The sequence below is a fragment of the Streptomyces sp. NPDC051219 genome, assembly GCF_040682335.1.
Lineage (GTDB): Bacteria > Actinomycetota > Actinomycetes > Streptomycetales > Streptomycetaceae > Streptomyces.
On sequence record NZ_JBFBAS010000006.1, the window covers coordinates 113234 to 225588 of the forward strand.

Annotated in this window: 101 protein-coding genes and 5 pseudogenes (2 of these 106 running past the window's edge); 69 read left to right on the forward strand and 37 right to left on the reverse strand. The window is 70.6% G+C overall.

The features are described 5' to 3' along the window. Nucleotides 1-814, forward strand: partial view of a formate dehydrogenase subunit alpha gene (fdhF, locus tag AB0M62_RS10095; RefSeq protein ID WP_366073658.1) — the final stretch only. 2003 nt of this gene lie to the left of the window's left edge; only the last 814 of its 2817 coding nucleotides appear in the window; its start codon lies beyond the left edge, outside the window; it ends in the stop codon at nucleotides 812-814. Nucleotides 815-845: 31 nt separating this feature from the next. Then, a complete protein-coding gene (locus AB0M62_RS10100) occupies nucleotides 846-1028 on the forward strand; it encodes a formate dehydrogenase subunit delta (protein WP_366073659.1) in 183 nt (60 codons plus the stop codon). Nucleotides 1029-1445: 417 nt separating this feature from the next. Here AB0M62_RS10100 and AB0M62_RS10105 read toward each other — a convergent pair whose 3' ends face one another. From AB0M62_RS10105 to AB0M62_RS10120, 4 genes and pseudogenes are all read right to left on the reverse strand, one after another. Beyond that, on the reverse strand, nucleotides 1446-2138 hold the full coding sequence (locus tag AB0M62_RS10105) for a GntR family transcriptional regulator (protein ID WP_366073660.1): 693 nt from the start codon (nucleotides 2136-2138) through the stop codon (nucleotides 1446-1448). Between the two features lie 108 nt (nucleotides 2139-2246). Next, nucleotides 2247-3235, reverse strand: a pseudogene (gene moaA / locus AB0M62_RS10110) (GTP 3',8-cyclase MoaA). A 125-nt stretch (nucleotides 3236-3360) separates the two neighbouring features. After that, nucleotides 3361-4836: a Re/Si-specific NAD(P)(+) transhydrogenase subunit beta gene (gene pntB, locus AB0M62_RS10115; RefSeq protein ID WP_366073661.1), complete on the reverse strand. Its 1476-nt coding sequence runs from the start codon at nucleotides 4834-4836 to the stop codon at nucleotides 3361-3363. Nucleotides 4837-4842: 6 nt separating this feature from the next. Then, nucleotides 4843-6384, reverse strand: coding sequence for a Re/Si-specific NAD(P)(+) transhydrogenase subunit alpha (locus AB0M62_RS10120; protein WP_366073662.1), 1542 nt, complete (start codon nucleotides 6382-6384; stop codon nucleotides 4843-4845). Nucleotides 6385-6816: 432 nt separating this feature from the next. On the opposite strand from AB0M62_RS10120, the gene AB0M62_RS10125 reads away from it, so the two are divergent. Beyond that, nucleotides 6817-7836 (forward strand): 2-dehydropantoate 2-reductase, encoded by a 1020-nt coding sequence (locus tag AB0M62_RS10125; RefSeq protein WP_366073663.1) that lies wholly within the window; start codon nucleotides 6817-6819, stop codon nucleotides 7834-7836. 360 nt (nucleotides 7837-8196) lie between these two features. Then, nucleotides 8197-9129 carry a LysR family transcriptional regulator gene (locus AB0M62_RS10130; protein WP_366073664.1) on the forward strand — a complete coding sequence of 311 codons (933 nt, stop codon included), beginning with the start codon at nucleotides 8197-8199 and terminating at the stop codon, nucleotides 9127-9129. 30 nt (nucleotides 9130-9159) lie between these two features. Here AB0M62_RS10130 and AB0M62_RS10135 read toward each other — a convergent pair whose 3' ends face one another. Further along, nucleotides 9160-10752 carry a FadD7 family fatty acid--CoA ligase gene (locus tag AB0M62_RS10135; protein ID WP_366073665.1) on the reverse strand — a complete coding sequence of 531 codons (1593 nt, stop codon included), beginning with the start codon at nucleotides 10750-10752 and terminating at the stop codon, nucleotides 9160-9162. Nucleotides 10753-11009: 257 nt separating this feature from the next. On the opposite strand from AB0M62_RS10135, the gene oxc reads away from it, so the two are divergent. Together oxc and frc are read left to right on the forward strand one after the other, a co-directional pair. Further along, nucleotides 11010-12761, forward strand: a complete 1752-nt coding sequence (gene oxc / locus AB0M62_RS10140; RefSeq protein WP_366073666.1) for an oxalyl-CoA decarboxylase — start codon at nucleotides 11010-11012, stop codon at nucleotides 12759-12761. A 77-nt stretch (nucleotides 12762-12838) separates the two neighbouring features. Continuing rightward, nucleotides 12839-14095, forward strand: a complete 1257-nt coding sequence (gene frc / locus AB0M62_RS10145) for a formyl-CoA transferase (protein ID WP_366073667.1) — start codon at nucleotides 12839-12841, stop codon at nucleotides 14093-14095. Nucleotides 14096-14241: 146 nt separating this feature from the next. Here frc and AB0M62_RS10150 read toward each other — a convergent pair whose 3' ends face one another. After that, complete coding sequence (locus tag AB0M62_RS10150; protein WP_366073668.1) at nucleotides 14242-14688, reverse strand: PAS domain S-box protein; 447 nt, start codon at nucleotides 14686-14688, stop codon at nucleotides 14242-14244. A 155-nt stretch (nucleotides 14689-14843) separates the two neighbouring features. Between AB0M62_RS10150 and AB0M62_RS10155 the strand changes: the two are divergent. Then, nucleotides 14844-15173, forward strand: a pseudogene (locus AB0M62_RS10155) (TetR family transcriptional regulator); the annotation flags it as partial. A gap of 108 nt (nucleotides 15174-15281) precedes the next feature. Here the strand turns inward: AB0M62_RS10155 and AB0M62_RS10160 are convergent. Further along, nucleotides 15282-15614 (reverse strand): hypothetical protein, encoded by a 333-nt coding sequence (locus tag AB0M62_RS10160; protein WP_366073669.1) that lies wholly within the window; start codon nucleotides 15612-15614, stop codon nucleotides 15282-15284. A 30-nt stretch (nucleotides 15615-15644) separates the two neighbouring features. On the opposite strand from AB0M62_RS10160, the gene AB0M62_RS10165 reads away from it, so the two are divergent. The 6 genes from AB0M62_RS10165 (at nucleotide 15645) to AB0M62_RS10190 (ending at nucleotide 21098) form a co-directional block, all read left to right on the forward strand. Continuing rightward, nucleotides 15645-16859 carry a hypothetical protein gene (locus AB0M62_RS10165; protein WP_366073670.1) on the forward strand — a complete coding sequence of 405 codons (1215 nt, stop codon included), beginning with the start codon at nucleotides 15645-15647 and terminating at the stop codon, nucleotides 16857-16859. 30 nt (nucleotides 16860-16889) lie between these two features. Next, nucleotides 16890-18170 (forward strand): alpha/beta fold hydrolase, encoded by a 1281-nt coding sequence (locus AB0M62_RS10170; RefSeq protein WP_366073671.1) that lies wholly within the window; start codon nucleotides 16890-16892, stop codon nucleotides 18168-18170. Between the two features lie 12 nt (nucleotides 18171-18182). Next, nucleotides 18183-18815 carry an MBL fold metallo-hydrolase gene (locus tag AB0M62_RS10175; RefSeq protein ID WP_366073672.1) on the forward strand — a complete coding sequence of 211 codons (633 nt, stop codon included), beginning with the start codon at nucleotides 18183-18185 and terminating at the stop codon, nucleotides 18813-18815. A 40-nt stretch (nucleotides 18816-18855) separates the two neighbouring features. Beyond that, a complete protein-coding gene (locus AB0M62_RS10180) occupies nucleotides 18856-19635 on the forward strand; it encodes an exodeoxyribonuclease III (RefSeq protein ID WP_366073673.1) in 780 nt (259 codons plus the stop codon). A 120-nt stretch (nucleotides 19636-19755) separates the two neighbouring features. Continuing rightward, nucleotides 19756-20196, forward strand: a complete 441-nt coding sequence (locus AB0M62_RS10185; RefSeq protein WP_366073674.1) for a DUF6278 family protein — start codon at nucleotides 19756-19758, stop codon at nucleotides 20194-20196. Nucleotides 20197-20354: 158 nt separating this feature from the next. Then, nucleotides 20355-21098 carry an amino acid ABC transporter ATP-binding protein gene (locus tag AB0M62_RS10190; RefSeq protein WP_366073675.1) on the forward strand — a complete coding sequence of 248 codons (744 nt, stop codon included), beginning with the start codon at nucleotides 20355-20357 and terminating at the stop codon, nucleotides 21096-21098. A gap of 151 nt (nucleotides 21099-21249) precedes the next feature. Here AB0M62_RS10190 and AB0M62_RS10195 read toward each other — a convergent pair whose 3' ends face one another. Beyond that, the gene (locus AB0M62_RS10195; RefSeq protein WP_366073676.1) at nucleotides 21250-22863 is read right to left on the reverse strand and encodes a CocE/NonD family hydrolase; all 1614 of its coding nucleotides are present in this window, start codon (nucleotides 22861-22863) and stop codon (nucleotides 21250-21252) included. Nucleotides 22864-23089: 226 nt separating this feature from the next. Here AB0M62_RS10195 and AB0M62_RS10200 point away from each other — a divergent pair, with 226 nt between their 5' ends. Then, entirely contained in the window at nucleotides 23090-24400 is a 1311-nt protein-coding gene (locus AB0M62_RS10200; protein WP_366073677.1) for a cytochrome P450, read from the forward strand. Here AB0M62_RS10200 and AB0M62_RS10205 read toward each other — a convergent pair. Further along, entirely contained in the window at nucleotides 24397-25140 is a 744-nt protein-coding gene (locus AB0M62_RS10205; RefSeq protein ID WP_366073678.1) for a hypothetical protein, read from the reverse strand. The two genes, AB0M62_RS10200 and AB0M62_RS10205, sit on opposite strands and share 4 nt — an antisense overlap. 104 nt (nucleotides 25141-25244) lie before the next feature. On the opposite strand from AB0M62_RS10205, the gene ggt reads away from it, so the two are divergent. The 9 genes from ggt to AB0M62_RS10250 all read left to right on the forward strand — a co-directional run bounded on the left by ggt (nucleotide 25245) and on the right by AB0M62_RS10250 (nucleotide 35923). Next, on the forward strand, nucleotides 25245-27035 hold the full coding sequence (gene ggt / locus AB0M62_RS10210) for a gamma-glutamyltransferase (protein WP_366073679.1): 1791 nt from the start codon (nucleotides 25245-25247) through the stop codon (nucleotides 27033-27035). An 85-nt stretch (nucleotides 27036-27120) separates the two neighbouring features. After that, nucleotides 27121-27393: a hypothetical protein gene (locus AB0M62_RS10215; protein WP_366073680.1), complete on the forward strand. Its 273-nt coding sequence runs from the start codon at nucleotides 27121-27123 to the stop codon at nucleotides 27391-27393. 136 nt (nucleotides 27394-27529) lie between these two features. After that, the gene (locus tag AB0M62_RS10220; protein WP_366073681.1) at nucleotides 27530-27904 is read left to right on the forward strand and encodes a PPOX class F420-dependent oxidoreductase; all 375 of its coding nucleotides are present in this window, start codon (nucleotides 27530-27532) and stop codon (nucleotides 27902-27904) included. A gap of 107 nt (nucleotides 27905-28011) precedes the next feature. Further along, nucleotides 28012-29559, forward strand: a complete 1548-nt coding sequence (locus AB0M62_RS10225) for a hypothetical protein (protein WP_366073683.1) — start codon at nucleotides 28012-28014, stop codon at nucleotides 29557-29559. A 230-nt stretch (nucleotides 29560-29789) separates the two neighbouring features. Further along, the gene (locus AB0M62_RS10230) at nucleotides 29790-30632 is read left to right on the forward strand and encodes a nitrilase-related carbon-nitrogen hydrolase (RefSeq protein ID WP_366073684.1); all 843 of its coding nucleotides are present in this window, start codon (nucleotides 29790-29792) and stop codon (nucleotides 30630-30632) included. Further along, the gene (locus AB0M62_RS10235) at nucleotides 30629-31912 is read left to right on the forward strand and encodes an aspartate aminotransferase family protein (protein ID WP_366073685.1); all 1284 of its coding nucleotides are present in this window, start codon (nucleotides 30629-30631) and stop codon (nucleotides 31910-31912) included. The genes AB0M62_RS10230 and AB0M62_RS10235 overlap by 4 nt, the downstream gene beginning before the upstream one ends. 30 nt (nucleotides 31913-31942) lie before the next feature. Next, entirely contained in the window at nucleotides 31943-33346 is a 1404-nt protein-coding gene (gene hydA / locus AB0M62_RS10240; RefSeq protein WP_366073686.1) for a dihydropyrimidinase, read from the forward strand. Nucleotides 33347-33368: 22 nt separating this feature from the next. Next, nucleotides 33369-34370, forward strand: coding sequence for a TIGR03842 family LLM class F420-dependent oxidoreductase (locus tag AB0M62_RS10245; protein WP_366073687.1), 1002 nt, complete (start codon nucleotides 33369-33371; stop codon nucleotides 34368-34370). Between the two features lie 26 nt (nucleotides 34371-34396). Beyond that, complete coding sequence (locus AB0M62_RS10250; RefSeq protein WP_366073688.1) at nucleotides 34397-35923, forward strand: NCS1 family nucleobase:cation symporter-1; 1527 nt, start codon at nucleotides 34397-34399, stop codon at nucleotides 35921-35923. A 23-nt stretch (nucleotides 35924-35946) separates the two neighbouring features. Here the strand turns inward: AB0M62_RS10250 and AB0M62_RS10255 are convergent, their stop codons facing one another. Then, nucleotides 35947-36597, reverse strand: a complete 651-nt coding sequence (locus tag AB0M62_RS10255; RefSeq protein ID WP_366073689.1) for a hypothetical protein — start codon at nucleotides 36595-36597, stop codon at nucleotides 35947-35949. 208 nt (nucleotides 36598-36805) lie between these two features. Here AB0M62_RS10255 and AB0M62_RS10260 point away from each other — a divergent pair, with 208 nt between their 5' ends. The 3 genes from AB0M62_RS10260 (at nucleotide 36806) to AB0M62_RS10270 (ending at nucleotide 39646) form a co-directional block, all read left to right on the forward strand. After that, the gene (locus AB0M62_RS10260; protein ID WP_366073690.1) at nucleotides 36806-37633 is read left to right on the forward strand and encodes an inositol monophosphatase family protein; all 828 of its coding nucleotides are present in this window, start codon (nucleotides 36806-36808) and stop codon (nucleotides 37631-37633) included. An 88-nt stretch (nucleotides 37634-37721) separates the two neighbouring features. Further along, nucleotides 37722-39140, forward strand: coding sequence for an NAD(P)/FAD-dependent oxidoreductase (locus tag AB0M62_RS10265; protein WP_366073692.1), 1419 nt, complete (start codon nucleotides 37722-37724; stop codon nucleotides 39138-39140). Then, nucleotides 39137-39646, forward strand: coding sequence for an O-acetyl-ADP-ribose deacetylase (locus AB0M62_RS10270; RefSeq protein WP_366073693.1), 510 nt, complete (start codon nucleotides 39137-39139; stop codon nucleotides 39644-39646). Before AB0M62_RS10265 ends, AB0M62_RS10270 begins: the two co-directional genes overlap by 4 nt. 109 nt (nucleotides 39647-39755) lie before the next feature. Here AB0M62_RS10270 and sbnA read toward each other — a convergent pair whose 3' ends face one another. From sbnA to AB0M62_RS10295, 5 genes and pseudogenes are all read right to left on the reverse strand, one after another. After that, entirely contained in the window at nucleotides 39756-40826 is a 1071-nt protein-coding gene (gene sbnA, locus AB0M62_RS10275) for a 2,3-diaminopropionate biosynthesis protein SbnA (RefSeq protein ID WP_366073694.1), read from the reverse strand. A gap of 103 nt (nucleotides 40827-40929) precedes the next feature. Further along, nucleotides 40930-42000, reverse strand: coding sequence for a 2,3-diaminopropionate biosynthesis protein SbnB (gene sbnB, locus AB0M62_RS10280; RefSeq protein ID WP_366073695.1), 1071 nt, complete (start codon nucleotides 41998-42000; stop codon nucleotides 40930-40932). Further along, a complete protein-coding gene (locus AB0M62_RS10285) occupies nucleotides 41997-43001 on the reverse strand; it encodes a TauD/TfdA family dioxygenase (RefSeq protein ID WP_366073696.1) in 1005 nt (334 codons plus the stop codon). Before AB0M62_RS10285 ends, sbnB begins: the two co-directional genes overlap by 4 nt. A 34-nt stretch (nucleotides 43002-43035) precedes the next feature. Then, nucleotides 43036-46293 carry an amino acid adenylation domain-containing protein gene (locus AB0M62_RS10290; RefSeq protein WP_366073783.1) on the reverse strand — a complete coding sequence of 1086 codons (3258 nt, stop codon included), beginning with the start codon at nucleotides 46291-46293 and terminating at the stop codon, nucleotides 43036-43038. A 183-nt stretch (nucleotides 46294-46476) separates the two neighbouring features. Beyond that, nucleotides 46477-48903: pseudogene (locus tag AB0M62_RS10295) on the reverse strand (Pls/PosA family non-ribosomal peptide synthetase); the annotation flags it as partial. 361 nt (nucleotides 48904-49264) lie between these two features. Between AB0M62_RS10295 and AB0M62_RS10300 the strand changes: the two are divergent. The 3 genes and pseudogenes from AB0M62_RS10300 to AB0M62_RS10310 form a co-directional block, all read left to right on the forward strand. Beyond that, nucleotides 49265-49399 (forward strand): annotated as a pseudogene (locus AB0M62_RS10300) (O-acetyl-ADP-ribose deacetylase); the annotation flags it as partial. Nucleotides 49400-49497: 98 nt separating this feature from the next. Then, entirely contained in the window at nucleotides 49498-50988 is a 1491-nt protein-coding gene (locus AB0M62_RS10305) for an AlkA N-terminal domain-containing protein (protein ID WP_366073697.1), read from the forward strand. A gap of 69 nt (nucleotides 50989-51057) precedes the next feature. Further along, the gene (locus AB0M62_RS10310; RefSeq protein ID WP_366073698.1) at nucleotides 51058-51561 is read left to right on the forward strand and encodes a methylated-DNA--[protein]-cysteine S-methyltransferase; all 504 of its coding nucleotides are present in this window, start codon (nucleotides 51058-51060) and stop codon (nucleotides 51559-51561) included. A 57-nt stretch (nucleotides 51562-51618) separates the two neighbouring features. Here AB0M62_RS10310 and AB0M62_RS10315 read toward each other — a convergent pair whose 3' ends face one another. The 3 genes from AB0M62_RS10315 to AB0M62_RS10325 all read right to left on the reverse strand — a co-directional run bounded on the left by AB0M62_RS10315 (nucleotide 51619) and on the right by AB0M62_RS10325 (nucleotide 54127). Then, nucleotides 51619-52386: a Sir2 family NAD-dependent protein deacetylase gene (locus tag AB0M62_RS10315; protein WP_366073699.1), complete on the reverse strand. Its 768-nt coding sequence runs from the start codon at nucleotides 52384-52386 to the stop codon at nucleotides 51619-51621. Between the two features lie 95 nt (nucleotides 52387-52481). Next, nucleotides 52482-52970 (reverse strand): NUDIX hydrolase, encoded by a 489-nt coding sequence (locus AB0M62_RS10320; protein WP_366073700.1) that lies wholly within the window; start codon nucleotides 52968-52970, stop codon nucleotides 52482-52484. A gap of 47 nt (nucleotides 52971-53017) precedes the next feature. Beyond that, complete coding sequence (locus AB0M62_RS10325) at nucleotides 53018-54127, reverse strand: ADP-ribosylglycohydrolase family protein (protein ID WP_366073701.1); 1110 nt, start codon at nucleotides 54125-54127, stop codon at nucleotides 53018-53020. 220 nt (nucleotides 54128-54347) lie between these two features. On the opposite strand from AB0M62_RS10325, the gene AB0M62_RS10330 reads away from it, so the two are divergent. Continuing rightward, nucleotides 54348-55502, forward strand: a complete 1155-nt coding sequence (locus tag AB0M62_RS10330; RefSeq protein WP_366073702.1) for a glycerate kinase — start codon at nucleotides 54348-54350, stop codon at nucleotides 55500-55502. Between the two features lie 85 nt (nucleotides 55503-55587). On the opposite strand, the gene AB0M62_RS10335 is transcribed toward AB0M62_RS10330, so the two are convergent. Continuing rightward, nucleotides 55588-56784, reverse strand: coding sequence for a helix-turn-helix domain-containing protein (locus AB0M62_RS10335; protein ID WP_366073703.1), 1197 nt, complete (start codon nucleotides 56782-56784; stop codon nucleotides 55588-55590). 180 nt (nucleotides 56785-56964) lie between these two features. Between AB0M62_RS10335 and AB0M62_RS10340 the strand changes: the two genes are divergently transcribed. From AB0M62_RS10340 to AB0M62_RS10360, 5 genes are read left to right on the forward strand one after another with little or no spacing between them, the layout of a single operon-like run. Then, a complete protein-coding gene (locus tag AB0M62_RS10340) occupies nucleotides 56965-57777 on the forward strand; it encodes an ABC transporter ATP-binding protein (RefSeq protein ID WP_366073704.1) in 813 nt (270 codons plus the stop codon). Then, nucleotides 57774-58568, forward strand: coding sequence for an ABC transporter ATP-binding protein (locus AB0M62_RS10345; protein WP_366073705.1), 795 nt, complete (start codon nucleotides 57774-57776; stop codon nucleotides 58566-58568). The genes AB0M62_RS10340 and AB0M62_RS10345 overlap by 4 nt, the downstream gene beginning before the upstream one ends. Further along, nucleotides 58565-59455, forward strand: coding sequence for a branched-chain amino acid ABC transporter permease (locus AB0M62_RS10350; RefSeq protein WP_366073706.1), 891 nt, complete (start codon nucleotides 58565-58567; stop codon nucleotides 59453-59455). The genes AB0M62_RS10345 and AB0M62_RS10350 overlap by 4 nt, the downstream gene beginning before the upstream one ends. Beyond that, nucleotides 59448-60542: a branched-chain amino acid ABC transporter permease gene (locus AB0M62_RS10355; protein ID WP_366073707.1), complete on the forward strand. Its 1095-nt coding sequence runs from the start codon at nucleotides 59448-59450 to the stop codon at nucleotides 60540-60542. The genes AB0M62_RS10350 and AB0M62_RS10355 overlap by 8 nt, the downstream gene beginning before the upstream one ends. Beyond that, nucleotides 60539-61795: an ABC transporter substrate-binding protein gene (locus tag AB0M62_RS10360; protein WP_366073708.1), complete on the forward strand. Its 1257-nt coding sequence runs from the start codon at nucleotides 60539-60541 to the stop codon at nucleotides 61793-61795. The genes AB0M62_RS10355 and AB0M62_RS10360 overlap by 4 nt, the downstream gene beginning before the upstream one ends. Nucleotides 61796-61904: 109 nt before the next feature. Here the strand turns inward: AB0M62_RS10360 and pssA are convergent, their stop codons facing one another. The 9 genes from pssA to AB0M62_RS10405 all read right to left on the reverse strand — a co-directional run bounded on the left by pssA (nucleotide 61905) and on the right by AB0M62_RS10405 (nucleotide 72716). After that, entirely contained in the window at nucleotides 61905-62762 is an 858-nt protein-coding gene (gene pssA, locus AB0M62_RS10365; RefSeq protein WP_366073709.1) for a CDP-diacylglycerol--serine O-phosphatidyltransferase, read from the reverse strand. After that, the gene (locus AB0M62_RS10370) at nucleotides 62749-63396 is read right to left on the reverse strand and encodes a phosphatidylserine decarboxylase (RefSeq protein ID WP_254371956.1); all 648 of its coding nucleotides are present in this window, start codon (nucleotides 63394-63396) and stop codon (nucleotides 62749-62751) included. The genes pssA and AB0M62_RS10370 overlap by 14 nt, the downstream gene beginning before the upstream one ends. A gap of 168 nt (nucleotides 63397-63564) precedes the next feature. Then, nucleotides 63565-64770 carry an acyl-CoA dehydrogenase family protein gene (locus AB0M62_RS10375; RefSeq protein WP_366073710.1) on the reverse strand — a complete coding sequence of 402 codons (1206 nt, stop codon included), beginning with the start codon at nucleotides 64768-64770 and terminating at the stop codon, nucleotides 63565-63567. A 2-nt stretch (nucleotides 64771-64772) separates the two neighbouring features. Further along, on the reverse strand, nucleotides 64773-65297 hold the full coding sequence (locus AB0M62_RS10380) for a MaoC family dehydratase (protein ID WP_366073711.1): 525 nt from the start codon (nucleotides 65295-65297) through the stop codon (nucleotides 64773-64775). A gap of 2 nt (nucleotides 65298-65299) precedes the next feature. Next, nucleotides 65300-66265 carry a CoA ester lyase gene (locus tag AB0M62_RS10385; protein WP_366073712.1) on the reverse strand — a complete coding sequence of 322 codons (966 nt, stop codon included), beginning with the start codon at nucleotides 66263-66265 and terminating at the stop codon, nucleotides 65300-65302. Beyond that, a complete protein-coding gene (locus AB0M62_RS10390; protein WP_366073713.1) occupies nucleotides 66262-68274 on the reverse strand; it encodes a protein meaA in 2013 nt (670 codons plus the stop codon). The genes AB0M62_RS10385 and AB0M62_RS10390 overlap by 4 nt, the downstream gene beginning before the upstream one ends. Before the next feature lie 10 nt (nucleotides 68275-68284). After that, a complete protein-coding gene (ccrA, locus tag AB0M62_RS10395) occupies nucleotides 68285-69622 on the reverse strand; it encodes a crotonyl-CoA carboxylase/reductase (protein ID WP_366073714.1) in 1338 nt (445 codons plus the stop codon). Nucleotides 69623-69961: 339 nt separating this feature from the next. After that, on the reverse strand, nucleotides 69962-70792 hold the full coding sequence (locus AB0M62_RS10400) for a TetR family transcriptional regulator (protein ID WP_366073715.1): 831 nt from the start codon (nucleotides 70790-70792) through the stop codon (nucleotides 69962-69964). A 115-nt stretch (nucleotides 70793-70907) separates the two neighbouring features. Next, nucleotides 70908-72716, reverse strand: a complete 1809-nt coding sequence (locus tag AB0M62_RS10405) for a 3-hydroxybutyryl-CoA dehydrogenase (protein WP_366073716.1) — start codon at nucleotides 72714-72716, stop codon at nucleotides 70908-70910. A 337-nt stretch (nucleotides 72717-73053) separates the two neighbouring features. Here AB0M62_RS10405 and AB0M62_RS10410 point away from each other — a divergent pair, with 337 nt between their 5' ends. Further along, nucleotides 73054-73629, forward strand: coding sequence for an adenylosuccinate lyase (locus AB0M62_RS10410; RefSeq protein WP_366073717.1), 576 nt, complete (start codon nucleotides 73054-73056; stop codon nucleotides 73627-73629). On the opposite strand, the gene AB0M62_RS10415 is transcribed toward AB0M62_RS10410, so the two are convergent. Then, a complete protein-coding gene (locus AB0M62_RS10415) occupies nucleotides 73578-74129 on the reverse strand; it encodes a GNAT family N-acetyltransferase (protein ID WP_366073718.1) in 552 nt (183 codons plus the stop codon). The two genes, AB0M62_RS10410 and AB0M62_RS10415, sit on opposite strands and share 52 nt — an antisense overlap. Nucleotides 74130-74366: 237 nt before the next feature. Between AB0M62_RS10415 and AB0M62_RS10420 the strand changes: the two genes are divergently transcribed. After that, on the forward strand, nucleotides 74367-74630 hold the full coding sequence (locus AB0M62_RS10420; RefSeq protein WP_366073719.1) for a hypothetical protein: 264 nt from the start codon (nucleotides 74367-74369) through the stop codon (nucleotides 74628-74630). 114 nt (nucleotides 74631-74744) lie between these two features. Beyond that, nucleotides 74745-75017 (forward strand): hypothetical protein, encoded by a 273-nt coding sequence (locus tag AB0M62_RS10425; RefSeq protein WP_366073720.1) that lies wholly within the window; start codon nucleotides 74745-74747, stop codon nucleotides 75015-75017. A 243-nt stretch (nucleotides 75018-75260) separates the two neighbouring features. Here AB0M62_RS10425 and AB0M62_RS10430 read toward each other — a convergent pair whose 3' ends face one another. Together AB0M62_RS10430 and AB0M62_RS10435 are read right to left on the reverse strand one after the other, a co-directional pair. After that, nucleotides 75261-76862, reverse strand: coding sequence for an alpha/beta hydrolase (locus AB0M62_RS10430; RefSeq protein WP_366073721.1), 1602 nt, complete (start codon nucleotides 76860-76862; stop codon nucleotides 75261-75263). 132 nt (nucleotides 76863-76994) lie between these two features. Further along, complete coding sequence (locus AB0M62_RS10435; RefSeq protein WP_366073722.1) at nucleotides 76995-78032, reverse strand: Rv2578c family radical SAM protein; 1038 nt, start codon at nucleotides 78030-78032, stop codon at nucleotides 76995-76997. 135 nt (nucleotides 78033-78167) lie between these two features. On the opposite strand from AB0M62_RS10435, the gene AB0M62_RS10440 reads away from it, so the two are divergent. From AB0M62_RS10440 to AB0M62_RS10485, 10 genes and pseudogenes are all read left to right on the forward strand, one after another. Then, a complete protein-coding gene (locus AB0M62_RS10440; RefSeq protein ID WP_366073723.1) occupies nucleotides 78168-78611 on the forward strand; it encodes an SRPBCC family protein in 444 nt (147 codons plus the stop codon). 245 nt (nucleotides 78612-78856) lie between these two features. Next, a complete protein-coding gene (locus tag AB0M62_RS10445) occupies nucleotides 78857-81316 on the forward strand; it encodes an MFS transporter (RefSeq protein WP_366073724.1) in 2460 nt (819 codons plus the stop codon). Nucleotides 81317-81460: 144 nt separating this feature from the next. Beyond that, nucleotides 81461-83974, forward strand: coding sequence for a SpoIIE family protein phosphatase (locus AB0M62_RS10450; RefSeq protein WP_366073725.1), 2514 nt, complete (start codon nucleotides 81461-81463; stop codon nucleotides 83972-83974). 83 nt (nucleotides 83975-84057) lie between these two features. Continuing rightward, nucleotides 84058-84792: a methyltransferase domain-containing protein gene (locus AB0M62_RS10455; RefSeq protein ID WP_366073726.1), complete on the forward strand. Its 735-nt coding sequence runs from the start codon at nucleotides 84058-84060 to the stop codon at nucleotides 84790-84792. Between the two features lie 116 nt (nucleotides 84793-84908). Then, the gene (locus AB0M62_RS10460) at nucleotides 84909-85742 is read left to right on the forward strand and encodes a M55 family metallopeptidase (RefSeq protein ID WP_366073727.1); all 834 of its coding nucleotides are present in this window, start codon (nucleotides 84909-84911) and stop codon (nucleotides 85740-85742) included. Next, entirely contained in the window at nucleotides 85735-87069 is a 1335-nt protein-coding gene (locus AB0M62_RS10465) for a M20/M25/M40 family metallo-hydrolase (protein WP_366073728.1), read from the forward strand. Before AB0M62_RS10460 ends, AB0M62_RS10465 begins: the two co-directional genes overlap by 8 nt. Before the next feature lie 15 nt (nucleotides 87070-87084). Then, complete coding sequence (locus AB0M62_RS10470; RefSeq protein WP_366073729.1) at nucleotides 87085-89073, forward strand: prolyl oligopeptidase family serine peptidase; 1989 nt, start codon at nucleotides 87085-87087, stop codon at nucleotides 89071-89073. Next, nucleotides 89070-90002, forward strand: a complete 933-nt coding sequence (locus AB0M62_RS10475; protein ID WP_366073730.1) for an LD-carboxypeptidase — start codon at nucleotides 89070-89072, stop codon at nucleotides 90000-90002. Before AB0M62_RS10470 ends, AB0M62_RS10475 begins: the two co-directional genes overlap by 4 nt. 109 nt (nucleotides 90003-90111) lie before the next feature. Then, nucleotides 90112-90795, forward strand: a pseudogene (locus tag AB0M62_RS10480) (arginase family protein); the annotation flags it as partial. 94 nt (nucleotides 90796-90889) lie between these two features. Further along, complete coding sequence (locus tag AB0M62_RS10485) at nucleotides 90890-92857, forward strand: DUF5107 domain-containing protein (RefSeq protein ID WP_366073731.1); 1968 nt, start codon at nucleotides 90890-90892, stop codon at nucleotides 92855-92857. Between the two features lie 114 nt (nucleotides 92858-92971). Here AB0M62_RS10485 and AB0M62_RS10490 read toward each other — a convergent pair whose 3' ends face one another. Together AB0M62_RS10490 and AB0M62_RS10495 are read right to left on the reverse strand one after the other, a co-directional pair. Then, complete coding sequence (locus AB0M62_RS10490; RefSeq protein WP_366073732.1) at nucleotides 92972-93331, reverse strand: VOC family protein; 360 nt, start codon at nucleotides 93329-93331, stop codon at nucleotides 92972-92974. A gap of 40 nt (nucleotides 93332-93371) precedes the next feature. Beyond that, on the reverse strand, nucleotides 93372-94184 hold the full coding sequence (locus tag AB0M62_RS10495) for a methyltransferase domain-containing protein (RefSeq protein WP_366073733.1): 813 nt from the start codon (nucleotides 94182-94184) through the stop codon (nucleotides 93372-93374). Nucleotides 94185-94341: 157 nt separating this feature from the next. Between AB0M62_RS10495 and AB0M62_RS10500 the strand changes: the two genes are divergently transcribed. The 14 genes from AB0M62_RS10500 (at nucleotide 94342) to AB0M62_RS10565 (ending at nucleotide 104154) form a co-directional block, all read left to right on the forward strand. Beyond that, complete coding sequence (locus AB0M62_RS10500; protein ID WP_366073734.1) at nucleotides 94342-94776, forward strand: phage holin family protein; 435 nt, start codon at nucleotides 94342-94344, stop codon at nucleotides 94774-94776. A gap of 64 nt (nucleotides 94777-94840) precedes the next feature. Beyond that, nucleotides 94841-96166: an NAD(P)/FAD-dependent oxidoreductase gene (locus tag AB0M62_RS10505; protein WP_366073735.1), complete on the forward strand. Its 1326-nt coding sequence runs from the start codon at nucleotides 94841-94843 to the stop codon at nucleotides 96164-96166. A gap of 1 nt (nucleotide 96167) precedes the next feature. Further along, on the forward strand, nucleotides 96168-98012 hold the full coding sequence (locus AB0M62_RS10510) for a transketolase (RefSeq protein WP_366073736.1): 1845 nt from the start codon (nucleotides 96168-96170) through the stop codon (nucleotides 98010-98012). Between the two features lie 137 nt (nucleotides 98013-98149). Beyond that, a complete protein-coding gene (gene ligD, locus AB0M62_RS10515; RefSeq protein WP_366073784.1) occupies nucleotides 98150-99034 on the forward strand; it encodes a non-homologous end-joining DNA ligase in 885 nt (294 codons plus the stop codon). A 38-nt stretch (nucleotides 99035-99072) separates the two neighbouring features. Next, the gene (locus tag AB0M62_RS10520; protein WP_366073737.1) at nucleotides 99073-99387 is read left to right on the forward strand and encodes a gas vesicle protein; all 315 of its coding nucleotides are present in this window, start codon (nucleotides 99073-99075) and stop codon (nucleotides 99385-99387) included. A gap of 21 nt (nucleotides 99388-99408) precedes the next feature. Further along, entirely contained in the window at nucleotides 99409-99834 is a 426-nt protein-coding gene (locus tag AB0M62_RS10525) for a gas vesicle structural protein GvpA (RefSeq protein WP_366073738.1), read from the forward strand. Next, on the forward strand, nucleotides 99831-100547 hold the full coding sequence (locus AB0M62_RS10530) for a GvpL/GvpF family gas vesicle protein (RefSeq protein ID WP_366073739.1): 717 nt from the start codon (nucleotides 99831-99833) through the stop codon (nucleotides 100545-100547). The genes AB0M62_RS10525 and AB0M62_RS10530 overlap by 4 nt, the downstream gene beginning before the upstream one ends. Nucleotides 100548-100552: 5 nt before the next feature. Further along, the gene (locus tag AB0M62_RS10535) at nucleotides 100553-100792 is read left to right on the forward strand and encodes a gas vesicle protein GvpG (RefSeq protein WP_366073740.1); all 240 of its coding nucleotides are present in this window, start codon (nucleotides 100553-100555) and stop codon (nucleotides 100790-100792) included. Continuing rightward, nucleotides 100789-101424, forward strand: a complete 636-nt coding sequence (locus tag AB0M62_RS10540; protein WP_366073741.1) for a DNA primase — start codon at nucleotides 100789-100791, stop codon at nucleotides 101422-101424. Before AB0M62_RS10535 ends, AB0M62_RS10540 begins: the two co-directional genes overlap by 4 nt. After that, entirely contained in the window at nucleotides 101417-102538 is a 1122-nt protein-coding gene (locus tag AB0M62_RS10545; RefSeq protein WP_366073742.1) for an SRPBCC family protein, read from the forward strand. Before AB0M62_RS10540 ends, AB0M62_RS10545 begins: the two co-directional genes overlap by 8 nt. Next, the gene (gene gvpJ, locus AB0M62_RS10550; RefSeq protein WP_366073743.1) at nucleotides 102535-102873 is read left to right on the forward strand and encodes a gas vesicle protein GvpJ; all 339 of its coding nucleotides are present in this window, start codon (nucleotides 102535-102537) and stop codon (nucleotides 102871-102873) included. The genes AB0M62_RS10545 and gvpJ overlap by 4 nt, the downstream gene beginning before the upstream one ends. Then, nucleotides 102870-103655 carry a GvpL/GvpF family gas vesicle protein gene (locus tag AB0M62_RS10555; RefSeq protein WP_366073744.1) on the forward strand — a complete coding sequence of 262 codons (786 nt, stop codon included), beginning with the start codon at nucleotides 102870-102872 and terminating at the stop codon, nucleotides 103653-103655. The genes gvpJ and AB0M62_RS10555 overlap by 4 nt, the downstream gene beginning before the upstream one ends. Beyond that, on the forward strand, nucleotides 103652-103858 hold the full coding sequence (locus tag AB0M62_RS10560; RefSeq protein WP_366073745.1) for a gas vesicle protein: 207 nt from the start codon (nucleotides 103652-103654) through the stop codon (nucleotides 103856-103858). The genes AB0M62_RS10555 and AB0M62_RS10560 overlap by 4 nt, the downstream gene beginning before the upstream one ends. Next, nucleotides 103855-104154, forward strand: coding sequence for a gas vesicle protein K (locus AB0M62_RS10565; RefSeq protein ID WP_366073746.1), 300 nt, complete (start codon nucleotides 103855-103857; stop codon nucleotides 104152-104154). The genes AB0M62_RS10560 and AB0M62_RS10565 overlap by 4 nt, the downstream gene beginning before the upstream one ends. A 47-nt stretch (nucleotides 104155-104201) precedes the next feature. Here AB0M62_RS10565 and AB0M62_RS10570 read toward each other — a convergent pair whose 3' ends face one another. Next, complete coding sequence (locus AB0M62_RS10570; RefSeq protein WP_366073747.1) at nucleotides 104202-105707, reverse strand: phosphatase PAP2 family protein; 1506 nt, start codon at nucleotides 105705-105707, stop codon at nucleotides 104202-104204. 102 nt (nucleotides 105708-105809) lie between these two features. Here AB0M62_RS10570 and AB0M62_RS10575 point away from each other — a divergent pair, with 102 nt between their 5' ends. Together AB0M62_RS10575 and AB0M62_RS10580 are read left to right on the forward strand one after the other, a co-directional pair. Next, the gene (locus AB0M62_RS10575) at nucleotides 105810-106055 is read left to right on the forward strand and encodes a DUF6158 family protein (RefSeq protein WP_366073749.1); all 246 of its coding nucleotides are present in this window, start codon (nucleotides 105810-105812) and stop codon (nucleotides 106053-106055) included. Between the two features lie 5 nt (nucleotides 106056-106060). Continuing rightward, nucleotides 106061-106642: a TIGR03086 family metal-binding protein gene (locus AB0M62_RS10580; protein WP_366073750.1), complete on the forward strand. Its 582-nt coding sequence runs from the start codon at nucleotides 106061-106063 to the stop codon at nucleotides 106640-106642. Nucleotides 106643-106705: 63 nt separating this feature from the next. Here AB0M62_RS10580 and AB0M62_RS10585 read toward each other — a convergent pair whose 3' ends face one another. Further along, on the reverse strand, nucleotides 106706-107140 hold the full coding sequence (locus tag AB0M62_RS10585; protein WP_366073751.1) for a CBS domain-containing protein: 435 nt from the start codon (nucleotides 107138-107140) through the stop codon (nucleotides 106706-106708). Between the two features lie 75 nt (nucleotides 107141-107215). Then, on the reverse strand, nucleotides 107216-107590 hold the full coding sequence (locus AB0M62_RS10590) for a DUF2795 domain-containing protein (RefSeq protein WP_366073752.1): 375 nt from the start codon (nucleotides 107588-107590) through the stop codon (nucleotides 107216-107218). A 167-nt stretch (nucleotides 107591-107757) separates the two neighbouring features. Between AB0M62_RS10590 and AB0M62_RS10595 the strand changes: the two genes are divergently transcribed. The 3 genes from AB0M62_RS10595 (at nucleotide 107758) to AB0M62_RS10605 (ending at nucleotide 109586) form a co-directional block, all read left to right on the forward strand. Beyond that, nucleotides 107758-108153: a phage holin family protein gene (locus tag AB0M62_RS10595; protein WP_366073753.1), complete on the forward strand. Its 396-nt coding sequence runs from the start codon at nucleotides 107758-107760 to the stop codon at nucleotides 108151-108153. Continuing rightward, a complete protein-coding gene (locus AB0M62_RS10600; RefSeq protein ID WP_366073754.1) occupies nucleotides 108150-108470 on the forward strand; it encodes a DUF3618 domain-containing protein in 321 nt (106 codons plus the stop codon). The genes AB0M62_RS10595 and AB0M62_RS10600 overlap by 4 nt, the downstream gene beginning before the upstream one ends. A gap of 279 nt (nucleotides 108471-108749) precedes the next feature. Next, nucleotides 108750-109586: an RNA polymerase sigma factor SigF gene (locus AB0M62_RS10605; protein WP_366073755.1), complete on the forward strand. Its 837-nt coding sequence runs from the start codon at nucleotides 108750-108752 to the stop codon at nucleotides 109584-109586. Here AB0M62_RS10605 and AB0M62_RS10610 read toward each other — a convergent pair. Further along, the gene (locus AB0M62_RS10610) at nucleotides 109567-110727 is read right to left on the reverse strand and encodes a PAS domain-containing protein (RefSeq protein WP_366073756.1); all 1161 of its coding nucleotides are present in this window, start codon (nucleotides 110725-110727) and stop codon (nucleotides 109567-109569) included. The two genes, AB0M62_RS10605 and AB0M62_RS10610, sit on opposite strands and share 20 nt — an antisense overlap. A 77-nt stretch (nucleotides 110728-110804) precedes the next feature. On the opposite strand from AB0M62_RS10610, the gene AB0M62_RS10615 reads away from it, so the two are divergent. Both AB0M62_RS10615 and AB0M62_RS10620 read left to right on the forward strand, forming a co-directional pair. Beyond that, nucleotides 110805-111509, forward strand: a complete 705-nt coding sequence (locus AB0M62_RS10615; protein WP_366073757.1) for an ANTAR domain-containing protein — start codon at nucleotides 110805-110807, stop codon at nucleotides 111507-111509. Nucleotides 111510-111621: 112 nt separating this feature from the next. Continuing rightward, nucleotides 111622-112355: the 5' portion of an aminotransferase class I/II-fold pyridoxal phosphate-dependent enzyme gene (locus AB0M62_RS10620; RefSeq protein WP_366073758.1), read on the forward strand. 484 nt of this gene lie beyond the right edge of the window; only the first 734 of its 1218 coding nucleotides appear in the window; the start codon lies at nucleotides 111622-111624; its stop codon lies off the right edge, out of view.

A 112355-nucleotide genomic window follows, 5' to 3' on the forward strand; every position in this document is an offset into this window, starting at 1 on the left:
CCTCAACGAGACGGCCAAGTTCGCGCACGTCTTCCTGCCCGGTGCGTCCTTCCTGGAGAAGGACGGCACGTTCACCAACGCCGAACGCAGGATCAACCGGGTGCGCGCGGTGATGAAGCCGAAGACGGGCAAGCACGAGTGGCAGATCGTCAGCGAGATCGCCACCGCCATGGGCTACCCCATGTCCTACGACCACCCGAGCCGGATCATGGACGAGATCGCCACGGTCACGCCGACCTTCACCGGCGTGTCCTTCGAGGTGCTGGACAAGCTCGGCAGCGTCCAGTGGCCGTGCAACGAGCAGGCTCCGGAAGGAACGCCGATCATGCATGTGGACGAATTCGTCCGAGGCAAGGGCAAGTTCGTGGTCACCTCCTTCGTGCCGACGAACGAGCGGAGCACCCGGCGATTCCCGCTGGTGCTGACCACGGGGCGGATCCTCAGTCAGTACAACGTCGGGGCGCAGACGCGCCGCACCGCCAACGTCGCGTGGCACCCCGAGGACGTGCTGGAGTTGCATCCGCACGACGCCGAGGTCCGTGGCATCACGGACGGCGACCTGGTGACGCTGGCCAGCCGGGTCGGGCAGACGACGCTGCGTGCGGAGATCTCCGACCGGATGCCGCCCGGGGTCGTGTACACCACGTTCCACCACCCCGTGACCGGAGCCAACGTGGTGACCACGGAGAACTCCGACTGGGCGACCAACTGCCCGGAGTACAAGGTGACAGCCGTACAGGTCGGCCTCGCGCACCCGCTCCAGCGGAACGACAGTGAGCGCGCCGAGGACGGCCTGCTCACGGTGGTGGACTGAGATGGCAGCCGGCGCGCCATCGGAAGGCAGGATGGCCAACGACATCGCCGCGAACCTCGGACACCTGCCGGGTGAGCAGGCCGCCGAGGCGGTCGCGGGACACATCGGCAGGTTCTGGGACCCCCGCATGCGCACCCGGCTGGTCGCGCTCGTCGACGCCGGAGCGGACGGGCTGGACCCGTTGGTGGTCGCGGCGGTGAAGCTCCTGCGCTGAGCCGCGGGTTGCGCCCGGGATCGGATCCGGATGACGAGCGGCAACGCGGAAGTGCCTTCCGAGTGGGGCTGACGAGGCTTGTCGGAAGCCTCTGCAGCCCGACCTGGAAGGCACTTTCGCGTACTCATGGGCAGTTCCGCTGATCCATGCCGTATGCAATCGCCGGAACGGGGCGCCCGGCACGGTGACCGGCCCGATCAGCCACCTCACTCCGCCCCTGCGCGCGGCAGGACTTGTCGTGCTCGGGGCCGACCACCGGGTCACCGCCTGCGCGCTGTCACGGTCCGGGACGCTGCCCCTGGACCCCAGCCGCGCGGACGGCGTCCCACCACCGAGCCCGGCCACGCCGGGGCCCTCGCGCCGTCCGGCCCGGATGCCGGCGCACCCGGGCCGGACGACGTGTCGTGGCAGCGGCAGTCACGTACGCAGGGCGGCTGCGGCGGCGATTTGGCGGCAGTAGAAGTCGGTGGTGTTCTGGGTGTGACGGCGCATCAGCTCCTCGGAGCGGTCGGCGTCGCCCTCGGCGATGGCGTTGATGAGCGTGGCGTGCTCGTTCCAGGCGTCCTTGCCGCGGGGTCGGGCGATGGGCATGTAGTACCAGCGGACCCGTCGGTCCACCTGGTGGATGAGCTCGGCGAGAATCTTGTTGCGGGACAGTTGGGTGATGAAGCCGTGCAGGGCGGCGTTGGCTTCGACGATGCCTCGTGCGTCGTCCGCTGTCAGGGCCGCGACCCCGGCATCCTGCAGCTCCCACAGCCGGGTCACGTCCTGCGTGGTGGCGTGCAGCGCGGCGCCGCGTGCGGAGTGGGTTTCCAGTACGGCGCGGACGCTGAGGAGTTGAGTGGCCTCTTCCTCGGTGGGGGAGTGGACGAAGGCGCCCTGGGCCGGGCGCAGGTCGACCCAACCGTCGGTGTGCAGTCGCTGCAGGGCTTCGCGTACCGGCTGGCGGCTGACTCCGAGGTGTTGGGCGAGCTCGGCCTCGACCAGGTGCTGGCCGGGGTGGAGGGAGCCGTTGACGATCAGTTCGATCAGGGCCTCGTAGACGGCCTGGCGCAGCGGGGCGGGCCGGTTGACCCGCACGTCGGCTGCCGCGGTGGGTATGTCGCGCATGGGCCCCCTTTGTTGGACTGCGATGGGTGATGGCATGCCAGGATACAGATTTTTGTATGAAATCTACGATCGCGTCGTGGGTCCCGTGGCGACGGGGGAACCGGGGCGTCAGCCGCCGATGGCGGACATCGGGCGTTTGGGCTGAAGGAATGACGGGGCGTCGAGTCCGGAGCCGGCGTTCTTGCCCCACATCGCGGCGCGCCACCGTTCGGCGATGACCTGATCAGGTGCGCCGGAGCGGAGGGCCGTGCGCAGGTCGGATTCCTCGCGGGTGAACAGGCAGTTGCGGATCTGGCCGTCGGCGGTGAGCCGGGTGCGGTCGCAGGCGCGGCAGAACGGCCGGGTGACGGAGGCGATCACCCCGACCCGGGCGGGCCCGCCGTCGACGAGCCAGCGCTCGGCGGGCGCGGAGCCACGTACGGTGGACACCTCAGGGGTGAGGTTGAAGCGTGCGGAGAGTGTCTCGAGGATCTCCGCGGCGGTGACCATGTCGCTGCGCTGCCAGCCGTGTTGGCGTCCAGGGGCATCTGCTCGATGAAGCGCAGCTCGTAGTCGTGCCGAAGGGCCCAGCCGAGCAGGTCGGCGGCCTCGTCGTCGTTGATGCCGCGCATGAGTACCGAATTGACCTTGACCGGTGTGAGGCCGGCCTCGTGGGCCGCGGTCAGGCCGTCGATGACGTCCTGGAGCCGGTTGCGGCGGGTGAGGGTGCGGAATACCTCGGGACGCAGGGTGTCGAGGGAGACGTTGACCCGGTCCAGCCCTGCGGTGCGCAGAGCCTCGGCGGTGCGGGCCAGGCCGACACCGTTGGTGGTCAGGGAGAGCTCGGGGCGCGGGTCGAGGGCGGCGCAGCGCCCGACGATACCGACCAGGCCCGGGCGGAGCAGCGGCTCACCGCCGGTGAAGCGCACCTCGGTGACACCCAGATCCGTCACCGCGATCGAGACGAGTCGCACGATCTCGTCATCGGTGAGCAGCTCGGGCTTGGCCAGCCACTGCAGGCCCTCTTCCGGCATGCAGTACGTGCACCGCAGATTGCAGCGGTCGGTCAGCGAAACCCGCAGATCGCTGGCAATCCGACCAAAGGTATCGATCAACACGGACACACTTCACCTTTCCCACGGGGCGGCGTTGTGGTGGGGCGGGGAAACCACGGCTTCCCCGCCCCACCACAACGTGGGCACTCACAGGGCCTTGAGTTGTGCCGGCGCTTGCGTGAGGCGCGTCAGGCGGGCAGGGGCTGCTCGGCCGGACGGGAGCCCGTCCGCGGCGCCGCGGACGCGGAGTCCGGTGAGCTGAGCGCGCGCAGTATGTCCTCCACGCTCTGCTTGGCGTCACCGAAGAGCATGCGGCTGTTCTCGCGGAAGAACAGCGGGTTCTGCACGCCCGCGTAGCCCGAGGCCATGGACCGTTTGAAGACGATGACGTTCTCGGCCTCCCAGACGCGCAGCACCGGCATGCCGGCGATGGGGCTGGACGGGTCGTCGGTCGCCGCCGGGTTGACGGTGTCGTTTGCACCGATGACCAGCACCACCGTGGTGTCGCCGAAGTCGTCGTTGATCTCGTCCATCTCCAGCACGACGTCATAGGGCACCTTGGCCTCGGCCAGCAGCACGTTCATGTGTCCGGGAAGCCGCCCGGCCACCGGGTGCACGCCGAAGCGCACCACCACCCCGCGCTCGCGCAGGGCCCGGGTCAGCTCGGCCACCGGGTGCTGGGCCTGGGCCACCGCCATGCCGTACCCCGGCGTGATGATCACCGACGTGGCGCTCTCCAACAGCTCCGCGCTCTCCTCGGCGCTGATCTCGCGGTGCTCGCCCTGCTCGGTGTCGCCGCCCGCCACCGCCTCGACGCCGAATCCGCCGGCGATCACCGAGATGAAGGACCGGTTCATCGCCTTGCACATGACGTACGACAGGTACGCGCCGGAAGAGCCGACCAGCGCGCCGGTGACGATGAGCAGGTTGTTGTTCAGCAGGAAGCCCGCCGCCGCTGCCGCCCACCCCGAGTAGCTGTTGAGCATCGAGACCACGACGGGCATGTCACCGCCGCCGATGGAGGCGACCAGGTGCCAGCCCAGCGCGAGCGCCAGGACGGTGACGGCGATCATCAGACCGAGGCTCGGACTGACCGCGAACCAGACGGTCAGAGCCACGAAGGCGGCAAGCGCACCCAGGTTGAGGGCGTTCTTGCCCGGCAGCGTCAGCGGGCGGGACTTGATCCGCGCCGACAACTTCAGGAAGGCGATGATCGAGCCGGTGAAGGTGACCGCGCCGATGAAGATGCCGATGAACACCTCGGCGTGGTGGATCCGCAGCAGCTCGTGGGCTATCCGGGTCTGCGCGGAGCCGTGCGCCTCGACCTCGTAGTAGCTGTTCCAGCCGACCAGCACCGCGGCCAGGCCGACGAGGCTGTGCAGGACGGCGATGAGCTCCGGCATCTGGGTCATCTCCACCTTGCGGGCCCGCCACAGGCCCACGGCGCCGCCGATCACCGTGGCGAAGATGATCAGCGTGATGGAGCCGGCCGAGATGTCCCGCCTGGCGACGACGACGGTGGCGACGAGCGCCAGCGCCATGCCGCCGATGCCGTAAGCCACCCCGGCGCGGGCGGTGTGGTGCTGGGAGAGCCCGGCCAGGCTGAAGATGAACAACAGCGCGGCGACGATGTCGGCGGCCTGGGCCGCCGTGGTTGCGTTCATCGATCCTCAGCCTTTCGAGAACATGCCGAGCATGCGGCGGGTGACGGCGAATCCTCCGAAGATGTTCACGGTGGTCAGCAGGATCGCCACGAACGACAGCACGGTGACGGCCACCTGGCCGTGGCCTATCTGCAGCAGCGCACCGACCACCACGATCCCGGAGATCGCGTTGGTGACCGACATCAGCGGGGTGTGCAGGGCGTGGTGGACCTTGCCGATCACGTAGTAGCCGATGACCACGGCCAGCGCGAACACGGTGAAGTTCGCGACGAGTTGGGCGGGGGAGAAGGCGATGAGAAGGAACATCGCGATCATGCCGAGGCCGATCAGACCGTAGCGGACGACCGGCGAGAGGCGGGGTTCCTTCGCCCGCGGGGCCTCGGCCGGCGCTGCGGCCGGCTTCGCGGGCGCGGCCGACACCTGGACGGGCGGCGGCGGCCAGGTCTTCTCGCCGTCCCGCACCACGGTCACGGACCGCTGCACGATGTCGTCGAAGTCCAGCGTCAACCGCCCGTCCTTGCCGGGCGTGAGCAGTTTGAGCAGGTTGACGAGGTTGGTCCCGTACAGCTGCGATGCCTGGGCGGGCAGCCGGCCGGCGAGGTCGGTGTAGCCGATGATCGTCACGCCGTTCTCGGTGACGATCGCCTTCCCGCTGACCGTGCCCTCGACATTGCCACCCTGCGCCGCGGCCATGTCCACGATGACGCTGCCGGGCTTCATGGACGCCACCTGCTCCGCCGTGATCAGCCGGGGGGCCGGGCGGCCGGGGATCAGCGCGGTGGTGATGACGATGTCGACGTCCGCGGCCTGTTCGCTGTAGATCTCAGCGGCGCGCCGGTCGTACGCCCCGGACGTCGCCCTGGCGTACCCGTCCGCGCCGGATTCCTGCTCCACCTCGACGGCGAGGAACTCACCGCCCAGCGAGCGGACCTGGTCGGCGACCTCGGCCCGCGGATCGGTGGCCCGTACCACCGCACCCAGGCTGCCGGCCGCGCCGATCGCCGCGAGACCGGCCACACCCGCGCCGGCCACCAGGACCTTGGCGGGCGGCACTTTGCCTGCTGCGGTGACCTGGCCGGTGAAGAACCGTCCGAAGGCGTGCGCTGCCTCGATCACCGCCCGGTACCCGGCGATGTTGGCCATCGAGCTGAGCACGTCCAGCGACTGGGCCCGGGAGATGCGCGGTACGGCGTCCATCGACAGGACGGTGATCGGCCGCCGTGCGAGCTCGTCCAGCAGGCCGGGGTTCACCGCAGGGGCGATCAGCCCGACCAGGGTCGCCCCGTCACGCAGCTTCTCCATCTCCTCGCGCGAGGGCGCGTTGACCTTCAGAACGACATCCGCTTGCCAGGCGTCGCCGATCCGCGCGCCCGCCTCGGCGTAGGCATCGTCGGAGAATCCCGAGGCCTCTCCGGCCTCCGACTCCACGACGACCTCGTAGCCGAGTCCCAGGAGCAGGCGAACACTGGCTGGTGTGGCCGCCACCCGGGTCTCCCCGAAGGTGGACTCAGCGACGACACCGATCTGCTGTGGCGGTGAATCCGACATCGCTCTCCTTTCCGTTCTTCTTCATTGGCATCACGGCGTCGTTGCGGCCGGCCCGTCGCTCGCAAGGTGACGGCCCCGGCCGTCGGTTGTGACCTGGGCCTGGTGACCCTGGCCTTGCCCGCGACCCGCTGACCGAGGTGCTCAGCGGCGCGTAGTCGAGGGGCTTCCCGACCGCTGGTGCGTGTGATGTGCGGGCAAACCGGTCCGGAGCGCGAGCGGCGCACCGGCCGGTGGGCCGTTGGCCGGCGAGCGCCGGACTGTAGGCAACAGGTGCCTCGACTGCCACTGCCTGGTGAGGCGTTGGAGCCGGCTTTGCTGGACATCGGTCCGGGCTGAGGTTGCCACCCGGGCCAGTGCGTCTTTCCGTCATGGGACTGTACATCCCGAGAGACTGCTGCATACAGTATGCACTCCTACTCGAGAGGAGCCACCGTGAAAATTGCAGTCGTCGGAGCCGGCGCGATCGGCGCCTACGTGGGAGCTGCACTGCACCGTGGTGGCGCTGACGTCCACCTGATCGCCCGAGGCGACCATCTGCGGGCGATACGAGCAGATGGGGTGCGGGTGAACAGTCCGCGCGGTGACTTCGTCGCGCGAGCCCACGCCACGGACGACCCGTCCGAGATCGGCCCCGTGGACTACGTGTTCCTCGGACTGAAAGCACATGCCTACCCGTCTTCCGGACCGCTGGTCGCCCCGTTGCTGGGTGACCGGACCGCGGTGGTGGCCGGTCAGAACGGAATTCCGTGGTGGTACTTCCACAAGCTGGCCGGACCCTATGAGGGACGGCGGATCGAGGCGGTCGACCCGGGCGGCGCCACCAGCAAGGTGCTGCCGCCGGAACGGGCGATCGGCTGTGTCGTCTACCCCGCCACGGTCATCGAGGCCCCTGGTGTCATCCGGCATCTGGAGGGCACCCGGTTCTCCATCGGTGAGCCGGGGGGCGGAGTCTCCGACCGGTGCACGGCATTGAGCGAGGCCATGATCGCCGGCGGGTTGAAGTGCCCGGTGGAGCCGAATCTGCGCGACGACATCTGGATCAAGCTGATGGGCAATGTCGCCTTCAATCCGATCAGCGCTCTCACCAGGGCGACGATGGTTGAAATCTGCCAACACCCCCTGACCCGGCGGCTGGTCACGCAACTCATGGAGGAGACCCTCGACATCGCGGCCAGGGTCGGCAGCACTCCGGACATCTCGATCGAGAAGCGGCTGCGAGGTGCGGAGGGGGTGGGACACCACAAGACCTCGATGCTTCAGGACCTCGAGGCCGGCAAACAGATGGAGCTCGACGCCATCGTGACAGCGGTGGTGGAGATGGCCGACATCACCGGCGCCGATGCGCCCACCTTGCGCGCGGTCCACGCTGCGACCGACCTGCTGGCGCAACGCTCGACAGCAGGTTCGGCTTCACAGAACGGCGGCACCGCGCAGAAGCCAGTGCCTGCGTAGTGCGGGATGTCGCTCACTGAGATGTTGCGGCTTCCGGCCCCGTCGCGGCCGCGACGGGGCCAGGGGTCCGGCACTGGCGTTCGGATCCGTGTCGTGCCCGGTTCGGCCCTGGCCGGACGCGGACCGTAGAGGACGCGTACGGGGAGGCCCCGCAGGCGCCGCGCCGGCTCCGCGGGCACGAATGAAGGCCGTGATGCCGCCCTCGACACACTTGACCAGCCACACCGTACAGCTTGTCTGTCCTCGACGGCCCCGGGGACGATCTTCACGGCCGGGCGTTGAGCAGCCGGCACTGACGGGCTTGCGACTCCGGCAGGAAGGGCGGGCACGGCCGCGGCCCCAGGGAGAAGGGAGTCGTTCATGCTGTTCCGTCAGCTGGAGTACTTCGTGGCGGTGGCCAGGGAGAGGCACTTCGCCCGTGCGGCGGAAGCCTGCTTCGTGTCGCAGCCGGCGCTCTCGGCGGCGATCGCCAAGCTCGAACGGGAGCTGAACGTCACGCTGATCAACCGTGGGCACAAATACCAGGGCCTCACCCCGGAGGGCGAACGGCTCGTCGTGTGGGCCAAGCGGATCCTCGCCGAGCAGGAGGCGTTCAAGGCCGAAGTGGCCGCCGTCCAGTCGGGCATCACCGGCACGCTGCGGCTGGGCGCGGAACCGACGGCATCGACGACCGTGGTCCTTCCCGTGGCCGCATTCTGCGCGGCGCACCCGCTGGCAAAAGTGCAGGTCCGCTCCCGTCTGTCGACGACCGAGCTGACCCGGCAGCTGCGCGCCTTCGAACTGGACGCCGCGATCGCTCACTTCGCCCCCGACGACCGGGAGAGCCTGCAGGTGGTGCCGCTGTACGAGGAGAGATACATGCTGCTCGCGTCCAGTGACCGGCTACTGTCCGGGACCGACACCATGAGGTGGGCGGAAGCGGCCCAGTTGCCCCTCGCTCTGCTGACGCCCGACATGAGGATCCGCCAGGTCATCGACAGCGCGTTCGCGGACAGCGGGGTCGTGGTGACCCCGCAGGTGGAGACGGACTCGGTCGCCACCCTCTACGCCAATGTGGGCATCGGTGCGTGTGCGAGCATCGTGCCGCACACATGGCTGCGTGCCATGCCGGTGACGGCCAGGATGAGGGCCGTCCGTCTGGTGGAACCGGAGGCCAGGGCGCAGGTGTCGGTGGCGATCCACGCCGCGACCCCCGGTTCGGTCGCGGCCCGGGCGTTCATGACCGCGGCAGCGGGCCTGTCGCTGGACGAGTTCTTCGATCAGCCGCTGCCGTCCGAGCACCTCGTCAGGTGAGACCGGCCCCTCGCAGCGTCAGTGTGCGTGTCAGTGTGCGTACCGGGCCTCCACAGCACGCCGGTCGAGCGCTCCCTTGGCGGTGTGAGGCAGAGCGACGACGACTTCGAGCCGGTCGGGTATTTCGAAGGCGGCCAGTCGGCTGCGGCAGTACCGCAGGATCTCCTCGGGCCCGATGCCCTCGCCTTCGTGTACGACCACAGCGGCGCCGACTCTTTGCCCGTAGGTCGGGTCGGGTACGGCGAACACGGCCGCCTCGGCGACACCGGGACACCCGGCGAGGATGTCCTCGACCTGCTCGGGCGAGATCTTCTCGCCTCCGCGGTTGATGAGGTTCTTGATGCGCCCGGTGAGGAACAGGTTCCCGCCGTCGTCCAGTGAGCCCAGATCGCCGGTGCGGAACCACCCGTCGACGAAACTGCGCGCCGTCCCGTCCGGGTTGCCGAGGTAGCCGCGGGCGACGGTGGGACCGTGCACCCACACCTCGCCCTCTGTGCCGGCCGGGCACGTGCGCCCGTTCCGGTCGACGACACGAAGGTCCACTCCGGTCGACCGGCCGACCGACCCGTGCTTCAGGGGTCCCTGCTGCGGCAGCGGCTCGCTGGTCGCCTGATGCGTGGACTCGGTCATCCCGTACGCGGACAGCAGCGGCGCACCGAGTGTGCGCTCCAGCGCCCGCTGCGTGGCCGTGTTGAGGGGGGCACTGCAACTGCGCACGAACTTCAGGGGCGGGACCTGCGGGCCTGGGTGATCGACCGCTGACCGGTCCAGCAGGATCTCGTGGATCGTCGGGACCGCGGTGAACCACGTGGCGGCTGCGGCTCGCATGTCGTCCCAGAACGTGTGCGCCGAGAACCGCCCCCGCTCGGGCAGCAGTACGCATCCCCCGCTGGCCAGGGAGGCCAGGAGCGCCGCGAACAGCCCGTGACCGTGGAAGAACGGCATCACGGCGACCGTCGCGTCGCCGGGTCCCAGCTCGTAGGTGGCGCAGATGCCCCGCACGGAGGCGGCCACGCTGGCGTGCGTCAGCGGGACCATCTTGGCCTGGTCGGTGGTTCCCGCGGTGAACAGGACGAGGGCGTCGCGGCTCGAGAGCTCGTGTGCCGCTCCCCGGACGCGTCGTACCGCAGGCGCGCCGGTTCCGAGCGCGGCCGTCGCCGTCCCGCCACGGGAGACGTCCACGCGCAAGGTCCATGTCGGGACGGGGAACTGGGCGGCCGGCGCGGCGCCGGCCCCCGGTGGACCGACGAGGATCGCCTGCACCCCCAGTGCCTCGAGCCGGGCGGACATCTGTGACTCGGGCAGCGCGGGGTCTATCGGGGCGACCACCAGCCCCGCCCGTGCCCCGCCCAGGAGCGCGACGACGAACTCGGCGGTGTTGGCGCAGACGAGGCCGACCGCGTCCCCGCGGCGCAGCCCCCTGCTGCCCAGTCGGCCGGCCACGTCGTCGGCCAGGGCGGCAAGGGCGCCGTAGGACAGTTCCACCCGGTCCCCGGTGACGACGAGCGCTCGCGCCCGGGGACGATCGCGCACGGGCCGGTCGAGGAGATCGGTGAGGCCCGTGATCGCCGGCGGCCGGTACCGGTTCGTGTCGCGCACGGATGCTGCGGCCGGAACGGCCATGACCGCACCTCCTCGCGCCAGTTCTGATGAAGCGGTCGACTGCGAGCCTGCGCGGGCCGCGAGAGGCGCGTCCAATACGCACCGGCGAACGCTCGATAGCAGGCGCCTATCAAGCGAGCTGCGGGGCGTCGTGGCATGCCTCGATAGATGCTGCTTATCGGCTGGTCGCCGATAGGTCTTGGACGCGGGGATCCGCGCTGCGGAAGGTGAGGTGAGAAGCCGCACAGGGATGACCTGCCCAAGGAGGACCTCGGACCATGACCGCCCCCTCACCACTGGAGACCGCGGCAACCGCCGACGTTCCGGCCGAGCTCACCGACGGGTACCACCTGGTCGTCGACGCTCTGAAGCTGAACGATGTCGACACCATCTACGGGGTGGTCGGCATCCCGATCACCGACCTGGCCCGTCTCGCACAGGCGCAGGGCATCCGCTACATCGGCTTCCGTCACGAGAGCAACGCGGGACACGCGGCTGCGGTGGCCGGCTACCTCACCAAAAAGCCGGGCATATGCCTGACGGTGTCCGCTCCGGGCTTCCTCAACGGGCTGGTCGCGCTGGCGAACGCCACCACGAACTGTTTCCCCATGGTGCAGATCTCCGGCTCCAGCGAGCGGCACCTCGTGGACCTCAAGCAGGGCGACTACGAGGAGATGGACCAGCTCGCCGCCGCGCAGCCGTTCTGCAAGGCCGCGTACCGCGTGAGCCGGGTGGAGGACATTGGCCGCGGTATCGCCCGGGCACTGCGCACGGCGGTCTCCGGCCGGCCCGGCGGTGTCTACCTCGACATCCCGGCCGCGGTGCTCGGCTCCATCATGAACAAGGAGGAAGGCGACAGGACGCTGAGCCGTCTCGTCGACCCGGCGCCGCGCCAACTGCCCGCGCCCGAGGCGGTGGACCGCGCGATCGAGCTCTTGGCGGGTGCCGAGCGGCCGCTGGTGGTGCTCGGGAAGGGCGCCGCGTACGCGCAGGCGGACGCGCAGATCCGCGAGTTCATCGAGTCGACCAGCATACCGTATGTGCCGATGTCGATGGCGAAGGGCCTGCTGCCCGACAACCATCCGCAGTCGGCCGCCACCGCCCGTTCGCTGGCCCTGCGCAAGGCCGATGTCGTGATGCTCATCGGCGCCCGCCTGAACTGGCTGCTGGGCCACGGCGAGGCTCCGCAGTGGAACCCCGACGCGAAGTTCATCCAGGTGGACATCGAACCCAAGGAGATGGACAGCAACCAGCCCATCGCCGCGCCGCTCGTCGGAGACATCGGATCGGTGCTCGAAGCGCTCGCCGAGCGGACCAAGCCCGGCCAGATCGCGACCCCCGTCGCCTGGCGGGAGGAGCTGGCGGCGCGCTCGGCGCAGAACGTCGCCAAGATGGCGGAGCGTCTCAAGGCCGACCCGCACCCGATGCAGTTCATGGGTGCCCTGAAGGCGGTACGTGACGTCGTGCACGAGCGCCCCGAGACGTACATCGTCAACGAGGGTGCCAACGCACTGGACATCGCCCGCAACGTGATCGACATGCACGTGCCGCGCCACCGCCTCGACAGCGGCACGTGGGGCGTCATGGGCATCGGCATGGGCTACGCGATCGCCGCCGCCGTCGAGACCGGCGCGCCGGTCGTGGCGGTGGAGGGCGACAGCGCCTTCGGGTTCAGCGGCATGGAGCTGGAGACGATCTGCCGCTACAAGCTGCCCGTCGTCACCGTCATCATGAACAACGGCGGTGTGTACCGCGGTGACGACGTCAACCCCCTCGACGACGCCCCGTCGCCGACGACGCTGATGAGCGCGGCGCGCCACGACCGGATGATCGAGGCGTTCGGCGGCAAGGGCTACCGCGCGACCACGCCCGCCGAGGTCACCGCCGCCCTCACCGAGGCACTGGCCTCAGGCGGCCCGGCGCTCATCGACTGCGTGATCGACCCCTCGGCCGGCACCGAGAGCGGCCACATCTCGCACCTCAACCCGAAGGGCATCACCGTCGGCAACATCATGCCGGCGAAGAAGTGAGCGCCCCCACCCCCGGAACCACCGAGCTCCCGCACAACCCGCCCTCGCACCGACATCATTCACGAAAAGGAAGCCACATGAGTGACAAGCCGCTCGCCGGAATCAAGGTGATCGACTTCACCGGGGTCCAGGCCGGTCCCGCGTGTACCCAGATGCTCGCCTGGTTCGGCGCCGACGTCATCAAGGTCGAGCGCATCGACGGCGGCGATGTGACCCGCCGTCAGCTGCGGGACATCGAGGACCTCGACGCTCTCTACTTCACCATGCTGAACAGCAACAAGCGCTCGCTGGCCATCAACACCAAGACCCCCGGGGGCAAGGAGGTCATGGAGAAGCTGATCCGCGAGTCGGACATCCTGGTCGAGAACTTCGCGCCGGGCGCCATGGACCGTATGGGCCTTGGGTGGGACTACATCCACGAGCTGAACCCGCGCCTGATCTTCGGTTCGGTCAAGGGCTTCAACGACGACTCGAAGTGGAACGACCTCAAGGTCTACGAGAACGTCGCCCAGGCGGCCGGCGGCGCCGCGTCCACCACCGGTTTCTGGGACGGCCCGCCCACCATCAGCGGCTCGGCCCTCGGCGACAGCAACACCGGTATGCACCTGCTGATCGGCCTGCTGACCGCGATCATCCAGCGCAACCAGACCGGCGTCGGCCAGAAGGTGTCGGTGTCCATGCAGGACGCCGTGCTCAACCTGACCCGCGTCAAGCTCCGTGACCAGCAGCGCCTGGAGAAGGTCGGCTACCTGGAGGAGTACCCGCAGTACCCGCACGGCGAGTTCGGCGACGCGGTGCCCCGCGGCGGCAACGCCGGCGGCGGCGGTCAGCCGGGCTGGATCCTGAAGTGCAAGGGCTGGGAGACCGACCCCAACGCCTACATCTACTTCACGATCCAGGAGCAGAACTGGGCGCGCACCTGCGACGCCATCGGCCACCCCGAGTGGAAGGACGACCCGGAGTACACCACCGCCGGGGCCCGCCAGTCGCACATCATGGACATCTTCGGCGAGATCGAGAAGTGGCTGGCCGGCAAGACCAAGTACGAGGCTGTCGACATCCTGCGCGAGTGGGAGGTGCCCTGTGCCCCCGTGCTCAGCATGAAGGAGCTCGCCGAGGACCCCGACATGCGCAAGAGCGGCACGATCGTCGAGGTCGAGCAGAAGGAGCGCGGCACCTACCTGACGGTGGGCAGCCCGATCAAGTTCTCCGGCTTCAAGCCCGAGATCAAGGGTGCGCCGCTGCTCGGCGAGCACACCGACGAGGTCCTTGCGGACCTCGGCTACGACGCGGACGACATCCGCAAGCTGCACGAGGGCCGGGTCGTCGGCTGACCTGAAACGCCCGGGTGCCTTGCGCGCGAACCTCGCGTGCAGGGCACCCGGGCGTGTGGCACTCCGTACGGCGAAGCGCCCGTGCCGGACCGGCACGGGGGCTTCATCGCCTTGGACGGCCTTGGACGGCCTTGGAGGGCCGGAGGTCAGGCCGTCGCCCTGTCCGCCGCGCCGGCGGCCGCCACCTGACGGTACAACTCCCGCTCCCGGGCGCGCCGCGCGGTGACGTCCCGGATGACCGCCCCGACGTAGCCCGGCTGTCCGTCCGCGTCGTTCAGGAGCACCACGCTGAACTCGATCGACAGTTTCCTGCCACCGGCGCCCACCGCGGGGACGTTCAGGAGATCGGCGTCCCCGTACTTGGTGGTCCCTCGGGCCATGGACTCCTGGAATCCGTCCCAGTGACGCTGCCGGTGCCGTTCGGGAATGATCACGTCCAGGCTGCGGCCGGCGACCTCGGCCGTCGAGAACCCGAAGATCCGCTCCGCACCCTGGTTCCAGTAACGGATGAGTCCTTCCCGGTCGATGATCACTACGCCGTCAGGTGCCTGGGCCGTCATACCCAGAACCACCTTGGGATCCAGATCTTCCATGTCTCCTCCGAGTTGGGGCAACAGGGCAATCCATTGATGAGCTGAGCACGATAGTATACAGGATACAGTTCCGCCAGGGGTTCGAGCCGGCGCCCAACACCGCTCGGCCGGGCGGGCGTTACGGCGATGTGCTCGCCGTACTACCGGCGGATTACCGGGTGGCGCAGGAGGTCGCCGAGCTGGAGCCGTGGGAGGCGCTAACCTCGTGGCTGCGCCGGTTCGTGGACTACACCGTGACCAAGCGGGCCATCCGCGAGGCGCTGAGCAACGAGTCGGAGATATTCCTGGCCTGCCGCGAGTCGATGTACCAGGCCGGCGGCCCGCTGTTCGAGCGGGCACAGAAGGCCGGTGAGGCGCACGCGGACATGAGCTTCGACGACCTGCTGCGGATGGTCGCCGGGATCACGGCGACGAACTTCCCCGACGACGCCCAGCGGGACCGGGTCCTGGCGGTCGCTCTGGACGGGGTGCGGGCGGCGCGCTGACCGATGGGGCTCACGTTCCTGCTTTTTTGGGAGGGGTGGGGAGAAAAACGCGGTGCACGTGTCCCGCCGGTGATGGCAGACCTGGCGGGGCGGCGGTCCGGGGCGTTTCTAGGCCTGGCGCTGCGCGCGTTGCGTACGGAGGCTGTGGGCCGCGTCCAGCAGTTGAGCGGCACTGCGGCGTTCGGCGTAGGCGGGTGCGCCCTGGGCGTTAGCCTCGGTGAAGCGGGCCAGGAGCTCGGGGCCGGGGAGAGGGGAGGTGCCCTGTACGGCCCGCAGCAGGAGCGCGTCCTTCTCAGCGGTGGGCAGGGAACCGATCCATGCCGCGAGTTCAGCGTCCCGGTCGGAGACCTGGGTGAGGGGAAGGCTGGTTTCGGCGGCCGTGGCGAGCAGGTCGGCATCGAGTTTGAGGAAGTCGGCCAGAGCTCGCTGAGGGCCGGTCAACTGGGCCAGACCGCGTGGGACGGGTGGTTCGTGCTCGGCCTGGAACTCCTCCTCGTCGTCCTCGCGCAGCTCCCAGGCGGCGAGGCCGACCAGCCATGCGAGGTAGAGGGGACGCAGGTCACCGAAGGCGACTTCGCTGCGGATGCCGAGGCGGCCGATGCGCGCGAGCTCGTCGAGCAGCTGGGCACCGGCGATGCCACGGCCGGGGTCCGTTCCTCCGGGGACCTGCCCCGCCTCGGCCTCGTCCTGGAGTGGGCGAAGACGGCCAGGCTGGTACGGGTCGCCAAGGGGCGGCTGTACGCCGTGGCCAAGGCCGAGCCTCTGCTGCGGGATCCCCTCGCACTGTGGCGGCGCGCTTTCGAAGCGTTCTTCGAGCTGCGCGGGCCGCTGATCGGCCCGCGCAGCGGCTGGCACGTGGAGTCCATGCTCTTCGACGCCTACGACGACGTTCTGCCCGATGTCCTGGCCACCCTCTACAGCCTGCCGCACCCCATGCCCTGGCCCCGGTTGCGGGACTCCGTCCACCTCGCTTACCGAGCCGGGTTCCAGCTGGGCGGCTTCGGCGGCCACTCACTATGGTTCGAAGACGCCGACCGCGATCTGCGGACGGTGCTGGCGGCCCTGGAGGACCTGGGCGCCATCGCACGCGACCAGGGCATGGCCGACCCCGTCTTCCTCGACGTGCCTCTGGACGAGGGGAGCTCCGAGCCGCCCGCCGGGATGCCACCTGAGCTCGCGCAGCTCCTCGGCGCCGCCGCCGCGGACGAAGGGGCTGCCGAGCGGGCCCAGGAGCTGAAGGCCGAACTCACCGCAGGCCCGGTCGAGTTGATCCGCCTCACCGCGCTCGGAACGGAATCCGTACGCCGGCGGCTGCTGGCCGAAGGCCGGGACGCCCCGCTGGTCGGCGAACTCGCACAGGCTCCCGCGGCCGGTCTGCTCGGTGTCCTCGCCGAGCACTACGACCCGGACTCCGCCCGCGCGGAGCTCGCTACCTGGATCGCGGCCCACAGCGATCCACAGGCAGCGGGCGATGCGCACGGAACGCGTGGTCCGCACGCAGCGCGTAGTCCGCACGCAGCTGTGGAGAGGCTCACCGATGCGGTGCGGGCCATGCCGTTCCGCACCCGCGCCGAAGCCATGCTGGACGTCCTCGTCGAAGCGCCCCTGGACCCCCGAGGTTCCGGCAGTGCCAGGCTTGTCGTAGCGAGAGAGACAAGAGCCGTTAGGTTGGGACCGGCCATGTGAGATCCCGTGAGAGATGAGAGGGTCTGACGGGTGAGCGAGACACCACCGAACACCCTGCAATACCGCTTTGACGGGCCAGAAGACGCCCCGGTCCTGATCTTGGGTCCCTCACTGGGTACCACATGGCACATGTGGGACCGGCAGATATCCGAGCTGACCCAGCAGTGGCGAGTGCTGCGGTTCGACCTTCCCGGACACGGCGGCGCACCCGCCGAGCCGGCCCCGTCCGTCGGAGAACTGGCCGACCGGCTTCTCGCCACCGTCGACGCACTGGGCGTCCAGCACTTCGGCTACGCGGGCTGCGCCATCGGCGGCGCGATCGGCGCCGATCTGGCGCTGCGCCATCCGCATCGGCTCGCGTCGCTCGTGCTCGTCGCCTCCTCACCCCGGTTCGGTACGGCCGACGAGTTCCGCCAGCGCGGCGTGATCGTCCGGACCAACGGGCTCGACCCGATGGCCAGGACCGCGCCCGACCGGTGGTTCACGTACACCTTCGCCGCCGCGCAGCCCGCGATCGTGGAGTGGGCCGTCCAGATGGTGCGGACCACCGACGCCGAGTGCTACATCGCCGCCTGCGAGGCGCTGGCGGCCTTCGACATCCGCGGCGAATTGGGCAGCATCGGCGTCCCCACCCTCGTCCTGGCTGGCTCGGAGGACCGCGACACCGGCCCCGCGGACGCCCGCACCCTGGTCGCGGGGATCCCGGACGCCCGGCTCGCGGTGGTGCCCGGCGCTTCGCACCTGGCCCCGGTCGAGCAGCCCGCCGCGGTCACGGACCTGCTGGTCCGGCACTTCGGCAGCGCCTGGCAGCCCGCGCTCGACGTCGCCGGGTTCGCGCCCGCCGCGACATCGCACACCCTGCACGTACCGGTACCGCCGCAGGCGCCCGTCGCCGCGGAGCCCGCCCCGGCGGCCGAGGCCGCGGGGCGCCCCGACCCGTACGAGGCCGGGCTCAAGATCCGCCGGGAGGTTCTGGGCGACGCCCACGTGGACCGGGTCCTCGCCGCTGCGGACGGTCTCACAGGCGACTTCCAGGAACTCCTGACCCGCTACGCGTGGGGCGAGGTGTGGGCCCGCGAGGGCCTGGACCGCCGTACGCGCAGCTGCATCACGCTGACCGCGCTGGTCGCGGGCGGGCATCTGGACGAGCTGGCCGCGCACACCCGCGCCGCCCTGCGCAACGGCCTCACCCCGGCCGAGATCAGCGAGGTGCTTCTGCAGACGGCCGTCTACTGCGGGATGCCGGCCGCGAATTCCGCCTTCAGGGTGGTCCGGGCCGTCATACAGGAGGAGACGACGCCCCACCCGTAGCAGGATGGCGGTATGAGGCTGACGAAGAAGCTCCATTCCTGTATCCGGCTGGAGAAGGACGGGCAGACGCTCGTCATCGATCCCGGTGCCTTCAGCGAGGAGGACGCCGCGGTCGGCGCGGACGCCGTCCTCGTCACGCACGAGCACCCCGACCACTTCAGCGAGGAACGGCTGCGAGCCGCCCTGGAGGCCAGTCCGGGCACTGCGGTCTGGACCCTGCGGAGCGTCGCCGACAAGATCTCCGCGGCCTTCCCCGGCCGGGTGCACACGGTCGGCCACGGCGACACCTTCACGGCCGCCGGCTTCGACGTCCAGGTGCACGGCGAACTGCACGCGGTGATCCATCCGGACCTCCCGCGGGTCACCAACGTGGGGTTTCTCCTGGACGGTTCGGTCTTCCACCCGGGCGACGCGCTGACGGTCCCCGAGCAGCCGGTTCAGACGCTGATGGTCCCCGTGATGGCCCCGTGGAACAAGATCTCCGAGGTGATCGACTACGTGCGCGAGGTCAAGCCGCAGCGGGCCATCGACATCCACGACGTGTACCTCGCGGATATCGCGCGTCCCATCTATGACACGCATCTGGGCAATCTCGGCGGCGCAGACCACGGCCGGCTGACCGCCGGGGAATCGGCCGAACTCTGACGAATCCCGGCTGTCGGACCCGGCCGATAGGCTGGTCCACATGCGTATCGCCACCTGGAACGTCAACTCGATCACCGCCCGGCTGCCCCGGCTGCTGGCCTGGCTGGAGAGCAGCGGCACCGACGTGCTGTGCATCCAGGAGACCAAGTGCACCCTCGAGCAGTTCCCGCACGAGGAGCTGCGCGAGCTCGGTTACGAAGCCGTGGTCAACGCCTCCGGCCGGTGGAACGGCGTGGCGGTGATCTCTCGCGTGGGCCTGGACGACGTGGAGCTCGGCCTGCCCGGCGGGCCGGTGTTCGAAGGCACGGAGGAGCCACGAGCGGTCTCCGCGACCTGCGGCCCGGTCCGGGTCTCGTCGGTGTACGTGCCGAACGGCCGCGAGGTGGCGCACGACCACTACACCTACAAACTGAGCTGGCTCGAGGCGCTGAAGACGGCGGTCGCCGAAGACGCCGCGGGGGAGCGCCCGTTCGCGGTCATGGGCGACTTCAATGTGGCCCCCACCGACGACGACGTGTGGGATCCGTCGCTCTTCGTGGGCGCGACGCATGTCACCCCGGCCGAGCGGGCGGCGCTGACCGCGCTGCGCGAGGCGGGGCTCTCGGACGTGGTGCCGCGCCCCCTCAAGTACGACCACCCGTACACCTACTGGGACTACCGCCAGCTCGCGTTCCCCAAGAACAGGGGCATGCGCATCGACCTGGTGTACGGCAACGACCCCTTCGCGAAGGCCGTGAAGGACTCCTATGTGGACCGCGAGGAGCGCAAGGGGAAGGGCGCCTCGGACCACGCCCCGGTCGTCATCGACCTGGAGGTCTAGCGCCTGTCCGGCCGGTCTTCGGGAGCCGGCAGGACCGCCCCGGACTTGGTCCGGGTCGGGTGCGGGCAACTTGCGCGCGCCTGTGGTGCCGTGACCGGTACGGATGCGAGGCTGGGTGGTATGAACATCCCTTTCTTGGACAACTGGCGCAAGCGGCACGAAGAGGGTCAGGGTCTGGCGTTGACCGCCGCGATCGAGAGTGACCCGGAGGGCGTGGCCGAGCTGCTGTCCGAGTGCGAGCTGCTGCGTGTCCAGGCGGGGGCGGCCGGGCTCGAACTCGACGAGACCCCCGGCTCGTTGGAGGCCCTGGACCAGCTGATGCCGCGCTGGCGCCGCGATCCGGAGGACGTGCCCTGGCTGGGCAATGACGCGGGTCTCTATCTGGGGACGGTTCTCATCCGTACGGTGCAGGGCGCGGGCTGGCAGGTCTGGCCGAACGGCCAACCCGTCGTGCGGCTGTCCTCGGGCCGGGAGATCAACGTGGTGGAGGCCGGCCTCTCCTGGGCGGTCACCGGCTCACCGGAGCTCTCACAGGTGTACGCCGAGGCCTCGGAGGGCTGACGAGATGTGGCGCTGGAGGCGGCATGAGGCGACATAAGGGCGCAATCCAGCCAAAGTGCGGTCTGTCCCCCATTTATGCGTGTCGGCTGTGAAGTGCCTTTGGGGGCTGGATAGTTTGCGCTGACCTCGGACACTGCTGAAAGTGGGTAGGGCAGCGTATGGCCGTCGATCCTTTGATCGAGCTGCGTGGCGTCAACAAACACTACGGAGAGTTGCACGTACTGAGGGACATCGATCTCACCGTCGGCCGCGGGGAGGTGGTGGTCGTCATCGGTCCTTCCGGATCCGGCAAGTCGACTCTCTGCAGGGCGATCAACCGTCTCGAGACGATCGGGTCGGGCACGATCACCATCGACGGCCAACCCCTCCCCGAGGAGGGAAAGGGGCTGGCCAGGCTGCGCGCCGATGTGGGGATGGTCTTCCAGTCCTTCAATCTGTTCGCCCACAAGACCGTCCTGGCCAACGTCTCACTCGCGCAGATCAAGGTACGGAACCGCAAGCGGGAGGAGGCGGACAGGAACTCGCACCGACTCCTCGAACGGGTCGGCCTCGCCGACCAGGCGGACAAGTTCCCCGCCCAGCTGTCCGGCGGTCAGCAGCAGCGCGTCGCGATCGCCCGCGCTCTCGCCATGGAGCCCAAGGCACTCCTCTTCGACGAGCCCACCTCGGCCCTCGACCCCGAGATGATCAATGAGGTGCTGGAGGTGATGCAGCAGCTCGCCCGCGAGGGCATGACCATGGTCGTCGTGACCCACGAGATGGGCTTCGCGCGTTCCGCGGCCAACCGTGTGGTGTTCATGGACAACGGCCGCATCCTCGAGGACCGCCCGCCGACGGACTTCTTCACGCACCCGGAGACCGAACGCGCCAAGGACTTCCTGTCCAAGATCCTCAAGCACTGACCGGGGGCGGCCCGCTCGGGCACGTTCACCACAGGCGGCGTGGGAGAGCCGCACCAGGGACGCTGCTGCGTGGGGCTCCCCTACGGTCTCAGGGGCGTAGGGGGAGCGCGGTGGCTCATGGGCAGTGGCCCGCCCGGCAAGCAGCCGGAGATCACTTCTCGCGCAGCGGCACCGACAGGTACGACGGGTCGGCCGTGGGGGAGGAGAAGGTCAGCTGTGCGCCGGACGGGTTGTGCTCGATGTAGAGCGGGTCGACGGTGTCGACGACCAGGGCGAGACGGTGGCCGGCCGGGACGTCGTAGGCGGTGGAGAACAACTCCAGGTCCACGGCGAACGGCCGGCCGGGTGTCCGGCCGTGGAACGTGTACGGCGCATGGCTGACCAGCTTGCCGAGGCCGAGCGGGCCCACGTCGTAGAGGTAGGCGACGAGGGTGCCGCTCTCCTTGGTGCTGGTGACCGTGGTGTGGAATTCGGCCGTGCCGCGGATGTGCTGGGCGGAGCCGTACCGCTCGGACTGCCAGACGCCGGCGAACAAACGCGGCAGCAGCGGGATCGACGCCATGGGCGGCAGTCTGAAGAACTGGTCGAGCATGCTGGAGAGGAAGATGAGGCCACCGTTGGCGCCCGAGTCGATGTTCGCGTAGACCTTCCGGCTGTTGTCGAGTGCGATCGTCTCGGTGCCGTCCGGTACGTCCTTCCAGCTCGCGTAGCCCTCGTAGCCGCCGGTGGAGCGGGATTTCAGCTGCACCGGCAGCTCGGTGTCCATGCCGTTGCGCTTGCCCTTGAGGTACCGGTCGAACCAGCGGTGGGCGCTGGTCCACGTGTCGTTGGGCAGTCCGAGCAGGCCGGTGCCCTCGGCGGTGGCGTGGTCGCCGGGGCGCAGTTCGAGGCGCTTGGGACCGGTGAGCTTCTCGTAGAACGAGGCGTACTGGTTGGGCGGGAAGAGACTGTCGCCCCAGGCGTTGCCCAGCATCACGGCGGCGCCGTTGCGGTTGATCTCATCGACCCGGTAGACGGGGGAACGCAGCTTGGCCCAGTCGATCATGTGCTGTTCCCGGGCCAGGTTCGAGCCGAGGAAGTCCGTCATGATCTGCTGGAGTTCGGCGCTCGGCCGTCCGGTCACGAAGCCGGCGCCGGTGAGCATGGCGGCGGCCTGGACGTGCTGGGTGCGGCCGCTGTAGATCGACTCGATGAGGTCGGCCCAGCCGCTCATCGCCACCACGGCCTTGACCCGCTTGTCGCTGCCGGCGGTCATCAGGCTGATTCCGGCGCCGTACGAGACCCCGCCCATCCCGATGCGCCCCGGGTCGGCGGCGGTGTGCTCGAGCGCCCAGTCGATCACCGCCGAGGCGTCGGCGATATCGGGTGGGCCCGCGACTTCGATCTCACCGCCGGAGAGCCAGAATCCGCGGGAGGTGTAACTCACCACGATGTAGCCCGAGTCGGCGAGTTTCTTCGCCTGGGCCACGTACTCGAACTGTGGCATGCCCCAGCTGGTGGGCAGCACGATGAGCGGGTACCTGCCGCCGGCGGTGGCGCCCGCCGGGGTGAAGACGTTGCCCTTGAGGGTGATCCCGCCGGAGCCGGGGATGTCGTACAGCCGGACATCCGCCGCCTCGGCTGCCGTGGCCGCCGGTGCCGCGGAGGCGGTGAGGGCCGGGGCGGCCTGCGACGGCGGAGCCGCGGCCATGGCTGTTCCGGCGAGCAGGGCCGCGGAGACGGTTCCGGCCGCAGTGGTCCGCAGGGGCTTGTGGGGGTGTCCCATGGATCGCTCCTCGCTCACGCCGATGCAAAGTGACCCGACGGTAACCGCGGCGACTTACTCGAGGTAACTCCCCGGTAAGTTACGCGAGCGTAACGATTATTGGACATCGTGTCAGCGGCCGGTGCCGGCCGGTGCCTTCGCCGTACGCCGCCCTGGCCGAGACGCCCACGGGCGTGACCGGCGGGTCCGGCACGGGACGACGACCTCTACCGCGGTCTTGCCCGGCATGTCGCGCCGGGCCACCGTGGTGCCCGTGACAGTCCCCGACGTATTCGATCCGCGGATCTACGCACACGGCATCCCCCACGAGCGCTACCGCGAGCTCCGCGACTTCCATCCGGTGGCCCGGCAGGACGAGTACGAAGTGCTGGGCTGGCCCGCCGGTCCCGGCTTCTGGGCGGTCACCCGGCACCACGACGTCGTCCGGGTGCTCAAGGACTCCGAGACCTTCTCCTCCCGGCTGGGCGCCACCCAGATCCGCGACCCCGAGCAGGACGACCTGCCGTTCATCCGCCGCATGATGCTCAATCAGGACCCGCCCGGACACGGCCGGCTGCGCCGCCTGGTCAGCCGGGCCTTCACTCCGGGCCGCACCGACCGGTTCGAGGCCGCCGCCCGCGCGCGGGCGCGGGCGCTGCTGACCGGCGCCCGGGACGCGGCCGAAGACGGCGTCCTCGATCTGGTGGGCAGCGTGACCGACGACTACGCCCTGCTCAACCTCTCGGACCTGCTCGGCGTACCGGAGAGCGACCGGGGGCTGCTGCTGAAATGGACCGAGCGTGTCATCGGCTACCAGGACCCGGACGAGGCCGCCGCCGTCTCACGCGGGCCGGACGGGCGGCCGGTCAATCCGCGGTCGCCCGCGATGCTGGGCCAGATGTTCGCGTACGCGCAGCAACTCGCGACGTACAAAAGGCGCCACCCGGGCGACGACGTCATGACGTCCCTCGCGCACGCGACGGACGGCGCCACCCGGCTCACCGGCCCCGAACTCGAGATGTTCTTCTTCCTGCTGACCGTCGCGGGCAACGACACCGTGCGCAGCGCCGCACCCGGCGGCTTCCTGGCGTTGGCCGAACACCCCGCCGAACAGCGGAGACTGCGGGCGGGCGCCGCCTCGGTCGGCGCCGCCGTCGAGGAACTGCTGCGCAGCCACCCGCCGGTACTCAGCTTCCGGCGGACCGCGACCCGCGACACCGAGCTCGCCGGCCGGCTGGTGCAAGCGGGCGACAAGGTCGTCGTCTTCCACGCGTCGGGCAACCACGACGAGCGGGCCTTCGACTCCCCGCACCGCCTCGACCTGTCCCGGAAACCGAACCCCCATGTGTCCTTCGGGGACGGTCCCCATGTCTGCCTCGGCGCCCACTTCGCCCGGCTCCAGCTCCGGGTCCTGCACGAGGAGGCGCTGCGCGCGCTCCCCGAGCTGTCCCTCGCGGCACCTCCCCGGCGGCTGGTGTCCAATTTCATCAACGGCATCAAGTCGCTGCCTCTGAAGCTGGGGCGGGACGGACGGGACCCCCTGGCGGTAATCACCTAGCCCGCTGCCCGGTGGGACGTACGGACGGGCGGGGCCGGGCTCTGCGCCGCGCGGGTGACGTCCTCGACCACCTCGACCACATCGGGGCCGTACGCCCGCGAGTTGACCACCTTCAGCAGCAGGCAGAACGACTTGTCGCCGTGCTTGCGGTCCAGCTTCTCGTGGTTGCGCGCCAGATAGCGGGAGGCCGCCTGGTTGGTGATCGCGCGTTGCCCGCAGAAGAGGAAGACGGGCCGGGCGCCCTGGCCGACGGTCAGCCGCGCGAGCAGAACGTACTCGGCCGTCCCCGCGTCCATTCGATACCGCTCGCCGCCTATCTGGAAGGAGCCGCGGTCGGGTCCGGGCTCCGTATCGGTATTGACCTGGACCCCGGGCAGCAGGGATTGCAGGTGGGCGGCCATCCGCCGGTTGGTGTAGGGGCCGCCGACGCAGAACTCCGTACGTTCGCCGAATCCCTGCTGCGCGGTGTCGTGCTGGATGATCTGGGCGTGCGCGCCGCAGTCCTTGATCAGGGCGGACAGTTCCAGGAGTGCGAAGACGTCGTAGCGGTGCACGGCGCCGTCACTGCCCGCCTCGCGGTTGACCACGAGCAGGGACTCGGAGTTCTTCGGCAGGCCCAGGAAGGACTGCTTGCGGCGCAGCTTCCTCCGCCACAGATAGGTCCGGGCCAACCAGCCCAAGGAGGCGCTGATTCCGGCAGCCACCACTCCGAGCACGATGTTGCGCACGTCGTCAGTCATGGGGCGGCATGCTAGCGGGACCGCGTATCCGTGTTCGAGGCGGTCCTGACGGGGCAGGGGCGGTGAAGTTACGCTGCGCGGACGGTAGTCGACTGGAGGTACGGATGCGTCGTCCCGCCCGGAGCCTGTCTCTGCTCACTGTTGCCGCAGCCCTGGTGTCGGTGGGTGCCACGGCGCCACCGCAGGTGCGGACACCACCCGTCAAGGAGCCGGTCGCCGTCGGGTACGGCGGAGCGGTCGCCAGCGTCGACGCGGACGCCTCCGCGGTCGGCATCGAGGTGCTGCGCAAGGGCGGCAACGCGGTGGACGCGGCCGTCGCGACGGCGGCGGCGCTCGGTGTCACCGAGCCGTACTCCGCCGGGATCGGCGGTGGAGGCTACTTCGTCTACTACGACGCCGGGCAGCGCCGCGTCCACACCATCGACGGGCGCGAGACCGCGCCCGAGTCCGCCGACGCCTCTCTCTTCCTGGAGAACGGCGCGCCCATTTCCTTCGCCGAGGGCCAGACCAGCGGGCTCGGGGTGGGCACCCCGGGTACGCCCGCCACCTGGGACGCCGCGCTCGACGCGTGGGGGACCAGGCCGCTCACCCGGCTGCTGAAACCTGCCGAGCGGCTCGCCCGGGACGGGTTCACGGTCGACGCCACCTTCCGCTCCCAGACCGAGGCCAACCAGGCCCGGTTCGCCGACTTCCCGGACACGGCCCGGCTCTTCCTGCCGGACGGGCGACTGCCGGTGGTCGGCTCCACCTTCAAGAACCCCGATCTGGCCCGTACGTACGCCGAACTGTCCCGAAAGGGCGTCGGCACCCTGTACCGGGGTGAACTCGCCGAGGACATCGTCAACACGGTCCGCAAACCCCCCGTCGACCCGAAGGCCACCCGGGTGGTGCGCCCCGGCGACCTGACGGAGAAGGACCTGCGGGCGTACGGAACGAAGCGGCAGACCGCCACCAAGGTCTCCTACCGCGGGCTCGACGTCTACGGCATGGCACCCTCCTCGTCCGGCGGCACGAGCGTCGGCGAAGCGCTCAACATCCTGGAGCGGACGGATCTTTCGAAGGCAACGCCGACGCGTTACCTGCACCGGTTCATCGAGGCGAGCCGGATCGCGTTCGCGGACCGCGGGCGGTGGGTCGGCGACCCGGCCTTCGAGGACGTCCCCACCCGGGGTCTGCTCTCCCAGCGCTTCGCCGACGCGCGCGCCTGTCTGATCAAGGACGACGCCGTACTGAAGAGCCCGCTGGCGCCGGGTGATCCGAGGCACCCCGCGGCGTGCGCAGCCGGCGGAACCGCCGCCCCCACGACGTACGAAGGAGAGAACACCACTCACCTCACGGCGGCCGACAAGTGGGGCAACGTCGTCGCGTACACGCTGACCATCGAGTCGACCGGCGGCAGCGGTATCACCGTGCCGGGGCGCGGGTTCCTGCTCAACAACGAGCTGACCGACTTCTCCTTCGCGCCGGCCGATCCGGCCGTCCACGACCCGAACCTGCCCGGACCGGGCAAGCGCCCGAGGTCGTCGATGTCCCCGACGATCGTCCTTCAGGACGGCCGCCCGCTGCTCGCCCTCGGCTCGCCGGGCGGCGCGACGATCATCACCACGGTCCTACAGACGCTGACCGGGCACCTCGACCGGGGACTGCCGCTGGTCGAGGCGATCGCGGCGCCGCGCGCGAGCCAGCGCAACCAGGCGACGACCGAAATCGAACCCGCGCTGTGGAACAGCCCGTTGAGGGCCGAACTCGAGGCCGTCGGACACGGCTTCCGGCTGAATCCGGAGATCGGTGCCGCCACCGGCGTCCAGCGGCTGCCCGACGGCCGCTGGCTGGCGGCGGCGGAGAAGGCCCGTCGGGGTGGCGGCTCGGCGATGGTGGTTCACCCGGCCCGCTGACGCGCCCGCGCACTCCTTCGGGTGATGATCAGCCGGGGCCGCTCGGTGAGCGGCCCCGGCCTGCGCCCACGCTCCTACGATCGACGTGCCGCCGCCCGGTGGATCACGTCGTGCCGCGGCGCGGCCGGCTCTGTGCGCGTTCACCAGCAAGGACGGCAAGCGTGGCGTGAGCGCGCTGGCGAACACGTCCAACAACACGGCGGTGCTCACCACCATGGCGGACACGCTGGAGGCGGCGTTCTGCAACGCCCTGCCGGCCACGGCACCGCCCTCGGCGCGTAGCGCGACGCCGCGGCAGTCCGTCCAGCCGGCCGTCCCCGTCCACGAGGACATCGCACCGGAGGTCGCCCGCGACTGACGGCCGTCCCGCGGGACCCGGTCCGGCCGGCAGCACGATGGGCGGCCGGGCGCGAGGTTCGCGCTGTCAGGCGCGAGAAACGAGGTGCGCTCCGGACCGTAGAGCCGCCCACCTGCGCTGACATAGGGTCACGCGCATGAATCTCGAGGAGCTCGCCCGAAGCCCGTACGTCAGCCTGACCACCTTCCGGCGGGACGGCACACCCGTCGCCACGCCGGTCTGGGTCGTCTCGGACGGCACCGAGCTGTACGTGTGGACCAAGACGGACTCCTGGAAGGTCAAGCGGATCCGCAACAACAGCCGGGTGACGGTCGCCCCGTGCGACGTGCGCGGCCGGATTCCGGAGGGTACCCAGGCCGTGGAGGGCACGGCACGGCTGCTGGACAGTACCGGTGCGATCCGCAGACTCCTCTCCCGGAAGTACGGCTGGAGGTTCTGGATCGTCGACCGGCCGGCCACGATCGCCCGCCTGGGCAAGCGGCCCCACACGGGGATCGCGGTCAAGCTTTGAGCAGTCCGCTCCGCTGATGAAAACTGCGCGTAGCCGTCCCGTAACACAACTGGGATCGAATGCCTGCGGACCGGAGGCTTCCAGTCGGCGTGGGGCAGGGGCGGGCAATGAGGGTGGAACAACTACCGGCGGCTGCTGGAGAGTTCGCGCGGTATCTGAGGGACCTGACGTCGCTGCTCGATCAGGGCAGCGGCTGGTGCGGAGTGTTCTGGCAGCGCGATCCGCGCGGCATGCGGGCCTGTCTCGACGGACACGAGGTGCCGCCCTGGGACGTGGTGGAGTCCCTGCTGCAGGACCTGGCCGGCCGTCACGGTGCGCAGTTCGCGGAACACGAGGCCGTTCGCGCCGGGCGGCTGCACGCGGCGGCCGCGGCCGTGCACGACCGGTTGTCCGGCGGTGCGGCGTCGTTACGGGACCGGCTGGAGACGGTGATCAGCGAGCGGACGTACGCGGAGGAACGGCAGCGGGAACTGGCCGCCCGGCTGCGGGTCACCGCGGTGGGCGCCGACGCGGAGTCGCTCGGGCATGAACTGGCCTGGGCCCAGGACGACGTGGAGCGCGCGACCGCCCGCTGCGAGGAGTTCCGCACCCGGCTCGCGGCGCTGACACCCGCCCCCGGTACGCCGGGCCGCCCCGTAGCCCCGGAAAGCTGGTTCCGGGCTCCGGGCGCGGAGGGGCCGGCCGGCCACGCGTATCCGCAGGCGGCGTCCACACCGGAGGGGGCCGGTGTGCAGCACACAGGCCCCGGGGCCGGGCACACGGGCCGTCCGGCGCCTGCGGCACCCGCTTCGGCGCCGGGTGACGATCCGGGTCCGGCGGCCGGGTGGGACGCGGAAGCGGAGGGCTCCGTCGGTCCCGTCCCGGTGCCCGGCCCAGGTCCGGCGCCCAGCCGGAAACGGAGGTCCCGGGGGGCCCGGTTCGCCGGGCTCGACGACGAGGTGGACGTCCAGGTCGCGCCCGCTCCGCCCACACCCGCCACCCCGGCGGGCTCGGCGTTCACGCCCCGGGGCGCCCGTTACCGAGGGCTGGGCAGTGGCCCCGGCCACCCGGCGCGGACGGGGGCGCACGCAGGGGTCCGCGCGGGGGCGCAGACCCGGGAAGAGGCGGAGCCGCAAGGCACCGCCGAGGCCCGGAGGGCCGCGGCCTCGGTCGTCGCCGAGCTGATCGCGCTGCGGGCCGGAGGCCGCAGCGGCGAGGCGCACGTCGTCCTGTGCCAGGCCGCGATGTGGCCACCCGCACGGCTTCCGGTACTCGCGGCGGAGCTGCACCGCGCGGACCTCGCCGCCGACTGGGCGACCCTGCTGTGGGAGGCGGCCTCGCTGCCCCCCGACCGGCTGGCCGCGACGGCCGAGGCCCTGGCGGCCGCGGGCCGGGACGGGGACTGCGGCCAGTTGCTGCGCCAGGGGGTCTCCCGGCCTGCCCCGGAGATCGCCGACGCGGCTCTCGCCCTCGCGGGGGCCGGCCGTGAACGGGAGGCGCGGGCGCTGCTGGACGCCTTCGTCCGCGTACACACGCCTGAGGAGGCCGCTCAGATCGCGCAGAGCGATCCGCGGTGGCTGGTTCCCCAACTGCTCGCGGCAGCCGACGCGGTGTCCGACTCGTGCCGCCGCGATCTCCTGCACGCCCTGCGGGTGGCCGGAGTGGCTACCGGGTAGGCGCCGGGCCCGAGGCGATCGGGCCGGCGCGGCGGGGCCGGAGGCCGCCCGGACAGGGACCTTCGGCTGTCGCGACGCGAAGGGAGTGGACCGCTCGGGTGCGAAACATGATCGACTCCGCCGGTTAACGGCGATGGTCTTGCCCCCGGGTGTGACGGGGCTTACGTTCTCCACCTACGCATTGTGTCTACGTGCGTAGAGGCTCTGGCGTCCCGTCGAAGGAGCAGCTCATGGCCAACGTCGTACGCGCCGCACTGGTCCAGGCGACCTGGACAGGCGACACAGAATCCATGATCGCCAAGCATGAGGAACATGCCCGCGAGGCGGCCCGCCGGGGCGCGAAGATCATCGGGTTTCAGGAGGTCTTCAACGCCCCCTACTTCTGCCAGGTGCAGGAGCCCGAGCACTACCGCTGGGCGGAGCCGGTTCCGGACGGCCCGACCGTGCGGCGGATGCAGGATCTCGCCCGCGAGACCGGCATGGTGATCGTCGTCCCGGTCTTCGAGGTCGAGCAGGCCGGCTTCTACTACAACACCGCCGCCGTGATCGACGCCGACGGTACCTGTCTCGGCAAGTACCGCAAGCACCACATCCCCCAGGTCAAGGGGTTCTGGGAGAAGTACTACTTCAAGCCGGGCAATCTCGGCTGGCCCGTGTTCGACACCGCGGTCGGCAAGGTCGGGGTCTATATCTGCTATGACCGCCACTTCCCCGAAGGATGGCGGCAGTTGGGCCTGAACGGCGCTCAGCTGGTCTACAACCCGTCAGCCACCCACCGCGGCCTCTCCGGGCATCTGTGGCAGCTGGAACAGCCGGCATCCGCCGTCGCCAACGAGTACTTCATCGCCGCGATCAACCGGGTCGGCCAGGAGGAGTACGGAGACAACGACTTCTACGGCACCAGCTACTTCGTCGACCCGCGCGGTCAGTTCGTCGGAGAGGTCGCGAGCGACAAGGAGGAGGAGCTCCTCGTCCGGGACCTCGACTTCGACCTCATCGAAGAAGTCCGCACGACGTGGGCGTTCTACCGGGACCGCCGCCCCGACGCGTACGAGGGGCTGGTGCAGCCGTGACCGATCTGCACAACCGGCACCGGGCCGTCATGCCCGACTGGCTCGCGCTGTACTACGACCGCCCCATCGAGATCACACACGGCGAGGGCCGGTACGTCTGGGACGCGACGGGCAAGCGGTACCTGGACTTCTTCGGCGGCATCCTCACCACCATGACCGCCCACGCCCTCCCGGAGGTGACCAAGGCGGTCAGCGAGCAGGCGGGCCGGATCATCCACACCTCGACGCTCTACCTCGACCGTCCGATGGTCGAGCTGGCCGAGCGCGTGGCCACCCTCTCCGGCATCCCGGAGGCCCGGGTCTTCTTCACCACCTCCGGCACGGAGGCCAACGACACGGCACTGCTTCTGGCGACGACGTACCGCCGCTCGAACCAGATCCTCGCGATGCGCAACAGCTACCACGGCCGGTCGTTCTCGGCCGTGTCCATCACCGGCAACCGCAGCTGGTCGCCCACCAGCCTGTCCCCGCTGCAGACCCTCTACGTCCATGGAGGTGTCCGCAGCCGGGGCCCGTTCGCGCAGTTGTCCGACGCCCAGTTCATCGAGGCCTGTGTCGCGGACCTGGAGGACGTCCTCGGGCAGACCCGCGGGGAAGTCGCCGCACTGATCGCCGAGCCGATTCAGGGCGTCGGCGGATTCACCTCTCCGCCCGACGGTCTGTACGCGGCGTTCCGCGAGGTCCTGGACCGGCACGGCATCCTGTGGATCACGGACGAGGTGCAGACCGGCTGGGGCCGCACCGGTGAGCACTTCTGGGGCTGGCAGGCGCACGGGCAGAACGGGCCGCCGGACATCCTCACCTTCGCCAAGGGCATCGGCAACGGCATGTCCATCGGCGGTGTCGTGGCCCGCGCGGACATCATGAACTGCCTCGACGCCAACTCCATCTCGACCTTCGGCGGCAGCCCGGTCACCATGGCGGCGGGCCTGGCCAACCTCTCGTATCTGCTGGAGCACGACCTCCAGGGCAACTCCCGTCGCGTCGGCGGTCTGCTGCTGGAGCGGCTGCGCGCCATCGGCGCGACCGTGCCGTCCGTACGCGAAGTACGCGGCCGGGGCCTCATGGCCGGCATCGAGCTGGTGAAACCGGGTACCGACGAGGCGGACCCGGAGGCGGCCGCGGCCGTGCTCGAGGCGGCCCGCGAGGGCGGACTGCTCATCGGCAAGGGCGGCGGCCACAACACCAGCGTGCTGCGTGTCGCACCGCCGCTGTCGCTGACCGTCGCGGAGGCGGAAGAGGGCGCGGACATCCTCGAGCAGGCGCTGCGCAGTCTGTAGCCGACGTACGCACGAAAGGGAGCGCACCACATGAGCACCCGCACTCTCATCCGCGGTGGACTGGTCATCACTGCGGCCGAAGAGACCCACGCCGATGTACTGATCGAGGACGGCCGCATCGTGGCCATGGCCGCGCACGCGTCCACCGTGGCCGAGGGCTGGACCGCCGACCGTGTCATCGACGCGGCCAACAAGTACGTCATCCCGGGCGGCGTGGACGCGCACACCCATATGGAGCTGCCCTTCGGCGGCACCTTCGCCTCCGACTCCTTCGAGAGCGGGACGCGCGCCGCCGCCTGGGGCGGCACGACCACGATCGTGGACTTCGCCGTGCAGACGGTGGGCCACTCGCTGCGCGACGGGCTCGACGCCTGGTACGCGAAGGCCGACGGCAAGTGCGCGATCGACTACGCCTTCCACATGATCCTCTCGGACGTCAACGAATCGTCACTGAAGGAGATGGACCTGCTCGTAGAGGAGGGCATCACCTCCTTCAAGCTCTTCATGGCGTACCCGGGCGTCTTCTACAGCGACGACGGACAGATCCTGCGCGCCATGCAGCGCTCGTCGAACAACGGCGGCCTGATCATGATGCACGCCGAGAACGGCATCGCGATCGACGTCCTGGTCGAACAGGCCCTGGCCGCCGGCCGTACCGATCCCCGCTATCACGGGGAGGTGCGCAAGGTGCTGCTGGAGGCCGAGGCCACGCACCGGGCGATCCAGCTCGCGCGGGTCGCGGGCGCACCGCTGTACGTCGTGCACGTCTCGGCGGACGAGGCGGTCCAGGAACTCACGGCGGCCCGGGACATGGGGCTCAACGTCTTCGGGGAGACCTGCCCGCAGTACCTTTTCCTCTCCACCGACAACCTCGCCGAGCCGGACTTCGAGGGCGCCAAGTACGTCTGCTCGACGCCCCTGCGGCCCCGCGAGCACCAGGAGGCGCTGTGGCGTGGCCTGCGGACGAACGACCTCCAGGTCGTCTCCACCGACCACTGCCCCTTCTGCTTCACCGGGCAGAAGGAACTGGGCCGAGGCGACTTCTCCAAGATCCCCAACGGGCTTCCGGGCGTGGAGAACCGGATGGACCTGCTGCACCAGGCGGTGGTGGACGGCCACATCAGCCGCCGGCGCTGGATCGAGATCGCCTGCGCCACCCCGGCCCGGATGTTCGGCCTCTACCCGCGCAAGGGCACGATCGCACCGGGCGCGGACGCCGACGTCGTCGTCTACGACCCGCACATCGAGCACGTCCTGTCGGCCGAGACGCACCACATGAACGTGGACTACTCGGCGTACGAGGGGAAGCGGGTCACCGGCCAGGTGGAGACCGTACTGTCGCGCGGTGAAGTCGTCATCGACGAACGGGAGTTCACCGGCCACGCCGGGCACGGGGTCTACACGCCGCGGGCCACCTGTCAGTACCTGCACTAGCGAAGAACGGGGAGTGCCACATATGGACTTCGGACTCGTCCTGCAGACGGACCCGCCGGCTTCGGCCGTGGTCGGACTGATGCGGCGCGCGGAACGCAACGGCTTCCGCTACGGCTGGACCTTCGATTCGGCGGTGCTCTGGCAGGAGCCCTTCGTCATCTACAGCCGCATCCTGGAACACACAGAGAAGCTCACCGTCGGCCCCATGGTCACCAACCCGGGCACCAGGACCTGGGAGGTCACCGCCTCCACGTTCGCCACGCTCAACGAGATGTACGGCAACCGCACTGTGTGCGGGATCGGGCGCGGCGACTCGGCGATGCGCGTCGCCGGCCGCAAACCCAACACCCTGGCCCGGCTCGGCGAGGCGATCGGGGCGATCCGCGACCTCGCGGAGGGCCGGGAGACCGTCGTCGACGGGCAGCCGCTCAGGCTGCCGTGGGTACGGGACGGGAAGCTGCCGGTCTGGATGGCGGCGTACGGGCCCAAGGCGCTGACCCTCGCGGGCGAGAAGGCCGACGGCTTCATCCTCCAGCTCGCCGACCTCTACCTGACCGAGTGGATGGTCAAGGCGGTACGCGCGGCCGCCGCGCAGGCCGGCCGGGACCCGGACTCCGTCACCATCTGCGTCGCCGCGCCCGCCTACGTCGGCGACGACCTCGCCCACGCCCGGGAACAGTGCCGGTGGTTCGGCGGAATGGTGGGCAACCATGTCGCCGATCTGGTCTCGCGCTACGGGGAGCACTCGGACATGGTGCCGGAGGCGCTCACCGCGTACATCAAGCAGCGCCACGGCTACGACTACAGCCACCACGGCCGTGCCGGGAACCCGTCGACCGATTTCGTACCCGACGAGATCGTCGACCGGTTCTGCCTGCTGGGGCCGGCGCAGGCCCACATCGACAAGCTGAAAGCGCTGCGCGACCTGGGGGTCGACCAGTTCGCGGTCTACGACATGCACGACGCGAAGGAAGCGACGATCGACGCGTACGGCGCCGAGATCATCCCCGCACTGAACTCCTGACCAGCGCAGAGGAAGGTCCTGCCGCCATGACCGCGACCGTCCCGTCATCCCCTTCCGACGGCCAGAGAACGGACGAACAGGGCCGCGTCGAGCTCGCACCCGGCGCGGTCCCCGCCGAAGGCCGGTTCGTCAACGACGATCTCCTTCCCGTCCCCGTCGAACGGCGCCGCTGGACCACGTACAACTTCGCCGCCCTCTGGGTCGGCATGGCCCACAACATCCCTTCCTGGCTTCTCGCCTCGGGTCTGGTCACCCTCGGCATGGACTGGAAGCAGGCCGTCTTCACCATCGCCCTGGCCAACGTGATCGTGCTCTTCCCGATGCTGCTCACCGGGCACGCGGGCCCCAAGTACGGCATTCCCTTCCCCGTGATGGCCCGGGCGTCGTTCGGACTGCGGGGCGCCAACCTGCCCGCGCTGGTCCGGGCCGGGGTGGCCTGCGCCTGGTTCGGTATCCAGACCTGGATCGGCGGCTCCGGGATCTTCGTACTGCTCGGCAAGATCTTCGGCGGCTGGGCGGGGGCGGCGGAGATCGCCGGGCAGCCATGGACCCTGTGGCTCTGCTTCGTCCTCTTCTGGGCGCTCGAACTGGCCATCATCTACCGGGGAATGGAGACCCTGCGCCGCTTCGAGAACTGGGCCGCCCCGTTCGTGATCGTCGGCGCGCTGGCCCTGCTGGTGTGGATCTCCGCCAAGGCCGGCGGACTCGGCCCGCTGCTCGACCAGCCCTCCCAGCTGGGCTGGGGTGAGGACTTCTGGCCCGTCTTCTTCCCCTCCCTCATGGGCATGATCGCCTTCTGGTCCACCCTGTCGCTGAACATCCCGGACTTCACTCGCTTCGGCGCGGGCCAACGGGCTCAGATCTGGGGCCAGACCCTCGGCCTGCCCACGACGATGACGCTGTTCGCCCTGCTGTCGGTCTTCGTCACCTCCGGTTCCCAGGCGGTGTACGGGGCGCCGATCTGGGACCCGGTCCTGCTGGTGTCGAAGACCGACAACGTCTTCGGCCTGCTCTTCGCCCTGGTCACCGTGCTGATCGCGACGATCTCCGTCAACATCGCGGCGAACGTCGTCTCGCCCGCCTACGACCTGGCCAACCTCGCACCCAAGTTCATCAACTTCCGCAGGGGCGCGCTCATTACCGGCGTCGTCGGCGTCCTGATCATGCCGTGGGAGCTCACCTCCAGCCCCGAGCTGTACATCTTCACCTGGCTCGGCCTGGTCGGCGGCCTGCTCGGCACGGTCGCGGGCATCCTCATCGCCGACTACTGGATCATCCGCCGGACCCATCTGGCGCTGGCCGACCTGTACCGCCCCGGCGGCCGCTACTGGTACACGTCCGGCTGGAATCCCAAGGCGCTCGCCGCCTTCCTGGTGGGCGGCGTCCTCGCGATCGGAGGCTCGCACTCCGCTCCCGGGAAGGGCCCGTTCCCGGAGGACGGCCTGATCCCCTTCCTGAAGCCGCTCGCCGACTACGGCTGGGCGGTGGGCCTGGCCTCGGCGCTGGTCCTCTACACGGTGCTGATGCTGCCGGAACGTTCCCGCGGCGCGTAGCCGCCGCTGGACCGCGGGCGGGGTCAGCCCTCGCCCGCGGTCTTCCGCAGGGCTGCCACGGCGTCCTTGGCCGCCCGTATCGCGCCGTCGTGTATGGCGGCCGCGGGAGGCGCATCCTTCGACTCGAAGTCGCTGCCGTTGTACGCGACGGTCACCATCGCGTTCTCCACGCGCACCACCACCACCGCTTCACGCGTCTGCTGCTTGTCCTGCGTGGTCAGCGCCGGCGTGATGGACGCCTCGTCGCCCAGACCGGGAACCGCCGTCCTGCCCTGGCGCTTCGCGTACGCGCTCCGGGCCGCGTCCGCCGAGTCCTTGACCTCGATCGTCACGTCGAGCCAGTGGTACTCGTACTCGTCGAGCCCGCTCCAGGAACAGGTCCGGCGGTGCGAGGGATCGGCCGGCGGCAGCTCGGTACCGGCTGCCTTGGCGCCGGCGACCAGGGCCTTGACCGTGGCCGCGGGTATCACCCCGCACGCGGCCGGTGGTTCGGCGTACACGGGCGCCGCGGTGACATCGGCGGCGGCGGCCTGCGCGTCCGGTGAGGCCGCGGCCCGCGGTACGTCGTTCCGCTTCGCGGGCGCGTACGGGCCGGACGTCCAGGCCCAGCCGACCGTGGCGAGGACGGCGACCGGCAGCAGGCGCGCGGCGAGAGTGACCGGTAGGGAACGCATGGCGGACTTCTCTCGGGGCGTGAGGGCGGTTACTCGCAAGAGGAGTGGAACGAATGTGCCACATGAAGACCCCGGAGCAACAGAGCAATCAGTGTGGTGGGTGTGGTTCGTGGTCCGCGCGCCGACCCGCATTCAGGATTCATGTGGAATCCACCGGCCCGCCACGGGCATGGTGGGGATTGTCGGTGGGCCGTGCTTTGCTGGGCGCATGATCGATGACTTTCTCGCACGTGACCTGTCCGAGGTCGAGGAGGCGGTCCGCAAGGCGGCCGCAGCCGAGATCATGCCCCGCTTCCGGCAGCTCGCCGCGCACGAGATCATCGAGAAGAAGGGGCCGCACGACCTCGTCACGGTCGCCGACCGGCAGGCCGAAGAGCATCTGACCGCGGCTCTGACGCGGCTGCTGCCCGGCTCGGTGGTGGTCGGCGAGGAGGCGGTCCACGCGGACCCGGCCGTGTACGACGAGCTGCTCGGCGACGCGCCGGTGTGGATCGTCGACCCGGTCGACGGGACGCGCCAGTTCGTGCACGGCGACCCCGGGTTCTGCACGCTCGTCGCACTGGCCGTGAACGGCGAGCTGTTCGCCTCGTGGACTTACGCGCCGGCTCTCGACGAGATGGCCGTGGCAGTACGGGGCCGGGGCGCCCGGCTGGGCGGTGAGCCCATCAGGTCCGGTTCGCCGGCACCCGGCCAGGTTCTCGAAATCGCCACGTCGCACCCCGACTTCACCACCGGCGACCAGAAGCGGGCTCTCCTCGGGCTGAATGTGGACGGCGTGCACACCCGGCCCTGCGGCTCGGCGGGCCTGGAGTACCTGGCCGTGGCCCGGGGCGAGCTGGACGCGGTTGCGTTTTCCTGGGAGAACGCCTGGGACCACGCGGCGGGCATGCTGCTGGTCGCGGAGGCGGGCGGCGCCCAGACGACGATCGCGGGCGAGCCGTTCCGTATCACCGGTGGGAACGCCCTGCCGTTCACGGCTGCGCGCGACCGGGCGACGGCCGACCGGGTCAGGGAGCTGCTTTCCGGCGCCGTGTGACCTCCGGCGGCTCCGCCCGCCGTACGGACGGGGCCCGCTCGGGAATACCCTGGTGCTCCTGGCCGTCGGCTGACAAAGGAGTCCGAAGGTGCCGTCGATTGTCGATGCCGTGATCGTGGGGGCGGGGCCCAACGGACTGACCGCCGCCGTCGAACTCGCCCGCCGCGGCTTCTCGGTGCAAGTCTTCGAGGCCTGTGACACGGTCGGCGGGGGAGCGCGGACCGAAGAACTGACGCTCCCCGGCTTCCGCCACGATCCCTGTTCCGCCGTGCATCCCCTGGGTGCCGGATCGCCCGCGTTCCGGGCCATGCCGCTCGAGCGGTACGGACTCGAGTGGCTGCACCCCGAGCTGCCCATGGCGCACCCCTTCGACGACGGCACGGCGGCCGTGCTCTCCCGCTCGGTCGCGGAGACGGCCCTGTCCTTCGGGCCCCGGGACGCAGGCACGTACCGGCGGCTCCTCGCCCCGTACCTCGGCAAATGGGACACCCTCGCCCGCGACTTCATGTCGCTGCCGCTGACCGCGCTGCCGCACGACCCGGTCACGCTCGCCCGCTTCGGACTGGACGGTCTGCCGCCGTCGACCTGGCTGATGCGCCGCTTCCGCGACGACAGAGCGCGTGCGCTGTTCGCGGGTCTGGTCGCCCATGTGATCGCACCGCTGGGCGGCATCGGCACCAGTGCGGTGGGCCTGGTGTTCGCGCTGGCCGCGCATGCCAACGGCTGGCCGATGCCACGCGGCGGCTCCCAGTCGATCTCGGATGCGCTGGCCGCCTATCTGCGTGATCTCGGCGGCGTCGTCCACACCGGCTTCGAGGTGAAGCGGCTCGACGACCTCCCGCCGGCCCGCGCGTACGTCTTCGACACCTCGCCGACCGCGCTGGCCCGGATCGCGGGGCTGGGCAGCGCGTACGACCACTACCGGTACGGCGCGGCGGTGTTCAAGATCGACTACGCGCTGGACGGGCCCGTGCCCTGGACCGCGAAGCCACCCCGGGTGGCCGGCACCGTCCAGATCGGGTCCAGCAGCCGGGAGATCGGCACCGCCCTGCGGCAGGCGGCGGGCGGGCAGGCACCCAGGACGCCGTTCCTGATCACCGCCCAGCCCAGTCTGGTGGACCCCTCCCGGGCGCCCGACGGCAAGCACGTCTTCTGGGCGTACGGCCATGTGCCGCACGCCTGGGAGGGTGATCTCACCGACGCGGTCGAGCGGCAGATCGAGCGCTTCGCGCCCGGCTTCCGGGACCGCGTGCTGGCGCGGGCCACCGCCGGCCCGCGCGAGCTCGCCGCCCGTAACGCCAACTACGTCGGCGGGGACATCGCCTGCGGCGCCGCCACGGGTATCCAGCTGCTGCTGCGGCCGAAGATCTCCCTCTTCCCGTACAGCACCCCGCACCCGGCGGTCTTCATCTGCTCCTCCGCAACCCCGCCCGGGCCCGGCGTGCACGGGATGTCGGGCCACAACGCGGCGAAGGCGGTCTGGCGCCGCCTGAGGGAGGCCCGATGACCCGTGTTTCCCTGGTCCGCGGAGACATCACCGAGCAGCAGGTCGATGCCGTCGTGAACGCGGCCAACTCCTCGCTGCTCGGCGGCGGGGGCGTCGACGGGGCCATCCACCGCAGGGGCGGCCCGGAGATTCTCGCCGAGTGCCGGGCTCTGCGCGCCTCGCGGTACGGCAAGGGACTGCCGACCGGACAGGCCGTGGCGACCACGGCCGGCAGGCTGCCCGCGCGCTGGGTCGTCCACACCGTGGGCCCGGTCTGGTCGCGCGAGGAGGACCGCTCCGGTCTGCTCGCCTCCTGCTACCGCGAGTCGCTCCGGTTGGCGGGGGAGCTGGGTGCCCGGACCGTCGCCTTCCCGGCCATCTCCACCGGCGTCTACGGCTGGCCGATGGCCGACGGTGCCCGGATCGCGATCGAGACGGTGCGGGAGACGGAGACGGCGGTGGAGGAGATCCGATTCGTCCTGTTCGACGAGCCGGCGTACGAGGCGTTCGCCGCGCAGGTGGGCTGACTGCGACACGGGCAGGCAGGCCGGCATCCGCACACGCTGCCGGCCTGCGAGGGTTCCGGTGCCGCCGCCGGGAGCGTGGGGAGCCATCCGGCGAGGGTCATGCGAACACCTACTGATCGATCCGGTCGTCGCCGTACCCGGCGGTGAGCTGGTGCGATCGCCGGTCGGCTGCCGGTGTGGGTGTCGGTGGCGCGGGGGCTTCCCAGGAACTGGAGGCGAGTTCGTCCGGGCCGAGCACGTCCTCGCCGTAGAGATCGTGCAACCAGGTGGTCCGGTAGATGGTGTCGAGGTAGCGCTCGCCAAGGTCCGGGGCGATGGCCACGGCGGTGAGTTCACGCGTGTCGTGCTGGGCGAGCCAGTCGATCGCGCCGCTGACCACCGTTCCGGTGGAGCCGCCGAACAGGAAGCCGCGTTTGGCCATACGGTGGCAGGCGCGGATCGTGTCCCTCTCCTCGACGTGTACGACCTCGTCCACGAACGACTCATCGAGCAGGGCGGGACGGACGCTCATGCCGAGACCGGGTATCATCCGGCGGCCCGGCGTACCGCCGAAAGTGACCGAGCCAACAGAGTCCACCGCGACGATCCGCACCGGTCGGTGCCACTTCCGGAAGTACCGCGCGCAGCCCATCAGGGTGCCGGTGGTGCCGGCCCCGACGAAGAGTACGTCCAGGTCTGGGAACTGGAGCGCGATCTGCGGCCCCGTCGTGCGGTAGTGCGCCATCCAGTTGGCCGGATTGGTGTACTGGCTGAGCCATACGTACCGGTCGTCGGAGTCGCACAGTGTGCGGACGTGGTCGATTCGCGCGCCGAGGAAGCCGCGTTCGGCATGCTCTGTGGTGATGACGTGGATTCGGCTGCCCAAGGCCTCCATCATCAGCCTGGCCGAGAGGTTGGACCGGGAGTCGGTCACGCACAGGAACCGGTAGCCCTTGCTGGCCGCGATCATGCTCAGAGCCACGCCCAGGTTTCCGGACGAGGACTCGACCATGATGGAATGCGGCGTCAGGATTCCGGCCCGCTCGGCGGCCTCCACCATTTCCTTCGCGGCTTTCAACTTGATCGAACCGGCGAAGTTGAAGCCCTCGCACTTCAAGAAGAGCGAGCACCCGAAGGTCGTTTGAAGGTCGACGTAGAGCTCATCCGCGTTGAAGACATGAGGAGCGGATATGACTGGCACGGTGGTCTCCTCCACTGCAGCAGAGCGCTCTTCTGGACCGATGATCTTTTCCGGACCCAATCCTGCATAAGCATCCTTGTCCTCGGACGCGGACACCGGCCGCTCATCCGTACCGGCGCAGTTCGTGGAAGAAGTCGTCGACGACGTGCAGGTCTCCGGAGCGGACAACCTCGTCGTAGACGTACTTGCCGACTGCCAGGTCGAGCACCCCGAGGCCGAAGGGGGAGAACACCAGCGGCCGGTCCGTCGGTACGGTGACCCGCCCGGCCATCACGTCGTCCAACGTGCCATTCAGGAATTCCCGGTTGCCCGTGAGCTGCTCGGCCAGATGCGGCGAGGTGTCGGCCTTCACGCAGTGCTCGATGTCGTCGACGAAGTTGGCCGAGGCGAGCACGATCTCCGGTGCGAGGTCGCGCAACGACACGTGCAGCACCAACGGATTGTGCGCGAACCACGACGGCTCGCCGACATGCGGCTCACCGGCGACCGTGGCGAAGACCACCAGGTCGCTGCAGCGGATCAGCTCCTCGGCAGTGTTGTGCACGGTGATCCTGCTCGCCGTGCCGCACGGTTCCAGGTAGCCGCAGAAGCCGGCCGAGCTGTCGGCGGACGCGTCGTGCACGCCGATGTCGTCGAACGACCAGCCGGTGCCGGCGAGGAAAGTGTGGATGTAGCGGGCGATCAGGCCCGTACCGATGAATCCGACGCGTGTCGGCCGCCGCCGGCCGCGGCTGAGCCGGTCCGCCGCCAGCGCCGCCGATGCGGCCGTCCTGGTGGCGCTGATGATCGAGCTTTCCAGGCAGGCGAACGGGTAGCCGGTGTCATGGTCGTTGAGGATGAGCACGGCCGAGGCCCTGGGGATGCCGGCCGCCACGTTCTCCGGGAAGCTGGAGATCCACTTCAGGCCGTCCACCCGCACGTTCCCGCCGATCGAGGCGGGCAGCGCGATGATCCGCGAGGAGGGGCGGTCGGGGAAGCGCAGGAAGTAGGACGGCGGGTTCACGGACTCGCCGGCGCCGTGCAGCCGGTAGGTGGCCTCGACCAACTCCACGATCTGCTTCTCGCGCCCTTGCAGCACATGCTGGACCTGGGCACCGGGGATCACCGCGAAGGGTGGCACGGTGACCGGCTCGGACATCCGGGACTTCGCTGCCGACGAGTACACGGTGCTCATGCTGCGGTCACCTCGACGGTCGGCGAGCAGTCGGCCAGACGCACCGCTTCGGCCATCGCGACCACCACTTCGCGGGGTCCCTCGAAAGGCTCTCTGCTGTGCGCGGTGCGGACGTTGTCGACGAGCATGAGGTCGCCGTCCCGCCACGGCTCGCGTGCGGTGTTGTCCTCGTAGACCTTGTTGAGCAGCTCCACGACGTTCTCGCCGATGGGGTCGCCGTTGCCGAAACGGGTGTTGAACGGCAGCCCGTCGGCGCCGTAGACATCCACGAGGTACTCGTGGACCTCCGGGGCCATCGTCCACTCGTTCAGGAACGCGATCTGGTTGAACCAGCAGCGCCGGCCGGTGACCGGGTGGCGCACCACGGCGCTGCGGCGCTGCCGGGTGCGCAGTCCGCCGTCGGGCTGCCACTCGAACTCGATCGCGTTGGCGTGGCAGTAGTTCTCGACGGCGCCGCGGTCGTCGGTGCCGAACGCCTCGGCCAAGGACGCCCCGATCTCCTCGTTGTAGCTGCGGGTCAGCATCCAGCCCTCCCGCTCGAACCGCTGGGTCAAGTCGGCCGGCAGAGCGTCGAGCACGGTCTGTGAGTCGGCCACCGCCGTGGCCCCGCCCTCGGTGGGCGCGCTGAGGCATGCGAAGAGCATCAGACCGGGGAACTCGAGCGTGTAGCTCAGTTCGTGATGCATGCACATCGGCTGGTTCTGGGGCCACTTCGACGAGGAGTAGACGCCGTGGGAGTAGACCTGCCTGGGCGCGAAGGACTCCTTCTCGGTCATCAGGCCGTTGGCCAGTCTCGAGAAGACGGCACCGGTCTGCGCCGCGTCACGCAGCCCGAGGCCGCGGACCAGGACCGAACCGTGCTCGGCGACGACAGCGCGCAGCGCGTCCCGGTGCTCGGCTGCCCAGCTCGGCGCGTCGCCGGTGGCCTCGACTCGCAGCATCGGTGGTCTGCCGGGTCGCAGCTCCACGTCGAGGAGCGAGGCCGGGGATGAGGATGACATCTCGATGTCCTTTCAGTTGCCGCTCAAGTGCCACTCAGGAAGAAGCCGCCCGTTCGGCGGCGCGCAGTACGGCCTTCGCCGCCTCGGCCGGACGGGTGCGCAGGAAGTAGTGGCCCCCGTCGGCGAGTTCGTGCAGGTCGACGTGCTCGGCCAGGAGCTGCCAGTCACGGTGTCGGCACGGGAACTCCGCCGTGCCCGGGTCGTCGGCGGCGACGACCACGGTGACCGGCGCGGACAGTTTCACTGTCGGCGGGGATTCCATGGCGTCGGCGAAATAGCGGTGTGCGGACACACAGTCGTGCCGGTAGGCGGCGCCGACATGCTCGGCGTGCCGCGCGTCCAGCCCACCGAGCGCGGCGTGGCCGCTGTCCGACATCAGCCCCGCGGTGATCTCGGCGTCGCTCCGCCCGGTCAGCTCGCCGATGGCGGCGCGCCGGTCCTTGGCGTCACCGAGCAGCTGCGCGCCGAGGAACACCCGCTGTACGTCCACTCCGCGCCGCTCCAGCTGCCTGGCCGTTTCCATGGCCAACGCGGCGCCCGAGGAATGACCCCAGAGCAGGATCTTGGTCAGGCCACGCCGGGTGATCTCGTCGACGACCTGCTCCACCACCTGTGCGAACGGCGCGAACGGCGCGCTGTCGGCGGTCACATCGTGACCCGGCAGCTCGACGGCGTGGACAGCCGGGCCGCAGCCCGCCAGTTCTCCGGCCAGCGGCTGGAAGTTCACCGCGTTGCCGCCGGCGTACGGGAAGCACACGAGGGAACCGGCCTCCTCGTCTTCCGGTTGGGACAAGGACTGCAGCAGCCCGGAGTGCCGCTCGGACCTGCCGTCGACCAGGGCGGCGAGATCGGCGAGGACCGGGTGACGGGTGACATCCTTGAGGGACACCGCACGGTCCAGGGCGATGGCGAGCTTCACCGCCGACAGCGAGGTGCCGCCCCGGTCGAAGAAGTGGTCCGCCCGTCCGATCCGGTCCTGCGCGATGCCGAGTACCGTCGCCCACGCGGCCGCCAGCCGCTGCTCGGTCGGTGTACTCGGCGGCCTGTAGTCGTCCTCGGCCACGTCGAGTTCCGCGGCGAGCACCGTCAGCGTCTTCTTGTCGATCTTGCTGTTGGCGGTCAGCGGCAGACTCTCCTGCCAGTGGAAGGCCGACGGGACCATGTACTCGGGCAGGGACGCACTCAGGTGATCCACCAGGACGGCGGCCTCGACCGGCCCGGGGCCGGAGTAGAAGGCCACCAGTTGCCTGCTCTGCTCGCCCCGGTCGGCGACCACCACCGCACCGTCGCGGACACCGGGCACCCGCAGCAGAGTGTTCTCGATCTCGCCGATCTCGATGCGGTAGCCGCGGATCTTGACCTGGGCGTCCCGGCGGCCGAGGAACTCCAGCTTGCCGTCAGGCTGCCATCGGCCGTGGTCGCCGCTGCGGTAGAGCCGTTGGCCCTTGCGGTGCGGGTCGTCCATGAAGGCCGGCCGGGTGCGCTCGGGGTCGTTGACGTATCCGCGTCCGACGCAGACCCCGGAGAAGAGGATCTCGCCGGGCGCCCCGAGCGGCACGGGCGACAGGTTCTCGTCGGCGACGTAGACGTGCACGTTGTTGACCGGTGGACCGAGCGGCACCCGTTCGCTGGCCGGCGGCCGGTCCATGACCTCGTGGTTGGTGTCGTCCGAGGTCTCGGTGAGCCCGTAGGCGTTGACCAGCTTGGTCCCGGGCCGGGCCGCGAACCAGCGCTGGGTGAGCTCCTTCTTCAGGGCCTCGCCGGTGGCCGACACGCAGCGCAGGTCCGGTAGTTCGCGGGGGTGCCGCTCCAGATGGGTCAGTACGACCTCGAGGTACGACGGCACGACCTGGAGCACGGCGACCCGGCCGTCAACGATCTTGTCGAGGAACCGCTGCACGTCCATGATCACCTCCTGCTCGACCAGGAGGGTCCGCCCGCCGACCAGAAGCGCGGACACCAGTTGCCACAGCGAGATGTCGAAGCATTGGGGTGCCGTCTGGGCGACCACCTGCCCCTCGCCGATCCCCAGGTCGTCGATCTTGGCGTAGAGGTGGTTGAGCATGCCCGCGTGCTCGCACATCGCGCCCTTGGGCTCCCCGGTGGAGCCGGAGGTGAAGTAGATGTAGGCGAGTTGGTCAGGCGTGACGACGACACCGAGATCACTGTCGGCATGGGTCTCCTCGTAGGCCGCGTCGACGAAGAGCGTTCTGACTCCGGGCAGCGAGTCGAGGGCTTGTTCGAGGGTGCTGGTGCTGCCGGGTTCGGTCAGTACGAGCCCGCACCGGGCACGGGAGAGCGTGGCCGCGATGCGCGCGGCGGGGAGATGAGGCTCGATGGGCAGGTACACGCCACCGATCTTGAAGATCGCGAGGACGGCGGCCAGCCAGTCCAGGTTGCGCTCGGTCACCACTGCGACGACGTCTTCCCGGTCCAGCCCCCGTGCCAGCAGGGCTCGTCCCAGCCGGTTGGCGCGGGAGTTGAGCTCTCCGTAGGTCCACTTCAGGTCGCCGTGGACGGCTGCGACGGCGTTCGGGTGTGCCCGCACCTGCTCTTCGAACAACTCGTGGAACCGGCGGTCGGGCAGCTCCCGGCGCGGTCCGGCGAGCCCTTCGAGCTGGAAATGGAGCTCCTCGGCGGAGAGCAGGCTCTGCCGCCCGTGCTCGGCCTCCGGATCGGCGGCGATCAACGCGAGCGCCGTCCGGTGGTAGCCGGCGAGCCTGGCGGCGCAGGCCGCGTCGATTACGTCGGTCCGGTACCGCAGCCGCAGCTCGCAGCGGTCGCCGTGTGGTGAGAATCCCACCCACAGGACGGTGTCTTCGGCCAGGTCCCCGACGGCACCCGCCGGATCGAGCACGGTCTCGAACATCGGCTCACTCAGGCCCAGTTCACGCCTGAGATCACCAATCGGGAAGTCCTTGTGCGCCAGCAGTTCCGACTCGACCCGATGGGCGTCCAGCAACAGCGACCGCCAGGAGCCGGTACCGGTTGTCAGCCGGCAGGGCAACGGGGTGCCGCCCTGCACGGCGGCATAGCCGGCCGTGATTTCGTGCTCGCCGGACAGCGCGGAGAGTACCTTGGCGTGGGCGGCCAACAACACCGAACCGAGCGGCACCGACAGCTCGTCGGCCAGTCGGTACAAGGCCGCCGCAAGGTCGTCGGGGATGGTCTCCTCGTGTTCGCACACGCCTGTCACCGGCTTGAGGCTCCACCGGGGAATCGCGGTGAAACCGCCGGCAAGGAGCACACCGTGCCAGAACTCCCCGCCGGCCTTCCCCGCTGGTACTTCCATCGGCTCTTCCCTCCGCGCCGCACCGCTGCCGCGGTGCCGCTTGCCGCTGACTGTGGCGGTGCCGGAGTTGCCCCTGCTCTCTGGGCGAACCTGCGGGTCGGTCATGTTGTCCCGCATCTCCCTGGCAGGGTTTCCTCCCCACCTTGCGTGCTGCGGGACAGTCTCGCCCTTCATCAGAAAGGAGTCGGGGGCGAGCACTGTGCCGTCGCCCATGGTGACGCCGTAGTGGACGAGTGCGTTGATCCCGATGGTGGAGCCTGCCCCGATGGTGCTGCGGTCGGATTTGAAGGTGCCGTCCTCTTGCGAGTGGCACTGGATCACAGTCCCCGCGTTGAGCGTGCAGTCGTTCCCGATGGTGACGAGCGACCTTTCCGGAAGAAAGCACCCGTCGTCGAAGACCCTGCTGCCGATCCGCACACCCAGCAGCCGCCAAATTACGTTCTTGAACGGTGTGCCGTCGAAAACGCTGACGCGTTCGGTCGCGGCGGTCACCTTCCAGTAACGCTCGTGGCGCCAGAAACTCGGCTCGTAGATCGAGCAGTACAGGGGCTTCAAGTCCCGAAATCTTGTGACGACGCGTTCGGCCAGCACGATGTGGACGAAGCTGAGCAGGAGGGCCAGGACGCCGGTCAGCGCGATCACCGGCGCACCGAGCGAGTGGTAGAGGCTCACGATGCCTGAAGCGAGAAGGGTGACCTCGAAGAGGTACAGCCATTGCAACAGCAGGTGGATTCCCATCGTGACGGCGTTGTGCTTGTTCTTCGCCGAGAGGCGGCGGCGCAGTTCGTCACCGTTCTTCAGATGGTCGAAACGGATATCACGCTCGACCGATCGTGGAATCTCGAAGCTGGGTGATCCCAGAAGTCCGACACCTTCCCGGATCTCCCCGTCGACAGGAACCATGACCTTTGTCGCAAGGAGGCAGTTGTCGCCTGTCCTGCCTTGCGACGGGTAAGCGATTTGATTTCCAAGGAAATTGATGCTCCCGATGGACACCCGGGACACTTGGAATGATGTGCTCGAGAATTCCGCGTTGATGATCGACAGCCCGTCGGCGACCATTGTTCCGCTGCCGACAGAGCTCAGGTACGGGCTCTCGTGCTTCACGTCCGTGCCGAAGTTCGACCCGGTCTGCTCGACCCTGGAAAGGTCGTACCCGAGGTAGCGCAGATAGTGGATGATCCAGGAGCTGTCGCCGAACAGGATTTTGAAGAACTTCCTGTTCGTCATGCGCGCGATCGTCCGGTGGGCCCCGTAGTGGAAGCCGTACAGGCGGTAGGTCTTGTCCGGCTTGACGGCGAGGTTGAGCACCCGGGGGACGGTGCCCACGACAAGGAGGCCGACGAACGCAGCGCCGAAGAAAAGCACGAACGACGTGGCCAGGGCGTCACGGTAGAACGTCCAGCTCGTGAAGGCGGGAGCCCCTGCGTCCCGGAGCGCGGTCAACCGCGGGATTTCGGCGAACGCAATGGTCACACCGCCGACCGCCAGCGGACCGTACGCGAACAGCAAGCCGAGGAGCTGCAGCGCGGTGTAGACGGCCCTTCTCAAGGTGCCGCAGTCGGCTGGATCGACCACCCTGTAGTCCGCCCCGCACCGCTGTGCCGGAGACCCGTGCCAGCACTCGCCGTCGGGCACGGCCTGCCCGGAGTGCAGAGAGGAGGAATGGCCGAGCTGGGCGCCGTCCCCCAGCGAGGTCGCGATGTCCATCACCGTCACCTCGCCGACGAACGCATCCTTCCCGAGAGTGACCGCCCCCGTCTGGATCAGGCCGGCGTGGGCCCGGTAGCACGTGAAGGACGAGTCCTTGCGGACAACCGTGCCGTCGCCGATGGTGAGCAGGTCGGTGCATATGGGCACGGCCTGCGAGAAGATAGCGACACCGCGCCCGATTTTCGCACCCAGTGCCCTCAGATAGAGCACATAGAGCGGCGAACCGACGAACAGAACCAGCGGGTTCGTCCGGATCAGCGTCTTGACGCACCAGAAACGGAAGTACGCCAGGCTCCAGATACGGATCTCCTGGGGCTTCCACCGGCCGATGAACACCCATTTCACCAGGACCGGAATGATGCACAGGCCGAAGAAACTCGCACTGACGAAGAGGACAGACCGCAGGTAGATGTCTACCGGACCCGATGCGCCGGAGATCCAGGCGAAGCCTCGGAACGCGACAAGCGTGACCCCGCACGAATACGCGAGGAAGAAGATGAACTGCAGCGTTCCGCAGAGGACGTACTGCGGCGTGCCGACCGGTGCGGCCACCTCGGTCGTTGTCGGAACCGGCGACTCGGCGGGCGCGGGCGTGGCGTCCGCGAGTGCCACTGCCAGGCTTCTGATCGTCGGGTGCCGGTAGATGTCCTTCATCGACACGCACGGCAGATCTTCCCGCTTCCTTACCCGTGCACAGAAATGGGCCATCAACAACGAGTCGGCGCCCAGTTCCTCGAAGAAGTGGCTTTCGGCCGACACCTGCTCGACGCGCACGATCTCGGCAAGTATCCCGGCGAGGATTCTCTCGGTGTCGGCTGTCGGGCCGGTGCACGTGCGCTCTGCGGTCGGAGATTCATTTGGAACGGGCTCCGCGACCTCAACAGATTCTTCCAGCATGCAAGCTCCTTGAGGAAAATCCGGCCACCATGGGCATGTGCGGCCGGCACCCGGTGTCCTCGTGTTCCAGCGGTGGCCGGAGCGAGTAATCCGGAAGCCAGGCGGTCGGGCGGCGCTCGTCCAGTCACAGAATCGACATCTACGTGTGCTCTCCGTCGTCCACCGCAGTCTCCGTGGTCCACCGTCGGGTCGCCACTCGTGATCGATTGCATGGCGCGGCGGCAGCCTCGACGGTGCCAGGGTTCTCAGTGCCAACACGTGAAGCCGAGTGAAGCCGAGCAGCAGTCGCAGTCACCTGCACCCATACGGGGGACGTGACGACACACCCTCGCGACGGGCGCGGGAGGGAGGTGGCGGCGCTGCCGGGACCGTCGCCTTCCCGGCCGTCTCGACCGGGATCCACGGCCGGCCGATGCGGGACGGCGCCCGGATCGCCGTGCGCACGGTGCTGGAGGCGGCCGCCGAGCCGGTGACCGAGGTGCGGTTCGTACTCTTCGGCGAACATGTGTACGAGGTTCGAGGTGGGCCTGGCAGCGCAGGCTTGATGTCGGAAATCCGCCAGCCCGAGCTCCGGCCGTGCCCGATCCTTGAACCATGCACACCGACACCGAGCGCTGCGTACGCGCCGTGCAGTCGAAGGACGCCCGCTTCGACGGATGGTTCTTCACCGCCGTACTGACCACCCGGATCTACTGCCGCCCGAGCTGTCCGGCCGTGCCCCCCAAGGTCGGGAACATGACCTTCCTGCCGAGCGCGGCCGCGTGCCAGCAGGCCGGCTTCCGCGCCTGCAAGCGCTGCCGCCCGGACACCAGCCCCGGCTCGCCGGAGTGGAACGCCCGCGCCGACGCCGTCGCCCGCGCGATGCGGCTCATCCGGGACGGCGTCGTGGACCGCGACGGCGTCCCCGGCCTCGCAGCGCGGCTCGGCTACTCCCCCCGGCAGATCGAGCGGCAGCTGCGCGCCGAGCTGGGCGCCGGGCCGCTGGCGCTGGCCCGGGCCCAGCGCGCGCAGACCGCCCGTCTCCTCATCGAGACCACGAGCCTGCCCATGGCGGACATCGCCTTCGCGGCCGGCTTCTCCTCGATCCGTACGTTCAACGACACGGTCCGCGAGGTCTTCGCACTCGCCCCGGGCGAACTGCGCATCCGCGCCGCGGCCAACGGCACCTCCCGCGGCCGGTCCACCCCGGCCCAGACCCCCGGCATGCTCTCCCTGAGGCTGCCGTTCCGTGCCCCGCTGAACCCCGACAACCTCTTCGGACACCTGGCCGCCACGGGTGTGCCGGGGGTGGAGGAGTGGCGCGACGGGGCATACCGCCGCACGCTGCGACTGCCGTACGGCACCGGAGTCGTCGCCCTCACCCCCCGGCCCGACCACATCGCCTGTCAGCTGTCGCTGACCGATCTGCGCGACCTCACCATCGCCACCAGCCGGTGCCGGTGGATGCTCGACCTCGACGCCGACCCGGTGGCCGTCGACGACCAGCTGCGCACCGACCCGTTGCTCGCCCCGCTCGTGGACAAGGCGCCAGGCCGCCGGGTGCCGCGTACCGTCGACGCCGCGGAATTCGCGGTACGGGCGGTGCTCGGCCAGCAGGTGTCCACGGCCGCCGCTCGCACCCACGCGGCCCGTCTCGTCCACGCCCACGGCGAAACGGTCGAGGACCCGGCCGGCGGCCTCACCCACCTCTTCCCGTCCACGGAGGCCCTGGCCGCCCTGGACCCCGAGGCGCTCGCCCTGCCGCGCAGCCGCCGCACGACCCTGACCACGCTGGTCGGCGCCCTGGCCGACGGGTCGCTGAAACTCGGGTTCGACAGCGACTGGGAGGAGGCCAGCGACCGGCTCACCGCGCTGCCCGGCTTCGGACCCTGGACCGTCGCGCTGATCGCCATGCGCGCACTCGGCGACCCCGACGCGTTCCTGCCCACGGACCTGGGCATGCGGCGCGCCGCCCGGGAGCTGGGCCTGCCGTCCACCCCCGCCGCGCTGACCGCCCGTGCGTCCCAGTGGCGCCCCTGGCGTGCGTACGCCGTCCAGTACCTCTGGGCCACGGACAGCCACCCCGTCAACCGCCTGCCGGCATAGACCAAGGGCAACAAGACCGCATCAGCCACATCCGGCCTCCCGGGCCGCCCGACAACTTACGGAGCCCGCATGTCCAGGCAGCACACCGTCATCGACAGCCCCTACGGTCCGCTCACCCTCGTCGCGGCCGACGGAACCCTCTGCGGCCTCTATATGACCGGGCAGCGCCACCGGCCGCCCGAGGAGTCCTTCGGCGTGCCCGACGACACTCCCTTCCCGGAGGTGATCCTGCAGCTCGATGCCTACTTCGCCGGCGACCTGAAGGAATTCGACCTGCCGATGAACCTGGAGGGCACCGCCTTCCAGCGCAGCGTCTGGGACCAGCTGCGGCAGATCCCGTACGGGGAGACCTGGTCGTACGGCGAGCTGGCCGGACGCCTGGGCAAGGCCAAAGCCTCCCGTGCCGTGGGCCTGGCCAACGGCAAGAACCCGATCGGGATCATCGTTCCCTGCCACCGCGTCATCGGTGCCTCGGGAAGCCTGACCGGCTACGGCGGTGGCCTCGACCGCAAGCAGCGGCTGCTCTCCTTCGAGCGCGGCGAGGACCGCACCGCCGGAACCACCCTGTTCTAGGAGGTGCCTGTCCGGGCCAGGAGTGCCTGTCCGGCATGTCCCGGGCCCTGCCCCCCATCAGGCCGGGTCGGGGCCGGGTCCGGCCGCAAGCCGCTTCAGCAGTGCGGGCAGCGCCGTGCCTATCCGTTCGCGTACCACCTCGTCCGCCGCGTCGTCGTACGGCGTGGGCTCGGCGTTCACCACCACCAGGCGCGCCCCGTGCTCGGCCGCGATGCCCGCCAGTGAAGCGGCGGGCTGCACCTGGAGGCTCGTGCCGACGGCGATGAACACCTCGCAGGCCTTCGCGATCGACATCGCCTTGCCCAGTACCACGGGGTCCAGGCGCTCGCCGAACATCACCGTCGCCGATTTGAGAATGCCCCCGCACGCCAGGCACGGCGGGTCCTCCTCGCCCGCGGTGACCCGCGCCAGCGCGTCCTCCATCGAAGAGCGCAGCTTGCAGCGGGTACAGGTCACGGCCCGGGCCGTGCCGTGCAGTTCGAGCACCTTCCGGGCCGGCAGGCCGGCCAGTTGGTGCAGGCCGTCGACATTCTGTGTGATCACACGCACCGGCGTCCCCGAGCGCTCGAGTTCGACGACGGCGTGGTGCGCGGCATTCGGCTGCGCCCGGAGCGTCGCGCCGTCCCGCCGCATCTTCCAGGCGCGGCGGCGGATCCCGGGGTCGGCCATGTAGAAGTCGTAGGTGACGAGCTTCTCGGCGGCGGGGTCGCGCCGCCACAGGCCGTTCGGCCCGCGGTAGTCCGGGATGCCGGAGTCCGTGGAGATCCCGGCGCCGCTGAGCAGGGCGACGAGGGGCTTGCGGGGCGTGGTCCCGTTCTCGCTCATGCGGCGAGCGTACGCAGCCGGGTGCGTACGCGGCGAGCCGATTTGGGAGCCGCCCGGACGGCACGGTGTTAGCCGGGACGGACGAGAGCGCCCGCTCAGCCCACCGGGCTACCGTTCTCCAGCTCCACTGCGCCGGTGCCCGTCTCCAGCGCTGCGTATGCCGCCCGGACCCGGCTGCCGAGCGTTCCCTTCAGGTACGCGTCCAGCTCGTCGAGCGCCACCAGCCGCCAGGAGATCAGCTCCTCCTCCTGCAACCGGATCGCGGCGAGCTGCTCCTCGTCCAGCACCCCGCCGTCGTACACGTAGGCGACGATCGGTGGCCGCTCGGCTCCCGTCACCCAGTCGACGGCCAGCAACGGGCCCAGTTCCACGACCAGCCCGATCTCCTCCACGGTCTCCCGGCGCGCACCCTGGCGCGGGGTCTCTCCCTGGTCGGACTCGATCGTGCCGCCGGGCAGCGCCCATCCCTCGCGGTAGTTGGGCTCGACGAGCAGGACACGGCCGGCGGCGTCCCGGCAGAGGGCGGCAGCCCCGGCGAGGACGCGGGGGAGGCCTGCGATGTACGTGGCGTAGTCCAAGGTCACCCCGCCAGCCTAGGACGACGCACGGGCGGACACGCCGCATCGGGTGATCAGGCGGAGACCGCGTCGGCGGCCAGCCTGGTGGTGCGGTCCGCCAGTTCGGAGATACCCGAGCCGTCGAAGCCGAACACCGCGCTGCGGACCCGGTCCTCCAGCGGATCCGTCCACCGGGGCGGGATCGCCGCCGCGCCGCACAGCACCCCGGCCACCGAGCCGGCCGTCGCCCCGTTGGAGTCGGTGTCCAGTCCACCGCGGACCGTGAGGGCGATGGTGCGAGTGAAGTCGCCGTCGCCGTACAGGAGTCCGGCGGTGATGACGGCGGCGTTCGGCACCGTGTGGATCCAGCCGAGGCCGCTCGTTTCCGCCTCCAGTTCGGTGAGCGTGCGGTCCCAGCTCAGGCCCGCCGCGTGCAGGGCGACGGTACGCCGGACCGTGCGGGCGAGCCGGCTGCTCGCCGGCACTCGGCTCAGTCCGGCCTCGACGGCGGCCCGCGGGCCCGGCGCGGTGAAGGCCGCGGCGATCATGGCCGCCGCCCACATCGCCCCGTAGACCCCGTTGCCGGTGTGGGAGAGCACGGCGTCGCGGCGTGCGAGGGCGGCCGCCCGCGCAGGGTCGCCGGGAGACGCCCAGCCGAAGATGTCGGCACGGATGAGGGCGCCGATCCACTCCTGGTACGGATTGTCCAGCGTGGCCGTCAGTGGCGGCTTCAGCCCGTTGGCGAGATTGCGGTACGCGGCCCGCTCCGCTGTGAACGTCTGCAGGTAGGGCAGGCGCAGCAGCCACAGTTCGCCGACCTGTTCCGTGGTGAATGCGAACCCGTGCGTCTCCAGCAGGTGCAGCCCGAGAATCGCGTAGTCCACGTCGTCGTCGCGGCAGCTGCCGTGGATCCGGCCGCGCACGCACTCCCGCCACTCCGGCCGGAAATCGAACTCGCCGGGCGGAGCCGGGGGCTCGAGCTCCGGCAGGTAGTCGGTGAGGGGGAGCGCGCCCGCGCGCCGCAGGTAGCGGTCGATGCGGTCGCGTGTCCAGTAGTCCCCGAGCTCCACCGGCTTCCCGAGCATGTTGCCGGCGATACGGCCGAGCCATCCTCCATGGATCTTGTCCGCGCAGATCTTGTCGGCAGGCATCCGGTCGGCCATCCGCGTACCTCGAGACGTCATGTCCCGGGTCTACCCGCTCCGGCACCTGACGCATAGGAGATTCCTCCTGTTTCGGTATTGCGGACGATGCGGGCGCTTCGCGGAAATGCCGGTGCGTTCTTTTCGGACAAAATCTGGTTTTACTCCGCATACGAGGCAGGGCGCCCGTGGGCAGCGGGTCCTTCCTGCGGATAAGGTCGGGGCGGCGCGACTGCACGTTCGATAGCAAGGGATTAGCAAGGTGACGGACGGAGCAGTAACTGAGACCGCGCGCGTGCTCATCGCCGCGGACAAATTCAAGGGCTCGCTCACGGCCGTACAGGTCGCCGAGCGGGTGACGGCCGGGCTGCGGAAGGCCGCCCCCGGCGTGCAGGTGGAGACCCTGCCCGTCGCGGACGGCGGCGACGGCACGGTCGCCGCCGCGGTTGCGGCCGGATTCGAACGCCGGGAGGTACGGGTCACCGGACCGCTCGGCGAGGAGCGCACCGCGGCCTTCGCCCTCCGGGACGGCACCGCAGTGGTGGAGATGGCGGAGGCCTCCGGCCTCCAGCACCTCCCCGACGGCGTCTTCGCCCCGCTCACGTCCACGACGTACGGCTCGGGCGAACTGCTCCGAGCGGCCCTCGACGCGGGCGCCCGCCAGATCGTCTTCGGTGTCGGCGGCAGTGCCACGACCGACGGCGGCGCGGGCATGCTGGCGGCGCTCGGCGCGCGCTTCCTGGACGCCGCCGGCGAGCCGGTCGGCCCGGGAGGCGGGCCCCTGGGGGAGTTGGCCACCGCGGACCTGTCCGGCATCGACCCGCGCTTCGCCGACGTCGAACTCGTACTGGCGAGCGATGTCGACAATCCGCTCACCGGCCCCAAGGGCGCACCAGCCGTCTACGGACCGCAGAAGGGCGCCTCTCCGGAGGACGTCGCCGTGCTCGACGAGGCACTGGCCCACTTCGCGCGCGTCCTGGAGAAGTCGATCGGTCCCAAGGCCGCCGAGTACGCCCTCTCGCCGGGCGCGGGCGCCGCGGGCGGCATCGGCTACGGCGCGCTGGTCGCGCTGGGTGCCGGCTTCCGTCCCGGCATCGAGGTGATGCTCGACGTGCTGGGCTTCGCCCCCGCGCTCGCCAGGGCCACGCTCGTCATCACGGGTGAGGGATCGCTCGACGAGCAGACCCTGCACGGCAAGGCCCCGGCGGGCGTCGCCGCGGCCGCCCGCGCCGAGGGCAAGGAGGTGGTCGCCGTCTGCGGCCGCCTCGCACTGCCACCGGAGGCGCTCGGCAGGGCGGGCATCCGCCGGGCCTACCCCCTGACGGATATCGAGCCGGACACGGCCCGCTGCATCGCCGAGGCGGGTCCGCTGCTGGAACGGGTGGCGGAGAACATCGCCCGCGACTTCCTGTCCTGACACGGCTGTCCGCAGGCCTTGTACTCCTGGATCTGGCCGCCCCCGCCCGGTGTCCGCCGGGCGGGAGCGGCCAGGGGCCGGTCGCTCACGGCTCCGCGAGCCGGAACGCGTCCAGTGCCAGCGTCATCTCCGTCAGGTCCCGCGGCCGGGACAGTGACCTGGAGGTGAGCTGCTCCAGCCGCCGCAGGCGGTTGAAGACCGTGTTGCGGTGGCAGTAGAGGCGGGTCGCCGCCCGGCCCGCCGAGCCCTCCGCCTCCAGCCACGCGTCCAGTGTCTCCAGCAGTACGACGCGATCCGCCGGATCGAGGTCGAGCAGCGGGCCGAAGACGTCGGCCACCAGCCGCGCGGACAGCTCGGGCTGGTTCACCACCAGCGCGGTGGGCAGCCGCTCGTCCAGGCGCACGACCTCGCGCGAGTCGGGACCGCAGGTACGCAGTGCCGTCGCCGCCAGCCGACGGGCCAGGCCCAGATCCGCGAGCCGGTCCACCACCGGGCTGATCCCGCCGGGACCGGAGCAGCGCCGGCCGAGCTCGGCGACCAGGGCCGAGAGGTCCGCGTCACCCATGGCGACCACCGCGAGCTCGCAGTCCGTACGCATCCGCCAGAAGAAGTGCATCCCTTCCGCCGCCCCGATCCGGTGGAACGGCTCCCGCGCGTCGCGGCGCTCCACCCGCAGGACCACGACCGCGTACCGGCCCTGCTCCGGCAGGTCCAGCCCCGCCGCCGCCCTGGCGGCCAGGGCGGGCGCCGACTGCCCCTCCAACAGGGCGTCGAGCAGCGCCTGCACCCGCTCGTCGCTGCGCCGCCGCATCTCCTGCTCGGTGGTGCGGTAGGCCTCCGCCACCGTGGAGGCCTGCTGGTCGACGCCCGCCCACATCTGCGCGGCCGTGTGCGCGAGCACCGGCAGCGCGTCGGGGTCCTTCTCGCTGACGATCTCCAGCAGCGCGTCCCAGGTGAGCCGGCCCGCATGCCGGTACGCGTAGAGCAGCAGATCCAGTGGCAGCCCCTGTTCGGCACGGCGCCTGCCAAGCTCCTCCGCGTACACCAGGTCCCGGCGCGGCGCCGAGCGCCGCGCGGCGAACGCCTCGATGCCGTAGTGCATCGCCTCGCTGATCTGCTGCCAGTGCTCGTCGCGCGGCACAGCCAGGTCGAACAGCGGGGAATAGGACTGCAGTTCCTCGACCAGCTGGTCGGTGAGCTGCGGGATGCGTTCGGTGAGCACCTCGGAGGCACTCACCAGGACCGACCACTCGCGGTCAGTGCGCGTTCTCCGGCCACTCATGGCTGGTGAGGATGCCACCCGCGGGCGGGGTGCGACAGGCCCCGCGCACCCAGCCTTGTGCCGATGCACAACCTGGTGCTGCCTCCGCTGGGCATCCGCAGCGATTCGGCCATTCGCCGTGGACGCCCGGACCGGCCGGTGCTGATGTGTGCGCCAGTACAGCAGGCGGAAGGAGAAGGCATGGCAGCCGTTTCGGCTTCGCTCAGGGTGCGCGCGCTGTCCGTCGGTTACGGGCCCGTACGGGCGCTGCGCGAGGTCTCGGTGGAGGTCCCGGCGGGAGCGGTGGTCGCCGTACTCGGCGGGAACGGCGCCGGCAAGTCCACACTGCTACGCGCCATTTCCCGGACCCTCACCTTTCACCGCGGCGCGGTCGCGGGAGGCACGGCCGTGTTCGACGGGCGCCCGCTCGACGGCCTGAGCCCCGCGCAGGTGGTGGCCGCCGGCATCGTCCAGGTCCCGGAGGGGCGGCAGGTGTTCGCCCGGATGTCGGTCGCCGACAATCTGCGGGCCGGCGCGCTGGGGGCGCGGGGCGGCCGCAGGGAGGCCGCGGCGGCACTCGCCCACGTCCACGAGCTCTTTCCCGTACTGGCCGACCGCGCCCGGCAGCGCGCCGGCCTCCTGTCCGGCGGGGAGCAGCAGATGCTGGCGCTCGGCCGGGCCCTGATGGCCCGGCCCAAGCTGCTGCTGCTCGACGAGCCGTCGCTGGGCCTGGCCCCCATGATGGCCGCCCGTATCGCCGCGACGATCACCGAGATCAACTCCCACGGCACGTCCGTCCTGCTGGTGGAGCAGAACGCCGCCCTCGCGCTGCGGCTGGCATCGTCGGCGTACGTACTCGACGTCGGCGAAGTCGCGCTGTCCGGACCCGCCGCGGAACTCGCCGCCTCGGACGAGGTGCGCCGCCGCTATCTGGGCGTGGTCGACGAAGCCGCCGCCGCCGATGTGCCGCGGGCGCGGGACGAGGCGCGGGTACTGCCGAGGTGGTCGGCATGAGGCCGCAGGGCGGCGCGGACGTGCCCTCCCTGCGCGTGGACGGCGTCACGGTCCGGTTCGCCGGGCTCACCGCCCTGGACGCCGTGTCGTTCACCGTCGAACCCGGCAGCGTGCACGCCGTCATCGGTCCCAACGGTGCCGGCAAGTCCACCTGCTTCAACGTCCTGTCCGGGGTGTACCGGGCGGCCTCCGGCAGCATCCGTTTCGGCGGCACCGAACTGACCGGCCTCGCCCCGCACGCCGTCGCCGCCCTAGGTATCGCCCGTACGTTCCAGAACCTCGCGCTCCCTCCGCATGCCACCGTCGCCGACAGCCTGATGCTCGGCCGCCACCGGCTGACCCGGTCGGGTTTCCTTGCCACGGGCCTCCGGCTGCCGTCGGCGGCCCGCGAAGCGCGCCGGCACGGGGAGCGGGTGCGGGAGATCGCGGCGTTCGTGGGCCTGGAGCGCGACCTCGCGCATCCCGCGGGGGCGTTGCCGTACGGCAAACAGAAGCTCGTCGAGCTGGGCCGGGCTCTGTGCATGGAGCCCAAGCTGCTGCTCCTCGACGAACCGGTCGCCGGGATGACGGCCGACGAACGGCGGCAGACCGCCGCCGTCATCGCCGGAGTGCGCGACAGCCTCGGTATCTCGATCGTGCTGGTCGAACACGACATGGGGGTGGTGATGCGGCTCGCGGACGCGGTGACCGTACTCGACTTCGGACGAAGGATCGGCGGCGGGACTCCCGCCCAGGTGCAGAGCGACCCGGCGGTCGTCCGCGCCTACCTCGGTGAGGAGGCCACGCCATGACGACCTTCGTCGAACTCCTTCTGGGCGGCCTGTCCATCGGGTCGGTGTACGCCCTGATCGCCCTCGGATTCGTCGTCATCTTCAAGGCGACCGAGGTGGTCAACTTCGCCCACGCGTCCCTCCTTCTCGCAGGCGGCTATGTGACGGCCGTCCTGCACGACGAGATCGGCTTCTGGGCCGCCCTCGCCGTCGGCATCGGCGCCGCCGCCCTCGTCGGCGCGGCCGTCGAGTTCCTGGTGATGCGCCGTTACCGGGGCTCCGACCACAGCGTCCTCGCCATCGTCACCATCGGCGTCGACATCCTCCTCACCACCGACCTCACCCGCCGGATCGGCACCGAGGTGCTCTCACTCGGCGACCCGTGGGGCGACCGCGTTCTGACCGTCGGATCCGTGACCATCGCCGAGACCAGGGTCGCGGCGTTCCTCGCCGCGGCGCTCCTGATCACCGCCTTCCTGCTCGTCTTCCGCTTCACCTCCTGGGGCGTGGCGATGCGGGCGGCCGCCGAGAAGCCCGAGACCGCGGCGCTGATGGGGGTACGGCTCGGCCGGGTCTCGCTCGCCGCCTGGGCGGTGGCCGGTGCTCTGGCCGCGGTGGCCGCGCTGTTCCTGACCGTCTTTCCGACCCCCGGGCTGGAACGCAGTACGTCCCTGGCCGCCCTCAAGGCGTTCCCCGCCGCGATCCTCGGCGGCCTGGACTCCACCACCGGCGCCCTGGCCGGCGGACTGATCGTCGGCGTCACCGAGTCCCTCGCGACCGGCTACCAGGGCGATCTGTCGTTCCTGGGCCGGGGCATAGGGGACCTCGCGCCGTATCTGGTGATGGTCGTGGTGCTGCTGGTCCGGCCCGCCGGGCTGTTCGGCACGAAGGAGCTGGCCCGTGTCTGAACCGAGCTCGTCCGCACTCCTGCGGCGCCCCACCCCGTACGTCTGGGCCGCCGGAACGCTCCTCCTGCTCGCCCTGCCCTTCTACCTCGACCGCTTCTGGCTGCAGGCGGGGCTGTTCGCCATGGCCGCGGCGATCGGCGCCATCGGCATCAACCTGCTCACCGGCGCCACCGGCCAGCTTTCCATGGGGCACGCCTTCTTCCTCGCCGTCGGCGCGTACGGCTACTGCGTCCTGGCCGGCGACAGCACCACGGAGAACGGTCACGACCTGGTCGGGCTGGGCCTGCCCAGCTGGCTCGCGGCCGTCCTCGCCGTGGTCCTCGCGGGCCTCGCCGGCGGGCTCTTCAGCCCCATCGCAGGACGTCTGAGCGGGGCGTATCTGGGCATCGCCACGCTCGCCCTGATCTTCATCGGTCAGCATGTCCTGTTCAATGCCCGCGACCTGACCGGCGGCTTCAACGGCCGTGCCGTCGAGCCCCTCTCGCTCTTCGGCATCACGTTCGACGACACCGAGACGGTGGTCGCCGCCGTGCCCTTCCAGTCCGCCGAGAAACTCTGGTACGTGGGCCTGATCGCGCTCCTCGTGGGCGCGCTGTTCGCGCGCGGCGTGCTGCGCGGCCGCCCCGGCCGGGCCATGAACGCCATCCGGGACCACCGCATCGCCGCGGGTGTGATGGGCGTTCCCGTCGCCCGCTACCGGGCGGCGGTGTTCGTCCTGTCCTCGATGTACGCGGGCCTCGCCGGGGTGCTCCTCGCCCTGGTGTTCCAGCGCACCGTGCCGGACTACTTCGGCATGATCCTTTCGCTCGAGTACCTCGCCATGATCGTGATCGGCGGGCTCGGCACGGTCGCGGGCGCGGTCGTCGGCGCGGCGTTCGTCTCGCTGCTGCCGCAGCTGCTGACCCGCTACAGCGACGCTCTCCCGCTTGTCTCCGCCCCCGGTACGGGCGGGGTCTCTCCGGGTGAGGCGTCCCGCTATCTGTACGGGGCCGCCGTCGTCATGGTGGTCCTGTTCCTGCCCGGTGGCCTCGTCCGTATCGCGGCCGCCCGGCGTTCAGGCACGTCCCCAGGGGAGGAAGCAGCATGAAGCCAAGGATCTGTGCGGCGGCGCTGGCGGCCGCACTCGCGCTCACCGCCGCAGGATGCAGCGGCAAGGCCGGCAAGGACGACGACGGCAAGGCGGGCGCCGGCGGCGTCAAGACCGGCAACGGGGTGACCGACAAGACCGTCTCGCTCGGCGTGCTCACCGACATGACGGGGGTCTACGCCTCCCTCGGCAAGAGCGTCACCCAGGCCCAGCAGCTGTGGGTGAAGCAGACCAACGCCGCGGGCGGCATCTGCGGGCGTCAGATCGAGCTGACCGTCCGCGATCACGGCTACGACCCGCAGAAGGCCCTCGCCGCGTACACCGAGCTGGAGCCGAAGGTGCTCGGCTTCGCCCAGTTCATCGGCTCGCCCTTCGTGGCGGCCGTCAAGCAGCGCATCGACGGGCAGGACAAGGGGCTGGTGCTGCCGCAGGCCTGGTCGGCGTCGTTGCTGGGCAGCCCGTACGTACGGGTCGTCGGCGCCACGTACGACATCGAGACCATCAACGCCGTCGACTACCTGCTCGGCGCGAAGCGCATCGCCAAGGGCGACAAGATCGGCCATGTCTACTTCGAGGGCGACTACGGCGAGAACGCGCTGGCCGGCTCGAAGTTCGCGGCCAAGGAGGCGGGTCTCACCGTCGTCGAGCAGAAGATCAAGCCCACCGACAACGACATGAGCGCACAGGTCGCGGCCCTCAAGCAGGCGGGCGTCAAGGCGGTCCTGATCAGCGCAGGCCCCCGCCAGGCGGCCTCGCTCGTGGGCGTCGCTGCGGCGGGCGGCTTCAATGTCCCGATCGTCGGCAACAACTCGGCCTTCGCCCCCCAGCTGCTGGCCACCCCGGCGGGTCCTGCGCTGATGAAGGACTACTACGTCGCCGCCTCCACGCTTCCCATCGGCTCGGCGCAGATGGGTCCGGCCAAGCTGGCCAAGGAGTACAAGGCGGCCTACCCGAAGGACGGCCTCGACAACGGCGTGGTTGCCGGCTACACGGCGGCCGCCGTCTACGGGGAGGTGCTGAAGAAGGCCTGCGAGAGCAAGGAGCTCACGCGTGAGGGCATCGAGAAGGCGCTGCTGACGATCAACGCATACGACAGTGGCTTCGGCATCACGCACGACTTCTCCGACCCGAAGGCCCCGTCCACCCGCAAGTCCCTGATCATGAAGCCGGACAACAAGGTGCCGGGCGGTCTGAAGGTGGTCCGCGACGGCTCGGTCTCGGCCGCGGCAGAACGGTTCACGCCGGGGTCCTGACCGCTGTACCCCGGCGAGGCGGGCGTGCCCCGGCCGCCGGATTCCGGGCACGCAAAAGGTGAGGCCCCCGAGTGCAGCGCACTCGGGGGCCTCACCTTTTGCCACAGACCTACGGCAGCTCCGCCGCCCGCGCCTCGCGGCGGTTGTGGCGGAAGGTGTTCACCCGCCGTGTCGTCGCGAAGAGCGGGATCACCGCACCCATGACCACCTGCAGCGCGCAGCCGGTCTGGAGCAGGAACTCGCCGCCCGGCGCGTCGAACGCCCACGCCGCCAGCAACCCCATCGCACCGACTATCCAGCTGAGCATCGCCACCGCGAGGATGCCCCGCGGCTTCGGGTACTCCACCCGGCTCACCATCAGCCAGGCCACTCCGATGATCGCGAGCAGCGTCGGCACGAAGGGAAGCTCGAGCAGCACGATGGAGACGACCGTCAGCGCGCCGAAGGGGCTCGGCATGCCCTGGAACATGCCGTCCTTCATGGTGACGCACGAGAATCTCGCAAGCCGCAGCACCACCGCCAGCAGCACCACGATCGCCGCCAGCGCCGACACCCGCTGGTGCGCGTCGTCGGCGACCATGCCGTACACGAGTACGAAGTACGCCGGAGCGAGGCCGAAGCTGATCAGGTCGGAGAGGTTGTCCAGCTCCGCGCCCATCGGCGAGCTGCGCAGCTTGCGCGCAACCAGTCCGTCGCACAGGTCGAAGATCGCCGCGAGCAGCATCAGGATCACGGCGGTCGCGGCGCTGTGCCGCGCCATGCCGGTCTCCTCACTGCCCGTGAGGTGCGGGATGAGGATTCCGGTGGTGGTGAAGTACACCGCCATGAATCCGCACGTGGCATTACCGAGGGTGAGGGTGTCCGCTATCGACAGCCGCAGTGAGAGCGGCATGTCCTCGGCCTCGTCCTCGTCCTCGACCGCCTCCGGCACCCAGCCGGCCTGAGTCTCCGGATCAATCACGGTCAATTCGAGTCACCCCCGCGGTGGTGGTCTGGCCGACCTCGACCGCGACATCGACACCTTCCGGAAGGTAGATGTCGACGCGCGAGCCGAAGCGGATCAGACCGATGCGCTCGCCCTGCTCCACCTTGGTGCCCTGCGGCAGGTACGGGACGATGCGGCGGGCGACGGCACCCGCGATCTGGACCATCTCGATGTCGCCGAGCTCGGTGTCGAAGTGCCAGACAACGCGCTCGTTGTTCTCGCTCTCCTTGTTGAACGCAGGGACGAACCCGCCGGGGATGTGCTCGACGGACGTCACGGTGCCCGCGAGGGGCGCACGGTTGACGTGGACGTTGAGCGGGCTCATGAAGATCGCGACGCGGGTACGTCCGTCCTTCCACGGCATGATGCTCTGCACCACACCGTCGGCCGGCGAGATCACCCGGCCCTGGGTGATCTCGCGCTCGGGGTCGCGGAAGAACCACAGCATGCCCGCCGCCAGAGCGGTGGTGGGCACGGCGACGGCAGCCCATCGCCCGGACTTGCGAGCCCGGGCGAGGCTGAGCGCCGCGGTGGCGACGGTCGGCAGGAGCCACGGCGATGCTCCGCGCGCGAGGCGGACGCGGCCGCGTGGTGCAGAGGTTTGGCTGTGGGGCATGGATGACCTTCGTAGCGGATGATGCCGCGCAGGCAACGGGGGACGGCGGCTTTCCGGCGATGCTATCGGTTGAGTGCAACAACTGGGCAAGCCAGAGGCCGAGTCGGCGGCCTGAAGCCGGTGACAGGGTGTGACTTCTTCGCGGTCAAATCGCCATAAAGAGGTCTTTCAGCCCTGGAGCCGGTACTCCTCGAGCAGCCGCCGCCCAATGATCATTTTCTGGATCTCGGCGGTACCTTCGCCGATCAGCAGCATCGGGGCCTCCCGGTAGAGGCGCTCGATCTCGTACTCCTTCGAGAACCCGTAACCGCCATGGATGCGGAACGCGTCCTCGACCACCTCCTTGCAGTACTCGGAGGCGAGGTACTTCGCCATCCCTGCTTCGAGGTCGTTTCGTTCTCCGGAGTCCTTTTTGCGCGCTGCGTTCACCATCATCGCATGGGCCGCTTCGACCTTGGTAGCCATCTCGGCCAGCTTGAACTGGATGGCCTGGTGCTGAGCGATCGGCTTTCCGAAGGTCTGACGCTGCTGGGCGTACGAAACACCCAGCTCAAAAGCACGCTGAGCGACGCCGCAGCCACGCGCGGCCACATTTACCCGGCCGACTTCGACACCGTCCATCATTTGGTAAAACCCGCGGCCCGTGGTGCCGCCGAGTACACGATTGGCCGGAATGCGTAGTCCGTCCATGATGAGTTCCGTGGTGTCGACACCCTTGTAACCCATCTTGTCGATCTTCCCCGGGATGGTCAGGCCCGGACGGACCTCACCGAAGCCCGGCTCCTTCTCGACGAGGAAGGTCGTCATCGACTTGTGCGGGGCCGTGCCCTCGGGGTGTCCTTCGTCACTCCGGCACAGGACCGCGACCAGATTCGACGTGCCGCCGTTCGTCAGCCACATCTTCTGGCCGTTCAGGACGTACTCGTCACCGTCCTTCACGCCCTTGGACGTGATGGCGGACACATCGGAGCCCAGGGCCGGCTCGGACATCGAGAACGCGCCGCGTACCTCGCCCAGCGCCATCCGCGGCAGGAAGGTGTCCTTCTGCTCCTGGGTGCCGTGCTGCTTGAGCATGTACGCCACGATGAAGTGGGTGTTGATGATGCCCGAGACGGACATCCAGCCCCGCGCTATCTCCTCGACGCACAGCGCGTACGTGAGCAGCGACTCGCCCAGGCCGCCGTACTCCTCCGGGATCATCAGCCCGAACAGGCCGAGTTCCTTGAGGCCTTCGACGATCTGCGTCGGGTACTCGTCGCGGTGCTCCAGCTCGGTCGCGACCGGGATGATTTCCTTGTCGACGAAGTCCCGGACCGTGGCCAGGATCTCCTGCTGGATGTCGGTCAGACCGGGAGTCTGGGCGAGTCGGCTCATGGCTACTTCTCCGTGTTCTGCCGTGGGGCCTGGAGCTCCGGGCGGCCGGGCTGCTCGCCGCCGCGCTCCTTGATGTACGTCTCGGTCGGGACCATCACCTTGCGCCGGAAGACGCAGACGAGGGTGCCGTCCTGCTTGTAGCCCTTGGTCTCGACGTAGACGATCCCGCGGTCGTTCTTCGACTTCGACGGGGTCTTGTCCAGGACGGTCGTCTCGCCGTAGATCGTGTCGCCGTGGAAGGTCGGCGCCACGTGCCGCAGCGACTCGACCTCCAGGTTGGCGATGGCCTTTCCGGAGACGTCCGGGACCGACATGCCCAGCAGCAGCGAGTAGATGTAGTTGCCGACGACGACGTTCTGGCCGAAGTCGGTGGTCTTCTCGGCGTAGTTGCTGTCCATGTGCAGCGGGTGGTGGTTCATGGTGAGCAGACAGAAGAGGTGGTCGTCGTACTCGGTGACCGTCTTCCCGGGCCAGTGCTTGTAGACCGCACCGACCTCGAACTCCTCGTAAGTACGTCCGAACTGCATGATCAGGCCTCCGGGGCTTCGAACTTCGAGGTGCGCTGCATGCCCGCGGCGCGGCCCTTGCCGGCGATCACGAGCGCCATCTTGCGGCTGGCCTCGTCGATCATCTCGTCGCCGAGCATCGCCGAGCCCTTCTTGCCGCCCGCCTCCGAGGTGCACCACTCGTACGCGTCGAGGATCAGCTCGGCGTGGTCGTAGTCCTCCTGGGAGGGCGAGAAGACCTCGTTGGCCGCGTCGACCTGGCCGGGGTGCAGCACCCACTTGCCGTCGAAGCCGAGGGCGGCGGCGCGGCCGGCCACCTCGCGGTACGCGTCCACGTCGCGGATCTGGAGGAACGGGCCGTCGATGGCCTGGAGGTCGTGCGTGCGGGCCGCCATCAGGATGCGCATCAGGATGTAGTGGTACGCGTCCGCCGGGTAGCCGGGCGGCTGCATGCCCACGACGAGGGACTTCATGTTGATGGAGGCCATGAAGTCGGCCGGGCCGAAGATGATGGTCTCCAGGCGCGGCGACGCGGCGGCGATCTCGTCGACGTTCACCAGGCCCTTGGCGTTCTCGATCTGCGCCTCGATGCCGATCTTCCCGACCTCGAAGCCCATGGTCTTCTCGATCTGGGTGAGCAGGAGGTCGAGAGCGACGACCTGCTGGGCGTCCTGGACCTTCGGCAGCATGATGCAGTCGAGGTTCTGTCCGGCGCCCTCCACGACCGTGACGACGTCACGGTACGTCCAGTGGGTGGTCCAGTCGTTGACGCGCACGACCCGCGTCTTGCCCGTCCAGTCGCCGTTGTTCAGCGCGTCGACGATGGTGTGCCGGGCGCCCTCCTTGGCGAGCGGCGCGCACGCGTCCTCCAGGTCCAGGAAGACCTGGTCGGCCGGCAGTCCCTGGGCCTTCTCCAGGAAGCGCGGGTTGGAACCAGGTACGGCCAGGCAGGAGCGGCGCGGACGCAGACGGTTCACGGGCGTGGTCATGCGGGGACCTCCAGAGGGTCGAGCTTGTTCGCTTTCCGGATCTCGTCGACGATACGGCCGATGATCTCCGTTATGCCGAAGTCCTTCGGGGTGAATACTGCGGCCACTCCGGCAGCACGCAGATCCTCGGCGTCGGCGTTCGGGATGATCCCGCCCACGATCACCGGGATGTCGGCGGCGCCCGCCTCGCGCAGCCGGCCGAGCACGTCCGGCACCAGCTCGGCGTGCGAGCCGGACAGGATCGACAGCCCGACGCAGTGCACGTCCTCCGCGAGGGCCGCGTTGACGATCTGCTCGGGCGTCAGCCGGATGCCCTGGTAGACCACCTCGAAGCCGGCGTCGCGGGCCCGTACGGCGATCTGCTCGGCACCGTTGGAGTGCCCGTCAAGGCCGGGCTTGCCGACCAGCAGCCGGAGCCGGCCGGAGCCCAGCTCGTCCGCCGTCCGGGACACCTTCTCCCGTACGGCCGCGAGCGGGGTGCCCGCCTCGGCCGTGACCGCGACGGGGGCGCTGCTGACGCCCGTCGGGGCGCGGAACTCGCCGAAGACGTCCCGCAGCGCCCAGGACCACTCGCCGGTCGTGACGCCCGCGCGGGCGCATTCCACGGTGGCGGCCATCAGGTTGGTGGTGCCCGCGGCGGCCTTCTTCAGCTCGGCCAGCGCCTCGGTGGCGCGGGCCTCGTCGCGGTTGTCCCGCCACTCGTGCAGTTTGGCGACCACCCGTGCCTCGTTCGCCGGGTCGACCGTCATGATCGCGGTGTCGAGGTCCGCGGTGAGCGGATTCGGCTCGGTCGTCTCGAAGATGTTGACGCCGATGATCTTCTCGTCGCCGGCCTCGATCCGCGCCCGCCGTTCGGCGTGCGAGGAGACCAGCTGCGACTTGAGGTAGCCGGACTCGACGGCGGCCATCGCGCCGCCCATCTCCTGGATGCGGTCGATCTCCGCGAGGCACTCGGCGACCAGGGACTCCACCTTGGCCTCGATGACGTGCGAGCCCGCGAAGATGTCCTCGTACTCCAGCAGGTCCGACTCGTGCGCGAGGACCTGCTGAATACGCAGCGACCACTGCTGGTCCCACGGCCGGGGGAGGCCCAGCGCCTCGTTCCAGGCCGGGAGCTGGACCGCGCGGGCGCGCGCGTCCTTGGAGAGGGTGACGGCCAGCATCTCCAGGACGATGCGCTGGACGTTGTTCTCCGGCTGCGCCTCGGTCAGGCCCAGGGAGTTGACCTGGACGCCGTAGCGGAAGCGGCGCTGCTTCTCGTTCTCGATCCCGTAGCGCTCACGGGTGACCTTGTCCCAGATGCGGCCGAAGGCGCGCATCTTGCACATCTCCTCGATGAACCGGACGCCCGCGTTCACGAAGAAGGAGATACGGGCCACGACATCGCCGAACTTCTCCGCCGGCACCTGGCCGCTGTCCCGGACCGCGTCCAGGACGGCGATGGCGGTGGACATCGCGTACGCGATCTCCTGGACCGGCGTGGCGCCCGCCTCCTGCAGGTGGTAGCTGCAGATGTTGATGGGGTTCCACTTGGGGATGTGCGCCACCGTGTACGTGATCATGTCGGTGGTCAGCCGCAGGGAGGGACCCGGCGGGAAGACGTGAGTTCCCCGCGACAGGTACTCCTTGACGATGTCGTTCTGCGTCGTCCCCTGGAGCTTGGTGGCGTCGGCGCCCTGCTCCTCCGCCACCACCTGGTAGAGCGCCAGCAGCCACATGGCCGTGGCATTGATCGTCATGGACGTGTTCATCTGCTCCAGCGGGATGTCCTGGAACAGTCGCCGCATGTCGCCCAGATGGGAGACCGGGACCCCGACCCGGCCCACCTCGCCACGGGCCAGGATGTGGTCGGGGTCGTAGCCGGTCTGCGTCGGCAGGTCGAACGCGACCGACAGACCCGTCTGCCCCTTGGCGAGGTTGCGCCGGTAGAGCTCGTTGGACGCCTCGGCGGTCGAGTGACCGGCGTACGTCCGCATGAGCCAGGGCCGATCCTTCTGACGCTCAGTCATCTGGTGAACCTCAGACGTTCCGGAAGCGGTTGATGGCGTCGATGTGCTTCTCGCGGAGCTCCCCGTCACGGACACCCAGCCCCTCGCGCGGGGCGAGGGCCAGCACGCCGACCTTGCCCTGGTGGAGGTTGCGGTGCACGTCGTACGCGGCCTGACCGGTGTCCTCGAGCGAGTAGACCTTCGACAGGGTGGGGTGGATCTTGCCCTTCGCCACCAGCCGGTTGGCCTCCCAGGCCTCGCGGTAGTTGGCGAAGTGCGAGCCGACGATGCGCTTGAGCGACATCCACAGGTAGCGGTTGTCGTACTCGTGGTTGAAGCCGGAGGTGGAGGCGCAGGTGACGATGGTGCCGCCCTTGCGGGTGACGTACACCGAGGCGCCGAAGGTCTCGCGGCCCGGGTGCTCGAAGACGATGTCCACGTCCTCGCCGCCGGTCAGCTCGCGGATGCGCTTGCCGAAGCGCTTCCACTCGCGGGGGTCCTGGTTGTGCTCGTCCTTCCAGAACTTGTAACCCTCGGCGCTGCGGTCGATGATCGCTTCCGCGCCCATCTTCCGGCAGATGTCCGCCTTCTGCTCGCTGGAGACCACACAGATGGGGTTGGCGCCGCCCGCCAGCGCGAACTGGGTGGCGTACGAACCGAGTCCGCCGCTCGCACCCCAGATCAGCACGTTGTCGCCCTGCTTCATGCCGGCGCCGTTGCGGGAGACGAGCTGGCGGTAGGCGGTCGAGTTGACCAGGCCGGGGGCCGCAGCCTCCTCCCAGCTGAGGTGCTGTGGCTTGGGCATCAACTGGTTGGACTTGACGAGCGCTATCTCGGCGAGGCCGCCGAAGTTCGTCTCGAAGCCCCAGATGCGCTGCTCGGGGTCGAGCATCGTGTCGTTGTGGCCGTCCGAGGACTCCAGTTCGACGGAGAGGCAGTGCGCGACGACCTCGTCGCCCGGCTGCCAGGCGTTCACGCCGGGCCCGGTGCGCAGCACGACGCCCGCCAGGTCGGAGCCGATGACGTGGTACGGCAGGTCGTGGCGCTTGGCGAGCGGCGACAGCTTTCCGTACCGCTCCAGGAAGCCGAAAGTGGACATCGGCTCGAAGATCGAGGTCCAGACGGAGTTGTAGTTCACCGAGCTGGCCATGACGGCCACCAGGGCCTCGCCCGGGCCGAGCTCGGGGACGGGCACGTCCTCGACATGGAGGGACTTGCGCGGGTCCTTGTCGCGGCTGTCGACGCCGGCGAACATGTCGGCCTCGTCCTTGTGCACGGTGACCGCGCGGTACGACTCGGGGATGGACAGGGCCGCGAAGTCTGCGGCGGTGCTGTCGGTCGCCTGAATGGCGTCCAGGATTTCCTTCACGGTTTGCCTCCGGCGAAGCGCGTTGCGGGGAACGCTTGAGGGGACGTCGGGGGTGCCATCGGTTCGGCGGGTGGTGCGAATGAGCGCGGTAGCGCGAAGGGTGCCTGGTGACGCAGGCGGTTCCGGGCACGCAGGCCGTGCGGCTTGCGGGGACAGCCGGCGTACGAGAGGTCTCTGCACGCCGGCCGCCCGGACTCCTTCAACGTATGGCACCGCGTGTCAGGTGACAAGGCACTGCGTGCCAATATTTTCGCGCAGATGTCACCCGTCCGCCACACATGAGCAACAACGGCCGCCCCGAGGGGGCGGCCGTTGCGGTGGGTGTCCGGTTGTGTGCGGTCAGCTCTTCCTGAGCGCCCGCTCGATCGTGCGCATGACGTCCTCCAGGGGGGCGTCGGTACGGGCCACGGCGACCAGGACCTCGCCCTCTGTACGCACCGCCGCCGGAGCCGACGGGGCGGTCGCGCCGGCTGTCCGTCCGGCGCCGATCCCCGTGCCGAAGGTGTCCCGGACGATCGCGAAGGCATGGTCCAGCTGTGCCTCGACATCGCCCTGGCCGCCCGCCCGGAGCCAGCGGCGCAGGACATGGTTGTGGGCGGTGACAACGGCGGACGCGGCCACCTCGGCGAGCAGCGGGTCGTCGTTGTCGTCGTGGTGGTCGTGCTCGTCGAAGTGGCCCAGCAGATAGCGCGTGAACAGCCGCTCGTAGCGGGCCACCGAGGCGATCTCCCGTTCCCGCAGGGTCGGTACTTCGCGGGTGAGCCGGTAGCGCTCCACGGAGACGGCGGGCGACGCCGCGTACATGCGCATGACTTCCTTGATGCCCCGGCACACCGTGTCGAGCGGGTGCTCGTGCGGCGGAGCCGCGTCGAGGACCGCCTCCGCCCTGATCAGGGTGTCGTCGTGGTCCGGGAAGATCGCCTCTTCCTTGGACCGGAAGTGCCGGAAGAACGTCCGGCGGGCCACCCCGGCCGCGGCCGCGATCTCGTCGACCGTCGTCGCCTCGTACCCCTTGGTCGCGAAGAGCTCCATCGCGGCTGTCGCCAGCTCGCGGCGCATTCTGAGGCGCTGCGCGGCAGCGCGGCTGCCTGCTGCGGTTTCCGGAGCGTCGGACGCGGAGGCGGTACGGGAGGACTTGGCGGACTGGGACATGAGCTGAACGTACTGCATTCGTGCAGGAGAACGCGTCTGTGGGGCCGGATGCGGGGGTGAGCTGCCTCGGTGCCCCTCCCACGCCGAAGGCTGTGGGGGAGGCTCGAGCAGCCCTCCCCACTCCGGCCGCGGTTCAGCGTCGGGCATACTCGCGGAAGCCGCGGCCCGTCTTGCGGCCCAGGCAGCCCGCCGCGACCAGGTGCTCCAGGAGCGGTGCGGGCGCCAGGCCCGGGTCGCGGAACTCGCGGTGCAGCACCTTCTCGATCGCGAGGGAGACGTCCAGGCCCACGACGTCGAGCAGTTCGAACGGCCCCATCGGGTACCCGCCGCCGAGCTTCATCGCGGCGTCGATGTCGTCGAGCGTCGCGTAGTGCTCCTGCACCATCTTGATGGCGTTGTTGAGGTACGGGAACAGCAGCGCGTTCACGATGAAGCCCGCCCGGTCGCCGCAGTCCACCGGGTGCTTCCGGATCTTCGCACAGACCTCGCGGACGGTGGCGTGGACATCATCCGTGGTCAGGACCGTGCGCACGATCTCGACCAGCTTCATGGCCGGCGCCGGGTTGAAGAAGTGCATACCGATGACGTCCTGCGGGCGCGAGGTGGCGCGCGCGATGGCGACGACGGGCAGCGAGGAGGTGGTGGTGGCCAGCACGGCGCCGGGCTTGCAGACCTTGTCGAGCGTCGCGAAGAGCTGCTGCTTCACGTCCAGGTCCTCGGCCACCGCTTCGACGGCCAGATCGACGTCCGAGAAGGCGTCGAGCGAACCGGCCGCGGTGATACGGGCGAGCGTCTCGTCCCTGGCCTCCGCGGTCAGCCGGCCCTTGTCGACCGAGCGGGCCAGCGACTTGGCGATCCGGGCCTTGGCCGTCTCCGCCTTCTCCGGGCTGCGAGCCGCGAGCACCACGCCGTAACCGGCCTTGGCGAAGACCTCCGCGATACCGCTGGCCATGGTGCCCGAGCCGGCCACGCCGACCGAGGCGACGGTGCGGCCCGGCGCGAGCTCCGCGCTTTCCAGCGGGGTGAGGGCGTCCCGCACGACGCTCGCGCTGCCCGGGGCCTCGTAGGTGTAGAACCCGCGCCCGGACTTGCGGCCGGTCAGGCCCGCCTCGCTGAGCTGGCCCAGGATGGGGGCGGGCGCGTGCAGCCTGTCGCGGGAGTCGGTGTACATCGCCTCGAGGACGGTACGGGCGGTGTCGATGCCGATCAGGTCCAGCAGCGCGAGAGGGCCCATCGGCAGGCCGCAGCCGAGCTTCATCGCGGCGTCGATGTCCTCACGGGAGGCGTACTTGGCCTCGTACATCGCGGCGGCCTGGTTGAGGTAGCCGAACAGCAGCCCGTCGGCGACGAAGCCCGGGCGGTCGCCCACCGCGACGGGCTCCTTGCCCAGGTCGCGGGCGAGCTGGGTGACCGCCTCGACGGCCGCCGGTGCGGTCAGCACGGACGAGACGACCTCGACCAGCTTCATGGCCGGGGCCGGGTTGAAGAAATGCAGGCCCAGCACGCGTTCGGGGTGCGCCGAGTCGGCGGCCAGCCTGGTCACCGAAAGAGCGTTGGTGCCGGTGGCGAGGATCGCGGTCGGCTTGATGACCGCGTCGAGCCCGGCCAGGACCTGGTGCTTGATCTCGTACGACTCCGGGACGACCTCGATCACCAGGTCGGCTTCGGCGGCTGCCTGCAGGTCGGAGAACGTGCGGAACCGGGACAGCAGGTCCCGGCGCTCCTGCTCGGTGATCCGCTCGCGCTCGACGGCGCGGGCGGTCGAGGCCTCCAGGGCGGCGACGGCCTGACGGCCGGCCGCCTCGCTGATGTCGATGCCGATGACCTCGCGGCCGGCGCGGGCCAGGACTTCGGCGATGCCGGTGCCCATGGTGCCGAGGCCGACGACGGCGATCGTGTTCAGGGGTGCTGCGGGACTGGGCGGGGAGGACTGACGGTCCATCGCGGGACTCCAGTGATGAGTGACGACTGTGAGAGAGGCGCACGCGCAGCGGGTACGCGAAGAGGCGCGAACAGGCTCGCGGCGTGCGGGTGTTGTGCGTCGTTGCGAGTGCCGACGGACTCTGTCCCGGAGTCGCGTCGCAAAAGTGGTACCGAACCGACTGGCACTCGAGGCGGCTGCGTCACCAGGCCGCCCTGAGTTGAGCTGGCGGTCGTACGGCCGAGGTGGGGCCGCGTTGACTCGCTCGTATGAGCTTAACTCGCGGGTAACGAGCGCGCCACCCCCTGGGAGTCGTGATCTGCGCCGCACCCCGGCCCGCGGTCCGTAGGCTGGCGTCATGGGTGGGGAGCTGCGGGCGCTGATGGCCCGGATCAGGCAGGAAGTGGGCGCACCGGCCGAACTGGCCGTATACGAGACGCTGGTAGCAACGGGCGATCACGAGGCGCTCGCCGGAGTGCTCACCGCGAGCGGAGAGCCGCTCTGGGCGCGAGAGATCGCCGCCTTCCGGCTCGGCTGTGCCGGGGACCGGCGGGCCTTCGAGACGCTGGTGCTGCTCCTCAACCACCGGGAGCCCGCGCGCTGCGCGTCCGCCGCGTACGCACTGGCGCTGCTCGGCGACCCCCGCACCGCCCGGGCGGCCGCCGCCCTTGCCACCAACTCGCTGCGCACGGCGTACGCGCTGTATCCGGTGCGGCTGCTCACCGAGCTGCGGGCGCCGGAGTCCGTACCGGCGCTGACCGCCACGCTGCGCAGGCTGCTCGCCCCGCAGGAGCCGTACTGGCGCGTGGCCCTCGCCTGCGTGGAAGGTCTCGGCGCCCTCGGCGACCGGCGGGCGGAGCCGGTTCTCACCGAGGCGCGCGGTCACCCACGGCTGGGGGAGGCGGCGGCGCAGGCGCTCAGCCGTCTCGCGTAGCGCACCTCGGGGACGGCGACGCCGTCGACCACGAAGGACTCCTCTGCCCCGTCGGGCGCGAAGCCGGCCTTCTCGTAGAAGCGGCGGGCGCGCGTGTTCTCCTCGAGGACCCACAGCAGCAGGGAGGGGTGGCCGTGCGCGGCGGCGCGCGCCAACGTCTCCTCCATCAGGGCGCGGCCGGCTCCGGTCGAGAAATGGCCGGGATGTACATAGAGGGCGTACAGCTCGCCGTCCCGCGTATCGGCAGCCCCGTCTCGGTACGGGCCATAGCACGCCCAGCCAACCACCTCGCCGTCCCGCTCGGCGACCAGGTTGACCACACCAGGTGCGGCCCCGGCGAGGTGCGTACGGCGTCTGGCCGTGTCCTCCTCGACGCTCATCGCGTCGAGGTACGGCTGCGGGACGAGTCCGGTGTACGCGCTCTGCCATCCGCGCACCCGGGCCTCGGCCACTGCCGTGCAGTCGTCGGGGCGCATGGGGCGGACGCGTATGTCGTTCATACCGCCGCACTCTATCCGCGGCTGCGGGAGCGGCCATGGTGTTAGAAAGCGCCTGGTCACAGGGGGTTGATGATCGTGACCGGAGTACATTGAAAGGGCTCGTCACCGGGCACACCATGTACGTAGGACGGTTCAATGTATGAGCGGATGACCGCGCCCTCCGTGACCGGCGGTGCGTGTGGCGCCGTGCGTCACGCTCACCGGCATGTCGCAAGTCACCGAGGAACTGAGGCCGTCATGAATTCTGCGGAGCCGTTGCCGCCGGCCGGGTACGCCGAGGTCCGTATCGTCGCCGCGTCCCCCGAGACCGCCCGTGTGGTCGCGGAGGTGATCCGGCGCTGTTTCGCCTCCACCGAACAACGCAGCTACCCCGCAGGTCCTGAAGGCGGAACCCGGCTCCACCTCACCGTGGACACCGCACGGGCCACCGAGCCCGCACGGACGTGGCTGTCGGCCAGCCGCTCATCGGCCGCCGACCGCCCGGATACGGACGAGGTCTGAAGCACCGGGCCCCGCCGACGATGCGAGGGGCCAGGCGGCTGTCCGGCATCGGCTGTGCCGGGTCATGGGTCGCCGGGTTCGTGGGCCGACGCCAAGAATGAGAGGGCGGCAGTCATGGCAACACTGGGTGAGCGGAAGATCTATCGCCAGAAGGTCATGCAGGCGCTGTACGCAACCACCGAAGGCAACCGCCTTCTGGGCGTGACGGGGGAGAAGCTCCGGGACGACCTCGGGGTCCCCGAACAGGACCTGGCGGCCGCCTGCACGTATCTGGTGGGGGAGGGTCTGATCGAGGTCGACTGGGCGACAGGCAACACTCCCTCGATGGTCACACTGACGCATCAGGGAATCCGGCTCATGGAGGCCGCGGAGGAGGAGCGCGGCTGATGCGCGCCGGAGAGACCTCGGGCGTAACATTGAGTCCGGGTTGGCGCACTCTCACGTGCGACCGCCCGGAAGGGCGACCCCGGTGTGTATACGCCGGGGTCGTTGTCGTCCGGTTCTCGGACCTGGACCCGGCGGACCGGCCCGGTGGGCGCCGTCGGGTGCGTGGACGGGTGAGGCCGGTTCTCCGGCACGGCCACATCCTCGCGCACGCACCCGACGGCCGGGGGCCGGGATCCGCACCGGTCAGGACCTGAAACCGAGCAGCCCGTGCAGCGTGGCACCTCCCGAACGGCGGGCGGCCGCCTTCGTCGCCGGCAGCGGCTTCGGCTCGGGCAGTGCGTCGCAGACCGCGTCCGCCTCGCCGACGCGGCCGCGCGGCACCGCGCCGGTGGTCAGATAGTCCGTCAGGTACCGGTCCAGGCAGGCGTTTCCGCTCAGCGAGATGCCGTGGTTCCCGCCGCCCTGCTCGACCACCAGGCTGGAGCCGCGCAGCTTGCGGTGCATACTCACACCGCCTTCGTACGGAGTCGCCGCGTCGTCGGTTGCCTGGAACAGCAGCACCGGCGGCAGCAAGGCGTTCGAGACGTTCGGCGGAGTGAGCGACTTGGTGCTCCAGGACGCGCACGGGGCGTTGTACCAGGCGTTGTTCCAGGTCATGAAGGGCGCCTTCGCGTGCGCCTGCCACATGTCCTGCCGCCAGGTGTGCCAGTCGCGCGGCCAGGCGGCGTCCCGGCACTGCACCGCGGCGTAGACGCTGTAGCCGTTCTCGTCGGCCGAGTCGACGGCTGCGAACTTCTCGTACGCCTTGACCAGCGGAGCCGCGTCCTTCTCGGCCTTCTTGCCCGCCACGTCCTTTCCGTTCGCGTAAGAGGCGAAGGCCTCGGCCAGATAGGGCCAGTAGCCGTCGAAGTAGCCGCCGGGCATGAAGGTGTCCTCCAGCTCCGCCGGGCCGACCTTTCCGCCGGCCGGATTCTGCTGGACGGCCGTGCGCATGCGGTACCACTTCGCCTCGACCGCCAACGGGTCGGAGCCGAGCTTGTAGGTACTGTCGTGCCGGGCCACCCAGGCCATGAACGCCTTGTGCCGGGCGTCGAACGCGTAGTCCTGGGCCAGGTTGGCGTCGTACCAGACACCGTCCGGGCCGACGATCGAGTCGAGCACCATCCGCCGCACCCGCTGCGGATGAAGCTTGGCGTATACGGCGCCGAGGTAGGTGCCGTAGGAGTAGCCGAAGTAGTTGATCTGCGGTGCGCCGAGCGCCTGCCGGACGAGGTCCAGGTCCCTGGCCGTGCTCACCGTGTCGATGTGGTTCAGCAGGCTGCCGTGCTTGGCCGCGCAGGCCCGCGCGAAGGACCGGACCCGGTCCAGATTGGCGCGCTCCTCGGTGAGGCTGCGCGGAACGGAGTTGGGCCGGACCGGCGCCGAGTGACCGGGCCCGCAGTCGAGCGCCGGCTTGCTCTTGCCCACGCCGCGCGGGTCGAAGCCGACCACGTCGTACTGCGCCGCGAGGTCCTTGGGCAGGGCGGACGCGACGAAGCCCGCCAGCGTGAGTCCGCTGCCACCCGGTCCGCCCGGGTTCACCAGCAGCGGACCCTGCGACTTCACGGCGGTGTGCGGGACGCGCGACAGCGCCAGGGTGATCTTCTCGCCGTGCGGGCGGGCGTGGTCCAGTGGGACCGCGACCGAGGAGCACTGGAGCGTCGGGTAGTTCTTGGTGGAACAGGCGGTCCACGTCAGGGTGGTGCGCGGCGCTGCCGGGCCGGTGCTCGCGGCGGACGGAACGGCCGTGACCGTCCCCGCCATCACCGCGGTGACGCCGAACAGAACTGCTGCGCGCTTCTTCATAGGGCCTCCAGGCCGACAGGGGCTGAGGTGTGGGCCCACAGCCCAGGCCGCATCGTCCAGGAATCCGTGCCCAGAAGAAGGCGTTCTGCAGAGAATTGATCCGATTTGGTGACGTCGGAGGAGTTGGTGACGTCAGAGGAGGGTGAGCTGTGTGGGCTCGGCGTGTTCCGGCTCCGCTGTGGCCGGTATCCGCCGGGCGCCGCCTCGCCGGGTCGGGCCGATGCCGAACTCGGTGGCCAGTTCGTGCACTTGGCGGGTGATCCGGCGCTGGTACCACTTCGGTGCGTAGGCTCCCGCGGCGTACAGCCGTTCGTACCGGCGTACGAGGTACGGGTGGTGTTCGGCCAGCCAGGCCATGAACCATTCGCGCGCGCCGGGCCGCAGATGGAGTACGAGCGGTGTCACCGAAGTGGCGCCGGAGGCGGCGATCGCGCGCACCGTGGCGCGCAACTGGCCGGGTGAGTCGCCGAGGAAGGGGATCACCGGGGCCATCAGCACCCCGCATCCGATACCGGCCTCGTCGAGCGCGCGGACGACGTCGAGGCGGCGCTCGGGCGAGGGCGTGCCCGGTTCGACCGTGCGCCACAATTCGCTGTCGACGAAGCCGACGGAGACGGAGATGCCGACGTCGGTGACCTGGGCGGCCTGCTGGAGCAGATCGAGGTCGCGCAGGAGCAGCGTGCCCTTGGTGAGGATGGAGAACGGGTTCGCGTGATCGCGCAGGGCCGCGATGATGCCGGGCATCAGGCGGTAGCGGCCCTCGGCGCGCTGGTAGCAGTCGACATTGGTGCCCATCGCGATGTGCTCGCCCGTCCAGCTCCGCGAAACGAGTTTGCGGCGCAGCAGCTCCGGGGCGTTGATCTTGACGACGATCTGCGAATCGAAGCCGAGGCCGGTGTCGAGGTCCAGATAACTGTGGGTCTTGCGGGCGAAGCAGTACACGCAGGCGTGTGTGCAGCCCCGGTAGGGATTGACCGTCCATTCGAACGGCATCTGTGAGGCGCCCGGCACCCGGTTCACGATCGACCGGGCCCGGACCTCGTGGAAGGTGATGCCGCGGAACTCGGGGGTGTCGAACGTCCGGGTGACGACCGCGTCCGCCCCGAAGAGCGCGGCGGGCGAGCCCGGCATCGGTGCATGCGGGTTTTCGGCCAGATTGTCCCAGCGCATGGCGTCTCCTCGGTAGCACTGGTCTTAGAATAGAACACATGTTCCCTTGATCGTGTGCGGACCTGGATTTGGGCGGCCGTGCTCCAGGTGGTTGGCTTGCCGCGACCCCCTACTACGAGTCCTGGAGGAACAGGCATGGCGCAGGTCGAGGCCACCACGGAGCGGATCATCGCGGCGGACGCGGAGAAGGTGTTCGACGCACTGGCCGACTACACCGGGACCCGCGCCAAGCTGCTCCCCGAGCACTTCAGCGAGTACGAGGTGCGCGAGGGCGGTGACGGCGAGGGGACGCTCGTCCACTGGAAGCTCCAGGCCACCAGCAAGCGGATCCGCGACTGCCTGCTCGAGGTCAACGAGCCGACGGATGGGCAGCTCGTCGAGAAGGACAGGAACTCCTCCATGGTGACCACCTGGACGGTCACCCCGGCGGGTCAGGGCAAGTCGAAGGCCGTCGTCACCACTGTGTGGGACGGAGCCGGCGGCATCGGCGGCTTCTTCGAGCGGACCTTCGCGCCCAAGGGGCTCGGCCGTATCTACGACGCGGTGCTCGCCAAGCTCGCCGACGAGCTGGAGCGCTGACCTTCCGGTCACCCTCTTGGCAGCGCCTTCTCCTCACCGGTTCGGGTGATGCTTTCCGCGGCGCCATGACGCGACAGGCGCGTTCCGCGCCGCGGAGAACCCGCTGATGAGCGCCGGACGAGCGCCCCCCGCAAGCCGGTTGGCGCTCTGCGCGGGCCGAGCTGTGGCGAAACGTCTCGCTTGCTCCCGCTTCTCGCCCAATGCGACAAAGGTCGGCGGCGCAGGCGCGACGAGGGGAGCAGCACGTGGGCGGGACCACTCTGGTGAAGGAGGGGCGGGCCGGCGCGCCCGTCCGGACCGCGGCCGAAGGGCCTCCGCCGCCGGCCGCCCCGGGGACCGAGGGCGCGTACGAGCGCGCACACCAAGGGCTCAGCCCGCTCCGGGTGCGGATGGTCTTCTGCGGTCTGATGCTCACCCTGCTGCTCGCGGCGCTCGACCAGATGATCGTCGCCACCGCCCTGCCGAAGATCGTCGGTGAGCTGCACGGCCTGGACAAGATGTCCTGGGCGGTCACCTCGTACCTCCTCGCCTCGACCGTCGCCCTGCCCGTTTACGGAAAGCTGGGCGACCTCTTCGGCCGCAAGAGCGTCTTCCAGTTCGCGATCGTCGTCTTCGTCATCGGCTCCGCGCTCGCCGGCTGGTCCCGGACCATGGACCAGCTGATCGCCTTCCGCGCTGTCCAGGGCATCGGCGGCGGCGGGCTCATGATCGGCGTCCAGGCGATCATGGCCGACATCGTCCCGCCCCGGGAGCGCGGCCGGTTCATGGGACTGATCGGCGCGGCCTTCGGGCTCGCGTCGGTGGCCGGACCGCTGCTCGGCGGCTTCTTCACCGACCACGCCTCCTGGCGCTGGTGCTTCTACATCAACATCCCCTTCGGCCTGGTCACCCTGGCCGTCATCGCCGTCGTACTGAAGCTCCCGAAACCGGCCGCCCGGGCCCGCCTCGATGTGGTGGGCGCGGTGCTGATGGCCGCCGCCTCCACCTGCCTGGTCCTGCTGACCAGCTGGGGCGGTACGGAGTACGACTGGGACTCGCGCGTCATCCTCGGGCTCGGCGCCGGAGCCCTGGGAGCCACTCTCCTCTTCGTGGTCGTCGAGCACTACGCGCCCGAACCGATCATCCCGCTGCGGCTGTTCCGGGACTCGGTCTTCAACATCACCGCTCTCGTGGGAGCGGTGGTCGGTGTGGCGCTGTTCGGCGCCGCCAGCTACCTGCCGACCTTCCTGCAGATGGTGGACGGCGCGAGCGCCACCGAGTCCGGGCTGCTGATGCTGCCCATGATGGGCGGCATCGTCCTCGCCTCCGTCGTGTCCGGACAGCTGATCAGCAAGACCGGCCGCTACAAGGTGTATCCGATCGCCGGCAGCGTGGTCGCGGCCGTCGGCATGTGGCTGCTCTCGCAGCTGGAGAGCGGTACCCCCCGTCTTGAGTACAGCGTCTGGATGGCGGTGGTGGGCGCCGGGATCGGCCTGGTGATGCCGGTGCTCGTCCTCGCCGTCCAGAACTCCGTCGACCCGGCCGACCTTGGCACGGCCACCAGCGCCAACAACTACTTCCGGCAGATCGGCGGCAGCGTCGGCGCCGCGGTCTTCGGCACGCTCTTCGCCGACCGGCTCACCGACGCACTCGCGGAGCGACTGCCGTCGGGCGCGGATCTGCCGTCCCCCGAGTCGATCACCCCGCAGATGGTCCACGCCATGGAGCCGGCCCTGCGTGACGGCTACGTCCAGGCCTACGCAGACGCCATGCCGCGGATCTTCCTCTACCTCGTGCCGGTGCTCGTCCTCGGCCTTCTGCTCGCCTTCTTCCTCAAGGAGAAACCGCTGGTGTCCCACAACGCCCCGACCGCCGAGCCCACTTCCATCCCGCACGCGCGCGCCGGCCGCGGCCCGGACCCCGGCAGCAGCTCCGGACACGGCGCCGCGAACGGCTCCGGCTACTCCTCGGGCGTGCCCGTCAGCGGCACGGTGCAGCACCACGACGGCAGTTCGGTGCCGCGCGCCGCCCTCACCCTCATCGACGTCTCAGGCCGGCAGATCGGCCGCGGCGCCAGCGGCGAGGACGGGAGGTACGCCCTGAGCGTGCCCGGCTCCGGCTCGTACGTGCTGATCGCGGCGGCCGGCGGGCACCAGCCGCAGGCGGTCAGCGTCACGGTGGGCGAGCGGCCGGTCGACCTCGACGTGGTGCTCGGCGGGGCCGGCCGGCTCGCCGGATCGGTGGTCACGGCGGACGGCACGCCCGTCAGGGACGCCGCCGTCACCCTCACCGACGTACGCGGCGACGTCGTCGCCTCGACCCGCAGCGGGCGCGAAGGCGGTTACGTGATGACGGAACTGGTGGCGGGGGAGTACACCCTGGCCGCGAGCGCCCCCGCCTTCCGCCCCGCCGCGCTCCCCGTGAGCGTCCAGTCCTCCCGGGAGACCCGGCAGGACATCGAGCTGGCGGGCGGGGCCGTGCTTCGCGGCACGGTGCGGGCGAGCGGGGGTCGGCCGGTCGAGGACGCCCGGGTCACCCTGCTCGATGCCGCCGGCAACGTCGTCGACACGCTGACCACGGGAGCGGACGGGGCGTTCCGTTTCGTCGACCTCTCGTCCGGCGAATACACGGTGATCGCGGCGGGCTATCCTCCCGTGGCCACCGTGCTCCAGGTGGCGGGTGGTGGGCGCACCGAACGCGATCTCCAGCTGGGCCACGAGGACTGACCGGTATTCGGTTCCCGTACGAGTGGCTGATCCCGCACGCGGGCGCACCACCTATTCGTGCGATGCCCGGCGGGCGGTGCGCGCGGGGCCGTACCGTGGTGGGAGCAGCCGCAGATCTTGCGGCGGGGAAGGAGCCTTCCACCCATGGACAGGGGCATTCCGACGGGCCTGCCGCAGCAGCGCGACCAGGCCGGCCGGATTCCGCTTGCTGTGGTCGTCGTGGACGGCGACGGCCTGGTCTCGCACTGGAGCACAGGTGCGCGGCGGTTGTTCGGCCGTTCCAAGGAGGAGGCGGTTGGGCAGCCCGCCGTCGAGCTGCTCCCGGTGTCGGGGCCCCTCAACGAGGCGGCCGAGGCGGCAGTGGTGGCCGGCACCGGTCAGGACAGGGCCCGGGGAGCGTACGAACCGTACGACTCCGCCGACGAGTTCGGGCCGGAACTCGAAGCCTCACTGGGCGGCCGCACCTCCTACCCCGCGGCCGGCCGGGCCCGGCTCTCCGAGCCGGGGCGGCGCCGGATCGACGTCCTGTGGTGGGCGTACCCGCTGATCGGCCCGGGCTCCGGGCGGTTACTGGTACTGGCCGCGGACGCCGACCGCCTGCACCAGGCGGAGGAGTTCGACGGCGAGTCCATGGAGCGCATCGCGCCCGGATTCGCGCTCCACACCGAGTTCCCCGGCTTCGGCGAACTCGCCCGGCGGCTCCCCGAGATCCTGCCGAGCATGAGTGTCGGTGAGAGCTCACGCATCGTCTCGCAGATTCTCGAACTCGGTTATCCGGTCCTGGAGTTCAGCCAGCACGATCGGGTGCCGGTCACCCCCGACTGGGGTGTGCCGAGGAGGGCCGAACGCCGGGCGCGCCGGCGCCTCGCCGTCGAGGCCGCCGAGGCGGGGCGCGAGTTCGAAGCCGCCGACCTCGAACAGGACCTCGAGTACGCGGCCGTACGCGAGCGCCTGGAATTCCTCAACGAGGTCAGCGGCCGCATCGGCTCCTCGCTCGACCTCGCGCGTACGATCCAGGAAGTCAGCGCAGCGGTCGTACCGCGGTTCACCGACGTCGCGGGCACCTACCTGCGCGAACAGGTCATCGCGGGTGAGGGCTTCCCCGACGGGCCGCCGGACGCCACCACCCTGTGGCACCGGGTCGCCGTCGAGCATGTCGACGAACCGGGACGCTGGGACGACGTGGTGCCGGTCGGCGAGTCCATGCCCTTCCCGGTGCACACCCCGTTCTTCCAGTGCATGACGACGGGCGAGCCGGTTCTCGTGCCGCGCATCAGCGAGCAGATGGGCAACGCCATCGCCTCGCAGTTCGAGAAGCGCGACATCCGGCCGCTGATCAACAACCGCTCGATGCTGGTCGTGCCGCTCAAGGCACGCAACGTGGTGCTGGGGTTCATGATCCTGCTGCGCCACGCAGAACGCCCCGTCTTCAACGACATGGACCGGGTCACCGGCGCCGAACTGGCCGCCCGCGCCGGTCTCGTCCTTGACAACGCGCGCATGTACACCTATCAGGAGAGCGTCGCCGAGACCCTTCAGGACAGCATGCTCCCGCAGGTCACCCCGCGGATGGCCGGCTGCGACACGGCGACCCGCTACCTGCCCGGCACGCTGCTCGGGCGGGTCGGCGGCGACTGGTTCGACTCGATCAAGCTGCCTGGCTCCCGCACCGCACTCGTGGTGGGTGACGTCATGGGCCACGGCCTCAACTCCGCGGCGATGATGGGTCAGTTGCGTACGGCCGTGCAGACCATGGCCGCGCTGGACCTGCCGCCCGCGCAGCTTCTGCGGAACCTCGACGACCTGGCGCAGCGGCTCGGTGAGCACTATCTGGCCACCTGCCTGTACGCGGTCTACGATCCCATCGCCGGCGAGCTGCAGATGGCCAACGCCGGTCACATCCCACCCGTGCTCGTCCAGGCCGAGGACGGCCGCAGCCGGCTGCTGGAGCTGCCGACCGGGGCGCCGATCGGGGTCGGTGGGGTGCCCTTCGAATCGTTACGGGTGCCCGTCGCGCCCGGCGACCGGCTGGTGATGTGCACCGACGGCCTCGTCGAGGTACGCGGCGAGGACATCGGCGTCGGGCTCGCGACCCTCTGCGAGTCGGCCGCCCATCCCGCCGCCTCGATGGACGACGCCTGCGACACCATCATCCGCGCGCTCAACACCCGCGGCGGCCGCAAGGACGACGTGGCGCTGCTGATGGCCCGCCTCACCGGAATCCCGCCCGAGGACGTGGCCCGGTTCCAGCTCGCCATCGACCCGCGCGAGGCGGGCAGGGCGCGCCGGCTGGTCGCTGCCCAGCTGGACGACTGGGGGCTGGAGGAGGTGGCCGAGACCGCGGCGATGCTGGCGGGCGAGGTCGTCACCAACGCCCTGCGCCATGCGCACAGCCGGCATGTGGAGCTGCGGCTGGTCCGCACCGCCACCCTGCTCTGCGAGGTGGAGGACGACGACCACACTCTGCCGACCCTGCTCAGCGCCGGACCCGAGGCGGAATCGGGGCGCGGGCTGCGCATCGTGAGCGCGCTGGCGCGGGAGTGGGGCACCAGCCGGACCGGCGCCGGCAAGACGGTGTGGTTCGAGCTCTCCCTTCCGCGAGTGCGGCGTACCGCCGGACGTACCACCGGACGTACCTCCGGCTCGAACGTGGGGTGAATGATTGCGCGGACGCCTTGTCCTCACCAATCCGGGCGCGGTAAACCGCTCTTGACGTCCTGTCATATCCTGGGGAGCTGTTCATGAGCGTGACGGATCGGTACAGGGGCGCCTGGGAAGGCTTCTGGCGCGAGGCGCCGGCCGCGCCGGGCTCGGTGTTCTGGGACGCCGAGCCGGCCCGCACCGCAGGCCCGCATCTCGCCCTCTTCGAACCTCACCTGGCGGATCCCGATCTGCCCCTGGTCGATCTCGGCTGCGGCAACGGCACCCAGACCCACTTCCTCGCCGAGCGTTTTCCGCGGGTGATCGGGGCCGATCTCTCGGCCGCCGCGATCACACACGCCCGGCGGACGGACGGTGCAAAGGGCCGTGGCCGGGCCTCCTTCCGGGAACTCGACGCGGTCGACAAGAGCGCCGTGCAGGAGCTGCACAACGAGACCGGCGACGCCAACGTGTATATGCGCGGAGTGCTGCACCAGTGCGAGCCGGCCGACCGGCAGCCACTGGCCGACTCCATCGCGACCCTGGTCGGCGAGCGGGGGCGGGCCTTCGTCGTGGAGCTGTCGCAGGCCGCGCGGCCGGTGCTGATCGGTCTGGCCCAGGGTCCGGAAGGCCCGCCGGCCAAGCTTCAGCCGGTCTTCGCGCACGGCATCGCCCCCGGCGAGGTGCTGGACGAGGAGGTTCCGCGGTTCTTCGGGGCAGCCGGCCTGGCCGTTCTGGCGAGCGGGACAGCGAACCTGGCGACCGCAGAGTACGCGCCGGACGGTTCGCGTATCGAACTGCCCTCGCACTGGCTGGTGGTGGGCCGTTCGGACTGACGGCTGCGGCCGGGGCCGGGCCCGGCAGGGGTGTCCCGGGGCCTTGTCCGTGTCCCCCGGCCGGCACAGCCCGCAGGGGTGGGCAGCGCAGGCGGCAGCGCGTAACGTTTTCGTGCATGAAGATCCTCATCTCTGCGGATATGGAGGGCGCCACCGGAGTGACCTGGCCTGCCGATGTACTGCCGGGCACACCGCAGTGGGAGCGCTGCCGCTCGCTGTTCAGCTCCGACGTGAACGCCGCCGTGCTCGGTTTCTTCGACGGCGGGGCCGACGAGGTGCTCATCAACGAGGCGCACTGGACCATGCGCAATCTGCTGCTGGAGCAGCTCGACGAGCGGGCCCGGATGCTCACCGGGCGCCACAAGTCGCTGTCCATGGTGGAGGGGGTCCAGCACGGCGACGTGCACGGTATCGCCTTCGTCGGCTATCACACCGGCGCGGGTACGGAAGGGGTGCTCGCCCACACCTACCTCGCCAACTCCATCACCGGCGTCTGGGTCAACGGCACCCGGGCGAGCGAGGGCCTGCTCAACTCCCATGTCGTCGCGGAGTACGGAGTGCCCGTGGTGCTCGTCACCGGCGACGACCTGACCTGCGAGGACGCCAAGGGCTATGCGCCGGGAGCGTGCGCGGTCGCGGTCAAGGACCATGTCTCGCGGTATGCGGCGGTGTGCCGGACCCCCGCCCGGACGGCCGCGGACATCAGAGCGGCGGCCAAGGAGGCGGCCGCGCTGGCGGTGCGCCACGATCCGGTGCGGGGCGGGCCGTTCACCGTGGAGCTGGAGTTCGACGCGGAGCACCTCTCCGACGCCGCGACCGTGGTGCCGGGCGTGGAGCGGACCGGTGAGCGGAGGGCCGCCTACACCAGCGGGACCATGTACGAGGGAATTCGCACCTTCAAAGCGGTCACGACGATCGTCTCGGCGGCGGTGGAGGAGCAGTATGGCTGACATGCAGCAGCCCATCGACGATGTCGCTCTCGACGAGGCGGTGCGGTTCACCTCCGAACTGATCCGCATCGACACCACCAACCGCGGCGGCGGGGACTGCCGCGAGCGTCCCGCCGCCGAGTACGTCGCCGAGCGGCTGGCCGGAGCCGGACTCGAACCGGTGCTTCTCGAGCGCACCCCCGGACGCACCAACGTGGTGGCCAGAATCGAGGGTTCGGACCCTTCCGCCGACGCGCTCCTCGTCCACGGACACCTCGACGTGGTGCCGGCCGAGCCCGCCGAATGGAGCGTGCATCCGTTCTCCGGGGAGGTCCGGGACGGGGTGGTGTGGGGCCGTGGCGCTGTCGACATGAAGAACATGGACGCGATGGTGCTCGCGACCGTACGAGCCTGGGCACGGGCGGGCGTGCGGCCCCGCCGGGACATCGTGATCGCGTACACCGCGGACGAGGAGGCCAGCGCGGCCGACGGTTCCGGTTTCCTCGCCGACCACCATCCCGGCCTCTTCGAAGGCTGTACGGAAGGCATCAGCGAATCCGGTGCCTTCACCTATCACGCCGGGCCGGGGATGGCGATCTACCCGATCGCCGCGGGGGAGCGCGGCACCGCCTGGCTGAAGCTCACCGCTCACGGCACGGCCGGGCACGGCTCCAAGGTCAACCGCGCCAACGCGGTGAGCCGGCTGGCCGGCGCCGTTGCCCGGATCGGTGAGCACGAGTGGCCGGTACGGCTTACCCCCACCGTGCGTGCCGCCCTGGCGGCGCTCGCCGCGCTGCACGGCATCGAGGACGATGCCGGCGCCCCGGACCTCGACGTGGACGGACTGCTGGCCAAACTGGGGCCGGCCGCGGCGCTGGTCGAGCCGACCGTGCGCAACAGCGCCAACCCGACGATGCTGGAAGCCGGTTACAAGATCAATGTGATCCCGGGCAGCGCCACCGCGTATGTCGACGGACGGCTGCTGCCCGGCGGCGAGGAGGAGTTCCGCACCACCCTGGACCGGCTCGCCGGACCGTACGTCGACTGGGAGTTCCTGCACCGGGAGGTCGCCCTCCAGGCGCCGGTCGACTCACCGACGTTCGCGAAGCTCCGCGCCGCCGTGGAGCGCTTCGACCCCGAGGGGCATGTCGTGCCCTACTGCATGCCGGGCGGCACGGACGCCAAGCAGTTCTCCCGGCTCGGCATCACCGGCTACGGCTTCTCCCCGCTCAAGCTGCCCGTGGGCTTCGATTACGCGGCACTCTTCCACGGTGTCGACGAGCGCGTCCCCGTCGCGGCCCTGCACTTCGGGGTCCGGGTGCTCGACCACTATCTGCAGTCCGCATAGGGGGAAGTGGCAGACATGGCGACCACCGGGCCGTACGGCAGCTGGCCCTCGCCGATCGACGCATCCCTCGCCGCCTCCCACGACGGCCGTCCGGACTGGGTCGGGATGGTCGGCGACGAGGTCTGGTGGACCGAGCCACGGCCGGCCGAGGGTGGCCGGAGGGCGCTGGTGCGCCGGCGCTCTCCGGACGGCGAAGAGGTGTCGGTGCTGCCGCCGCCGTGGAACGTGCGCAGCCGGGTCGTCGAGTACGGCGGGCAGCCCTGGGCGGGAGCGGAGCGTGCCGTGGGCGGACCGCTCGTGGTCTTTGTGAACTTCGCCGATCAGCGGCTCTACGCGTACGAGCCGGACGGCGCCGGAGATCCGCGGCCCCTGACGCCCCTCTCCCCGGTGGCCGGCGGCGGGCTGCGCTGGGCCGATCCGCAGCTGCGTCGGGACCGGGGCGAAGTGTGGTGTGTGCTGGAGGAGTTCACCGGCCCGGCGCCCACCGATGTGCGGCGGGTGATCGCGGCCGTACCGCTGGACGGCTCCGCCGCCGGGGACCGGGCGGCCGTACGCGAGCTGTCCGACGACCGGCACCGGTTCGTCACCGGCCCCCGGCTCTCCCCGGACGGCCGGCGAGTGGTGTGGATCGCCTGGGACCACCCGAGGATGCCGTGGGACGGCACCGAACTGAAGCTCGCCGAGGTCTCCGCCGACGGCACTTTCGGCGGAGTGCGCACGGTGCTCGGTGGCCCGGAGGAGTCCGTCGCCCAGGCCGACTGGGCAGCGGACGGGGCGCTGCTCGTCGCCACCGACCGTGGTGGCTGGTGGAATGTGCACCGGGTGGATCCGGCGACCGGCCGGGCCACCAACCTGTGCCCGCGCGAGGAGGAGTTCGGCGGTCCGCTCTGGACGATCGGGCCGCGCTGGTTCGCTCCGCTGCCAGGCGGGACCGTCGCCGTGCTCCACGGGCTGGGTTCCGCCGTGCTCGGGATACTTGATCCGGAGACCGGCGACCTGGTGGACGCGGCAGGGCCGTGGACCGCCTGGGAGCCGACGCTGGCCGTGCACGGCACACGGGTGGTGGGCGTCGCGGCGAGCCCGCGCAGCGCGTACGAAGTGGTCGAACTGGACACCTGTACCGGCCGGGCCCGGGTGGTCGGCGCGGCCCACGACGACCCGGTGGACCCGGCCAACTACCCCGAACCGCAGATCCGCACCTTCACCGGCCCGGCCGGCCGCGACATCAACGCGCATGTGTATCCGCCGCACAACCCGGACCACATCGCGCCCGCCGACGAACTGCCGCCCTATGTGGTGTGGGCCCACGGCGGGCCCACCGGCCACGCGCCGCTCGTTCTCGACCTGCAGATCGCCTATTTCACCTCGCGGGGCATCGGCGTCGCCGAGGTCAACTACGGCGGCTCCACCGGCTACGGCCGCGAGTACCGCAACCGGCTGCGGGAGCAGTGGGGTGTCGTCGATGTCGAGGACTGCGCGGCCGTCGCGCTCGCACTGGCCGCCGAAGGCACCGCGGACCCGGACCGGCTGGCGATCCGCGGGGGCAGCGCGGGCGGCTGGACGGCCGCCGTCTCCCTCGCCACCACCGGTGTCTACGCCTGCGGCACCATCATCTATCCGGTCCTGGACCTTGTCGGGTGGGCGAGCGGCGGGACCCACGACCTCGAGTCCCGGTATCTCGACACGCTCGTCGGCCCGCTCGACGAGTACCCGGCCCGCTACCGCGACCGCTCGCCCGTCGAGCGGCCGGACCGCATCACCGCACCCTTCGTCCTGCTCCAGGGGCTGGACGACGTGATCTGTCCGCCGGTGCAGGCCGAGCGCTTCCTCGCCCGCATGGAGGGGCGGGAGGTGCCGCACGCCTATCTCGCCTTCGAGGGCGAGGGACACGGCTTCCGCCGCGTCGAGACCATGGTCCGTGCGCTGGAGGCCGAACTCTCCCTTTACATCCAGACCTTCGGCATCACTCGCCCCGACATCCCGCTTCTGGAACTCGACAAATGACCCTCATGCCCCTGACTCGGCCGGCTCGCCTCAGGCCCGGGGCCAGGGTCGCCGTGGTGGCGACCAGCGGCCCGGTCCCCGGGGAGCGGCTCTCGGCCGGCCTGGACATCCTGCGCGGCTGGGACCTCGAACCCGTGGTCGGGGCACATGTGCTGGACCGTCACCACACCCTCGGCCATCTCGCCGGTACGGACGAGGACCGGGCCGGTGACTTCCAGCAGGCGTGGTGCGACCCGACCGTCTCGGCGGTCCTGTGCGCCCGCGGTGGGTACGGCGCACAGCGCATGGTGGACCTGCTCGACTGGGGCGCACTGCGTGCCGCCGGTCCGAAGATCCTCGTCGGATACAGCGATGTCACCACGCTGCACGAGGCGTTCGCCGTGAGGATGGGTTTGGCCACGCTGCACGGTCCGATGGTCACGGCTGCTGCGTTCGTCAAGGACGCCCCCACCCAGGAGCATCTGCGGGCCACGCTCTTCGAACCGGAGTCGGTGCGCACGCTCGGCCTGCCCACCGCCCGCCCGCTGGTGCCGGGCCGTGCCAGGGGAGTCACCCTCGGCGGCTGTGTCTGCATGCTCGCCGCCGATCTGGCCGCTCCGTACGCCAGGCAGGACCTCCGCGGCGGGCTGCTGATGATCGAGGACGTGGGCGAGGAGCCGTACCGTCTGGACCGCATGCTGACCCAACTGCTGCGCGCGGGATGGCTGGACGAAGTCTCCGGGATCGGTCTCGGCTCGTGGGCGGAGTGCGGCCTGTACGAGGAGGTGCGCGCGGTGCTGCTCGACCGGCTCGGCGGTCTCGGCGTGCCGGTGGCCGAGGAGATGGGCTTCGGCCACGGCGAGACCTCCCTGACCGTTCCGCTCGGGGTGGCCGGCGTTCTGGACAGTGAGGCGGGCACGCTCACCCTCGACACACCCGCGCTGGGCTGACCCTAGGTCAGCGTCATTGCCAGGACGGCCTGGTCGTCCTCGTCGGACTCCGCCGACCAGCGTTGGGAGTCATCCCTCACGAACGCCACGACATCCTCCGGATCCGGGGCTCGCCTCGTACACACGCAAACTCGCCGACCGGATCGAACACCACGTGCGGGCCGGGGACTTCCCGCTCGTCCTGGGCGGAGACTGCTCGATCCAGCTCGGCGCCTCACTCGCGCTGCGGCGCATCGGCCGGTACGGCCTCGCGTCCATCGACGGGTCCGCCGACTTCCGGCACCCCGGGAACTCCGACCGCGTCGGCGCCGCGGGAGGCGAGGAGCTGGCGCTCGCGACCGGCCGGGGCCAGTCCGACCTGGCCGACCTGGAGGGACTGAAGCCGTACCTGCGGGACGAGGACGTAAGGCTGTTCGGTATCCGCGACTACGACGAGGACCGGGCGGAGCTCGCCGAGCTGAAGATCCCGACGGCGACCGTGGGGGAGATCCGCGAGTGGGGTGCGGCCGACCTGGCGGGGGCCGTGCTGCAGAGCCTTGAGACGCCCGCCACCGATGGCTTCTGGGTGCATCTGGACGCCGACGTCCTGGACCCGAGCGTGATGCCGGCCGTCGACAGTCCGGATCCCGGCGGGCTGTCGCCCGACGAACTCGGCCCAGTACTGGCGGTCCTGGTGCGTTCGGAGCGCTGCGTGGGGCTCAACGTGACCATCTACGACCCGGATCTCGACCCCGACGGGACCGCGGGCAAGCTCCTCGCCGACCTCGTCGTGGGGGCCTTTGCGCAATCGTGACGAGGTCATCCCCTGGCCAGTCCGGTCACCGGCGTGTTCCATGGTCACCGGGGGTGCGCCGGACGGCGGCCCGCGCGAAGGATGCGAGGTTGCCTTGGCCACGACCGTGCGTCGCACCGTACTGACCCTGCCCGCCGCCCCGTTGGGACCCGAGAATCCGTTGCCCGCACTGCGTCCCCTCGACGAGATGCATGAGCTCGACGACAGGGCGCGTGAGGGTTTGCCGCGTGACATGGCGCGCCAGATCGGATACGAGCCGCTGCGCAGTGTCCTGCCGGTGCGGGTGCTGGACGGCTACGGACGCGAGCGCACGCCGACCGCGTTCGAGGCGGTCGTCATCGAGAACGACCGGCTGCGGGCCACCGTCGTGCCGGGACTCGGCGGCCGTGTCCACTCCCTGCACCACAAGCCCACCGGCCGCGAACTGCTCTACCGCAATCCGGTCTTCCAGCCCGCCGACTTCGCGCTCAACGGGGCCTGGTTCTCCGGAGGCGTCGAGTGGAACATCGGCGCCACCGGGCACACCACGCTCTCCTGCGCCCCTCTGCACGCGGCGCTCGTACCCGCCCCGGACGGCGGCGAGATGGTCCGGCTCTGGGAGTGGGAGCGGCTGCGCGACCTGCCCTTCCAGGTCGACCTGTGGCTGCCCGGGGACTCCGACTTCCTGTACGTCGGTGTGCGGATACGCAACCCGCACGAGCGGCCCGCGCCGGTGTACTGGTGGTCCAACATCGCGGTGGAGGAGGGGGCCCGGACCCGCGTCCTCGCGCCCGCCGAGGAGGCCTGGCACTTCGGGTACGAGCGCAGCCTGCGCCGGGTGCCGGTACCGGAGTGGGCCGGGGCGGACCGTACGTATCCGCTGCGCAGCGAGTACCCCGCCGACTACTTCTACGAGGTGCCGGACGGGTCCCGGCGGTGGATCGCCTCGCTCGACGGGGACGGGCACGGACTCGTCCAGACCTCGACCGACCTGCTGCGCGGCCGCAAGCTGTTCCTGTGGGGATCGGGGCGAGGCGGCCGGCGCTGGCAGCAGTGGCTGACCGAGCCGGGCACGCCCGGCTATGCCGAGATCCAGGCGGGCCTGGCCCGCACCCAGCTGGAGCATGTGAAGCTCGAGGCGGGCGGGGAATTCGCGTGGCTGGAGGCGTACGGGCCGCTGGCCGCGGACGCCGCGACCGTCCATGGCACGGACTGGGCGGCGGCCCGCGCCGAGGCGGAGGCACGCCTGGAGGCCGCGCTCCCGCGGGCGCGGGTCGACGCGGCGTACGAGAACTGGCGGCCGTACGCCGACAGTGAGCCGGGCCGGAGGCTGGCGACCGGGTCGGGCTGGGGCGCCCTCGAAGTGCTGCGCGCCGGTCACAACCTGCCCGGCACCCCCTTCGACGAGGCCGCACTCGGTGAACCGCAGGCGCCCTGGCTGGAGTTGTACCGCAGCGGCAGCTTCCCCGCTCCCCGGAAGGTGATCCCACCCGGGCCTTCGCTGGTCGCCCCGCACTGGCGCGACATGCTGGAGACCGCGCCGGCGGAACCGCTCACCGAGTACCACCTGGGCATCGCGCAGTGGCACGCGGGCGATCTGGCGCAGGCGGTGCGCAGCTGGGAGCGCGGCCTCGAACTGGCGCCGTCACTCTGGCCGTTGCTGCGCTGCCTCGCCGTGGCCGACCGGCACGCGGGCAACGTGCCGCGCGCTGCCGACCGTTACATGGAGGCCTTCGACGATCTCTGCCAGGAGCGCCGCGACGGCGAGGCATGGACGGCGGCGACGGCCGCGCTGGGCCGCGAGGCGATCGCGGCGCTCCTCGCGGCCGGCCGGCCCGCGGACGCGCGCTCCGTGTGGGACAGGCTGCACCCGGCCGTACAGCAGCGCGGCCGGTTCCGCCTGGTCGAGGCACAGCTCCTGCAGGCCGAGGGAGCCCCGGACGCAGCGCGGGCCGTCTTCGACGCCGGGTTCGAAGTGGCGGATCTGCGCGAGGGCGACGAGACACTGGGCGAGGTCTGGTCGGCCCTCACCCGGGACCCGCTGCCGGAGCCCTACGAGTACCGCATGCGCCCGCCGTCCTGACCGTCGGGTGACGCGGCCCGTGCCCCGGCCCCGCAAGTCGCGGGGCCGGGGCCGCCGGCATCGCGATCACCCGGCGGGCCTGACGCCCGGACCCCTCCCCACCCGCCCGACGGGTCAGCCTGCGCCCGCCGCGTTGCGGTCCACGTACTCGAAGACCGAGCCGTCCGGGTGCAGGGCGATCAGATTGCGGCCGACCGGGGTCGGTACCGGGCCGGCCACGATCGTCGCGCCCGACGCGGTGAGGACTCCGGCGGCTTCGCCGACGTCCTTCACCGCGATCGTCGCCGCCACCTTCCGCAGTACCTCGAGCTCCGACTCCGGCCCGCTCATCAGGAGGAAGCAGCCGACCGCGGCGACGGAGACGCCCCCGCGCTCGAACCGGAGCGCCGGGCTGCCGGTGAGCCGTTCGTAGAAGACCACCGAGGTCTCCAGGTCGTCGACGCAGACACGCAGCGTGGTTCCCAGGATTTCCATACCGGCGAGGGTAGTTGGCGATGCCGTCGGCCGTGATCGGTTACGTCGCCCGGCAGAGGATCTCGCCGTTGAGGACCGAGAACCAGCCGTCCTCCTGCGCGCCCCACTCCTGCCATGCCGCGGCGACCGCCGACAACTGCTCCGCCGTCGCGTGACCGCCGGCCACCGCGATCTCCGCATACGACGAGCTCGTGGTGCGGTCCGCCCACAGTCCGCTCCACCACGCGCGTTCGGCGGGGGTCGCGAAGCACCACGACGTGGCGGTGCAGGTGATGTCGGTGAAGCCGGCCAGCCGCGCCCAGGAGTGCAGTCTGCGCCCGGCGTCCGGCTCACCGCCGTTGGCGCGGGCCACCCGGTCGTACAGGGTCTGCCAGCCGTCCAGCGCAGGGACCCGGGGGAACCAGGTCATCGCCGCGTAGTCCGCGTCGCGCACCGCCACGATCCCGCCGGGGCGGCAGACACGGCGCATCTCGCGCAGCGCCTGCACCGGGTCGCCGACGTGCTGCAGGACCTGGTGGGCGTGCACGACGTCGAAGGAGTCGTCGGGGAAGTCCAGGGCGTGTACGTCGGCCACGCCGAACTCCACGTCCTGCACGCCGCGTTCCCCCGCGTACGCGCGCGCCTGGTCCACCACGTCCTGGGCGGCGTCGACCGCCGTCACCCGGCCCGGAGCGACCAGGGCGGCCAGGTCGGCGGTGATGGTGCCGGGTCCGCAGCCCACGTCCAGCACATCGAGGCCCGGCCGCAGTTCGCCGATCAGGTAGGCCGCGGAGTTGGCGGCGGTCCGCCAGCGGTGGGAGCGCAGCACCGACTCGTGGTGTCCGTGGGTGTAGACGGCGGTCTCTTTCGGCATGGCCGTACTCCTTCTCGCGTGCTCACCGGGTGTCGAAGCGATACGGACCAGGGTATGCAGCCGGGTCGCATGATGAGATATGGGTTTCGAAATATGGACACGGCCCATGTCGGCGCCGGGCGGGACTACCGCAGGACCACCGGGGTACCCGAGCGCCATGGATATGAATCTCTCGGAACAGGTCGCACAGGTCGTCCGGGACACGATCAAGGACGAACTGCGCGAACAGACCAGGAAGCAGCGTCGCTCGGCACGCCTGTACGGAGGGGCCGGTGCGGCAGCCCTGTACGGCGGGGCGGCTGCCACCGCCTTCCTCCTACTCGTACTGGCCCTGGTCCTGCCCGGCTGGGCCGCCGCCCTCGTCGTCGCGATACTGCTCCTCGGCGCGGCCGAGATGATGCGGCAGGCGGCGCGCCCCGGCCGCACCGGCTCGCCCGCCCCGGCCGAAGCCTCCGGGCTCGGCGCACAGCCCGCACCCCCGGCGCCCCCCGCTCCGCCCGTCCCGCCCACCGGCGGCGCACCGCTCGCCCCACCGCCGGTACCCCCGGGCGGCTCACCGGTGAACCCGGAAACCCCGCGCCGCGCCGGCTAGCAGGTGTTTGGCCCCGGTGCGCATGGGCACCGGGGAGTCACACTGCCGACCTCTGAGAGGCATCGTGAACCGACCCCGTGTTGTCATCGTCGGAGCCGGATTCGCCGGCTACCAGGCCGCCCGTACGCTCTCGCGCACTCTGCGGGGCAAGGCCGAGATCGTACTTCTGAATCCGACCGACTACTTTCTGTATCTGCCCCTCCTGCCCCAGGTAGCCGCGGGCGTCCTTGAACCGCGGCGGGTGACCGTCTCCCTCCCCGGCACGCTGCCCCGGGTGCGGCTCGTGCTCGGCGAGGCCGGCCACGTCGACCTGGCCGCGAGGCGGGTGCACTACACCGATCCCGAGGGCGGGACCGGCGACCTGACGTACGACCGGCTCGTCCTTGCCGTCGGCAGCGTCAACAAGCTGTTGCCGGTCCCCGGTGTCGCCGAGTACGCCCACGGCTTTCGCGGCATGCCCGAAGCGCTCTTCCTCCGGGACCATGTCACCCGCCAGATCGAAATGGCGGCGGCGACGGGTGACGCTGCAGAGTGTGCGTCACGCTGCACCTTCGTGGTCGTCGGAGCCGGGTACACCGGCACCGAAGTGGCGGCGCAGGGCCAGATGTTCACCGACGAGCTGGTTCGCCAACAGCGTGCCTGGCGCGAAAGGCTGCGGCCGCGATGGCTGCTGCTGGACATCGCCGACCGGGTCCTGCCGGACCTGGACCGCCGGCTGTCGACCACCGCCGACCGGGTGCTGAGGGAGCGCGGTGTGGACGTCCGGACCAGGACCTCCGTCAAGCACGCCGGCCCCACCGGCGTCATGCTGGACGACGGCGAGTTCATCGACACCAGGACCCTCGTCTGGTGCGTCGGCGTACGACCCGATCCGCTGGTGTCCGAGCTGGGTCTGCCCGTCGAACGGGGACGCCTCGTCGTCGATCCACAGCTCGGTGTGCCCGGCCATCCCGATGTGTTCGCCTGCGGTGACGCGGCGGCGGTACCCGATCTGACCCGCCCGGGCCAGTTCACCCCCATGACGGCACAGCACGCGAGCCGGCAGGGCAAGGTGGCCGGCCGGAATGTCGCGGCCTCGCTCGGACACGGCGAGCGGCAGACGTACGAACACCACGACATGGGATTCGCCGTCGACCTGGGCGGAGTCAAGGCGGCCGCCAATCCGATGGGTGTACCGCTGTCCGGCCCGCTCGCGGGTGCCGTGACCCGCGGCTACCACCTGGCGGCCATGCCGGGCAACCGGGTGCGAGTGGCCGCCGACTGGATGCTGGACGCAGTGCTCTCGCGCCAGGCCGTGCAACTGGGTCTCGTGCGCGAGTGGTCGGTGCCGCTGGACACGGCCTCGCCGGAACTCGCGCACGCGCCGGGCGGACCCGACCGTAAGGAGTGACATGCGCTACGAAGAACTGGCCGAACTGGGACAGCAGTTGCGCGTCGACGCGGTACGCGCCGCCGACGCGGCCGGGTCGGGGCATCCGACCTCCTCCATGTCGGCCGCGGACCTGGCCGCCGTACTCCTTGCCAACCATCTGCAGTACGACTTCGACCGGCCCGACCATCCTGGGAACGACCGGTTCATCCTCTCCAAGGGCCATGCCTCCCCACTGCTCTACGCCCTCTACCGGGCCGCCGGAGCCATCGACGAGGAGGAACTGCTCACCTTCCGAAAGCGCGACAGCCTGCTCGAAGGGCACCCGACCCCCCGGCTGCCCTGGGTCGATGTCGCCACCGGCTCCCTCGGACAAGGCCTGCCCATCGGTGTCGGCGTGGCGCTCGCGGGCAAGCGGCTCGACCGCATCCCGTACCGCGTCTGGGTGCTGTCCGGGGACAGCGAGATGGCCGAGGGATCGGTCTGGGAAGGCGTGGAGCACGCCGGGTACGAGCACCTCGACAACCTCACCCTGCTGATCGACGTCAACCGGCTCGGACAGCGTGGGCCGACGCGCTACGGGAGCGACCTCCACGCGTACGCCCGCAGGCTGCGCGCCCACGGCTGGCACACCGTCGAGACCGACGGTCACGACGTCGAAGCGATCGACACCGCCCTCAACGAGGCCCGCTCGACCCTCGGACAGCCGACCGCCGTCATCGCGCGGACCATGAAGGGCCGGGGTGTCGCCGCCGTCGAGGACCGCGAGGGCATGCACGGCAAGCCGCTGCCCGACGCCGAGGCGGCGATCGAGGAGCTCGGCGGGCGCCGCTCCATCCGGGTCGAGGTCCAGCGCCCGCCGGACGTCCGGGACCCGCACACCATGGGCGCCGGCCGGCCGGATCTGCCGCGCTACGAGATCGGCGACTCCGTCGCCACCCGCAACGCCTACGGCGAGGCGCTCGCCGCACTGGGCGCGGCACGGCCCGACGTCGTGTCGCTCGACGGCGAGGTGAGCGACTCCACACGCGCGGAGTTCTTCGCCAAGGAGCACCCCGAGCGGTTCTTCGAGTGCTACATCGCCGAGCAGCAGCTCGTCGCCGCCGCGGTCGGCATGCAGGCGCGGCGCTGGGTTCCGTACGCCTCGTCGTTCGCCGCGTTCCTCACGCGCGCCCACGACTTCGTACGGATGGCGGCGGTCAGCGACGCGGACATCAACGTCGTCGGCTCGCACGCCGGCGTCTCGATCGGCCAGGACGGCCCCTCCCAGATGGGCCTGGAGGACCTGGCCATGTTCCGCTCCGTCCACGGCAGCACCGTGCTGCACCCGTGCGACGCCAACCAGACCGCCGCGCTGGTCGCCGCAATGGCCGACCTGGCGGGGGTGCGCTATCTACGGACCACCCGGGGCGAGATGCCGGTTCTCTACGGCCCGGACGAGGACTTCCCGGTGGGCGGCTCCAAGGTGCTGCGCGCGGGGGAGGACGACCGTGTGACGGTCGTCGCGGCCGGGGTGACGGTCCATGAGGCGCTCAAGGCCGCGGAGTTGCTGGAGGGCGAGTCGATCGCGGTGCGGGTGATCGACCTGTACTCGGTCAAGCCCGTGGACGCCGAGACCCTGTACGAAGCGGCGGGCGCCACCGGCTGCCTGCTGACCGTGGAGGACCACCGGCCGCAGGGCGGGATCGGCGATGCCGTCGCCGAGGCCTTCGCCGACGGGCGGCCGATGCCGCGGCTGGTACGGCTGGGCGTGAACAACATGCCGGGATCGGCGACCCCGGAGGAGCAACTGCACGCGGCGGGTATCGACGCGGACTCGATCGCGGCGGCGGTACGGCTGCTGGTCGGCCAAGCGGTCGTACCGTGACCGCCGGCCGGGCGAGCGGTCCTTCGGTGACCGCCCGCGTGGCGCGCGCAGACGGGGCCGTAGAGGCGGCCCGCTCCGGTGCCCGGGCCACGGCCCGGGCACCGGAGCGCGTCCGGGCAGGCCGTCGTACCGTCACGATCCACCGGCCGGACAAGGTGCTGTTCCCCGACGACGGCCTCACCAAAACCGACCTTGTCGGCTGCTACCGTGACGTCGCGCCCTTCATGCTGCCGCACCTGCGGGGCCGCCCGCTGATGCTGGAGCGGTATCCCGACGGCATCGCCGGCCCCCACTTCATGCAGAAGGACACACCGGACAGCTATCCCGACTGGATACGGCGGGAAGAGGTCCCCAAGGAGGGCGGCACCGTCACGCACACCGTGTGCGACGACGCCGCGACCCTGGTGTTCCTCGCCGACCAGGCGTGCATCACCTTCCACCGCTGGCCGTCGCGAGCGGACCGGCTCGAGTACCCGGACCGGCTGGTCTTCGACCTCGACCCGCCGGAGGACGACTTCGACTCCGTACGCCGGGCGGCCCGGCACCTCGGCGCGTTGCTCAATGAACTCAAGCTGCCCTCGGCGCTGTTGACCACCGGCTCGAAGGGCCTGCACGTCATCGTGCCGCTGGACCGCCGCACCGGCTTCGACGGAGTTCGCGAGTTCGCCGGAGACGTGGCCGAAACGCTCGCCGCCCGCGATCCGGACGCGCTGACCACCGCGGTACGCAAGAAGGACAGGGCAGGCCGGCTCTACCTGGACGTCCAGCGCAACGGCTACGCCCAGACGGCCGTGGCGCCGTACTCGGTACGCCCCCTGCCCGGCGCACCGGTGGCCACACCGATCAGCTGGGACCAGTTGGAGGAGACGAGTCTCACAGCGCGGCGCTGGACCGTCGCAGACGTCCTCGAACAGGCTCGCACCAACCCCTGGGCGACCGTGCTCGGTCGGGGCCGCTCGCTGGGCCCGGCCGGCCGCCGGCTCGCCGCGTTGCGCCGGCCGCGAGGGACCCGCCGGGTTTGACCTCGGCGATCGGGGCAACCCGATCCGTCGAGGCACTCATGGCAAACACATCAGAGAACGCATCGCGGAAGAATCAGAATTCGGCGGACAAGCAGCCGGGTTCGGTGGAGGTGCTGCGCGCCGCGCGCACCCAGTTGGCCGAACTCACCGGCATGACCGCCGAAACGGTCACGTCCTTCGAACGCTCGGAGGACGGCTGGACGTTGGTGGTCGAGGTACTCGAACTCGCCCGCGTCCCCGACACGATGAGCCTGCTCGCCTCGTACGAGGTCGACATCGACCCGCACGGCGAGCTGACCGGCTACCGACGGGTCCGCCGCTACGAACGCGGCCGGGCCGACAACCGGTCCTGAAACCAAGGAGGGCACTACGCAATGACTGTTGTCCCAGCACAGCAGGGTGGGGGCTCGGGCGGCACCAGTGGCCTGTACGACGTACTTGAACTCGTCCTCGACCGAGGGCTCGTGATCGACGCGTTCGTCCGCGTCTCCCTCGTCGGCATCGAGATCCTCAAGATCGACATACGCGTTGTAGTCGCCAGCGTCGACACCTATCTCCGCTTCGCCGAGGCCTGCAACCGGCTCGACCTCGAAGCGGGCCCGCGCAAGAGCCCCGGACTCCCCGACCTCGTCGGTGAGATCACCGAGTCCGGCGCGCGCGGCAAGTCCAAGGGCGCCCTGTCCGGCGCCGCGGAAACCGTCTCGAAGGCCTTCCAACAGGCCCGCGAGGAGAGCGAGACCGAGTCCAAGCCGCGCGCCCGCCGCACCGCCACGGCCCGCCGGAAGGAGGAGCAGGAATGAGTACCTACATCTACGGAATCGCGCGGGATTCGCACCCCAGCCTCCCGGAGAAGATGGGCGGAGTCGGCGACCCGCCGCGGCCGGTCCGCGTCCTGTCGCAGGGCAGGCTCGCCGCCCTGGTGAGCGACGCGCCCGAGGACCTCAAGCCCAAGCGGCGTGACCTGGTCGCGCATCAGAGCGTCCTGTCGGAGGCGGGCGCGGCCGGCGCCGTGCTGCCCATGCGGTTCGGCGGCATCTCGCCGGACGACGAGACGGTCGCGGCGGTGCTCGCCGAGCGCGAGGATCACTACCTGGAGCGGCTGGCGGCCCTCGACGGCAAGGTCGAGTACAACGTGAAGGCCACGCACGACGAGGAATCCGTCCTCCACCAGGTCCTCGCCGACGACCCGGAACTGCGGGCGCTCAGCGCGGCCAACCAGGCCTCCGGCGGCGGAAGTTACGAGCAGAAGCTGCGCCTCGGCGAGCGGATCGTCGCCGCTGTGCAGCGGCGCGAGGCCCGGGACGGCACCGCGGTGCGACAGGCTCTGGAGGGCGTCGCCGCGGATGTGTGTCCCGGCCCGCAGAGCACAGGCTGGCTGGCGAACGTCTCGTTCCTGGTGGAGCGGGAGCGCGCCGACGAGTTCGTGGCCCAGGTGAGCGAGCTGCAGCGGGGCAATCCCCAGCTCGTCCTGCAGGTCAACGGGCCGCTGCCGCCCTACAGCTTCGTGGAGTAGCGGCCATGGGCCTGCTGGGAGAGCTTCTGCTGCTGCCGGCGGCACCGCTGCGCGGCACCCTCTGGGTACTGCGGCGGGTGGTGGACGAGGCGGAGCGGCAGTACTACGACCCTTCGGCCGTGCAGCGCGAACTCGCCCTCCTCGAGCAGCGACTCGAGGCCGGCGAGATCGACGACGCCGAATTCGACCGCCGCGAGGACGAGCTCCTCGAGCGGCTGCAGAGGAACGGGACGAGACAGATATGAACAACCGGCTGGTTCTGGGGCTCGCCGTGGGTGCGGGTTATGTCCTAGGACGTACGAAGAAGGCGAAACTCGCCTTCGGGATCGGCACCCTGGTCATGGGTAAGCGGCTGCAGTTGAATCCGAAGGCGCTCGCGGAGTTCGCGACGGCACAGCTGCAGAACAACCCCCAGTTCAAGGAGATCGGCGACCAGCTGCGCGAGGACATGCGCGGCGTGGGCAGGGCGGCCACCGGCGCCCTGGTGAACCGGCAGCTGGAGGGACTGGCCGACCGCCTGCACGACCGTACGCGGGGTGTGCAGGACCGGATCTCCGGGGCGGTGCCGGACACGCCGGACCTGCGGGGCGCCGACGACGAGGCCCAAGACGACGGCGAGGAGGAGTACGAGGCGGAGCCGCGGGAGGAGCGTGAGCGGCCCGCACCGCGGAAGAAGGCGGCGGCCCGCAAGACCGCTCCCGCCCGGAAGGCGTCTGCCAAGGCGTCTGCCAAGGCGCCGGCCAAATCGGCGGCGAAGCCGGCCGCCACGACGGCCCGGCGCACGGCCGAGCGTTCCTCCACCGAGCAGAGCTCCGCCAAGAGCCCGGCCAGGAGCAGCGCCAAGAGCACCGCGAAGGGGGGCCGGGGCCGTGCCTGACACGAAGAACCTTCTGGACCGTCCGGCCACCGACCGTGTGAAGGAGGAGCTGCGTGCCTATCTGCTCGCCCAGGCCGAACGGCTGCTCACCGGGGCCGGCCGCAAGCTCGGCGAAAGCACGGTCAAGCTCAATGACATCGCCGAGGGCCGCATTCCGGGATTCGCCAAACTCGCGCTCGACGGCGGCCGGAAGCTCGCCGAAGGCAAGGGCCCGGTCCGCGGCGCCCTGGAGGTCGGCGCCTCCCACCTGAAGGACAACGTCGTGGACGCGTTCAAGGGGCTCGGAGGCAGGCGGAAGAAGGGCGGTGGCGGCCGGAAACCCACCGTCATCATGGAGTTCATCGACGTCGGGGTCCCGGTGCGCCAGGCGTACGACCAGTGGACCCGGCTCCAGGAGTTCTCCTCGTTCGCCAAGGGCGTGAAGAGCGCGAGCGTCGCCGACGACACCACCTCGGACTGGGACCTGAAGATCTTCTGGTCCAGCCGGAGCTGGAAGGCGCACACCACCGAACAGGTGCCGGACGAGCGGATCGTCTGGACCTCCGAGGGGGCCAAGGGCACCACCAAGGGCGTCGTCACCTTCCACCCGCTGGGCGAGAACCTCACCCGGGTGCTGCTGGTCATCGAGTACTACCCCAAGGGGCTGTTCGAGAAGACGGGCAATATCTGGCGCGCCCAGGGCCGACGCGCCCGCCTGGACCTCAAGCACTTCGCCCGGCACATCTCGATGCGCGGCGAGGCGGAGGGCGGCTGGCGCGGCGAGATCCGGGACGGCGAGGTGGTGCTCACGCACGACGACGCCGTCGCGGAGGAGCAGCGGGCCGGGGAACTGCCGGACGGCGAGGGCGAAGCGGAGTGGGAGGACGAGCCCGAGGCGTACGCGGACGAGGTCGCGGAAGAGGGCGCGGAAGGGGACGCCTACGAGGAGGAACCCCGCGACGTGCGCGACGAGGAGCGGCGGGAACCCGACGAGGCGCCGGCCGAAGAGGACGAGTACGAGGACGAGTACGAAGGCGAGTACGAGGACGAGGCCGCGGCCACTGAGGAGGACGCGGACGAGGACACGGAGAAGCAGCGCGAGTACGCCGCCTCCGGGAACCGCGGTCGCCGATGACGACCGCGAGCCGCCTCCCCGACCCCTACGGCTCCGCCGACGGCAGCGCCAACCTCGCGGACATCCTCGAGCGCGTTCTCGACAAGGGCATCGTCATCGCGGGTGACATCCGCATCAATCTCCTCGACATAGAGCTGCTGACCATCAAGCTCAGGCTGATCGTCGCCTCCATCGACAAGGCCAAGGAGATGGGCATCGACTGGTGGGAGGACGATCCGGCCCTCTCCTCCGGCGCGCGCCGCCGCGAACTCGCCGAGCAGAATGCCGAGTTGCAGCGCCGGGTCGCCGAGCTGGAGGAGGCCGCCGGCCACCACGAGCGCAAGGACCCCGCATGAACGAACTGCGCTATGTGTACGCCGTGACCCGCCCCTTCGAGGGCGTGCTGCCCGACGGCACGTGCGGCCTCGACGGTGAGCCGCCCAGGCTGCTCCACCACGACGGCCTGGTCGCGGTGGTGAGCCCGGTGCCCGCGGAAGACTTCGACGAGGTCCCGCTCCGCGCGCACCTCGAGGACCTCGACTGGCTCACCGGAACCGCTCGCGCCCACCAGGGCGTGGTCGCCGCCCTCGGCACCGTCACGTGCCCGCTGCCCCTGCGGCTGGCCACCGTCTGCCACGACGACAGCGGCGTACGACGGTTGCTCGACTCCGGGCGCGAGCGCTTCACCGCCACGCTGGAGCGGCTGGACGGCCGGGTCGAGTGGGGTGTGAAGGTTTACGTAGATCCGGACCCGGAACCCCGCGGGCGGCCGCGCGCCCCGGAGCCCCCCGCCACGGGCCGCGACTATCTGCGCCGACGGCTCCAGGAGCGGCGGTCGCGCGAGGGCGACTGGGCCAGGGCCGACGCCCTGTCGAACCGCCTGCACGGTGAACTCGGCCGGCACGCGGAGGCGGGGAAGCTGCACCGGCCGCAGAACGCCCAGCTCTCCGGGGCGCCGGGGACCAATGTCCTCAACGCCGCCTACCTGGTACCGCGCGAAAGCTGCGAGACCTTCGTCGGACACGTCCGGCGGCTGACCCCGCAGCAGCCCGGCATCCGCGTCGAACTGACCGGCCCCTGGGCGCCGTACTCCTTCGCCGATCTCCCCGGTCTCCCCGCAGGGGAGGCCGCACGATGACCGGCGCGACGGAGGTCTCGCCGCTGGCCCGGCGGGAACTGGCCCTCGTGGACCTGCTGGACCGGCTGCTCGCGGGCGGCGTCGTCATCACGGGTGACGTCACGTTGCGGATCGCGGACGTCGACCTCGTACGCATCGACCTCAACGCCCTGATCAGCTCGGTCGGTGCCCAGGTCCGGTCCCCCTGGGAGGAGGCCGTATGAGTGAGCACGAGCAGGGACCGCGCCGCCGCGTCGAGCTGGACCCGGACACGGTCGAACGCGACCTGGCGAAGCTGGTGCTGACCGTGGTGGAGCTGCTGCGTCAGCTCATGGAACGGCAGGCGCTGCGCCGCGTGGACACCGGGGAGCTCACGGAGGAGCAGGAGGAGCGGATCGGGCTGACGCTGATGCTGCTCGAGGACCGGATGGACGTCCTGCGGGAGAAGTTCGGTCTGGAGCCCGGAGACCTCAATATCGACCTCGGTCCGCTGGGGCCGCTGCTGCCCACCGAGCGCTGACAGGCCGGCAGGCTGTCAGCACGGGCGCCCATCAGCCCCGGATTCCCTCAGAGCAGCAGCGGGCGGTACACCGTGAGCGCCTCGTCGGCCTTGTCGATCAGCAGCTCGTCCGGTGCTGTCGCTACTTCTCCGTCGTACGCGAGAAGCGTGCCCGGCACGATACCGGAGATCCGCAGCCGCCGCTGCCGCACGGCGGCGTGGACGGCGGAGCGGCTCAGCGGACCGGCCAGCGCCGCGGCGAGCAGCCGCAGGCCGGGCAGGCGGCCGCCGTGCACCACACGGACGTCCAGCAGGCCGTCCGCCAGGTCGTACCGCCGGCCGGGGGTCGGGCCCATCCGCTGGTAGATGCAGTTTCCGGCGAACAGCAGCCACAGCGCCCGCCGCCGTCCGTGGAACTCGGCCTCCAGCGGATGCTCGCCGCGCAGCACCTTCAGTGCGGCCAGCACGCCGGCCGGCCACCCGCCGATCCGCGGTGACCAGCGCTCGCGGATCCGTACCAGCTCGGGATAGACGCCCAGGCTGAACGTGTTGAGGAAGTACCCCGGCCCGTCGGCGCCGCCCGGACCCGGTGTGAAGCGGCCCAGGTCGACCTTGACGGCGTCACCCGTGGCCAGCGCCCGGCAGGTGTCGTGCACCTCCTCGATACCGAGGTCGTACGCGAAGTGGTTCAGCGTGCCGCCCGGGAACACCGCGAGCGGCACCCGGTGCCTGGCGGCCACCTCGGCGGCCACGTTGACGGTTCCGTCGCCGCCGCAGATACCGAGCGCCCGGCACCGCCGGGCCGCCTGCTCCAGGGTGGCGGTGATGTCCTGCGGCTCGCATTCCAGCACCTCGGCGAGGGGGAGCGCGTCCTGTACCAGGCCGGCCCGCGCCGCCGCGGATCCCGAGCTCCGGTTGACAACCACCACCAGGTCCTTGCCGCCGGGCAGCGCCGGCGCGTCCGCGTGCGGCCGCCCGGGGGCGGGCAGCTGCTCCCGCGTGGGTACGAGTCCCCGTACGGCGAAGGCCGCACCCACACCCAGCGCCGCACCCACGATCACATCGCTGGGATAGTGCGCGCCGGTGTAGACGCGGGAGACGGCCACCGCGGCGGCGAGCGGGGCGACGATCGCGCCGAGGGCCCTGGACTCCAGTGCGACGCCGGTCGCGAAGGCCGCGGCCGAGGCGGAGTGCCCGGAGGGGAACGACGTGGTGATGGGCTGCCGCTTCAGCTGGCGCATCAGTGGCACCGCGTCCAGCACCGGCCGGGTCCGCCGCACCGAGCGCTTGGCGACGGTGTTGATGGTGGCGGAGGCCAGCGCCAGCGAGGCGACACCGCGCACCGCCGCCCGGCGTGCCCGCGTACTGCCGCCCAGCGTGCCGATGGCGGCCGCGGTGGCGAACCACAGCAGCCCGTGGTTGGCGCTGTGGCTCAGCCGCGGCAGCACGGGATCCGTGCCGGGCCAGTGGCGGGTGGCCACCGCGTGGAAGACCCTGCGGTCCCAGCCACTGAGCAGCTCCAGAATCCGGGCGGGCTTCGCCCCGGGCGGACCCTGCGTGATCTCGTGCGACATGGCACGCGCGTACCCGGGCCGGACGGCTTCGAAAACTTCCGGGTATTTCGCCCCCTGCGGGTACCCGCAGAGTGGAGTACCCACACGAACGGGAGGCTCGTCATGGAGGACACGGAGCGCAGGCACGGTGGTGTGGACCCGGCACGGCTCGAGGAGCAGGATCTGCTGCGCGAGCTGGAGACCATCCACCGCACCCGGCACGACACGCTGCTGCACGGGTCGCTGGACGCCCTGCACGCACACAACATCCGGATGGCCGAGCTGGAGGGCGAGTACCTGCGCCGCCACCCCGACCGGCCCGCGGCCGAGGGCAGAACTCGCGAGGGTGCCCGCGCCCGGCGACAGTGAGTTGTATGGGACCTTCGGGAAGTGGACTCCTCGCCCGGCACGCCGAGGCACTGGCCCTGTTCACCGAGCGCGTGCACGCGGTGCGCCCGGACCAGTGGGACGCCCCCACGCCCTGCGCGGAATGGTCCGTGGCCGATCTGGTCAACCACCTCACCGTCGAGCAGCTGTGGGTTCCGCTGCTGGTGACCCAGCGCCGCACGGTGGAGGACGTGGCCGACGCGCTGGAGGGGGAGGTTCTCGGTGACGACCCGGTGACCGCCTGGGATGCCGCCGCGACGGCAGCCCGGGAGGCCTTCGGCGCCCCCGGCGCGCTGGCCCGCACCGTTCACCTGTCGTACGGCAGAACCCGGGCGTCGGCCTACTGCGCGCAGATGACCGCGGACGCCGTCGTCCACGCCTGGGACCTCTCCCGCGCGATCGGCGCGCCGGAGCGGCTTCCGGACGCTCTGGTGGACTTCACCGCCGAGGAGGTGACCCCGTACGCCGGTGGTCTGGAGGCGACCGGCCTGTTCGCCGCCCCGGTCGAGCCGCCGCCCGGGGCCGACGCACAGACCAGGCTCCTCGCCCTCCTGGGCCGCCGCGTCTGAGCTTCTTCAGGGGAGCGGCACACCCTCTTCGGGGGGTGGGCGGAGGAGGTCGGGCGGGCCGGACTACCGGAGCCCGTCGGGTGACTCCGGTGCCGCCCGGCTGATGTCGGCCAGTACCGAGTGCGGGTCCTGCGCCTCCGCGAGATCGCCGATACTCACCACTCCGAGCGGACGGCCGCCTTCCACGACCGGGAGCCGCCGTACGGCGTGGCGGCGCATCAGCCCCACCGCCGTCGACACCTCGTCGTCCGGGCCCACGCACACCGGGTCCGGGGTGCACACCGACTGCGCGTTCACGGTGAGCGGGTCGAACCCGTCCGCCACGGCGCGCAGTGCGATGTCCCGGTCGGTGACCACTCCGATCAGCCGGTCACCATCGGCGACCAGCACATCCCCGATGTCCTGCGAGCGCATCAGCTGCGCCGCTTCGACGAGCGAGGCGTCGGGCCGTACGGCAGCGACGCCCGGCGTCATGACTTCCCTCACGTACTGGGCCATGGGGGGTCCGCCTTCCCTGTGGGTGCTTGCGTGCGTCGGGTATGACTCCGCCCGCAGTACCCGTGGGAAGCGGGCCTACTCCTCCGGAAGCGCCCTCACCATGTCCTCCACCGTGCGGTAGGTGCGGTCGGGCGGCAGTTGGGCCACGAGGTCCAGCAGCCGGTCGGGTGCGTGACGCTGGTCCAGGGTCCGCAGCAGTTCCCGCCGGTGGGCAGGGAACGGGGTCCGGGCCAGGTGCCGGGCCAGCTCGAAGCGCAGCCCGTCGGTCTCGCTGGTGGAGCCCGGCCGCGGCACCGGCCCCGAGGCGACCTCGGGGTCGTCCTCGGCGAGGGGCTCGGGGTCGTTCCACTCCTCCGTCCGGGTCGGGTGGCCGGAGCGCAGCAGCCCCTGCAGCTGGTGCTTCATCTCATCGTCCTGGCGCCGGCTGAGCCGGGCGCTCCCTCGTTGCATGAGTACCTCCAAGGTTCGGGAGTGTGATGCGCGTACCCGGTGACGCAGCCGCAACACGGATGTTTGGTGCCATTGGGGCGGGGCACCCGTTGTCCCGGCCGAGCGGCCATGAGCATGCAAGGTGTTGTGAACGGCCGGCCGAGGCCGACCCCACGGAGGTGAGGATCATGGCGGTGTCCCCGGAGCCCTCGGTGGGCGAACTCGTCAAGCAGGCGTCCGAGCAGCTCAGCGATCTGGTGCGGGAGGAGCTCGCTCTCGCCCGCGCCGAACTGAAGGACAAGGGGCGTCGGGCCGGGCGAGGAGGAGGACTGTACGGCGGCGCCGGAATCATGGGCCTCTTCGCCTTCCAGGCGCTCGTGGTCGCCGCCATCGCCGCGTTGGCGCTGGTCATTCCGGTCTGGGCCGCGGGGCTGGTGGTGGCCGGGCTGCTGGCGGTCCTGGCGGCGCTGCTCGCCCTGCTGGGCCGGAAGGAAACCCGCCGGGCGACGCCGCTCGCCCCGGAACGGACCGTCGAGAGCGTACGGGCGGACATCCACGAGCTGAAGGAGAGGACCCACCGATGAGCAAGCCCACCGAAGATGCCCAGATGAGGGTGGAGGAGGCGCGCTCCCGGCTGGGCGCCACGGCGGAACAGCTGGCGGCCAAGGCCGACGTGAAGGCGCGCACCCAGGAGAAGGCCGCGGAGGTCAGGGCTCACGTGCAGGAGACGGCCTCGAAGGCGGTGCACGCGGTCCAGGAGCACACCCCCGAGCCAATCCGCCGCCACCCGGGGCCGCTCGTGGCCGCCGCCGGGGGAGCGATCCTGCTCCTCGCGGTGGTCCTCGGCCGGCGCCGGAACGCGCGTGCGAAGCGGCCGGTCTGGCGGTGCCGGCGGTGCTGACGGCGCGGCCATGACGACCACGCCGATGTGAGCCGCAGTGGCCGGGAACCCGGATGACGGGGTTCCCGGCCACTGCGGTGTGTGCGGCGTGTGCGGCCCCTGTGCCGGGCTCGTTTGAAGCGCTCGTCCCCGGGAACGCGCCCATCGTGCTTCGGACCGGAGGCACGTCCGTGGGAGCGGCTCGACGCCCCCGGGGCGCGCCCTCGGCCCTGTCCGCGTCCGCTGCGGCCCTCCCACGGTGACAACCATCCGTAAGCACCGCTCAGGGAGTTGCCACACATGCGCACTCACGCGACCGCGAAGCACCCGCACGACGACGCGCCCGATACCGCAGAGGCCTTCCGGCGGCTGTCCGTACTGCCCCAGGGCCCGCACAGGCAGGCACTGCGCCAGGATCTGGTACGCGCCTGGCTGCCCATGGCGGACCGGCTTGCCGGCCGGTTCCGCAACCGCGGCGAGTCCCTGGAGGACCTGCGTCAGGTGGCCGCCCTGGGCCTGGTGAAGGCCGTCGACCGGTACGACCCCGACCGCGGCGCCGCTTTCGAGAGCTTTGCCGTGCCGACCATCACCGGCGAGGTCAAACGCCACTTCCGGGATCACATGTGGACGCTCCACGTCCCCCGCCGCATCCAGGAACTGCGCAACCGGGTCCGCGTCGCCCTCCAGGAACTCGCCCAGACGGTGTCCGGCCGCGCGCCCACCACCGCCGAGATCGCCGCCCACGCCGGTATGACGGAGGCGGAGGCGACCGCGGGGCTGGAAGCCCTGGAGAGTTTCACCGCGCTCTCCCTCGACGCCGAACTGCCCGGCAGCAACGACGGGTACAAACTGAGCGACGCGCTCGGCGGCCCCGACCCCGCGCTCGATGTCGTCCTCGACCGCGAGGCCGTCAAGCCGCGGCTGCGCCAACTCCCCGAACGCGAGCGCAGGATTCTCTACATGCGCTTCTTCCGCGACATGACGCAGAGCAGCATCGCGGAGGACCTGGGCATCTCACAGATGCACGTGTCCCGGCTGATCAGCCGCTGCTGCACCCGGCTGCGGGACGAGGTGATGCGGGACGAGGCGACGGCGGACCGCCCGGCGCACGACGAGATCATGAAGGACGCCGCATAGCGAGGGCGATGTGACGCGACATCATGTCCATGGCCTGCCCCTCGGCCATCGAGAAGGCGCGTCGCGAGCCGGTACGGAACAACGTGAGCACCCCCTGCACGGGGCCGGGTCCGGCCGCGCCCGTGTCCGCCGGGACGGTTAGCGGTACGCACAGCAGCGAGGTGACCTCGGCCCGGACGAGCAGCGAGGCGCCCGAGGCGTCGCTGCCGAAGGCGTCCGGGTCCTCGGGGCGCACCTGGAGGGCGGCCGAACCGCCGCGCGCGGCTTCGACGACGAGCGGGCAGTCGGCGGGGTCCTGCCCGTTGAGCGAGCGCAGTACGGGTATCGCCGCGTCGTCCGCGGGTCCGAGTACGGCCGTACGGACCGGCGGGCCGCTGCCCGCGTCCGCGACCACCCAGTCGGCGAACCGTCTGTGCAGTACCCCCGCCGCGCGGTGCAGGACCGCCTCCCGGCCTCCGGCCGCAGCGCGGAGCAGGGCCGCGGCCATGGCGTCCACGAGGTCCATCAGTTCGGCGTGCCGTGTCGCCTCGGCGAGGTCGGGCCCCGGCGTGAGCCGTCCGCCGGCCGGCACGGTGGACGGCGCCGCGCCCGGGGTTCCGGCCTGGAGCACGACGAGGACCGCCATGTGCGGTTCGCCCGGCGGGCGAACCGCGGTGAGGGTGGCGCGCAGCGGCACGTGCGGCTGCTGCTGGAGATGTACGACGAGGCTGCGGTCGCCCTCGCCGCGCGCCACCGCGGCGGCCTGGGAGCGGAACGCGGCCCGGTCGCCCGGGGTGAGCACACCGGCGAAGGGCCGTCCGGTCGCGTAGCCGGCGCGTACGCCGGTCAGCCCGGTGGCGGCGAAGTTGATGCGGCGTACGACCGTCTCACGGTCCACCAGCGCGACGGGCAGCGGATGGCGCTGGAACAGGGCCTTCAGCAGTTGGAGTTCCTGCCGCTCGGCGGCGGGCACGGCGGCCCGGCCGGCGGCCAGCCGCTCAAAGCCCGGCCACAGGGTGTCCGCCACGTGCTGGAGCTCTATCAGCGCGGCGTCCAGTACGGAAAGCCGCTTGTCCGGCGGCAGGGAACGTGCCTGGGCCAACTCGCCTACCCGCGTCCGGAAATCCGCAAGTTCTTCACCGAATTCGTCCAGCTGTGCCATGCGAGAAAGCTAGCCGGTCGAGCCGTTTTCCGGGGATGGGGCGGGGAAGCCGGGAAAGAGAAGGGAGGCACCCCGCCATGCGTGCCGAGCAGGAGTTCTCAGGATCCCAATCGCCCTCCTCGCTGCGGAAGTTGTCGGAGCTCGCCGAGCAGTCCGCCCGCTGCACCCTCGCCTGCTGCGGCGCGGTCGCCACCGTGACGGACGGCAGCGCGGACCGGCCCGCAGCCACCCATCCCGACCTGGCGGGACTCGTAGCGGTACAGCTGGCGACCGGTGAGGGGCCGGTGCCGGCCGCCCTGGACGCCGGTGAGCCGGTGCACACCGAAGACCTGCTGGACGAGGACCGCTGGCCCGAGTACCGGGCTGCGGCGCTGGACTCCGGTGTCCGGGCGTGTGTGACTCTGCCGTTCCGCCGGGCTGGGCTGGCGGTCACCATCAGCCTGTTCAGCTTCCGCCCCGGCACACTCGGCGCGGCGGCCCACGGCCCGGTCACCGTCCTCGGCGACATGGCCGCCGCGGGAATGGTCCGCGACCGCCGCTACATGGCCGCCCTCTCCGAGGTCGGCCAGCTGGAGAACGCGCTGCGCTCCCGCCCGGTCATCGACCAGGCCAGCGGCATCCTCATGCACGTACTGGGCTGCGGCGCGGACGAGGCCTTCGCGACGCTGCGGCGGATCTCCCAGCGCACCAACCGCAAGCTCGCCGACGTCGCCGAAGCCGTCGTACGCACCCGGGGCCTCGGCCTGGAGCGGGATCTGTCCCTCCTGGCCGAGGGCCCATAGGAGCGGCAGGCGGCGCCAAACCCGTCAAACATACGTATAAAGGGCTCAGGGGCCCGGTCGGCTCCCCGTGACACGACCCGGGCGGCGTGACCCGGAGCCTGGAGGTGGAGGCATGCAGCCGACGGCGTCCGAAGGCCGCGGCCCCGTCCGGTACGGGCCGCCCGCGCCCGGGCCCGACCTGCCCGTCCTGCCGGACCTGGCAGCGGTGCTCGCCGCCGCGGCCGGACGCGCCGCCCCCGAACCGCCCGGCGGCGGTGAGCCCGTCCGGGAGGCGGCCTGCGGCTACTGGCGCCGCCGTGGCCTGCCGGCCGGACCGGACCAGGTGGCCGCCGCCCCCGGCGCGCCTCCGCTGCTGCTGGCCATGGCCGCCGCACACGGCGGGGACGTCCTGCTGCCGCGCCCGTGCCCCGCCTGGTGGACCCCGCAGGTCAGGCTGCTGGGCCGGCCCTCCTACCACGTACCCACCCCGGCGGAGTGCGGCGGTGTGCCCGATCCGTTCGCGCTCCTGGAGACGATCCGCCGGGTCCGCGCGGAGGGCGGGGAGCCACGTCTCCTGCTCCTGTCCGTCGCCGATGACCCCACCGGGACCGTGGCCCCGCCCGAAGTCCTGCGCGAGACCTGCGAGGCCGCCGTCTCCGAGGGGATGGCCATCATCAGCGACGAGACGTGGCGCGACACCGTGCACCAGCCGCAGGAAACCGTGCTGGTCAGTCCGGCCGAGACCTTCCCCGACGATGTGACCGTACTGACCGATCTGGCGGGTGCCCTCGCGCCGGCGGGCTGGCCCGCCGCCGTGGCCCGTTTCCCCGCCACCCGCAGGGCCGCCGCGCTGCGGGCCCGCACCCT

Excerpts from the sequence above, each read along its gene's own strand:
- AB0M62_RS10285 (WP_366073696.1), bottom strand. The coding sequence starts at position 43,001 with ATGTCATCCTCATCCCCGGCCTCGCTCCTCGACGTGGAGCTGCGACCC.
- AB0M62_RS10390 (WP_366073713.1), bottom strand. The coding sequence starts at position 68,274 with ATGACTGAGCGTCAGAAGGATCGGCCCTGGCTCATGCGGACGTACGCC.
- AB0M62_RS10255 (WP_366073689.1), bottom strand. The coding sequence starts at position 36,597 with ATGCGTTCCCTACCGGTCACTCTCGCCGCGCGCCTGCTGCCGGTCGCC.
- AB0M62_RS10610 (WP_366073756.1), bottom strand. The coding sequence starts at position 110,727 with ATGGCACAGCTGGACGAATTCGGTGAAGAACTTGCGGATTTCCGGACG.
- AB0M62_RS10120 (WP_366073662.1), bottom strand. The coding sequence starts at position 6,384 with ATGTCGGATTCACCGCCACAGCAGATCGGTGTCGTCGCTGAGTCCACC.
- oxc (WP_366073666.1), top strand. The coding sequence starts at position 11,010 with ATGACCGCCCCCTCACCACTGGAGACCGCGGCAACCGCCGACGTTCCG.
- AB0M62_RS10535 (WP_366073740.1), top strand. The coding sequence starts at position 100,553 with ATGGGCCTGCTGGGAGAGCTTCTGCTGCTGCCGGCGGCACCGCTGCGC.
- AB0M62_RS10200 (WP_366073677.1), top strand. The coding sequence starts at position 23,090 with ATGTCGCGCCGGGCCACCGTGGTGCCCGTGACAGTCCCCGACGTATTC.
- AB0M62_RS10225 (WP_366073683.1), top strand. The coding sequence starts at position 28,012 with ATGAGGGTGGAACAACTACCGGCGGCTGCTGGAGAGTTCGCGCGGTAT.
- AB0M62_RS10150 (WP_366073668.1), bottom strand. The coding sequence starts at position 14,688 with ATGGAAGATCTGGATCCCAAGGTGGTTCTGGGTATGACGGCCCAGGCA.
- AB0M62_RS10600 (WP_366073754.1), top strand. The coding sequence starts at position 108,150 with ATGAGCAAGCCCACCGAAGATGCCCAGATGAGGGTGGAGGAGGCGCGC.
- AB0M62_RS10500 (WP_366073734.1), top strand. The coding sequence starts at position 94,342 with ATGGATATGAATCTCTCGGAACAGGTCGCACAGGTCGTCCGGGACACG.
- AB0M62_RS10385 (WP_366073712.1), bottom strand. The coding sequence starts at position 66,265 with ATGACCACGCCCGTGAACCGTCTGCGTCCGCGCCGCTCCTGCCTGGCC.
- AB0M62_RS10340 (WP_366073704.1), top strand. The coding sequence starts at position 56,965 with ATGGCAGCCGTTTCGGCTTCGCTCAGGGTGCGCGCGCTGTCCGTCGGT.
- sbnB (WP_366073695.1), bottom strand. The coding sequence starts at position 42,000 with ATGAGCACCGTGTACTCGTCGGCAGCGAAGTCCCGGATGTCCGAGCCG.
- AB0M62_RS10260 (WP_366073690.1), top strand. The coding sequence starts at position 36,806 with ATGATCGATGACTTTCTCGCACGTGACCTGTCCGAGGTCGAGGAGGCG.
- AB0M62_RS10230 (WP_366073684.1), top strand. The coding sequence starts at position 29,790 with ATGGCCAACGTCGTACGCGCCGCACTGGTCCAGGCGACCTGGACAGGC.
- AB0M62_RS10615 (WP_366073757.1), top strand. The coding sequence starts at position 110,805 with ATGCGTGCCGAGCAGGAGTTCTCAGGATCCCAATCGCCCTCCTCGCTG.
- AB0M62_RS10525 (WP_366073738.1), top strand. The coding sequence starts at position 99,409 with ATGACTGTTGTCCCAGCACAGCAGGGTGGGGGCTCGGGCGGCACCAGT.
- hydA (WP_366073686.1), top strand. The coding sequence starts at position 31,943 with ATGAGCACCCGCACTCTCATCCGCGGTGGACTGGTCATCACTGCGGCC.
- AB0M62_RS10250 (WP_366073688.1), top strand. The coding sequence starts at position 34,397 with ATGACCGCGACCGTCCCGTCATCCCCTTCCGACGGCCAGAGAACGGAC.
- AB0M62_RS10270 (WP_366073693.1), top strand. The coding sequence starts at position 39,137 with ATGACCCGTGTTTCCCTGGTCCGCGGAGACATCACCGAGCAGCAGGTC.
- AB0M62_RS10540 (WP_366073741.1), top strand. The coding sequence starts at position 100,789 with ATGAACAACCGGCTGGTTCTGGGGCTCGCCGTGGGTGCGGGTTATGTC.
- AB0M62_RS10605 (WP_366073755.1), top strand. The coding sequence starts at position 108,750 with ATGCGCACTCACGCGACCGCGAAGCACCCGCACGACGACGCGCCCGAT.
- AB0M62_RS10510 (WP_366073736.1), top strand. The coding sequence starts at position 96,168 with ATGCGCTACGAAGAACTGGCCGAACTGGGACAGCAGTTGCGCGTCGAC.
- AB0M62_RS10290 (WP_366073783.1), bottom strand. The coding sequence starts at position 46,293 with ATGGAAGTACCAGCGGGGAAGGCCGGCGGGGAGTTCTGGCACGGTGTG.
- AB0M62_RS10245 (WP_366073687.1), top strand. The coding sequence starts at position 33,369 with ATGGACTTCGGACTCGTCCTGCAGACGGACCCGCCGGCTTCGGCCGTG.
- AB0M62_RS10430 (WP_366073721.1), bottom strand. The coding sequence starts at position 76,862 with ATGAAGAAGCGCGCAGCAGTTCTGTTCGGCGTCACCGCGGTGATGGCG.
- AB0M62_RS10175 (WP_366073672.1), top strand. The coding sequence starts at position 18,183 with ATGAGGCTGACGAAGAAGCTCCATTCCTGTATCCGGCTGGAGAAGGAC.
- AB0M62_RS10190 (WP_366073675.1), top strand. The coding sequence starts at position 20,355 with ATGGCCGTCGATCCTTTGATCGAGCTGCGTGGCGTCAACAAACACTAC.
- AB0M62_RS10425 (WP_366073720.1), top strand. The coding sequence starts at position 74,745 with ATGGCAACACTGGGTGAGCGGAAGATCTATCGCCAGAAGGTCATGCAG.
- AB0M62_RS10335 (WP_366073703.1), bottom strand. The coding sequence starts at position 56,784 with ATGAGTGGCCGGAGAACGCGCACTGACCGCGAGTGGTCGGTCCTGGTG.
- AB0M62_RS10315 (WP_366073699.1), bottom strand. The coding sequence starts at position 52,386 with ATGAGCGAGAACGGGACCACGCCCCGCAAGCCCCTCGTCGCCCTGCTC.
- AB0M62_RS10565 (WP_366073746.1), top strand. The coding sequence starts at position 103,855 with ATGAGTGAGCACGAGCAGGGACCGCGCCGCCGCGTCGAGCTGGACCCG.
- AB0M62_RS10520 (WP_366073737.1), top strand. The coding sequence starts at position 99,073 with ATGGCAAACACATCAGAGAACGCATCGCGGAAGAATCAGAATTCGGCG.
- AB0M62_RS10410 (WP_366073717.1), top strand. The coding sequence starts at position 73,054 with ATGGGTGGGGAGCTGCGGGCGCTGATGGCCCGGATCAGGCAGGAAGTG.
- AB0M62_RS10405 (WP_366073716.1), bottom strand. The coding sequence starts at position 72,716 with ATGGACCGTCAGTCCTCCCCGCCCAGTCCCGCAGCACCCCTGAACACG.
- AB0M62_RS10195 (WP_366073676.1), bottom strand. The coding sequence starts at position 22,863 with ATGGGACACCCCCACAAGCCCCTGCGGACCACTGCGGCCGGAACCGTC.
- AB0M62_RS10350 (WP_366073706.1), top strand. The coding sequence starts at position 58,565 with ATGACGACCTTCGTCGAACTCCTTCTGGGCGGCCTGTCCATCGGGTCG.
- AB0M62_RS10465 (WP_366073728.1), top strand. The coding sequence starts at position 85,735 with ATGGCTGACATGCAGCAGCCCATCGACGATGTCGCTCTCGACGAGGCG.
- AB0M62_RS10460 (WP_366073727.1), top strand. The coding sequence starts at position 84,909 with ATGAAGATCCTCATCTCTGCGGATATGGAGGGCGCCACCGGAGTGACC.
- AB0M62_RS10590 (WP_366073752.1), bottom strand. The coding sequence starts at position 107,590 with ATGCAACGAGGGAGCGCCCGGCTCAGCCGGCGCCAGGACGATGAGATG.
- AB0M62_RS10180 (WP_366073673.1), top strand. The coding sequence starts at position 18,856 with ATGCGTATCGCCACCTGGAACGTCAACTCGATCACCGCCCGGCTGCCC.
- AB0M62_RS10470 (WP_366073729.1), top strand. The coding sequence starts at position 87,085 with ATGGCGACCACCGGGCCGTACGGCAGCTGGCCCTCGCCGATCGACGCA.
- AB0M62_RS10595 (WP_366073753.1), top strand. The coding sequence starts at position 107,758 with ATGGCGGTGTCCCCGGAGCCCTCGGTGGGCGAACTCGTCAAGCAGGCG.
- AB0M62_RS10530 (WP_366073739.1), top strand. The coding sequence starts at position 99,831 with ATGAGTACCTACATCTACGGAATCGCGCGGGATTCGCACCCCAGCCTC.
- AB0M62_RS10375 (WP_366073710.1), bottom strand. The coding sequence starts at position 64,770 with ATGAGCCGACTCGCCCAGACTCCCGGTCTGACCGACATCCAGCAGGAG.
- AB0M62_RS10135 (WP_366073665.1), bottom strand. The coding sequence starts at position 10,752 with ATGGCCGTTCCGGCCGCAGCATCCGTGCGCGACACGAACCGGTACCGG.
- AB0M62_RS10130 (WP_366073664.1), top strand. The coding sequence starts at position 8,197 with ATGCTGTTCCGTCAGCTGGAGTACTTCGTGGCGGTGGCCAGGGAGAGG.
- AB0M62_RS10400 (WP_366073715.1), bottom strand. The coding sequence starts at position 70,792 with ATGCAGTACGTTCAGCTCATGTCCCAGTCCGCCAAGTCCTCCCGTACC.
- AB0M62_RS10305 (WP_366073697.1), top strand. The coding sequence starts at position 49,498 with ATGCACACCGACACCGAGCGCTGCGTACGCGCCGTGCAGTCGAAGGAC.
- AB0M62_RS10415 (WP_366073718.1), bottom strand. The coding sequence starts at position 74,129 with ATGAACGACATACGCGTCCGCCCCATGCGCCCCGACGACTGCACGGCA.
- frc (WP_366073667.1), top strand. The coding sequence starts at position 12,839 with ATGAGTGACAAGCCGCTCGCCGGAATCAAGGTGATCGACTTCACCGGG.
- AB0M62_RS10475 (WP_366073730.1), top strand. The coding sequence starts at position 89,070 with ATGACCCTCATGCCCCTGACTCGGCCGGCTCGCCTCAGGCCCGGGGCC.
- ggt (WP_366073679.1), top strand. The coding sequence starts at position 25,245 with ATGCGTCGTCCCGCCCGGAGCCTGTCTCTGCTCACTGTTGCCGCAGCC.
- AB0M62_RS10370 (WP_254371956.1), bottom strand. The coding sequence starts at position 63,396 with ATGCCCCACAGCCAAACCTCTGCACCACGCGGCCGCGTCCGCCTCGCG.
- AB0M62_RS10205 (WP_366073678.1), bottom strand. The coding sequence starts at position 25,140 with ATGACTGACGACGTGCGCAACATCGTGCTCGGAGTGGTGGCTGCCGGA.
- AB0M62_RS10185 (WP_366073674.1), top strand. The coding sequence starts at position 19,756 with ATGAACATCCCTTTCTTGGACAACTGGCGCAAGCGGCACGAAGAGGGT.
- gvpJ (WP_366073743.1), top strand. The coding sequence starts at position 102,535 with ATGACGACCGCGAGCCGCCTCCCCGACCCCTACGGCTCCGCCGACGGC.
- AB0M62_RS10440 (WP_366073723.1), top strand. The coding sequence starts at position 78,168 with ATGGCGCAGGTCGAGGCCACCACGGAGCGGATCATCGCGGCGGACGCG.
- AB0M62_RS10360 (WP_366073708.1), top strand. The coding sequence starts at position 60,539 with ATGAAGCCAAGGATCTGTGCGGCGGCGCTGGCGGCCGCACTCGCGCTC.
- AB0M62_RS10220 (WP_366073681.1), top strand. The coding sequence starts at position 27,530 with ATGAATCTCGAGGAGCTCGCCCGAAGCCCGTACGTCAGCCTGACCACC.
- AB0M62_RS10105 (WP_366073660.1), bottom strand. The coding sequence starts at position 2,138 with ATGCGCGACATACCCACCGCGGCAGCCGACGTGCGGGTCAACCGGCCC.
- AB0M62_RS10575 (WP_366073749.1), top strand. The coding sequence starts at position 105,810 with ATGGAGGACACGGAGCGCAGGCACGGTGGTGTGGACCCGGCACGGCTC.
- AB0M62_RS10570 (WP_366073747.1), bottom strand. The coding sequence starts at position 105,707 with ATGTCGCACGAGATCACGCAGGGTCCGCCCGGGGCGAAGCCCGCCCGG.
- AB0M62_RS10325 (WP_366073701.1), bottom strand. The coding sequence starts at position 54,127 with ATGACGTCTCGAGGTACGCGGATGGCCGACCGGATGCCTGCCGACAAG.
- AB0M62_RS10555 (WP_366073744.1), top strand. The coding sequence starts at position 102,870 with ATGAACGAACTGCGCTATGTGTACGCCGTGACCCGCCCCTTCGAGGGC.
- AB0M62_RS10495 (WP_366073733.1), bottom strand. The coding sequence starts at position 94,184 with ATGCCGAAAGAGACCGCCGTCTACACCCACGGACACCACGAGTCGGTG.
- AB0M62_RS10450 (WP_366073725.1), top strand. The coding sequence starts at position 81,461 with ATGGACAGGGGCATTCCGACGGGCCTGCCGCAGCAGCGCGACCAGGCC.
- AB0M62_RS10345 (WP_366073705.1), top strand. The coding sequence starts at position 57,774 with ATGAGGCCGCAGGGCGGCGCGGACGTGCCCTCCCTGCGCGTGGACGGC.
- AB0M62_RS10585 (WP_366073751.1), bottom strand. The coding sequence starts at position 107,140 with ATGGCCCAGTACGTGAGGGAAGTCATGACGCCGGGCGTCGCTGCCGTA.
- AB0M62_RS10310 (WP_366073698.1), top strand. The coding sequence starts at position 51,058 with ATGTCCAGGCAGCACACCGTCATCGACAGCCCCTACGGTCCGCTCACC.
- AB0M62_RS10100 (WP_366073659.1), top strand. The coding sequence starts at position 846 with ATGGCCAACGACATCGCCGCGAACCTCGGACACCTGCCGGGTGAGCAG.
- AB0M62_RS10560 (WP_366073745.1), top strand. The coding sequence starts at position 103,652 with ATGACCGGCGCGACGGAGGTCTCGCCGCTGGCCCGGCGGGAACTGGCC.
- AB0M62_RS10455 (WP_366073726.1), top strand. The coding sequence starts at position 84,058 with ATGAGCGTGACGGATCGGTACAGGGGCGCCTGGGAAGGCTTCTGGCGC.
- AB0M62_RS10380 (WP_366073711.1), bottom strand. The coding sequence starts at position 65,297 with ATGCAGTTCGGACGTACTTACGAGGAGTTCGAGGTCGGTGCGGTCTAC.
- AB0M62_RS10435 (WP_366073722.1), bottom strand. The coding sequence starts at position 78,032 with ATGCGCTGGGACAATCTGGCCGAAAACCCGCATGCACCGATGCCGGGC.
- pntB (WP_366073661.1), bottom strand. The coding sequence starts at position 4,836 with ATGAACGCAACCACGGCGGCCCAGGCCGCCGACATCGTCGCCGCGCTG.
- AB0M62_RS10580 (WP_366073750.1), top strand. The coding sequence starts at position 106,061 with ATGGGACCTTCGGGAAGTGGACTCCTCGCCCGGCACGCCGAGGCACTG.
- AB0M62_RS10490 (WP_366073732.1), bottom strand. The coding sequence starts at position 93,331 with ATGGAAATCCTGGGAACCACGCTGCGTGTCTGCGTCGACGACCTGGAG.
- AB0M62_RS10420 (WP_366073719.1), top strand. The coding sequence starts at position 74,367 with ATGAATTCTGCGGAGCCGTTGCCGCCGGCCGGGTACGCCGAGGTCCGT.